At 68.7% G+C, this 110,745-nt stretch carries 112 protein-coding genes and 1 tRNA gene (2 of these 113 running past the window's edge); 44 read left to right on the plus strand and 69 right to left on the minus strand.

Features of this window, described 5'->3' with window-relative positions; genetic code table 11:
- The 9 genes from atpA to FHT36_RS14795 all read right to left on the minus strand — a co-directional run.
- A protein-coding gene (atpA, locus tag FHT36_RS14755) for a F0F1 ATP synthase subunit alpha (protein ID WP_169123266.1) crosses the window boundary here: on the minus strand, positions 1–680 show its 5' portion. Its footprint begins 853 nt before the window's first position; 680 of the gene's 1,533 nt are visible here — the first part of the coding sequence; the start codon lies at positions 678–680; the stop codon falls past the left edge of the window.
- Positions 680–1,234, minus strand: coding sequence for a F0F1 ATP synthase subunit delta (locus FHT36_RS14760; RefSeq protein WP_169123267.1), 555 nt, complete (start codon positions 1,232–1,234; stop codon positions 680–682). Before FHT36_RS14760 ends, atpA begins: the two co-directional genes overlap by 1 nt.
- 238 nt (positions 1,235–1,472) lie before the next feature.
- Entirely contained in the window at positions 1,473–2,198 is a 726-nt protein-coding gene (locus FHT36_RS14765; protein WP_024276750.1) for an amino acid ABC transporter ATP-binding protein, read from the minus strand.
- Entirely contained in the window at positions 2,176–2,835 is a 660-nt protein-coding gene (locus tag FHT36_RS14770) for an amino acid ABC transporter permease (RefSeq protein WP_169123268.1), read from the minus strand. The genes FHT36_RS14765 and FHT36_RS14770 overlap by 23 nt, the downstream gene beginning before the upstream one ends.
- Complete coding sequence (locus FHT36_RS14775; protein ID WP_169123269.1) at positions 2,832–3,506, minus strand: amino acid ABC transporter permease; 675 nt, start codon at positions 3,504–3,506, stop codon at positions 2,832–2,834. The genes FHT36_RS14770 and FHT36_RS14775 overlap by 4 nt, the downstream gene beginning before the upstream one ends.
- Before the next feature lie 74 nt (positions 3,507–3,580).
- Positions 3,581–4,390 (minus strand): transporter substrate-binding domain-containing protein, encoded by an 810-nt coding sequence (locus FHT36_RS14780; protein WP_169123270.1) that lies wholly within the window; start codon positions 4,388–4,390, stop codon positions 3,581–3,583.
- A 239-nt stretch (positions 4,391–4,629) separates the two neighbouring features.
- Positions 4,630–5,979, minus strand: a complete 1,350-nt coding sequence (locus FHT36_RS14785) for a S41 family peptidase (RefSeq protein ID WP_169123534.1) — start codon at positions 5,977–5,979, stop codon at positions 4,630–4,632.
- The gene (locus FHT36_RS14790; RefSeq protein ID WP_169123271.1) at positions 5,976–7,364 is read right to left on the minus strand and encodes a murein hydrolase activator EnvC; all 1,389 of its coding nucleotides are present in this window, start codon (positions 7,362–7,364) and stop codon (positions 5,976–5,978) included. The genes FHT36_RS14785 and FHT36_RS14790 overlap by 4 nt, the downstream gene beginning before the upstream one ends.
- Before the next feature lie 93 nt (positions 7,365–7,457).
- Positions 7,458–9,362 carry a M3 family oligoendopeptidase gene (locus tag FHT36_RS14795; protein ID WP_407077078.1) on the minus strand — a complete coding sequence of 635 codons (1,905 nt, stop codon included), beginning with the start codon at positions 9,360–9,362 and terminating at the stop codon, positions 7,458–7,460.
- A 217-nt stretch (positions 9,363–9,579) separates the two neighbouring features.
- Between FHT36_RS14795 and FHT36_RS14800 the strand changes: the two genes are divergently transcribed.
- The 3 genes from FHT36_RS14800 (at position 9,580) to FHT36_RS14810 (ending at position 14,266) form a co-directional block, all read left to right on the plus strand.
- Positions 9,580–10,305 (plus strand): response regulator, encoded by a 726-nt coding sequence (locus FHT36_RS14800; protein WP_169123272.1) that lies wholly within the window; start codon positions 9,580–9,582, stop codon positions 10,303–10,305.
- A gap of 96 nt (positions 10,306–10,401) precedes the next feature.
- On the plus strand, positions 10,402–12,375 hold the full coding sequence (locus FHT36_RS14805) for a murein L,D-transpeptidase (protein WP_169123273.1): 1,974 nt from the start codon (positions 10,402–10,404) through the stop codon (positions 12,373–12,375).
- 454 nt (positions 12,376–12,829) lie between these two features.
- Positions 12,830–14,266 (plus strand): DUF882 domain-containing protein, encoded by a 1,437-nt coding sequence (locus FHT36_RS14810; protein ID WP_169123274.1) that lies wholly within the window; start codon positions 12,830–12,832, stop codon positions 14,264–14,266.
- A 33-nt stretch (positions 14,267–14,299) separates the two neighbouring features.
- On the opposite strand, the gene FHT36_RS14815 is transcribed toward FHT36_RS14810, so the two are convergent.
- Positions 14,300–14,563 (minus strand): DUF2312 domain-containing protein, encoded by a 264-nt coding sequence (locus FHT36_RS14815; protein ID WP_029876550.1) that lies wholly within the window; start codon positions 14,561–14,563, stop codon positions 14,300–14,302.
- Between the two features lie 201 nt (positions 14,564–14,764).
- On the opposite strand from FHT36_RS14815, the gene FHT36_RS14820 reads away from it, so the two are divergent.
- Together FHT36_RS14820 and FHT36_RS14825 are read left to right on the plus strand one after the other, a co-directional pair.
- Complete coding sequence (locus tag FHT36_RS14820) at positions 14,765–15,697, plus strand: DMT family transporter (RefSeq protein WP_348644470.1); 933 nt, start codon at positions 14,765–14,767, stop codon at positions 15,695–15,697.
- A gap of 71 nt (positions 15,698–15,768) precedes the next feature.
- Positions 15,769–16,308 carry a DUF1036 domain-containing protein gene (locus FHT36_RS14825; protein ID WP_169123537.1) on the plus strand — a complete coding sequence of 180 codons (540 nt, stop codon included), beginning with the start codon at positions 15,769–15,771 and terminating at the stop codon, positions 16,306–16,308.
- 6 nt (positions 16,309–16,314) lie between these two features.
- Here FHT36_RS14825 and FHT36_RS14830 read toward each other — a convergent pair whose 3' ends face one another.
- The 9 genes from FHT36_RS14830 to obgE all read right to left on the minus strand — a co-directional run bounded on the left by FHT36_RS14830 (position 16,315) and on the right by obgE (position 23,986).
- A complete protein-coding gene (locus FHT36_RS14830) occupies positions 16,315–17,004 on the minus strand; it encodes a tetratricopeptide repeat protein (protein ID WP_169123275.1) in 690 nt (229 codons plus the stop codon).
- 138 nt (positions 17,005–17,142) lie between these two features.
- Positions 17,143–17,268, minus strand: a complete 126-nt coding sequence (ykgO, locus tag FHT36_RS14835) for a type B 50S ribosomal protein L36 (protein WP_024276737.1) — start codon at positions 17,266–17,268, stop codon at positions 17,143–17,145.
- A gap of 146 nt (positions 17,269–17,414) precedes the next feature.
- A complete protein-coding gene (gene rlmH, locus FHT36_RS14840; RefSeq protein ID WP_169123276.1) occupies positions 17,415–17,897 on the minus strand; it encodes a 23S rRNA (pseudouridine(1915)-N(3))-methyltransferase RlmH in 483 nt (160 codons plus the stop codon).
- A 34-nt stretch (positions 17,898–17,931) separates the two neighbouring features.
- Complete coding sequence (rsfS, locus tag FHT36_RS14845; protein ID WP_309298257.1) at positions 17,932–18,297, minus strand: ribosome silencing factor; 366 nt, start codon at positions 18,295–18,297, stop codon at positions 17,932–17,934.
- A 109-nt stretch (positions 18,298–18,406) separates the two neighbouring features.
- Positions 18,407–19,084 carry a nicotinate-nucleotide adenylyltransferase gene (locus FHT36_RS14850; protein ID WP_169123538.1) on the minus strand — a complete coding sequence of 226 codons (678 nt, stop codon included), beginning with the start codon at positions 19,082–19,084 and terminating at the stop codon, positions 18,407–18,409.
- Entirely contained in the window at positions 19,084–20,325 is a 1,242-nt protein-coding gene (locus FHT36_RS14855) for a glutamate-5-semialdehyde dehydrogenase (RefSeq protein WP_246702266.1), read from the minus strand. The genes FHT36_RS14850 and FHT36_RS14855 overlap by 1 nt, the downstream gene beginning before the upstream one ends.
- A gap of 181 nt (positions 20,326–20,506) precedes the next feature.
- Positions 20,507–21,454 carry a hypothetical protein gene (locus FHT36_RS14860; protein WP_169123279.1) on the minus strand — a complete coding sequence of 316 codons (948 nt, stop codon included), beginning with the start codon at positions 21,452–21,454 and terminating at the stop codon, positions 20,507–20,509.
- Between the two features lie 143 nt (positions 21,455–21,597).
- On the minus strand, positions 21,598–22,770 hold the full coding sequence (gene proB, locus FHT36_RS14865; RefSeq protein ID WP_169123280.1) for a glutamate 5-kinase: 1,173 nt from the start codon (positions 22,768–22,770) through the stop codon (positions 21,598–21,600).
- Between the two features lie 178 nt (positions 22,771–22,948).
- Positions 22,949–23,986: a GTPase ObgE gene (gene obgE, locus FHT36_RS14870; RefSeq protein WP_169123281.1), complete on the minus strand. Its 1,038-nt coding sequence runs from the start codon at positions 23,984–23,986 to the stop codon at positions 22,949–22,951.
- An 85-nt stretch (positions 23,987–24,071) separates the two neighbouring features.
- On the opposite strand from obgE, the gene FHT36_RS14875 reads away from it, so the two are divergent.
- The 3 genes from FHT36_RS14875 (at position 24,072) to pdeM (ending at position 27,485) form a co-directional block, all read left to right on the plus strand.
- Positions 24,072–26,252 (plus strand): primosomal protein N', encoded by a 2,181-nt coding sequence (locus FHT36_RS14875; protein ID WP_169123282.1) that lies wholly within the window; start codon positions 24,072–24,074, stop codon positions 26,250–26,252.
- On the plus strand, positions 26,249–26,716 hold the full coding sequence (locus tag FHT36_RS14880; RefSeq protein WP_348644472.1) for an NUDIX domain-containing protein: 468 nt from the start codon (positions 26,249–26,251) through the stop codon (positions 26,714–26,716). Before FHT36_RS14875 ends, FHT36_RS14880 begins: the two co-directional genes overlap by 4 nt.
- Before the next feature lie 67 nt (positions 26,717–26,783).
- Positions 26,784–27,485 carry a ligase-associated DNA damage response endonuclease PdeM gene (gene pdeM / locus FHT36_RS14885; protein WP_169123284.1) on the plus strand — a complete coding sequence of 234 codons (702 nt, stop codon included), beginning with the start codon at positions 26,784–26,786 and terminating at the stop codon, positions 27,483–27,485.
- Between the two features lie 11 nt (positions 27,486–27,496).
- Here the strand turns inward: pdeM and FHT36_RS14890 are convergent, their stop codons facing one another.
- From FHT36_RS14890 to FHT36_RS14900, 3 genes are read right to left on the minus strand one after another with little or no spacing between them, the layout of a single operon-like run.
- A complete protein-coding gene (locus tag FHT36_RS14890; protein WP_169123285.1) occupies positions 27,497–28,093 on the minus strand; it encodes a Smr/MutS family protein in 597 nt (198 codons plus the stop codon).
- A complete protein-coding gene (locus tag FHT36_RS14895) occupies positions 28,090–29,382 on the minus strand; it encodes a murein transglycosylase A (RefSeq protein ID WP_246702250.1) in 1,293 nt (430 codons plus the stop codon). The genes FHT36_RS14890 and FHT36_RS14895 overlap by 4 nt, the downstream gene beginning before the upstream one ends.
- 3 nt (positions 29,383–29,385) lie before the next feature.
- Complete coding sequence (locus FHT36_RS14900; protein ID WP_407077079.1) at positions 29,386–30,102, minus strand: Tim44/TimA family putative adaptor protein; 717 nt, start codon at positions 30,100–30,102, stop codon at positions 29,386–29,388.
- 312 nt (positions 30,103–30,414) lie between these two features.
- Here FHT36_RS14900 and FHT36_RS14905 point away from each other — a divergent pair, with 312 nt between their 5' ends.
- The 4 genes from FHT36_RS14905 to FHT36_RS14920 all read left to right on the plus strand — a co-directional run bounded on the left by FHT36_RS14905 (position 30,415) and on the right by FHT36_RS14920 (position 34,470).
- Positions 30,415–31,389, plus strand: a complete 975-nt coding sequence (locus FHT36_RS14905; protein ID WP_169123286.1) for a tripartite tricarboxylate transporter substrate binding protein — start codon at positions 30,415–30,417, stop codon at positions 31,387–31,389.
- 63 nt (positions 31,390–31,452) lie between these two features.
- On the plus strand, positions 31,453–31,920 hold the full coding sequence (locus FHT36_RS14910; protein ID WP_169123287.1) for a tripartite tricarboxylate transporter TctB family protein: 468 nt from the start codon (positions 31,453–31,455) through the stop codon (positions 31,918–31,920).
- Positions 31,917–33,407: a tripartite tricarboxylate transporter permease gene (locus tag FHT36_RS14915; RefSeq protein WP_169123288.1), complete on the plus strand. Its 1,491-nt coding sequence runs from the start codon at positions 31,917–31,919 to the stop codon at positions 33,405–33,407. The genes FHT36_RS14910 and FHT36_RS14915 overlap by 4 nt, the downstream gene beginning before the upstream one ends.
- A 121-nt stretch (positions 33,408–33,528) precedes the next feature.
- Entirely contained in the window at positions 33,529–34,470 is a 942-nt protein-coding gene (locus FHT36_RS14920) for an ROK family protein (protein WP_169123289.1), read from the plus strand.
- Between the two features lie 10 nt (positions 34,471–34,480).
- Here the strand turns inward: FHT36_RS14920 and FHT36_RS14925 are convergent, their stop codons facing one another.
- Positions 34,481–35,338 (minus strand): LysR family transcriptional regulator, encoded by an 858-nt coding sequence (locus FHT36_RS14925; RefSeq protein ID WP_169123290.1) that lies wholly within the window; start codon positions 35,336–35,338, stop codon positions 34,481–34,483.
- A 96-nt stretch (positions 35,339–35,434) separates the two neighbouring features.
- Here FHT36_RS14925 and FHT36_RS14930 point away from each other — a divergent pair, with 96 nt between their 5' ends.
- Positions 35,435–36,361 (plus strand): DMT family transporter, encoded by a 927-nt coding sequence (locus tag FHT36_RS14930; RefSeq protein ID WP_169123291.1) that lies wholly within the window; start codon positions 35,435–35,437, stop codon positions 36,359–36,361.
- Here the strand turns inward: FHT36_RS14930 and FHT36_RS14935 are convergent.
- A complete protein-coding gene (locus tag FHT36_RS14935; RefSeq protein WP_169123292.1) occupies positions 36,349–37,137 on the minus strand; it encodes a hypothetical protein in 789 nt (262 codons plus the stop codon). The two genes, FHT36_RS14930 and FHT36_RS14935, sit on opposite strands and share 13 nt — an antisense overlap.
- 318 nt (positions 37,138–37,455) lie before the next feature.
- Between FHT36_RS14935 and FHT36_RS14940 the strand changes: the two genes are divergently transcribed.
- Positions 37,456–38,244: a Bax inhibitor-1/YccA family protein gene (locus FHT36_RS14940; protein ID WP_169123293.1), complete on the plus strand. Its 789-nt coding sequence runs from the start codon at positions 37,456–37,458 to the stop codon at positions 38,242–38,244.
- An 84-nt stretch (positions 38,245–38,328) separates the two neighbouring features.
- Here the strand turns inward: FHT36_RS14940 and FHT36_RS14945 are convergent, their stop codons facing one another.
- Both FHT36_RS14945 and ribA read right to left on the minus strand, forming a co-directional pair.
- On the minus strand, positions 38,329–39,084 hold the full coding sequence (locus FHT36_RS14945) for an SDR family oxidoreductase (protein WP_169123294.1): 756 nt from the start codon (positions 39,082–39,084) through the stop codon (positions 38,329–38,331).
- A gap of 86 nt (positions 39,085–39,170) precedes the next feature.
- On the minus strand, positions 39,171–40,283 hold the full coding sequence (gene ribA / locus FHT36_RS14950; protein ID WP_169123295.1) for a GTP cyclohydrolase II RibA: 1,113 nt from the start codon (positions 40,281–40,283) through the stop codon (positions 39,171–39,173).
- A 129-nt stretch (positions 40,284–40,412) separates the two neighbouring features.
- On the opposite strand from ribA, the gene FHT36_RS14955 reads away from it, so the two are divergent.
- The 4 genes from FHT36_RS14955 to ptsN all read left to right on the plus strand — a co-directional run bounded on the left by FHT36_RS14955 (position 40,413) and on the right by ptsN (position 43,357).
- A complete protein-coding gene (locus tag FHT36_RS14955) occupies positions 40,413–41,228 on the plus strand; it encodes a RibD family protein (RefSeq protein WP_169123296.1) in 816 nt (271 codons plus the stop codon).
- A 16-nt stretch (positions 41,229–41,244) separates the two neighbouring features.
- Positions 41,245–41,736: a cytochrome b gene (locus FHT36_RS14960; protein ID WP_246702251.1), complete on the plus strand. Its 492-nt coding sequence runs from the start codon at positions 41,245–41,247 to the stop codon at positions 41,734–41,736.
- Positions 41,737–41,913: 177 nt separating this feature from the next.
- The gene (gene hpf / locus FHT36_RS14965; RefSeq protein ID WP_169123298.1) at positions 41,914–42,498 is read left to right on the plus strand and encodes a ribosome hibernation-promoting factor, HPF/YfiA family; all 585 of its coding nucleotides are present in this window, start codon (positions 41,914–41,916) and stop codon (positions 42,496–42,498) included.
- A gap of 394 nt (positions 42,499–42,892) precedes the next feature.
- Positions 42,893–43,357 (plus strand): PTS IIA-like nitrogen regulatory protein PtsN, encoded by a 465-nt coding sequence (gene ptsN, locus FHT36_RS14970; RefSeq protein WP_169123299.1) that lies wholly within the window; start codon positions 42,893–42,895, stop codon positions 43,355–43,357.
- A gap of 87 nt (positions 43,358–43,444) precedes the next feature.
- Here ptsN and FHT36_RS14975 read toward each other — a convergent pair whose 3' ends face one another.
- From FHT36_RS14975 to ahcY, 9 genes are all read right to left on the minus strand, one after another.
- On the minus strand, positions 43,445–43,711 hold the full coding sequence (locus FHT36_RS14975; protein WP_169123300.1) for a DUF1150 domain-containing protein: 267 nt from the start codon (positions 43,709–43,711) through the stop codon (positions 43,445–43,447).
- Between the two features lie 43 nt (positions 43,712–43,754).
- Positions 43,755–44,180, minus strand: a complete 426-nt coding sequence (locus FHT36_RS14980; RefSeq protein ID WP_029556173.1) for an Hsp20 family protein — start codon at positions 44,178–44,180, stop codon at positions 43,755–43,757.
- A 141-nt stretch (positions 44,181–44,321) separates the two neighbouring features.
- Positions 44,322–45,962 (minus strand): FMN-binding glutamate synthase family protein, encoded by a 1,641-nt coding sequence (locus tag FHT36_RS14985; RefSeq protein ID WP_169123541.1) that lies wholly within the window; start codon positions 45,960–45,962, stop codon positions 44,322–44,324.
- 209 nt (positions 45,963–46,171) lie between these two features.
- Positions 46,172–47,095: a sugar phosphate isomerase/epimerase gene (locus FHT36_RS14990; protein WP_169123301.1), complete on the minus strand. Its 924-nt coding sequence runs from the start codon at positions 47,093–47,095 to the stop codon at positions 46,172–46,174.
- A gap of 165 nt (positions 47,096–47,260) precedes the next feature.
- Complete coding sequence (locus FHT36_RS14995) at positions 47,261–48,013, minus strand: glutamine amidotransferase (protein WP_169123302.1); 753 nt, start codon at positions 48,011–48,013, stop codon at positions 47,261–47,263.
- A 12-nt stretch (positions 48,014–48,025) separates the two neighbouring features.
- Positions 48,026–48,502, minus strand: a complete 477-nt coding sequence (locus FHT36_RS15000; protein ID WP_169123303.1) for a TerB family tellurite resistance protein — start codon at positions 48,500–48,502, stop codon at positions 48,026–48,028.
- 295 nt (positions 48,503–48,797) lie between these two features.
- Positions 48,798–49,841, minus strand: a complete 1,044-nt coding sequence (locus FHT36_RS15005; RefSeq protein WP_169123304.1) for a lysylphosphatidylglycerol synthase domain-containing protein — start codon at positions 49,839–49,841, stop codon at positions 48,798–48,800.
- A gap of 184 nt (positions 49,842–50,025) precedes the next feature.
- Positions 50,026–51,912: a potassium transporter Kup gene (locus FHT36_RS15010; protein ID WP_210257786.1), complete on the minus strand. Its 1,887-nt coding sequence runs from the start codon at positions 51,910–51,912 to the stop codon at positions 50,026–50,028.
- 469 nt (positions 51,913–52,381) lie between these two features.
- Positions 52,382–53,779 (minus strand): adenosylhomocysteinase, encoded by a 1,398-nt coding sequence (gene ahcY, locus FHT36_RS15015; protein WP_169123305.1) that lies wholly within the window; start codon positions 53,777–53,779, stop codon positions 52,382–52,384.
- 564 nt (positions 53,780–54,343) lie between these two features.
- Here ahcY and FHT36_RS15020 point away from each other — a divergent pair.
- A complete protein-coding gene (locus FHT36_RS15020) occupies positions 54,344–54,931 on the plus strand; it encodes a CarD family transcriptional regulator (protein WP_169123306.1) in 588 nt (195 codons plus the stop codon).
- 565 nt (positions 54,932–55,496) lie between these two features.
- Here the strand turns inward: FHT36_RS15020 and FHT36_RS15025 are convergent.
- Both FHT36_RS15025 and FHT36_RS15030 read right to left on the minus strand, forming a co-directional pair.
- A complete protein-coding gene (locus FHT36_RS15025) occupies positions 55,497–56,333 on the minus strand; it encodes a glutaminyl-peptide cyclotransferase (protein WP_169123307.1) in 837 nt (278 codons plus the stop codon).
- Positions 56,334–56,456: 123 nt separating this feature from the next.
- A complete protein-coding gene (locus FHT36_RS15030; protein WP_169123308.1) occupies positions 56,457–58,064 on the minus strand; it encodes a gamma-glutamyltransferase family protein in 1,608 nt (535 codons plus the stop codon).
- A gap of 171 nt (positions 58,065–58,235) precedes the next feature.
- Between FHT36_RS15030 and FHT36_RS15035 the strand changes: the two genes are divergently transcribed.
- A complete protein-coding gene (locus FHT36_RS15035; protein ID WP_169123309.1) occupies positions 58,236–58,478 on the plus strand; it encodes a hypothetical protein in 243 nt (80 codons plus the stop codon).
- Positions 58,479–58,485: 7 nt separating this feature from the next.
- Here FHT36_RS15035 and FHT36_RS15040 read toward each other — a convergent pair whose 3' ends face one another.
- Positions 58,486–59,163, minus strand: coding sequence for a nitroreductase (locus FHT36_RS15040; RefSeq protein WP_169123310.1), 678 nt, complete (start codon positions 59,161–59,163; stop codon positions 58,486–58,488).
- Between the two features lie 455 nt (positions 59,164–59,618).
- Between FHT36_RS15040 and FHT36_RS24735 the strand changes: the two genes are divergently transcribed.
- The 3 genes from FHT36_RS24735 (at position 59,619) to FHT36_RS15055 (ending at position 62,427) form a co-directional block, all read left to right on the plus strand.
- Positions 59,619–60,311: a cold-shock protein gene (locus FHT36_RS24735; protein ID WP_169123311.1), complete on the plus strand. Its 693-nt coding sequence runs from the start codon at positions 59,619–59,621 to the stop codon at positions 60,309–60,311.
- Between the two features lie 53 nt (positions 60,312–60,364).
- The gene (locus tag FHT36_RS15050; protein ID WP_246702252.1) at positions 60,365–60,658 is read left to right on the plus strand and encodes a hypothetical protein; all 294 of its coding nucleotides are present in this window, start codon (positions 60,365–60,367) and stop codon (positions 60,656–60,658) included.
- 140 nt (positions 60,659–60,798) lie between these two features.
- Positions 60,799–62,427, plus strand: a complete 1,629-nt coding sequence (locus tag FHT36_RS15055; protein WP_169123312.1) for an AMP-binding protein — start codon at positions 60,799–60,801, stop codon at positions 62,425–62,427.
- 3 nt (positions 62,428–62,430) lie between these two features.
- Here FHT36_RS15055 and FHT36_RS15060 read toward each other — a convergent pair whose 3' ends face one another.
- Together FHT36_RS15060 and FHT36_RS15065 are read right to left on the minus strand one after the other, a co-directional pair.
- Positions 62,431–63,198: an aldolase/citrate lyase family protein gene (locus FHT36_RS15060; protein ID WP_169123313.1), complete on the minus strand. Its 768-nt coding sequence runs from the start codon at positions 63,196–63,198 to the stop codon at positions 62,431–62,433.
- Positions 63,199–63,281: 83 nt separating this feature from the next.
- Positions 63,282–64,409, minus strand: coding sequence for an FAD-binding oxidoreductase (locus FHT36_RS15065; RefSeq protein ID WP_169123314.1), 1,128 nt, complete (start codon positions 64,407–64,409; stop codon positions 63,282–63,284).
- Between the two features lie 233 nt (positions 64,410–64,642).
- Here FHT36_RS15065 and FHT36_RS15070 point away from each other — a divergent pair, with 233 nt between their 5' ends.
- From FHT36_RS15070 to FHT36_RS15090, 5 genes are all read left to right on the plus strand, one after another.
- The gene (locus FHT36_RS15070) at positions 64,643–65,830 is read left to right on the plus strand and encodes a pyridoxal phosphate-dependent aminotransferase (RefSeq protein WP_169123315.1); all 1,188 of its coding nucleotides are present in this window, start codon (positions 64,643–64,645) and stop codon (positions 65,828–65,830) included.
- 3 nt (positions 65,831–65,833) lie between these two features.
- Complete coding sequence (locus tag FHT36_RS15075) at positions 65,834–66,541, plus strand: lysozyme inhibitor LprI family protein (RefSeq protein WP_169123316.1); 708 nt, start codon at positions 65,834–65,836, stop codon at positions 66,539–66,541.
- Between the two features lie 139 nt (positions 66,542–66,680).
- A complete protein-coding gene (locus tag FHT36_RS15080) occupies positions 66,681–67,625 on the plus strand; it encodes a sugar kinase (RefSeq protein WP_169123317.1) in 945 nt (314 codons plus the stop codon).
- A 58-nt stretch (positions 67,626–67,683) separates the two neighbouring features.
- On the plus strand, positions 67,684–67,980 hold the full coding sequence (locus tag FHT36_RS15085; RefSeq protein ID WP_169123318.1) for a type II toxin-antitoxin system RelE/ParE family toxin: 297 nt from the start codon (positions 67,684–67,686) through the stop codon (positions 67,978–67,980).
- Positions 67,981–67,988: 8 nt separating this feature from the next.
- Entirely contained in the window at positions 67,989–68,297 is a 309-nt protein-coding gene (locus tag FHT36_RS15090) for a HigA family addiction module antitoxin (RefSeq protein ID WP_169123319.1), read from the plus strand.
- 36 nt (positions 68,298–68,333) lie between these two features.
- On the opposite strand, the gene FHT36_RS15095 is transcribed toward FHT36_RS15090, so the two are convergent.
- The 6 genes from FHT36_RS15095 to FHT36_RS15120 form a co-directional block, all read right to left on the minus strand.
- Positions 68,334–69,833 (minus strand): phosphomannomutase/phosphoglucomutase, encoded by a 1,500-nt coding sequence (locus FHT36_RS15095; protein ID WP_169123320.1) that lies wholly within the window; start codon positions 69,831–69,833, stop codon positions 68,334–68,336.
- Between the two features lie 129 nt (positions 69,834–69,962).
- Positions 69,963–71,489 (minus strand): acetyl-CoA hydrolase/transferase family protein, encoded by a 1,527-nt coding sequence (locus FHT36_RS15100; protein ID WP_169123321.1) that lies wholly within the window; start codon positions 71,487–71,489, stop codon positions 69,963–69,965.
- Positions 71,490–71,573: 84 nt separating this feature from the next.
- Positions 71,574–72,326 carry a DUF429 domain-containing protein gene (locus FHT36_RS15105; protein ID WP_169123322.1) on the minus strand — a complete coding sequence of 251 codons (753 nt, stop codon included), beginning with the start codon at positions 72,324–72,326 and terminating at the stop codon, positions 71,574–71,576.
- A 4-nt stretch (positions 72,327–72,330) separates the two neighbouring features.
- The gene (locus FHT36_RS15110; protein ID WP_169123323.1) at positions 72,331–73,572 is read right to left on the minus strand and encodes an extensin family protein; all 1,242 of its coding nucleotides are present in this window, start codon (positions 73,570–73,572) and stop codon (positions 72,331–72,333) included.
- A gap of 233 nt (positions 73,573–73,805) precedes the next feature.
- Positions 73,806–74,030: a hypothetical protein gene (locus FHT36_RS15115; RefSeq protein ID WP_169123324.1), complete on the minus strand. Its 225-nt coding sequence runs from the start codon at positions 74,028–74,030 to the stop codon at positions 73,806–73,808.
- 154 nt (positions 74,031–74,184) lie between these two features.
- Positions 74,185–74,538: a hypothetical protein gene (locus FHT36_RS15120; protein ID WP_169123325.1), complete on the minus strand. Its 354-nt coding sequence runs from the start codon at positions 74,536–74,538 to the stop codon at positions 74,185–74,187.
- A 246-nt stretch (positions 74,539–74,784) separates the two neighbouring features.
- Between FHT36_RS15120 and FHT36_RS15125 the strand changes: the two genes are divergently transcribed.
- Positions 74,785–74,961: a DUF1328 domain-containing protein gene (locus FHT36_RS15125; RefSeq protein ID WP_169123326.1), complete on the plus strand. Its 177-nt coding sequence runs from the start codon at positions 74,785–74,787 to the stop codon at positions 74,959–74,961.
- Positions 74,962–75,160: 199 nt separating this feature from the next.
- On the opposite strand, the gene FHT36_RS15130 is transcribed toward FHT36_RS15125, so the two are convergent.
- Together FHT36_RS15130 and FHT36_RS15135 are read right to left on the minus strand one after the other, a co-directional pair.
- Positions 75,161–75,430, minus strand: a complete 270-nt coding sequence (locus FHT36_RS15130; protein WP_024276680.1) for a YMGG-like glycine zipper-containing protein — start codon at positions 75,428–75,430, stop codon at positions 75,161–75,163.
- Positions 75,431–75,547: 117 nt separating this feature from the next.
- Entirely contained in the window at positions 75,548–75,943 is a 396-nt protein-coding gene (locus FHT36_RS15135; RefSeq protein WP_169123327.1) for a hypothetical protein, read from the minus strand.
- Positions 75,944–76,174: 231 nt separating this feature from the next.
- Here FHT36_RS15135 and otsB point away from each other — a divergent pair, with 231 nt between their 5' ends.
- The 3 genes from otsB (at position 76,175) to FHT36_RS15150 (ending at position 78,552) form a co-directional block, all read left to right on the plus strand.
- Positions 76,175–76,906 (plus strand): trehalose-phosphatase, encoded by a 732-nt coding sequence (gene otsB, locus FHT36_RS15140; protein WP_169123328.1) that lies wholly within the window; start codon positions 76,175–76,177, stop codon positions 76,904–76,906.
- 5 nt (positions 76,907–76,911) lie between these two features.
- The gene (gene otsA / locus FHT36_RS15145; protein ID WP_169123329.1) at positions 76,912–78,387 is read left to right on the plus strand and encodes an alpha,alpha-trehalose-phosphate synthase (UDP-forming); all 1,476 of its coding nucleotides are present in this window, start codon (positions 76,912–76,914) and stop codon (positions 78,385–78,387) included.
- A 78-nt stretch (positions 78,388–78,465) separates the two neighbouring features.
- Positions 78,466–78,552, plus strand: a tRNA-Leu gene (locus FHT36_RS15150).
- Here the strand turns inward: FHT36_RS15150 and FHT36_RS15155 are convergent.
- Both FHT36_RS15155 and FHT36_RS15160 read right to left on the minus strand, forming a co-directional pair.
- Complete coding sequence (locus FHT36_RS15155; protein WP_169123330.1) at positions 78,515–78,706, minus strand: hypothetical protein; 192 nt, start codon at positions 78,704–78,706, stop codon at positions 78,515–78,517. The genes FHT36_RS15150 and FHT36_RS15155 overlap by 38 nt on opposite strands.
- 13 nt (positions 78,707–78,719) lie before the next feature.
- Complete coding sequence (locus tag FHT36_RS15160) at positions 78,720–79,244, minus strand: heme-binding protein (protein ID WP_348644474.1); 525 nt, start codon at positions 79,242–79,244, stop codon at positions 78,720–78,722.
- Between the two features lie 221 nt (positions 79,245–79,465).
- On the opposite strand from FHT36_RS15160, the gene FHT36_RS15165 reads away from it, so the two are divergent.
- Positions 79,466–79,900: a pyridoxamine 5'-phosphate oxidase family protein gene (locus tag FHT36_RS15165; RefSeq protein ID WP_169123331.1), complete on the plus strand. Its 435-nt coding sequence runs from the start codon at positions 79,466–79,468 to the stop codon at positions 79,898–79,900.
- A 63-nt stretch (positions 79,901–79,963) separates the two neighbouring features.
- On the plus strand, positions 79,964–81,799 hold the full coding sequence (gene edd / locus FHT36_RS15170; protein ID WP_169123332.1) for a phosphogluconate dehydratase: 1,836 nt from the start codon (positions 79,964–79,966) through the stop codon (positions 81,797–81,799).
- A 15-nt stretch (positions 81,800–81,814) separates the two neighbouring features.
- On the opposite strand, the gene FHT36_RS15175 is transcribed toward edd, so the two are convergent.
- From FHT36_RS15175 to FHT36_RS15205, 7 genes are all read right to left on the minus strand, one after another.
- The gene (locus tag FHT36_RS15175; RefSeq protein WP_169123333.1) at positions 81,815–83,140 is read right to left on the minus strand and encodes a folylpolyglutamate synthase/dihydrofolate synthase family protein; all 1,326 of its coding nucleotides are present in this window, start codon (positions 83,138–83,140) and stop codon (positions 81,815–81,817) included.
- 50 nt (positions 83,141–83,190) lie between these two features.
- On the minus strand, positions 83,191–84,084 hold the full coding sequence (gene accD, locus FHT36_RS15180) for an acetyl-CoA carboxylase, carboxyltransferase subunit beta (RefSeq protein ID WP_169123334.1): 894 nt from the start codon (positions 84,082–84,084) through the stop codon (positions 83,191–83,193).
- A 153-nt stretch (positions 84,085–84,237) separates the two neighbouring features.
- On the minus strand, positions 84,238–85,065 hold the full coding sequence (trpA, locus tag FHT36_RS15185; protein ID WP_169123335.1) for a tryptophan synthase subunit alpha: 828 nt from the start codon (positions 85,063–85,065) through the stop codon (positions 84,238–84,240).
- Between the two features lie 29 nt (positions 85,066–85,094).
- The gene (locus FHT36_RS15190) at positions 85,095–85,436 is read right to left on the minus strand and encodes a hypothetical protein (protein ID WP_169123336.1); all 342 of its coding nucleotides are present in this window, start codon (positions 85,434–85,436) and stop codon (positions 85,095–85,097) included.
- 2 nt (positions 85,437–85,438) lie between these two features.
- A complete protein-coding gene (gene trpB / locus FHT36_RS15195; RefSeq protein WP_169123337.1) occupies positions 85,439–86,656 on the minus strand; it encodes a tryptophan synthase subunit beta in 1,218 nt (405 codons plus the stop codon).
- A complete protein-coding gene (locus FHT36_RS15200; protein ID WP_169123338.1) occupies positions 86,653–87,405 on the minus strand; it encodes a phosphoribosylanthranilate isomerase in 753 nt (250 codons plus the stop codon). The genes trpB and FHT36_RS15200 overlap by 4 nt, the downstream gene beginning before the upstream one ends.
- Positions 87,406–87,510: 105 nt before the next feature.
- A complete protein-coding gene (locus tag FHT36_RS15205; protein ID WP_169123339.1) occupies positions 87,511–88,497 on the minus strand; it encodes a complex I NDUFA9 subunit family protein in 987 nt (328 codons plus the stop codon).
- Between the two features lie 302 nt (positions 88,498–88,799).
- Here FHT36_RS15205 and rpsT point away from each other — a divergent pair, with 302 nt between their 5' ends.
- The 5 genes from rpsT to FHT36_RS15230 all read left to right on the plus strand — a co-directional run bounded on the left by rpsT (position 88,800) and on the right by FHT36_RS15230 (position 94,947).
- A complete protein-coding gene (gene rpsT / locus FHT36_RS15210) occupies positions 88,800–89,066 on the plus strand; it encodes a 30S ribosomal protein S20 (RefSeq protein ID WP_024276666.1) in 267 nt (88 codons plus the stop codon).
- Between the two features lie 1,109 nt (positions 89,067–90,175).
- Complete coding sequence (dnaA, locus tag FHT36_RS15215) at positions 90,176–91,636, plus strand: chromosomal replication initiator protein DnaA (protein ID WP_169123340.1); 1,461 nt, start codon at positions 90,176–90,178, stop codon at positions 91,634–91,636.
- 378 nt (positions 91,637–92,014) lie between these two features.
- A complete protein-coding gene (gene dnaN / locus FHT36_RS15220; RefSeq protein ID WP_169123341.1) occupies positions 92,015–93,133 on the plus strand; it encodes a DNA polymerase III subunit beta in 1,119 nt (372 codons plus the stop codon).
- A 77-nt stretch (positions 93,134–93,210) separates the two neighbouring features.
- Entirely contained in the window at positions 93,211–94,359 is a 1,149-nt protein-coding gene (gene recF / locus FHT36_RS15225; protein ID WP_169123342.1) for a DNA replication/repair protein RecF, read from the plus strand.
- A gap of 48 nt (positions 94,360–94,407) precedes the next feature.
- Positions 94,408–94,947, plus strand: coding sequence for a GNAT family N-acetyltransferase (locus tag FHT36_RS15230; protein ID WP_169123343.1), 540 nt, complete (start codon positions 94,408–94,410; stop codon positions 94,945–94,947).
- Positions 94,948–94,949: 2 nt separating this feature from the next.
- Here the strand turns inward: FHT36_RS15230 and argB are convergent, their stop codons facing one another.
- The gene (argB, locus tag FHT36_RS15235; protein ID WP_169123344.1) at positions 94,950–95,855 is read right to left on the minus strand and encodes an acetylglutamate kinase; all 906 of its coding nucleotides are present in this window, start codon (positions 95,853–95,855) and stop codon (positions 94,950–94,952) included.
- Positions 95,856–96,133: 278 nt separating this feature from the next.
- Here argB and FHT36_RS15240 point away from each other — a divergent pair, with 278 nt between their 5' ends.
- A complete protein-coding gene (locus FHT36_RS15240; RefSeq protein WP_169123345.1) occupies positions 96,134–97,753 on the plus strand; it encodes a hypothetical protein in 1,620 nt (539 codons plus the stop codon).
- 121 nt (positions 97,754–97,874) lie between these two features.
- The gene (locus tag FHT36_RS15245) at positions 97,875–99,008 is read left to right on the plus strand and encodes an alpha-D-ribose 1-methylphosphonate 5-triphosphate diphosphatase (RefSeq protein ID WP_169123346.1); all 1,134 of its coding nucleotides are present in this window, start codon (positions 97,875–97,877) and stop codon (positions 99,006–99,008) included.
- Positions 99,009–99,020: 12 nt separating this feature from the next.
- On the opposite strand, the gene FHT36_RS15250 is transcribed toward FHT36_RS15245, so the two are convergent.
- Complete coding sequence (locus tag FHT36_RS15250; RefSeq protein ID WP_169123347.1) at positions 99,021–100,115, minus strand: DUF2125 domain-containing protein; 1,095 nt, start codon at positions 100,113–100,115, stop codon at positions 99,021–99,023.
- A gap of 108 nt (positions 100,116–100,223) precedes the next feature.
- Here FHT36_RS15250 and FHT36_RS15255 point away from each other — a divergent pair, with 108 nt between their 5' ends.
- Complete coding sequence (locus FHT36_RS15255) at positions 100,224–100,892, plus strand: gamma-glutamylcyclotransferase (RefSeq protein WP_169123348.1); 669 nt, start codon at positions 100,224–100,226, stop codon at positions 100,890–100,892.
- Between the two features lie 11 nt (positions 100,893–100,903).
- On the opposite strand, the gene FHT36_RS15260 is transcribed toward FHT36_RS15255, so the two are convergent.
- From FHT36_RS15260 to ftsE, 5 genes are all read right to left on the minus strand, one after another.
- Positions 100,904–101,320, minus strand: coding sequence for a hypothetical protein (locus FHT36_RS15260; protein ID WP_169123349.1), 417 nt, complete (start codon positions 101,318–101,320; stop codon positions 100,904–100,906).
- 33 nt (positions 101,321–101,353) lie between these two features.
- A complete protein-coding gene (locus FHT36_RS15265; protein ID WP_169123350.1) occupies positions 101,354–102,160 on the minus strand; it encodes a 1-acyl-sn-glycerol-3-phosphate acyltransferase in 807 nt (268 codons plus the stop codon).
- A gap of 43 nt (positions 102,161–102,203) precedes the next feature.
- Positions 102,204–102,947, minus strand: a complete 744-nt coding sequence (locus FHT36_RS15270) for a YdcF family protein (RefSeq protein ID WP_169123351.1) — start codon at positions 102,945–102,947, stop codon at positions 102,204–102,206.
- Between the two features lie 109 nt (positions 102,948–103,056).
- Positions 103,057–104,019: an ABC transporter permease gene (locus FHT36_RS15275; RefSeq protein WP_169123352.1), complete on the minus strand. Its 963-nt coding sequence runs from the start codon at positions 104,017–104,019 to the stop codon at positions 103,057–103,059.
- A complete protein-coding gene (gene ftsE / locus FHT36_RS15280; RefSeq protein ID WP_024276652.1) occupies positions 104,006–104,665 on the minus strand; it encodes a cell division ATP-binding protein FtsE in 660 nt (219 codons plus the stop codon). The genes FHT36_RS15275 and ftsE overlap by 14 nt, the downstream gene beginning before the upstream one ends.
- Positions 104,666–104,878: 213 nt before the next feature.
- On the opposite strand from ftsE, the gene hpt reads away from it, so the two are divergent.
- A complete protein-coding gene (hpt, locus tag FHT36_RS15285) occupies positions 104,879–105,415 on the plus strand; it encodes a hypoxanthine phosphoribosyltransferase (protein ID WP_169123353.1) in 537 nt (178 codons plus the stop codon).
- A 39-nt stretch (positions 105,416–105,454) separates the two neighbouring features.
- On the opposite strand, the gene FHT36_RS15290 is transcribed toward hpt, so the two are convergent.
- The 5 genes from FHT36_RS15290 to FHT36_RS15310 form a co-directional block, all read right to left on the minus strand.
- Positions 105,455–106,090 carry a hypothetical protein gene (locus FHT36_RS15290; protein ID WP_169123354.1) on the minus strand — a complete coding sequence of 212 codons (636 nt, stop codon included), beginning with the start codon at positions 106,088–106,090 and terminating at the stop codon, positions 105,455–105,457.
- Positions 106,087–106,953 (minus strand): ABC transporter permease, encoded by an 867-nt coding sequence (locus tag FHT36_RS15295; protein WP_169123355.1) that lies wholly within the window; start codon positions 106,951–106,953, stop codon positions 106,087–106,089. The genes FHT36_RS15290 and FHT36_RS15295 overlap by 4 nt, the downstream gene beginning before the upstream one ends.
- Entirely contained in the window at positions 106,950–107,753 is an 804-nt protein-coding gene (locus FHT36_RS15300) for an ABC transporter ATP-binding protein (protein WP_169123356.1), read from the minus strand. Before FHT36_RS15300 ends, FHT36_RS15295 begins: the two co-directional genes overlap by 4 nt.
- Complete coding sequence (locus tag FHT36_RS15305) at positions 107,750–108,736, minus strand: YVTN family beta-propeller repeat protein (protein WP_169123357.1); 987 nt, start codon at positions 108,734–108,736, stop codon at positions 107,750–107,752. The genes FHT36_RS15300 and FHT36_RS15305 overlap by 4 nt, the downstream gene beginning before the upstream one ends.
- 64 nt (positions 108,737–108,800) lie before the next feature.
- On the minus strand, positions 108,801–110,078 hold the full coding sequence (locus tag FHT36_RS15310; RefSeq protein WP_169123358.1) for an ABC transporter substrate-binding protein: 1,278 nt from the start codon (positions 110,076–110,078) through the stop codon (positions 108,801–108,803).
- 220 nt (positions 110,079–110,298) lie between these two features.
- Here FHT36_RS15310 and FHT36_RS15315 point away from each other — a divergent pair, with 220 nt between their 5' ends.
- A protein-coding gene (locus FHT36_RS15315; protein ID WP_169123359.1) for a DUF3280 domain-containing protein crosses the window boundary here: on the plus strand, positions 110,299–110,745 show its 5' portion. 45 nt of this gene lie beyond the right edge of the window; only the first 447 of its 492 coding nucleotides appear in the window; it begins with the start codon at positions 110,299–110,301; its stop codon lies beyond the right edge, outside the window.

Consider the following 110,745-nt stretch of genomic DNA (forward strand, 5'->3'; position numbering starts at 1 on the left):
AGCGCGCCCTGCTCCTCGAGCACCTTCACGAACTGCGCGACGGTGGAGCGCTTCTGGCCCACCGCGACGTAGACGCAGTAGAGCTTCTGGCTCTCGGGGGCGTCGCCGGCGTTCAGAGGCTTCTGGTTCAGGATGGCGTCGAGCGCCACGGCGGTCTTGCCGGTCTGGCGGTCGCCGATGATCAGCTCGCGCTGGCCGCGGCCGATCGGGATCAGCGCGTCGATGGCCTTGAGGCCGGTCTGCATGGGCTCATGCACCGACTTGCGCGGGATGATGCCCGGGGCCTTCACGTCGACGCGGCGACGCTCGGTGTAAACGATGGGGCCCTTGCCGTCGATCGGGTTGCCCAGGGCGTCGACGACGCGGCCGAGGAGGCCCTTGCCGACGGGGGCGTCCACGATGGCGCCGGTGCGCTTGACGGTCTGGCCTTCCTTGATCTCGCGGTCGGAGCCGAAGATCACGATACCGACGTTGTCGATTTCGAGGTTCAGCGCCATGCCGCGCGTGCCGTTCTCGAACTCGACCATCTCGCCGGCCTGGACGTTGTCGAGGCCATAGACGCGGGCGATGCCGTCACCGACGGAGAGAACCTGACCGACCTCGGAGACCTCGGCCTCCTGGCCGAAACCCTGGATCTGCTCTTTCAGGATGGCGGAGATTTCAGCGGCTCGAATGTCCATCAGCGGACCTCTTTCATCGCATGCCGGATAGAATTGAGTTTGGTCTTGAGCGAAGCGTCGACCATGCGGGAGCCGAGCTTCACGATGAGACCACCGAGGATGGACGGATCGACGGTGACGTCGAGGTTCACGTCCTTGCCGGTCTGCTGCGCCAGCGCGTCCTTGAGCGCGGCGAAGTGGGTGTCGCTCAGGGGAGCGGCCACCGTCACCTGCGCCGTCGTCTCGCCGCGCTGGGCGGCCACGAGGGCGGCATAATCTGAAATCATCTTGGGCAGAGCGAAGAGGCGGCGGTTCTGCGCCACCAGCTTCACGAAGTTTCCGGCAAGACCGGAAATGCCCGCCTGACCAAGAACCGCGGCGATGGCCTTCAGCTGCGCCTCGGCCGAAAAGACCGGGCTCTTCACCAGCCGCGCCAGATCCGCGCTTTCAGCAATCATAGCCGACAGGCGATCGAGATCCGCCTTAACGGAATCGATGGCGCCGGCCTCGCTCGCCAGTTCGAACAGCGCGGTCGCATAGCGCCCCGCCATGCCTGACACGATCGTATCCGCCACCCCGCACCTCTCTCGGACTTCCAGGGCGCCGGCCGCGCACCTTGCGTGACCTCTCCCCAAGCCCTTGATCTGTTGGGAATAAAATTGTGCGATCCCGCGAGGGGGCTTAACCCGTCCCTCGAAATCCCGGAGTGCCTAACACAGGCAGATCAAGGCGGCAACATGACGGGAGGATGGCGCATAGGCCGCATTGCCGCACCGCGAGAGGCTTGACCCTAACGCAAGGCCCACGGCGGCCTCAGCTTTGGCCGAGAAACTGCCTGAGCTCCGCCGTCTGAGGATTCGCAAATACTTCTTCCGGCGGCCCGATCTCGTGCACCCGCCCCTGGTGCATGAACACCACCCGGTCGCAGACCTCCCGCGCGAACCGCATCTCGTGCGTGACCATGAGCAGGGTCATGCCCTCCTCGGCCAGCTTCTTCACCACGGCCAGCACCTCGTTGACGAGCTCGGGATCGAGGGCCGAGGTGATCTCGTCGCACAGCAGCGCCAGCGGCTTCATGGCCAGCGCGCGGGCGATGGCGACGCGCTGCTGCTGGCCGCCGGACAGTTCGTCCGGATAGGCGTCGAACTTGTGGGCGAGGCCCACCTGCTCCAGGCGCACCCGCGCCTCGGCCTCGGCCTCCTTCTGCGACACCTTCTTCACCACCATGGGCGAGAGCATCACGTTGCGCCCGGCGGTGAGGTGCGGAAACAGGTTGAAGCCCTGGAAGATCATCCCGACCTTCAGCCGCAGCGCGCGCAGATGCACCTCGTCCGGCGCCAGCTGGGCGCCGGCGACGGTGATGGAGCCGTCATTGATGGTCTCCAGCCCGTTGATGCAGCGCAGAAGGGTCGACTTGCCAGAGCCCGACTTGCCGATGATGGCGATGACCTCACCGGCCGCTACGTCGAGGTTGATGCCCTTGAGCACCTCGTTCTGGCCGAAGCTCTTGCGGACCTCAGTGATGGTGATGAGCGACATTCAGCTTCCTTTCGAGAAGCTGGCTGCTCTTCGACAGAGGCCAGCACAGCACGAAATAGATGAGGGCGGCGAAGCCGTAGACGGTGAACGGCTCGAACGTGGCGTTGGTGATGATGGTCGAGGCCTTGGAGAGCTCGACGAAGCCGATGATGGAGGTCAGCGCCGTGCCCTTCACCACCTGCACGGAGAAACCCACCGTGGGCGGCACGGCGATGCGCAGGGCCTGGGGCAGCACCACGTAGCGCAGCTGCTCGAAGAAGCTCATGGCCAGCGACGAGGAGGCCTCCCACTGCCCCTTCGGGATCGACTCCACGCAGCCGCGCCAGATCTCTGCGAGGAAGGCGGAGGTCCACAGCGTCAGCGACACGAAGGCCGCCGCCCAGGGAGAGACGTCGAGGCCCATGAGCGGCAGGCCGAAGAAGATGAGGAAGAGCTGCATGAGCAGCGGGGTGCCCTGGAACAGCTCGATGTAGAGATTGGCGGCGCGCTGCAGCCACACCTTGCGGGCGATGCGGCAGTAGAGCACCACGAGCCCCACCACGCCGCCGCCGATGAAGGCGAGGATGGAGAGCAGCACGGTCCAGCGTGCCGCCAGCAGCAGGTTGGAGACGATGTCCCAGGTGGTGAATTGGGTCATGTCGTCTTCCTCCGGCGCGGAAAGAGAAACAGCCCGAGCCCCCGCATGACCTGGCGCAGAAGCACCGCCAGCAGGAGGTAGAGGACGGTGGCGACGATGTAGGATTCGAAGGCGCGGAAGGTCCGCGACTGGATGAAGTTGGCGGCGAAGGTCAGTTCCTCAACCGAGATCTGCGAGCACACCGCCGAGCCGAACATGACGATGACGATCTGCGAGGTCAGCGCCGGCCAGATCTTCTGCAGCGCCGGCACCAGCACCACGTGGCGGAAGGTCTGGATGGGGCTCATGGCGAGGCTCGCCCCCGCCTCGAACTGGCCGCGCGGCGTCGCCTCGATGCCGGCGCGGATGATCTCGCAGGCATAGGCGCCGAGATTGATCACCATGGCGAGGATGGCCGCCTGCATCTCGGTAAGCCCGACGCCGATCGCCGGCAGGCCGAAGAAGATGAAGAACAGCTGGATCAGGAACGGCGTGTTGCGGATCAGCTCCACATAGGCGGAGACGATGGGCCGGAGCCAGCGCGGCCCGAGCGCCTTCGCCCAGGCGCAGGCGATGCCGAGCCCGACGCCGAGGGCGCCGCCGACCACGATCAGCTCCACGGTGATGGCGACACCCTTCGCCAGCACCGGCCCGTAATCGGCCAGGGATGAGAAATCGAAACTGTAGGCCATGTCCGGCTGGTCCCCCGATGGCGCAGTGCCCGTGGATCGCTCCCTGCCCCGTCACCGGACAGGGAGCTGCGTCCTCAGAGGTCCTTCGGCAGCGGGGCGCCGAGCCACTTCTCGGAGATCTTTTCCAGCGCGCCATCGGCCTTGGCCGCGGTGAGGATGGCGTTGACCTTCTCGAGCAGCTTCGGCTCGTCCTTGTTCAGGCCGACAAAGCAGGGCGAGTTCTTGATCAGCACCTTCACAGTAGGCTTCTTCGGCGGATTGCGGGCGAGGATGGCGGCGGCCACCACATTGCCGGTCGCCACCACCTTCACCTGGCCGGAGAGGAAGGCCGATATGGTGGAGTTGTTGTCCTCGTAGCGCTTGATGTCGGCGGTGGGCGGGGCGACCTTGGTCAGCTCCAGATCCTCCACCGAGCCGCGGGTGACGCCGACCGTCATGCCGGCAATGTCCTCCACCTTCTCGACCTTCACGTCGGCGGGGCCGAAGATGCCGTTGAAGAAGGGCGCATAGGCCACGGAGAAATCGATCACCTTCTCGCGGTCCGGGTTCTTGCCCAGGCTGGAGATGACGAGGTCGACCTTCTTGGTCTGCAGGTAGGGGATGCGGTTGGCGCTCGACACCGGCACCAGCTCGGCCTTCACGCCGAGGCCCTTGGCGATGAGGTTGGCGACGTCGATGTCGTAGCCCACGGGCTTGAGGTCGGTGCCCACCGAGCCGAACGGCGGGAAGTCCTGCGGCACGGCGATCTTGATGACACCGGCCTTGAGGATGTCGTCGAGGGCTTCCGCGGCGGCGGGGGCGGCCGTGAGGCCGATGGCCAGCGCACCGCCGACAACGGCGCCGGCCAGGGTCCGGGAGAGGAAAGATCTGCGGGTTGCCTGCATGGCGGGACCGAAACTCCGTGGGCGGCGCGCATCGCGCCATCGACCCCCAAGGAGCAAGCGGTATGCCAGCGTGCATGCAATACCACCGCGAGGCGGCCGGACCGGACCAACCCTTGATGGCAGGGGCTGCCCGGCGCAGTCCCAGAACGCAAAATGCCCCGTCCGAGCATTCGGACGGGGCATTTGCCTAATGTCTAAGCAGATGCCGAACGGCGCGCCGCTCGGCTTCCGTCAGGTCATCAATTGGCCTGCGAGGACTTGTTCGGCGTCGCCGGGAAGGCGGCGTTCTTCACGGTGCCCTTCATCAGCTCCACGGCGAGCTTCAGCTGGGTGTCGTCCTTCGGATCCGGCGGCACGTAGGAGGGCGAGCCGGTCTGCTCGTCGTCGCCATTCTTGAGGTGGCCCTTCAGCGAGGCTTCGCCACGGGTCGAGTCCGTGGAAACGCCGAGCTTCTGCTTCATCTCGTCCGGCAGGTCCTGCACCAGGACGATGTCGGGCTCGATGCCCTTGGCCTGGATGGAGCGGCCCGACGGCGTGTAGTAGCGCGCCGTGGTGAGCCGCAGCGCGCCCTGCTGGCCGAGCGGGATGATGGTCTGCACCGAGGCCTTGCCGAAGGTGCGCGAGCCGAGGATCGTCGCCCGCTTGTGATCCTGAAGCGCGCCGGCGACGATCTCGGAAGCCGAGGCCGAGCCGCCGTTCACCATCACGATCACCGGCTTGCCCTTGGTGAGGTCGCCGCCGCGGGCGTTGAAGCGCTGCGTCTCTTCCGGGTTGCGGCCGCGGGTGGAGACGATCTCGCCACGCTCGAGGAACGCGTCGGACACCGCCACCGCCTGGTCGAGCAGGCCGCCGGGGTTGTTGCGCAGGTCGATGATGTAGCCCTTGATCTTGTCCGGGCCGATCTTCGCGGTCAGATCGTCGATGGCCTTCTTCAGGGTCTCGAAAGTCTGCTCGTTGGTGAAGGAGTTGATGCGGATATAGGCGATGTCGTCCGCCTCGATGCGCGAACGCACCGTCTGCAGCTTGATGGTGTCACGCACCAGCTTCACTTCGATGGGCTTCTCGACACCCTTGCGCAGGATGGTGAGCGTGATGGGCGTGTTGACCGCCCCGCGCATCTTGTCCACCGCCTCGTTCAGGGTCATGCCCTGCACCTGATCGCCGTCGAGCTTGGCGATGAGGTCGCCGGAGAGCACGCCGGCCTTGGCCGCGGGGGTGTCTTCCATGGGGGTGACGACCTTCACCAGGCCGTCTTCCATGATCACCTCGATGCCGAGGCCGCCGAATTCGCCGCGGGTCTGCACCTGCATGTCGCGGTGATTCTTCGCGTCCATGTAGGAAGAGTGCGGATCGAGCGACTGGAGCATGCCGTTGATGGCCGCCTCGATCAGCTTGGCGTCATCGGGCTTCTCGACATAGTCGGAGCGCACGCGCTCGAACACGTCGCCGAAGAGATTGAGCTGCTTGTAGGTATCGGACGACGCGGCCTCGGCCGCGGTCCCGAGGATCAGCCGTGGCTGGACCGCTGCAACCGCCACGAGGGCGCCAGCCGCCACGCCAAAAAGAAAGAGAGACGTCCGACGCATTATCCACGTACCTTCTGACTGTCCGTTGCCGCCCACCATGGCGTGGGGTCGATCGAGAGCCCGTCTTTTCGGAACTCGACATACAATTGGGGCTGTCCCGTGGCCGTCACCGGCGACGTTGAGCCGTTTTGGGCGGATGCGCCGCTGCCCCCCGGACCGCGCTGCACCGTATTGGCCACGGTGCGGGACAGGCCCCCCATGACCCCTACCGGCTCGCCCGCGAGGACGAACTGGCCAAGCTCCACGGTGATCCGTTCCATGCCTGCCACAAGAATATGGTAGCCACCGCCCGCGTTGATAATCAAGAGTTGGCCATAGCTGCGGAAGGGGCCGGCATAGACCACCCAGCCATCGGCCGGCGCGCTCACCGGTGCGCCCGCGCGGGTGGCGATGGTGATGCCCTTCTCGGTACCTCCCACCCCATCGGCGGCACCGAAATTCCGCAGCGTCACGCCGGCCACCGGAAGCGGCAGCAAGCCTTTGGCCTGCGGGAAAGCGATGGCCGGCGTCAGGCGAGCCGGGTCCTTCAGGGCCGTCAGGTTGGGCCGGCCGGGTTCCTGCGGGCGCGTGACCGCCTGCGCGGCATCTGCTGCCCTTGCGGAAGGCCCCACCTCGCTCTCCAGCCTCGTCACGAGATCGTGCACATCGCCGGTGGCCTTGGCGACGCTTTCCGCCTGCGCCTTGTCGGCGGAAGCCAGCGGATGCTCTTCCGCCTGCCGCTTCTGGCGCTCGCCCACCAGCACCGCGAGGCGACGGCTGTCCTCGTCGAGGGCGGTGCGCAGGCTGGTGAGGCTGTCGCGGGCGGACGCGAGTTCCGTGCGCACCCGCGAAAGCTCGGACAGGTCGGAGGCCAATGTCTCCGCCTCCACCCGCAGTTCCGGCAGGAGGGCGCCGAGCAGGATGGCCGAGCGCACCGCGTCCAACGCATCGTCCGGGCGCATGAGGATGGCGGGCGGCGGCTCGCGCCCCATGCGCATCAGGGCGGCCAGCACCTGGGCGAGCACGCCGCGGCGCTTGCCGAGCGAGGTGCCGAGGTCCGCGGCGGAGCGATCCAGCTGAGCGATGCGGCCTTCCACATCGATGAGCTGCTGCTCCACCGCACGGGTGCGGGCGGCCGTGTCGAGCAGCATCTGGTTGAGACGGCCGCGATCGCCCTTGGCGGCTTCGAGATCCGCGCGGAGCTGGCGCTGCGCCTCCTCTGAGCCCTTCACGTCGGCCTTCAGCGCATCGGTGTCGATGCCGGAGCGGTTGGGGACGGGCGGCGGGAGGGGCACAGACGGCGGCGGCGCGCCCGGCTGGGCGAGGGCCAGGGGAACACGAAGCCACGGCGCCGCGGCCAGGAGGGTCGCGGCCAGCGTCAGGAGGATCAGGACCGACCGCGGCTTCATGAACCGATCCTCAACGAACAGGGTTGAGGATCGGTAAAGCCCAAGGCATCCGCAAGCCGCTTTCTCGGCCTGCGCGCAGGGTCCCGCCCCCGCTCAGCCCTCCATGCTCTCCAGTTCGGAGATCATGCGGTCGATGAGGTTGAGGCCGGTCTGCCAGAAGGCCGGATCGCGGGCATCCAGACCAAACGGGGCCAGCAGCTCCGCATGGTGCTTGGTGCCGCCCGCGGCGAGCATTTCCAGATACCGCTCCGCGAAACCGTCGGACGCCTTCTCGTAGACCGCATAGAGCGAGTTCACGAGGCAGTCGCCGAAGGCATAGGCGTAGACGTAGAACGGCGAGTGGATGAAGTGCGGGATGTAGGTCCAGAAGGTCTCGTAACCCGCACCGAGGTGGATGGCCGGGCCGAGGCTCTCGCTCTGCACCTGCATCCAGATCTCGCCGATCTTCTCGGAGGTCAGCTCGCCCTGCCGGCGCTCGGAATGGACGTGGCGCTCGAAGGTGTAGAAGGCGGTCTGGCGGACCACCGTGTTGATCATGTCCTCCACCTTCTGGGCGAGCATGATCTTGCGGGCCCGCGGATTTTCCGCCGAATCCAGCAGCTTGCGGAACGTCAGCATCTCGCCGAACACGGAAGCGGTCTCCGCCAGCGTGAGCGGGGTCGGCGCCATCAGCGCGCCCTGGCGGGCAGCCAGCACCTGATGGACGCCATGGCCCAGCTCATGGGCCAGCGTCATCACGTCCCGCGGCTTGCCCTGGTAGTTGAGCAGCACATAGGGGTGCGCCGACGGCACCGTGGGATGGGCGAAGGCGCCGGGAGACTTGCCGGGGCGGACCGGCGCATCGATCCAGGACTTGTCGAAGAAGGTGCGGGCGATGTCCGCCATCTTCGGCGAGAAGGCACCGTAGGCGGTCAGAACCGTGTCCTTGGCCTCGCCCCAGCCTATGTCGCGGCTTTCCACCTTGGGCAAGGGCGCATTGCGGTCCCAGAACTCCAGCCGCTCCTTGCCGAACCAGCGGGCCTTGAGCGCGTAATAGCGGTGCGACAGGCGCGGATAGGCCTCGCGGATGGACGAGACCATGGCGTCCACGACCTCCTTCTCCACCCGGTTGGCGAGGTGGCGGGAGGAGGCGACATCGGGGAAGCCGCGCCAGCGGTCGGAAATCTCCTTGTCCTTCGCCAGCGTGTTGGTGACGAGGGTGAACAGGCGCAGATTCTTCGAAAAGGTATCGGCCAAGGCGAGGCCGGCGGTGCGGCGCACCTCCTCCTTCGTGTCCTGCATCAGGTTCAGCGTGGGCTCGATGGCGAGCTCCTGCCCGTCCACGTTGAACCGCAGCGAGGAGATCGTCTCGTCGAACAGCCGGCTCCAGGCGCTGCGCGACGGGCTCGACTTCTCGTGGAACAGCTGCTCGATCTTGTCGTCGAGCTGATAGGGCTTGTCCTTCCTGAGGTCCTCGATCCACGGCCGGTAGTGACCGAGCGCCGGGTCGGCCATGGCGGCTTCCAGCGCCGCGTCGTCGAGGCGGTTCAGCTCCAGCGTGAAGAACAGGAGATGCGTGGACGAATCGGTCAGCTTCTCCTGGATGTCGCCATAGAACTTGGCGCGGGCCGGGTCCGAGGTGTCGCCGGCATAGACGAGGCTGCCATAGGAGGCGATACGGCCGAGGAGGTCGTCCACCGCCTCATAGCGCTTCACCGCCTCGGCCAGCGCCGCGCCGGCATTGGGGGCGGCGAGGAGGTCGGCGAGCTTGCCCTTGTAGGCGTCCTCGAACGCCTTGCACTCCTCATCGGCCTTCGCGATGTCCGCCGCCAGCTCCGGCGCGTCCATGGCGGCATAGAGGTCGGTGAGGTTCCACTCGGGCAGCGTCTCGATGGCTACCGAGGAAGCGACGGCGGTCTGGGCGGCGTGGCGGGCGGCGGCAAAGGCGCTTTCAAAATCGTGCGAACGAACGGGCATCGCCGAAACGCGGGCAATGACGTGCGGAAGAGTGTGCGGCATGGAACCTCCGGAAACGGGCGGCGCGGTCCGGTTCGGCCGCACCCGCTCTTTTCGATCGTGGCGGACAAAATCGCCGCAATGGCCCTGCGCCGCAAGCCGGGTCGGCAGAGGCGCGGTGGGAGATGTGGCGACCTTGCGGCATCAGGGTGAGGGGTTCTTAACCATCGCCGCCCAATGTCGGGGACGAATCTCCCCGTACCGAGTCGCCCGCCCCTCCATGTCTTCTTCCCTTCTCATCGTCGAAGACGATTCCGACGAGGCGCGCCGCCTCGACCAGGCGCTCACCCGAATGGGTTACCGCTGCACCATCGCCCATGACGGCGACGCGGCTCTCGCCCTTCTCAGGGCGGAGCGATTCGATGCGGTGCTGCTCGATCTCGTGCTGCCCGGTCTCGACGGCATGGGCGTTCTCGCGGCCCTTGCGGCGGCGGGGGACGAGACCCCTGTCGTGGTTCAGGTGACCCCGGCCGGCCTCGACGCCGCCGGCGGCGCGATCCGTGCCGGCGCGCGCGATTTCGTGGTGAAGCCGGCCGGCGCGCTCCGCCTGGAGGTAGCGCTCGGCAATGCGGTGGCGCTCGCGCAGGCCGCAGCGGCCAGCCGCCCGGCCCCGCAGCGGGCTCCGTCGCCCGTCGCTCAGGACAATGTGATCGCCTTCCCCTCGGCAGCGGTGCAGACGCGCCAGGAGCGCGACGAGGAGGAGATGATCGGCTCCGCGTTCGCCCGTCTGGACGCCTCCGGCCACGCCCGCAGGCTCGACCAGATCGAGGCCGAAGCCATTCGTTTCGCTTGCCACCTCTATGGTGGGCGGATGGCCGAGGTGGCCCGCCGACTCGGCATCGGCCGCTCGACGCTCTACCGCAAGCTCGCCGAGCTGGGCGAGACAGAGGTAGAGACCAACCATCAGATGGAACCGTCAGCGGCACAATTTGTTGCTGCCGAGTGACAAGACACCACAAACCCGGCATTCGCCCAAGCTTGTGAGTTGATCGAAGCCTCCCGGCACGGCACCAACACAGCGGGTGGAGGCGAGGAGAGCACAATGGGTATCGCTCAGCGTGAGGTTAGCGTCGCGGGCACGTTGTGCCGGCTGATGAGCGCTGGCCTGGTCGGCCTCTCCCTCGGCGTCGCCCCGGCCGCCGCAGCACCGGGCGACATTCCCGTCACCGCCAATGCCGGCATGGGCACAGGTGATATCGGCACGAGCGATGCCGCGCCCTCCGGCGGCATCGACGGCGCCGGCAATGCCGCCGTCCCCCTCACCACGCCCCTGCCCCCGGCCGCCGCGGCGCCCGCGGCCCCGGCCTATGCGCCCCGTGCCGCCGCTCCCGCCTCGGTTGCGAGCCCGGTTCGCGGCGGCGTCGATTCGGCTGGCGACAGCCCGGCACCCGCCCCGGTTCAAGCTCCTGCAGCAGCCCAGGCCAACCCGGCAGCGCCCGCCCAGCCGGCTCCCGCCCAGGCCGCGACACCCGCGCCGGCGCCTGCGGTCGCCGCCAACCCGCTCGCGCCGGTGAGCGAGGCCATCGCCGCGCTCCTCGCCACGCCCGAGGCCATCACCACCTCCAAGAAGGAGCAGGAGGCGCTCGCGACCTTCTATGGCGCGCGCCAGACCATGCCGGTCTTCGTGACCGACACCGGGCTCGATGCGCGCGGAAAGGCCGTAATTGCGCGCCTGGATGCGGCCGGCGAAGACGGTCTCGATCCCGCCGACTATCAGGTGCCCGTGCCGAAGAAGGGCGCCACCGCGGCCGATCTCGCCCGCACCGAGCTGAAGATCGCCGTCGCCGCCATGACCTATGCGCGCCATGCGCAGTCCGGCCGCTTCGATCCCGGCCGCATCTCCTCGCTGGTGACCCCGGTGCGCGATATCCCGGACCCGACCGCGACCCTCACCAAGATCGCCTACGCGCCCGACGCCAACGCCGCGCTCGCCGCCTTCAACCCGCCCCATCCCGGCTACAAGGCGCTGAAGGCGCAGCTTGCCAGGGCGAACGGCAGCGCGCCCACCGTCCCCGCGATCCCGCCCGGACCGCAGGTGAAGCCCGGCGCCAGCGACCCGCGCATGCCCACTTTGCGCGCCCGCCTCGGCCTCGTCGGCAGGCCCGGGGATGATCTGGTCTACGACCCGGCGCTGGTCGAGGCGGTCAAGGCCTTCCAGGAGGCCTCCAAGATCAAGCCCACCGGCATCATCGGCCCGGCCACGCTCGCCGCGCTCAATGTGGGGGCGACCAGCGGCGGCGGCAGCCTGCGCAACGATGTCATCGCCAACATGGAGCGCTGGCGCTGGCTGCCGCGCGACCTCGGCGAAAAGTACGTGATGGTCAACATCCCCGAGTTCATGGTGCGCATCAATCAGGACGGTCGGGTGATCCACGAGACCCGTGTCGTGGTGGGCAAGCCGGAGACGCCGACGCCGCTGCTCACGCGGGACATGCAGTACATCGTGGTGAATCCGGCCTGGAACATCCCGCCGAGCATCGCCCGCAACGAGATGATGCCGCTGCTGCGCAGCGATCCCAGCGCCCTCGCCCGTCGCGGCATCCAGGTGGTGCGCAACGGCTCGGGCGGCTACTCGTTCCGACAGGATCCGGGTGAGCGCAACGCCCTGGGGCGCATCAAGTTCATGTTCCCCAACGACCATTCGGTCTATCTGCACGACACGCCGTCCAAGGCGCTGTTCCAGAACGACCGCCGCGCCTACAGCCACGGCTGCGTGCGCGTGTACGAGCCGCTGAAGTTCGGCGAGGTCATCTTCAACATGGGCCTGCCGGGCGACACCTGGAGCGAGCAGCGCATCTCCAAGATGTTCGGCGGCTCCGAGCGCTACATCAACCTGAAGCAGCGCTTCCCGGTCCACATCGTCTATTTCACCGCCTTCGTGGATGGCGCCGGCCGGCTGGTGATGCGCGAGGATCTGTACGGCATCAACGCGGCCACGAAGACCTATCTCGGCCTCGACGGAAAGCAGCGAATCGCCGACGGCGCGCCGCCCAAGACCACGCCCCGCGCCCGCTGATCGGCACAGCATAGAGAAGGCCCGCTCCGGCGGGCCTTCTTTTTTATCAGCGGCTTAGCTTGTGCCCGCCCGAACGACCGCGACAACCCGCCGCGATTTTCGCCGGAATGTCAGCACTGCTGCCCCTTGCCTGATGCTTTGAGGCCACAGCTTCACGCAACGTCTGGCACGTTTTCGCCATACTCCGCCGCTACTCACGGGACCGTGACCCGGGGCAAGGCAATCTGCCAGCTTCGGTGAGCTGGGGGAGCCGGGTGTCAACGCACCCTTAACCGAACCCGACAAGACTCCGTCTCCATCGCTTCGCGGCAACACATCGCGAAGTCCTTGAAATCTGAGCCTCGGGTTCGAGACATTGGCCATCCCCACCACGCCTGAAACCGTCCGACTTACGCGCCGCCCCCGCGGCCCTCGCGGTCGGTCCGCCTTTCAGGCGATCCTGCCGTCCCTGGCCATGGCGGGAAGTCTCATCCTTGCCGGCACCACCTCGCTGCAGAATGCGGTCGCCAACGGCGACACCCGCACCATCACCCTGCACCACACCCATTCCGGCGAGAGCGGCAGCTTCACCTTCAAGAAGGACGGGCGCTACGACCAGGCGGTGCTGGCCCAGCTGAACCACTTCCTGCGCGACTGGCGCAACCAGAAGTCGACCCAGATGGATCCCCAGCTGTTCGACATCGTCTGGGAAGTCTACCGGGAGGTGGATGCCAGCGCGCCGATCCAGATCGTCTCGTCCTACCGCTCGCCGGAAACCAACTCCATGCTGCGCGCCCGCTCCAGCGGCGTGGCCAAATTCTCCCAGCACATGCTGGGCAAGGCGATGGACTTTTACATTCCAGGCGTGAACCTCACCGACCTGCGCGTCGCCGGCCTGCGGCTCCAGCGCGGCGGCGTGGGCTTCTATCCCACCTCCGGCTCGCCCTTCGTCCACATGGACACCGGCAGTGTGCGCCACTGGCCGCGCATGACCCACGACCAGCTCGCCCGCGTCTTCCCGGACGGCAAGACCGTGCATGTGCCGACCGACGGACGGCCGCTGGCGAAATACGACGTAGCGCTGGCCGAGCTTCAGGCGCGCGGCTCAAAGCCCGGCGTCGGCGTCGCAAGCGCCGGCAAGGGCAAGAACTTCTTCGCCAGCCTGTTCGGCAAGAAGGATGCGGATGACGACGAGGGCAGCGAAGCCCCGACCGCCGCCTCCTCCACGGTGGCGTCGGCCGAGGACACCGCCAGCCGCGAGACGCCGGCCTCTGCCCCGGCCCGCGCGGTGCGGACCGCGTCCGCCACCATGCCCATTCCGCCGACCCGGCCGGCCGAAATCGTCGCCGGCGCCATGGTCAGTGCGCAGGCGACGCGCAACGGCTTCCTCGCGCCGCTGCCCCTGCCCCGCCCGGCGGAGGCCAACCGCGACACCCGCACCGCCAGCCTTACTTCGGCGCCCGTACCGCTGCCCTCGGTCATCACCCGCGGCACGGACGGGGAGACCGGACCGGTTCTTGGCTATGCCTCGGCAGGCTCAATGATGGATCAGCGCATGCCGCTGACGGGCGGCTTCATGGCCGGCGCGCACGGACATCCGGCTACCGTTGCAACGGCACCAGTGACCGCGACAAGCGCTCCGGCGAGCACGCGTCAGCGCACCAAGCTGTCCGAGATCGCCTTCGGGCGGCTGTTCCTGTCGCCGAGCCTCTCCAACGAGCTTTATCTGCGCGTGCCGGAGATGCGGCAGCTGGCGACCTTCATGGCGCCGCCGCGTGAAGTGGTGGCGACGGCCTTCTCGCGGGACGGCTCATTCGGCCTCAAGGCCCGCTTCGCCGGCACCGCCGTGGCGGACCTGCCGACTTACGTGTTCCGTGCGCCCCAGGTGGCCTACAACAGCCAGCGCATGTGATCCGCGCGGGCGGACCCTCCGCCCGCTGCCGTCTCAGACGAAGATGCCCAGCGCCTGCATATAGAGATCGACGATGGCCTCGTGCTCCTTGCGCTCGTCGACGTCTTCCTTGCGGATTTTCAGGATGGTGCGCAGCGCCTTCACGTCGAAGCCGTTGGCCTTGGCTTCGGCGAACACGTCCTTGATGTCGTCGGCAATGGCCTTCTTCTCCTCCTCGAGGCGCTCGATGCGCTCGATGAAGGACTTGAGCTGTTCCTTGGCAAAGCCCGCGGGGGAATCTGAAACGTCTTCCGCCACCTGGACGGTCTCCTTGGGTTCCGCCGCGCGTCCGTCGCGGCCATGCCGGGCCGGCGCGCGGGTCAAAGGGTGGAGCCGCGATGGCTCCGGAGGGAAAGCTGATAGAGGCGGGCAGAAAGCCGCGCGTCAAGGATGCGTCCCCGCTTTCCACCCTGCCGGTGATCCACAACCGGCCCGAGACCCGCGGCGGGACAGGTTTTCGTGACCAAAACCCCCTCTCTCACCCTGGCGTTCGGTACCTTGATGCTGACGCTCGGGGCGCTGGCCATGGGCGCCTCCGTGCTCTTCGTCCGCCTTGCGGATGTGGGGCCGTTCGCCAGTGCCTTCTGGCGGGTGGCGCTCGCCCTGCCGCCGCTGGCTTTGTGGGCCGCTCTCGCCGAGGGCACGCGCGCCTTCCGGCCCGACCGGCTGTCGCTGCTGGCCGGCGCCTTCTTCGCCGGGGACCTATTCTTCTGGCATCTCGCCATCCTCGGCACGACCGTCGCCAACGCGACCGTGCTTGCCACCACGTCGCCTTTGTGGATCACGGCCTTCGCGGTGCTGGTGCTGCGCCAGAAGGTGTCCCGTGACGGGCTGATCGGCCTCGCGCTGTGTATTGCGGGGGCTCTGGCGCTGGTGGGGCGCTCGTGGCAGTTCGATCCGCAGCATCTGCCGGGGGATGCCGCAGGGCTCGCGACCGCGGTGTTCTTCGCGGGCTATTTCCTCGCCGTCAGCCGGGCCCGTGCCTCGCGCGGGGCGGCGGCGATCACCCTCGTCTCCACCGCCACGACGGCGCTGATCCTTTTGGCGGTGGCCCTCATGGCGGAGCCGACCCTGTGGCCCGCCAGCGCCGGCGGCCTTGCGGCGCTGGTGGCGCTGGCCCTCGTCTCGCAGGTGGGCGGACAGGGGCTGATGGCGGTGGGCCTTGCCTCCGTGCCGCCGGCGTTCGGCGCGCTGGTCTTCTTTCTCGAGGTGGCCTCCGCCGCAGCGCTGGGCGCCCTGCTTCTGGATGAGCCAATTACCGCGCTTCAGGCGGTGGGTGGCGCGCTGATCCTTGCCGGCATCGTGGTGGCCCGTCCGCGCGCGCGTCCGGCCCGCGCGGGAGAGGTCGGGATGGAGGCGTCCGGCACCAGCTACCGGGAGGGCAGGCATTGACGCCCCGGCGCCCACGGGGCACACAACGTCCCATCATGCCCTTCGCCGCAACGCCCCTCCGCTTCGACGGCATGCCCGAACCCTGCGCGGCAGGCCTCACCGCGCCGGACCGGGGGGAGCGCCGTTCGCCACGGAGCCTCGCGCTCCTGCTCGGCGCCACCCTCGCGCTCGGCATCGGCGCCACCCTCATTCCCACGCCCGCTGCCGCCGAGTTCCGGCTGTGCAACCGCACCCAGAGCCGGGTGGGCATCGCCCTCGGTTACAAGGATGGCGACGCCTGGGCCACCGAAGGCTGGTGGAATGTCGCGGCCAACAGCTGCGAGACGCTGCTGCGCGGCGACCTCTCGGCGCGCTTCTACTACCTCTATGCCGTGGATTACGACCAGGGCGGCGAGTGGGCCGGCAAGGCCTATATGTGCACCCGGGAAAAGGAATTCACCATCAAGGGCGCCGAGGACTGCCTTGCCCGCGGCTTCGACCGCACCGGCTTCTTCGAGGTGGACACGCAGGAGCAGAAGTCCTGGACGGTTCAGCTCACGGAATCGAGCCAGACCAAGCAGGGCCAGGCCCCCGCCCCCCTGCCGCCGCCGGCCCCGCGCGCGAAGCCCTGAGGCGGATCAGATCGGCCGGCCTTCGACCTTGATGGTGAGCTGACTCTCCAGCTCGCCCGCCCCATCGAGGTGCGGATTGACGGCGAGCGCCTGACGCACCGCCTGCAGCGCGCGCTTGTCATCGCCGAGGTCACGCATGATGAGGGCGAGGCCGTAGAGCATGGCGAAATGGCGCGGCTCGCGCGCCAGCACTTCCCGGATATCCGCCAAGGCGGCCCCGTAGTCGTCGCGCATGTAGAGGATCGTCGCCCGTCGGCTGAGCGCGCCGATATAATCGGGCTCGATCTCGATCACCTCGTCCAGCAGCTGCAGGGAGAGGTCCGTCTCCTTCGCCTCTGCGGCGGCCGCCGCCCGGGCCATGAGGAGGTCAGCGCTGGGACTGCCGGAATCGCCGAAAATCTGGTCGAGCCGGTCGGCGATCATCTTGGCGCTGCGATCGTCGGGAGCGACCTTCAGGGCGGCGAACAGGCCTTCCACCTGGGTGCGCTTGTCCTTCGGCAGGCGCGGACGCGCCGGGGCGGAATCAGACGGGCTGGCGGACGGAGGGCCGGGCTGCGGCATGGCCTTGTCGCCGCGCAATTGCTGCGCCTGTGCGAGGCCGCCGAAGATCGCGATGGAGAGCGCGGCGGCGAAGCCGATACGGGCGGCACGGAGCGTGCGGCTGGCGGGGGCGGGAGGCATCGCGCGGAAGATCATCGGCGAAGTGTCCGCCGCGTTGCACGCGCCGTCAACAGTTGCGCCGGCCGCGAGGAGGCCCCGGGCCGGCGCAAGAGATCACATCTGCTCAAGACCGCCGCCCTGACCGATCGGGTCCGGCGGCGCTCGGGCCGGGCTTCAGCCCTGGCGCGCCTTGTAGCGCTTCTGGGTCTTGTTGATGATGTAGACGCGGCCCTTGCGGCGCACGAGACGGTTCTCGCGGTGACGGCCGAGCAGCGACTTGAGGGAATTGCGGATCTTCATGACAAACTCGCTCGTGTCGAATTTCGGAGCCGACCGCGGCGCGCTTGCCGCGCGGCCTATCGACACCGGGAATTGGATCGGAGCCGGCGTGATAAGGGGCCGGGACCCGGATGTCAATGCGAGCAGCCGATTCCCACGCCGCGCCCTCACGCGCGATGATAGGGATGCCCGGCGAGGATGGTGACGGCCCGGTAGATCTGCTCCGCCAGCATGACGCGCACCAGCTGGTGCGGAAACGTGGCCGTGCCGTAGGCGATCAGCAGGGACGCCCGCGCCCGCACCTCTTCCCCGAGGCCGTCCGCGCCGCCGATGACGAAGGCAAGGGCGGAGAGCCCGCCATCCCGATCGGAAGCGATGCGGCGGGCGAAGTCCTCGCTGGAGAGGTTGCGCCCGCGCGGATCGAGCACCACCAACCCCGCCCCCGCCGGAAGCACCGACAGGAGCGCCGCCGCTTCCTCGGCCATGCGGTCCTCGGCGCGGCGGGCGGCGGATTCGGCGATCTCGATCATGTCGCACGGGCCGAGGCCCAAGGGCCGGCCGGCGGGACGGATGCGGTCGACATAGCGGGTCACGAGCTCACGCTCGGCGCCGGCTTTCAGCCGGCCGACACAGGCGAGGACGAGGCGCACGTCGTCTAAAGGCCCGCCAGAACCGGAAACGCCATCAGGAACGGGGCGTCCCGGCCCACATCTTCTCGATATTGTAGAAGTTGCGGACCTCGGGCTGGAAGACGTGCACGATCACGTCGTTCGCGTCGATGAGCACCCAGTCACAGGCCGGCTGGCCTTCCACGCGCACGTGCTTGATCCCCGCCGCCTTGAGCGCCTCGATGAGGTGCTCGGCGATGGCGCCCACATGCCGCTGCGAACGGCCGGAGGCGATCACCATGTAGTCGGCGATGGAGGTCTTGCCGCGCAGGTCGATGGAGACGATGTCCTCAGACTTGTCGTCTTCCAACCGGGCTTGGACGAGGGCGAGAATTTCCGCAGCGTCTGGAAGCGCCTCGGAAACCGTGGCGGGCGGTGTCATCTCAGCGGCCGCCATAAGTGCCGTCGTGGACAGGGGTCCAAATCCTCTCGCTCAAGGCGACGGTCCAAACCGTCGCACCCCGTCAGAATGCCTGCAAATCAATGAATTTTCAAGACGTGTGGCAGGCAACCTCGATCCGGTGCCCTCCCGGCAGTGCACGAGCCGCCCGGATTCCCGTTGAAGACAGGGGCGATTTCAGCCCGTGGAGGAACACCCAGGCGGGCGGCGCGCAGTCCGCCAGGAGCCGCGCCTCATGCTCGCCCAGACGATATCGCGCCAGCGCCTGCGCGGCCGGAGAGGCGGTCGCGGCCAGACTCTGGCCCATGCGATCCACCACCGCGATGGGCACGAGGTCGGCGATGCCACGCCAGTGCTGCCAGCGGTCGAAATGGGCGAGATTGTCCGCCCCCATGATCCAGACGAAGCGCACGCCCGGCAGCCGTCGCACGAGATAGGCCAGCGTCTCGTAGGTGTAGCGGGTGCCGATGCCGGCCTCGAAACCGGTGACATCGATGCGCGGATGGCGCGCCACCGCGCGTGCGATGGCGATGCGCTCCTCCAGCGGCGGCAAGGCGCGATTGTCCTTCAGGGGGTTGCCCGGCGTCACCAGCCACCACACCCGATCGAGGCCGAGCCGCCGCAGGGCGAGGAGGCTCGCCGCGCGATGGGCTGCATGGGCGGGGTTGAAGCTGCCCCCGAACAGCCCGACGCGCAGCCCCTCCGTGACGAAGGGCAGGCGCCGCGCGGCACGCGGCGTCACGGGCTCCACAAGGGGGCCGGACGACATCACGGACGGGTCTGTCCCGACCCGTGGATGCGGTACTTGAAGGAGGTGAGCTGCTCGGCACCCACCGGACCGCGCGCATGCATCCGCCCGGTGGCAATGCCGATCTCCGCGCCGAAACCGAACTCGCCGCCATCGGCGAACTGGGTGGAGGCGTTGTGGAGCACGATGGCGCTGTCCACCTCGGCGAGGAAGCGGTCGGCCGCCGCCGCATCCTCGGTGACGATGGAATCGGTGTGGTGGGAACCGTGCGCCTCGATATGGGCGATGGCATCGCCCACCCCGTCCACCACCTTCGCGGCGATGATGGCGTCGAGATATTCGGTGTCCCAATCCCCGGGAAGGGCCGGCTTCACGCGCGCATCGACCGCTTGCACCTCGGCATCGCCGCGGATCTCGCAGCCGGCGTCGATCAGCATCTCCACCAGCGGCTTGAGGTGGGTTCCGGCCACCGCCCGGTCGATCAGCACCGTCTCGGCGGCGCCGCAGACGCCGGTGCGGCGCATCTTGGCGTTCAGCACCACGGTCTTGGCCATGTCGAGATCGGCGGCCTTGTCTACATAGACATGGTTGATGCCATCGAGATGGGCGAACACCGGCACCCGCGCGTCGCTCTGCACCCGCGCGACGAGGCTCTTGCCACCGCGGGGCACGATCACGTCCACGGTGTTGCCGAGGCCCGCCAGCATGTGGCCCACCGCCGCGCGGTCGGGCACGTTGACGAACTGGACCGCATCCTCGGGCAGGCCGGCGGTGGCAAGCCCGGCGACGAAGGCGCGATGGATGGCGCCGGAGGAATTCAGGCTGTCCGAACCGCCGCGCAGGATCACGGCATTTCCGGCGCGCAGGCACAAGGCGGCGGCATCGGCCGTCACGTTCGGCCGGCTCTCGTAGATGACGCCGATCACGCCGAGCGGCGTGCGCACGCGCTCGATGATGAGGCCGTTCGGGCGGGTCCAGCGCTCGGTGACGAGGCCGATGGGATCGGCCAGCTCCGCCACCTGCTCCACGCCCTCGGCCATGGCCTCCACCCGCGCGGGGGTGAGGGTCAGCCGGTCGAGGAAGGAGCCGGTCATGCCCTCCGCCTTGGCCTTGGCGACGTCGATGGCATTGGCCGCGAGGATTTCACCGGATGCCGCGCGGATCGCCGCGGCTGCGGCGTTGAGCGCCTGCGTCTTCGCCTCGGGCGCGGCGAGGGAGAGGCTGCGGGCGGCGGCGCGGGCGCGCTTGCCCATGGCCAGCATCACCGCCTCCAGCTCCGCCGGCGGCACAGGCCGGCCCGCAGTGGCGGCGGCATCGGTGCGAAGGGCGGAGGCGGTGGACATGGGATGACTCTCGAAAGCAGGACAGGACGTTGGCCCTCATATGGGGGCGCATTTCCTCCCTAGCACATTGCCCGCCGGGTGCGACAGGTGGGCGCGGGGATCAGAAGTCCTCGGGCGGCTCGTTGGGGTCCCGATCAAGGAGCGGAGCTGACGGCGCGTCCTCGGAGACCTGGCGGAGATACGCGAAGGCGAGCGAAACGTAGGCGGCGAGAGCGATCGCGCCAATGACAGACATGATGCCGGAGAGGAGGCCGTTGATGAGGGCCGGGATGAACGGCATGCCGGGCGTCTCGAACGACCGCATTTCCAGGTGAAGCGGCCCAAGGGGCGTGGATTTCGTCTGCGATACGACGTGCATGTCCGTCGCCGAGAACGAGCCGAAGAGCAACTGCACGGGGAGCACCACGACAATGACGGCCGCCAGCATGGCGAGCGAGAGGAGCAATGTGCCGCCGACGAGCCGCAGGGTATTTCCGCGCCCCAGACGCCAGACGTCGCTCCATGGCATCGGCTGGCCGATCGACCGGGACGGCAGCCTGAGGCTCAGCCGGGTGACGACACCGATCCCGACGAGCCAGATGGCAACCACGCCAACGACACCAACCAATGTCGACGCGCTGCCATTTCGCAACAGGGCGACGATGGAAGCGATGACGGCGCCGGATAGCACCACCAGAATGACAGCTGCCAGAAACAGGATAAGGGAATCGAACAGGTAGGTGAGGCCGCGAATGCCGAGCGGGCCCATGGTCGCGGCATTGAAGCCGCCTGATCCCCGCAGCACTTCGTTATGGGTCAGCAACGCCAGATAAATGAAGGCGAAGCCCTCTATTGCGTTCAGCCCGTAGATCTTCACGAACGCCATCGCAGTGGGCGGTTGTCCGGACTCGACAACATCCCCCAGCATGATGACGCCGACGTAATTCCAGGCCAGCGTTCCAACCGCATAGATCAGCGCCACGATCCAGTGCTTGCGCAGAACCGTCAGCGTCCACCGATAGGTGAATTTGAGCGCCTCGAAGACGGGAAACTTCACGCGCTGGGCCATCACGAGGCGCCTATGGGAGGCGACGCGGACGACGGGCGACGGCGCGCCCCTCGCCCCCGCGATCACAACCGCTATCCCGCCGCACACAACCTGTCGAGCGGTTTCAGCGCCTTACCTTGCGGTATTGCGCTGAGGTTGAAGGCTCACTCCACTCCGAGCGCAAGATCGTCCCGGTGCACCATCTCGGACCGGCCCTTCACCCCCAGCAGCGCCTCGATCTCCGAGGTGGAGTGGCCCATGATCCGGGCGGCGTGGTTGGAATCATATGCGACGAGGCCGCGCCCCACTTCGGCGCCGTCGGGACCGCGCAGCACCACGGCGTCGCCGCGGTCGAACTGGCCGTCGATGCGCTTCACACCGGCCGGCAGCAGGCTCGCCCCACGCCGAAGCGCCGCCACCGCACCGTCATCGAGATGCAGCGTGCCACGCGGCTCCAGCGCCCCGGCGATCCAGCTCTTGCGGGCGCGCACGGGATTGGCGGAAGTGAGGAACCACGTGCAGCGGCCGCCCTCCATGATGCGCTTCAGCGGATTCTTCACATGGCCGGAGGCGATCACCATGTGGGTGCCGGCGGAGGTGGCGATCTTGCCGGCCTCGATCTTGGTCCGCATGCCGCCGCGCGACAGCTCGGAGCCGGCGTCGCCCGCGATGGCCTCGATCTCGGCGCCGATGCGCGGCACCACCGGGATCAGCGTTGCGTTGGGATCCTGCGCGGGTGGGGCGGTGTAGAGGCCGTCAATGTCGGAGAGCAGCACCAGCAGGTCGGCGCTCGCCATGGTGGCGACGCGGGCGGCGAGGCGGTCGTTGTCGCCGTAGCGGATCTCGGTGGTGGCGACGGTGTCGTTCTCGTTGATGATCGGCACGGAGCGCAGCTCCATCAGCCGGCCGAGGGTGGAGCGCGCGTTGAGATAGCGGCGCCGCTCCTCGGTGTCCCCCAGCGTCAGCAGCACCTGCCCGGCGGTGATGTTGTAATGGCCAAGGATGTCCGCCCAGGTCTTGGAGAGCGCGATCTGCCCCACGGCGGCGGCGGCCTGGCTGTCCTCCAGCTTCAGCGGCCCGGCCGGCAGGCCGAGCACGGTGCGCCCCAGCGCGATGGCGCCGGAGGAAACCACCATCACCTCGCAGCCCTTGGCGTGCAGGGCCGCGATGTCCTCCACCAGCGAAGTCAGCCAGGCGAGGCGCACCCGGCCCTGCGCCCGATCCACCAGAAGGGCCGAGCCCACCTTGATGACGATGCGGCGGAAATCGGCGAATGCGGGCGTCTTGGCCTGCGCATCGGAGGGCGACTCGAAGGAAGCAGTCTCGGGGGAGGCCATGGACTTGTGAACCGGCAGGGCACTTCAGGCGTGCGGGCGGCGCACGTCGGTGCGGGAGTCATCCCCCTTGAAGAGGAGCGGCACGTCATGCGCCTTGGCCACGGCATAGGCCATAGGCCGCCCGAAGTTCAAGCCCGGCGGCCTGCGGACAACCTGACTGGCGAACCCGCGCAGCACCCTACGGCCGCCACCCGTCGCGCGGCGCGGCCTCTTCCTTCTCAACGCCGCGGGCCTCCTCCACGACAGAGAGAAGCGCCCTCAGCGCCTCCTGCACGCCTTGCCCTGAGGAGGCGGAGAGGAGCAGCGGCTTCTTCTTGGCCGCGCGCTGCAGACGCTCCTTCTGCTGCTTGAGCAGTTCGGGCGAGAGGGCATCCACCTTGGAGAGGGCCACGATCTCGGGCTTCTCGTCGAGCCCGTTGCCATAGGCGGCAAGCTCGGCGCGCACGGTCTTGTAGGCCTTGCCGGCATGCTCGGAGGTGCCGTCCACCAGATGCAGCAGCGCGCGGCAGCGCTCCACATGGCCGAGGAAGCGGTCGCCGATGCCGACACCCTCATGGGCGCCCTCGATCAGGCCGGGAATGTCGGCGAGGACGAACTCGCGCCCGTCCACCCGCACGACACCGAGGCCCGGGTGCAGCGTGGTAAAGGGATAATCGGCGATCTTGGGCTTCGCCGCCGTGGTCGCCGCAAGGAAGGTGGACTTGCCGGCATTGGGCAGGCCGACGAGGCCGGCGTCGGCGATCAGCTTCAGGCGCAGCCAAATCCACCGCTCCTGACCTTCGAGGCCGGGATTGGCGCGGCGGGGCGCCTGGTTGGTGGAGGTCTTGAACTGGGCATTGCCGAAGCCGCCATTGCCGCCTTCCAGCAGCCGGATGCGCTGGCCCACCTCGGTGAGGTCGGCGAGGATGGTCTCCTCGTCCTCGTCGAGGATCTGGGTGCCCGCCGGCACCTTCAGCACAGCGTCCGCGCCCTTGGCGCCGGTGCGGTTGGCGCCCCGGCCGTGGTCGCCCTTCTTGGCCTTGAAATGCTGCTGGTAGCGATAGTCGATCAGCGTGTTGAGGCCGTCGACGCACTCGATCCAAACGTCACCGCCGCGCCCGCCGTCGCCGCCGTCGGGACCGCCGAACTCGATGAACTTCTCGCGCCGGAACGAGACGCACCCTGCCCCGCCGTCTCCGGAGCGCACATAGACCTTGGCCTGATCGAGGAATTTCATGGGTTCGAGGTAGACGCGCGCAACATGGAACGCAAGGGGAGAAACCCCCTTTGACCTTTCTCGCGCGCCGGACCAAAAGACGAACATGAGCCCGCGCACCGTCGACGTCCTGCTCCCCCTCGGCCTCGACGCCGCCTATTCCTACCTCCTGCCCGAGGGGATGGAGGTGTCGCCCGGCGACCTCGTGCATGTGCCGCTCGGCACCAAGAGCGTCATCGGCGCTGTCTGGCCGCGCACGCAGGCGGCCGGCGGCAAGGCGGTGGAGGCCGGCAAGCTCAAGGCGGTGAAAGCCAAGCTGGACTATGTTCCGCTGCCGCCCGACCTCATCAGGCTCATCGACTGGATGGCCGACTACACGCTGGCGCCGCGCGGCATGGTGCTGCGCATGGCCTTGCGGCATGGCGAGAGCCCGGGCGCGGCGCGCGAGCGGGTGGGCGTGCGGCTCACCGGCACGGCACCGGCGCGCATGACCGCCGCCCGCGCGCGGCTTCTGGACACGCTCGCCGACGGCTTCGTGCGCGGCAAGACCGAGGCGGCGCGGGAGGCCGGCGTCTCGCCCTCCGTGGTGGACGGGCTGGTGGATGACGGCACGCTGGAAGCTGTCGTTCTGCCGCCCGAGCCCGCCGCCTATCCGCCCGATCCCGACCATGCGGTGCCCGAGCTCTCGCAGCCGCAGTCGGAGGCGGCGGCGGCCATGGTCGCGGCGGTGAAGGCGAAGGCGTTCGCAGTCCACCTGCTCGATGGCGTCACCGGCTCCGGCAAGACGGAAACCTATTTCGAGGCGGTGGCGGAGGCGATCCGCGCCGGCAAGCAGGCGCTGATCCTGCTGCCGGAAATCGCCCTCACCCAGGCCTTCCTCGACCGCTTCACCGAGCGCTTCGGCGTGAAGCCGGCAGAATGGCACTCCGGCGTCTCCACGCGGCGCCGCGCGAAGGTGCTGAACGAGGTGGCGTCCGGCGCGGTGAAGGTGGTGGCGGGGGCCCGCTCCGCCCTGTTCCTGCCGTTCCGCGACCTCGGCCTCATCATCGTCGATGAAGAGCACGACCCCGCCTACAAGCAGGAGGACGGCGTCTGCTACCACGCACGGGACATGGCGGTGGTGCGGGCGCGCCTCGCCTCCGCGCCCATCGTGCTGGCCTCGGCGACGCCCTCCATCGAGACCGAGGTGAATGCACGGCGCGGGCGCTATCGGCGGCTCGCCCTCCCCGTGCGCTTCGGCGGCGCCAAGGTGCCCGGCCTCTCCCCCATCGATCTGCGCAAGGAAGGTCCGCCACGCGGCCGCTGGATCGCGCCGCGGCTGGAAGCGGAGATCAACACCACGCTGGAGGCGGGCGAGCAGGCGCTGCTCTTCCTTAACCGGCGGGGCTACGCGCCGCTCACCCTGTGCCGCTCCTGTGGCCATCGCATGCGCTGCCCCTCCTGCACGGCCTGGCTGGTGGAGCACCGCTTCCGCCGCCGTCTCACCTGCCACCATTGCGGCTATCAGGCGCCGGTGCCGGAGAAATGCCCCGCCTGCGACGCGCCGGACAGCCTCGTTCCGGTCGGGCCGGGCGTGGAGCGGCTTCAGGAAGAGGTGCAGACCCTCTTTCCCAATGCCCGCGCCCTCGTCCTCTCCTCGGACCTGCTCGGCGGGGTGGAGCGGATGCGCGCCGAGCTCGATGCGGTGGCGAAGGGCGACGTGGATGTGGTGGTGGGCACCCAGCTCGTCGCCAAGGGCCACAATTTCCCCGGCCTCGCGTTGGTGGGCGTGGTGGATGCGGACGTGGGTCTCGGCCATGGCGACCCGCGCGCCGCCGAGCGAACCTTCCAACTGGTGCATCAGGTGGCCGGGCGCGCCGGGCGCGGCAAGGCGGAGGGGCGCGGCTTCATCCAGACCCACATGCCCGAGCATCCGGTGATGCGCGCGCTGGTGACGGGGGATCGTGACGCCTTCTACGATGTGGAGATCGCCTCCCGCGAGGAAGCGCACCTGCCCCCCTTCGGCCGCATGGCGGCGCTCATCGTGTCTGCCAGCGAGGCTCACGTGGCAGAAGGCCATGCCCGGCGCCTCGCCACCTCCGCGCCAATCGTGCCGGACGTGCGCATCCTCGGCCCGGCGGAAGCCCCGCTCGCCATCCTGCGCGGGCGGCACCGCTGGCGGCTGCTTGTGCGCTCGCCGCGCAACTTCGACCTACCCGCCTATCTCAGGGAATGGCGGGCCGTCGCACCGAAGGTGACGGGCAACATCAAGGTGGCCATCGACGTGGACCCGCAGAGCTTCCTGTGACGACAGGCGATGCCATCGACCGCCCCGCCGCCCGGCTCCTCGTGCTCGACGCGCAGGACCGGCTGCTGCTGTTCCGCTTCGCCTATGCCGAAGGCGCGCTTGCCGGAAACGTCTTCTGGGCGCCGCCCGGCGGCGGGCTGGAGCCGGGCGAGACCTATGAGGCGGCCGCCTGCCGCGAGCTGCTGGAGGAAACCGGCCTTCGGATTGCCCATCCCGGCCCCGCCGTCGCCCGCCGCGAGGTCTCGTTCATGATGCCGGACGGGCAGAGGGTCCGCTCGCGGGAGGTCTATTTCCTCGTGCGTGCGCCAGGCCTCGTCGTCTCGTCCACTGGCTGGTCGGAGGATGAGCGCAAGGCGCTGGTGCACCACGCCTGGTGGAAAAGAGACGCGCTGGCCTCCCTCGCCGAGCAGGTCTGGCCGGAGGATGTCGCGGCCATGCTGGCTGAGGCGGGCATCTGGCGTTGATGGTGCCTCAATGCCGGCGCGAACGTCGCGCTTGCTCGCGTCACGCCATTGGGCAAAATCCGCCGCCATGCTCGCCCTCGCCGAATCAGCGGACCTCTCCCTCGCGCGGATCAATCTCCGCGGCGCAGAACTGGAGCTTGACCCGTCCGGCGCCCTGCTCTGGCCGGACGAGCAGCTGATGGTGGTCGCGGACCTCCACCTCGAAAAAGGCTCCGCCTTTGCCCGCCGCGGCCAGATGCTGCCGCCTTACGACACGCTCGATACGCTAAAGCGCCTCTCCGCCGTCGTCGCCCTGCACCAGCCGCGCATGGTGATCGCGCTTGGCGACAGCCTGCACGACCGCTGGGCCGGCGAGCGCATGGCCGATCCGCTCCGCGACGAGATCCGCCGCATCCAGTCGGGGCGCACCTTCATCTGGATCGCCGGCAACCACGACCCCCTGCCCCACGACCTCGGCGGCGAGGGTACCGCCATGCTCGCCCTCGGCCCGCTGCTCTTTCGCCACGAGCCAGAAGAGGGGCCGGCGCCGGGCGAGGTGTGCGGGCATCTCCACCCCGCTGCGCGGGTGGTGATGCGTGGGCGTGGCGTGCGGCGGCGGTGTTTCGTCACCGATGGCAGCCGCATGATCCTTCCGGCCTTCGGTGCCTATGCCGGCGGACTGAGCGTCGCCGATCCCGCCATCGCGCGCCTGTTCCCGGCGCGACGCTTCACCGCCCACCTGCTCGGCGCAGGACGTACCTACGGAATGCCCGCGTCCGCCTGTCTCTGAATTAAGGACGCTCAGCGCCGGCGGCGGATGCGGACATAGAGCGCACCCTCCCCGCCATGGCGGCGCCCGGCGGATTCGAATCCCACAACCACCGCCCGCAGATCGGGCTCGGCGAGCCACAGCGGCACGGCGCGCTTGAGCACGCCCCGGCCCTCGCCGAAGGCCGGCCCGGAACTCATCAAGCGTTCGGGATCGCCCTTGCCGGTGATGACCAGCACCAGCGCGTGCCCGCTCGCCTGCGCCTCCATCAGGAACAGGCGCAGCCGGCGATGGGCGGCCGCCTGGGTGAGGCCGTGCAGGTCCAGGCGGGCATCCACCTCGGCCCCGCGGGTGAGGCGGCGGCGGGTCTTGGGCTCCAGCGCGGCAAGGGGCGGGGGCGGCGGGGAAGCGGGGGCGACGGCCGCCTTGGGCGGGGTGCCGGCCTTGGCTTTCGTTTTCGCCTTCGGCTCGGGCGGCGGCTCGACGACGGGGGGCGGCTCGGGGGCGGCCACAATGGCCGGTGCGCCAAGGGGCTTTTCAGGCCGCAGTCGCTTCACCGAGCGCACCACATGGTCCCACAGCGCGCGCTCCTCCGCATCGAGGATCCGGCGGCGGCCTCGGCGACTCATGGTGCGCCTCCGGAGCCCGCCCTGGCGAAGCGCGGCACCAGCATGGTGAACGTGCCGGGATGCCGGATGCGGCCGGCCACGGCGCCCGCCGCATCGCCGGCACCGAAGAACAGGTCCGCCCGCGCCGGCCCGACGATGGCCGAGCCGGTGTCCTGCGCGATCATCAGCCGGCGGAAAGACTCGGCAGTGCCGGGGGCGGAGAGCGGCAGGTCCGCCTCCACGAAGATGGGCGTGCCGTAGGTGTGGAGCTTGCGGTCGACCGCGAGCGAGCGCCCCGCCGTGAGCGGTACGCCCTGCGCGCCCATGGCCCCGGCGTCGACACCCAGCGGCAGGGCCTTGAAGAAGACGAAGGAAGGGTTCTCCCGGCGCAATGCGCGGCCCGCCGCAGGATCCGCCTCCATGAAGGCGCGGATGCGCGCCATGGACATCTCTTCCCTAGGCACCAGCCCACGCTGGATCAGGAGCCGCCCCACCGGCAGATAAGACTGGCCGTTGAAACCGTCATAGCCGAGCCGAAGAATGCGCCCGTCCGGGAGACGCACGCGTGCGGAGCCCTGGATCTGCATGAAGAACAGATCGACAGGGTCTCTGAGCCAGACGATCTCCAGCCCGCGCCCCGCCAAGGCGCCATCCTCGATGGCGGCGCGATCGTGATACGGCACAAGGGCGCCGCCCTCCCGCCGGAAGGCGGAGCCGGAATTGGGCGTGGCACCGGGGCCGGTCATGACGAGATCGTCGGGCCGCCCATAGACGGGAACGTCGAAGCCGTTGCCGGGCTGGGGCGCGCCTTCCACCTCCGGCTCGTAATAGCCGGTGTAGTAGCCGCCCGCGCTGCCCTCCGGAATCACCCGCCACGCGCGGAAATTCGCCTCGAAGAACAGCCGGGCGAGACGGGGAGAGGGTGCGTCCGGACCGAGCCGCGCGGCGGCGGAGCAGGCGTGACGCAGGCCCTGCCGGAGCGTTGGCGCGGAGGCCGGCCCGACCTCCGCCGGCGGCGTCTTCAAAGCCGCACAGCTGGCTCGGAACGTCGCGAAGGCAGCGGCAAGGTCGTCAGAGGTCCAGCCGTCCAGATCGGTGAAGGCGACGGGCTCAAGCCGGGCGCCCGGCACAGAGGGAACGATGGGCTGGAGCGGCATGGCCGATGAAGATAGGGGCGGAACGCGGTCAGCAGCGTCGGCGGACGTCGCCGCCAGCAGCGCCACCACAGCCCCCGCGAGGATCGCGCCTCGTACGGCAGCGCCGGGAACGACGCGCCGCACGCCGGCTGTGACGGCGCGCGCCTGTGCCATGGGCTACTGGGCGGCTTCCGTCGCCACCAGCTTCCAGTTGGGGTCGCGCGTGCCGAGATCGCGGGCGAAGGTCCACACGTCGGTCACGTCGGCCACCGTGTCGGGGCTGCCATCCACCACCACGCCGTCCGGGCCGCGGGTGACGGAAATGAGCTTCGACACGAAACGGACGGTCAGCTGCGCGTTAGCCCCGCGCACGGTGACGTCCTGCAGGTCCGCCGATTCGATGGAGACGAAGCGCGATTCCATCGTCTCCTTGCGGCTCTCGCGGTCGGCGATGGCGGAGACGAAGCCGTCAAAGACGTCCTTGGCGAGGAGGTCCTTGAGCTGGCGGCGGTCGCCGGCCGCGAAGGCGGTGACGATCATCTCATAGGCCGCGCGGGCGCCGGTCAGGAAGTGCTTGGCGTCGAAGTCCGGCTCGATGCGGGCGATCTCGTCGAGCGCGGCGGCGGTCGCGGACCCTTCGGCCGCAACGCCCTCCCAGCGGAAGGCGGGCGCTTCGACCTCGACGGGGCCTGCGGCCACGGGCGGCGGGCCGTTGCGCTCCGGCAGAGGCACCACCTTGCCCTCGGGGGCCGGCTGCGGCGGGCGGGCGGTATCGCGGGAATAGGGGTCATAAGGCGGCCGCTCGCGCCCCGTCCTCTGCCCCAGCACGCTGCGCAGCCGCACGAAGATGAAGACCGCAAGGGCCAGGAAGATGATCGTGTAGATGTCCAGCACTGCGCTTCGCCATGCCTCTCGGGCGCGCCGATCTTCGGCCCGCCGGGTTGCCTCGACCGGTTGCGCGCACCCCGCTGCGCGCGCTTCCTGCCCATCAGCTTATGTACGTCGAAGCTGCCGTATCGCCAGCCCCTGCGCCTCAGAAGCTCACATTTTCCAAGGAAGCTTAAGCCACTGGGGGCGCCGGCGCCACCTCCCGCCGGAAGATCGCGGCGGCCGTCATCGCCTTGACCTAGGGGAGGCACTGACCTACGGTCATTCAAAACGATTAGATTTCGGCCAAAGAAGCCGAATGTCAGGGAGAGAGACACCATGCGCCGGTTTCTGATGGCGGGGCTCGCCCTCGCCGTATCGTCTTTTGCCGCCCTTGCACCGAACGCTGCGACGGCGGCCTATCCCGACCGCCCCATCACGCTCATCGTGCCATGGAACGCTGGCGGCGGAACCGATGCGGTCGCGCGCATCGTCGCCTCGCTTCTCGAGAAGGATCTCGGCCAGCCCATCGCTGTGGTGAACCGCACCGGCGGGCAGGGCGTGGTGGGCCATCAGGCCATCGCCGACGCGACGCCGGACGGCTACACCATCGGCATCATCACCGTGGAGATCGGGATGATGCACTGGCAGGGCCTGACCCAGCTCACCGGCGCCTCCTACACCCCCCTCGCCTTGATGAACGAGGATCCTGCCGGCGTGCAGGTCCGCGCCGACGCCGCCTACAAGACGCTCGACGACCTCATCGCCGACATCAAAGCCAACCCCGGTAAGTTCAAGGCTTCCGGAACCGGCCAGGGCGGCATCTGGCACCTTGCCCTCGCCGGCATGCTGTCCTCGCTCAAGCTCGATCCGAAGAGCGTGCCGTGGGTGCCGTCCAACGGCGCGGCGCCCGGCCTGCAAGACCTCGTGGCGGGCGGCGTGCAGGTCGTCACCTGCTCCATCCCCGAGGCGCGCTCGCTCATCGACGCCAAGCGCGTGAAGAGCCTCGCCATCATGGCGAGCGAGCGCTCCAAGCTGATGCCCGACATTCCCACCCTGAAGGAAGCCACCGGCAGCAGCTGGACCATCGGCGCATGGCGCGGCTTCGCCGCCCCCAAGGGCCTCGACAAGGCGGCCTCGGACAAGCTGCAGGCGGCCCTCAAGAAGGTCTACGACAGCAAGGAATATCAGGACTTCCTCACCAACCGCGGGTTCGGCGGGCGCTATGCGGACGGCCCCGGCTTCGCCGAGTTCATGGCCAAGGCGGATGCCTCGCTCGGCGCCGTCATGAAGGAAGTCGGCCTCGCCAAATAGCGACGGCGCCTGAACGCGGCGGCCCTCGCCGCCGCTTCCACCCCGCGACGCCGGAGCCGCATCATGCGCTTCAGTGACCTGATCCTCGGCCTGCTGCTACTCGCGGGGGCTGCCGCCTTGTTCTCGGCCGCATCCGGCCTGCCACCCATTCCGGGGCAGGCCTATGGCGCGGATGTCTTCCCCGTTCTGACGGCCGCAGGCCTGGCCGCCTGCGGCTTCATCCTGGCGGTGGGGTCGGTGCGCACGGGGCCCTTTCCGCTCGCCCAGGCGACATGGGTGCGCACGCCCGGCGCGGGCTTCCGGGCGGCGGCCACCATTGCTCTCGTCCTCGCCTATATCGCGCTGACCCCGCTCATCGGCTTCGTTGCCACGGCGACGGTGGTCCTGACCGGTCTTTTCCTGCTCGTGCGTGTGCCCCTGGTACAGGCGATCGGGATCGCGCTGGCGACCGCGCTCTTCACCTATCTCTCGTTCAACATGCTCCTGCGCGTACCGCTGCCGCGCGGCCTCGTGGAAAGCTTCCTGCCATGAACGCCGTGCTCGCCGGCCTCGACCTTGTCCTGCGCTGGGACGTGATCCTCACCATCCTCGTCGCGTCGGCCTTCGGCCTCGTGGTCGGCGCCATACCGGGCCTGACGGCGACGATGGCCATCGCCCTCCTGGTCCCGATCACCTTCTTCATGGACCCTATCCCCGCCGTGGGCGCCATGATCTCGTGCTCGGCCATGGCGATCTTCGCCGGCGACATTCCGGCAACGCTGATGCGCATGCCCGGCACACCGGCCTCGGCCGCCTATTCGGACGAGTGCTACGCCATGACCCGCAAGGGCGAGGCGGAGGTGGCGCTCGGGGCCAACGTGCTGTTCTCGGCGCTGGGCGGGCTGTTTGGAACAGCCGTCCTCATCGTCTCGGCGCCCCTGCTCGCGGAGATCGCGCTCGGCTTTTCCTCGTTCGAATATTTCTGGCTGGCGCTGATGGGGCTCGCCTGCGCCATCTTCATCGGCTCGGGCTCGCCGGTGAAGGGGCTGGTGTCGCTGTTCCTCGGGCTGTTCGTGGCGCAAATCGGCATCGACAACCCGGCCGGCGTGCCGCGCTTCACCTTCGGCAACTCCAACCTGCTCGGAGGGGTGGATTTCATCCCCGCCATGATCGGCCTGTTCGCCATGTCGGAGGTCATCCGCACCATCGCCGCCGGTGCGCCCGACTGGTCCGTGCGCCAGACCTCGCTCGGCAATCCGCTGAAAGGCTGGGGCCGGCTGATCGTGAAATACTGGCCGCAGCAGATCCGCGGCAACATCACCGGCACCGCCATCGGCATCCTGCCCGGCGCCGGCGCGGACATCGCCGCCTGGGTGTCCTACGCCATGAGCCGGAAGTTCTCGAAGACGCCGGAGAAGTTCGGCACCGGCCATGTGGAAGGCATCATCGAGAGCACCTCCGCCAACAACGCGGCCCTCGCCGGCGCCTGGGTGCCGGCACTGGTGTTCGGCATTCCGGGAGACAGCATCACCGCCATCGTCATCGGGGTTCTCTATCTCAAGGGCCTCAATCCCGGACCGACCCTCTTCCTGAACAATCCCGAATCCATCTACGCGGTCTTCATCATCTTCATCATCGCCAACCTCGCGATGATCCCGCTCGGCCTCGCCGCGCTGAAGGCGGGCACCGCCCTACTGCGCTTCCCGCGGCGCATTCTCATCCCGCTCATCCTGCTGTTCTGCATCGTCGGCGCCTATGCGGTGAACAACTCGGCCTATGGCGTGGTGCTGATGCTGGTGTTCGGCATCCTCGGCTTCCTCATGGAAGAGCACGACATCCCCATCGCCCCCTGCGTGCTGGGCATCGTACTCGGCAAAATGCTGGAGGAGAGCTTCGTCACGTCCATGATCAAGGCGGATGGCAACCTCCTCGCCTTCTTCGAGCGGCCCATCGCGGGCGGGCTTGGCGTGATGACCCTGCTGGTCTTCTGCCTGCCCCTCTGGGGCGCGCTGAAGCGGCGGCGCGCGGCCGCGACCTGAAGCATCGGGGAACCGCATCGGCTCCGCCGCGCTTGAGGTCCTGCCGGCAAAGGCGAAGCCGGCGCGCTTGCGTCGCGGCCACGCTTGGCGCAGTAGATGCTCTCCATCATCGGACTCTCCAATGGCTCCCACAGTCCTGCTTGCGGATATCGGCGGCACAACCACCCGGGTCGCCCGGGCCGGCGCCGACGGCATCCCGTTCGATGTCCGGCTCGAAGCCAACGATTCCTATGCCTCGCTTGAGGATCTGCTGGGCACCTACCTCGCGTCCGTCAGCGGGGCGGCCCCGAGCTGCGGGGCGCTGGCCGTCGCCGGCCCCATCGACGGCGACGACGTGCGGCTGACCAACCGCAACTGGCGCTTCTCGACGCAGAAGCTCGCCGCCGACCTGTCCTTCCATCGGCTCGCGGTTCTCAACGATTTCGAGGCGTTCGCCCACGGGCTGCCGCTGCTTACCCGCGACGACCTCCTTGAGGTGGGCACCGGCCGGGCCGTCGCCGGCGCGCCCATGCTGCTGTCCGGCCCGGGGACCGGGCTCGGCACCGCCCTCATCCTGCCGCGCGAGGCCGGCTACGAGGTGCTGGCCAGCGAGGCCGGGCACATGCGCCTCGGCGCCGTGACAACCGACGAGGCCCGCATCGTCGCCCATCTCGTGCGCGACCTCGGCCCGGTGTCGGTGGAGCATGTGCTCTCCGGTCCCGGGCTGGTGCGCCTGCACCGCATCCTCTCCGGCGAGAGCCTGTCCTCCCACGCCATCATCAAGGCGGCGCTGGACGGTCAGCGGCAGGAGAAGGAAAGCTGTCACATCTTCCTGCGCCTGCTGGGACGGGTGCTGGGCGACCTCGCGCTCGCCGTGGATGCCAAGGGCGGCGTGTATGTGGGCGGCGGCGTCGGCCGGGCCATGGCGCATCTTTTCGCCGAGAGCCCGTTCCGCACCGCGTTCGAGGAGCACCCGCCCTATCACGACCGGCTCGCGCAGATCCCCATCCATGTGGTGATGCACGCGACACCCGGCCTCGTGGGCATCGGCGAGATCGGCCGCCGCCTACTGGTGGAGTGCTGACGCCGACCCGTTAGGCTGCGGCGCGGGCCTCCCGGCCGCAGAAGGCGGCGATCAGGCCGGCCAGCTCCCGTGAGGCGGAACACGCATTGCCGGCGGCGCGCAGGGCCAGTTCCGTGGGCGGGATGGCCGGCCACAGGTCGGATGTGCGCAATTCCCTGAGCTTCGGGTTGAGCGCAAGATCGCTCAGCACCGTCACCCCCAGCCCCCCCGCAAGCGCCGCCTCGATGCCGATCAGGCTCGGGCATTCATAGGCGACGCGCCAGGAGCGGCCGGCCTTCTCCAAGGCATGGACGGCACGGTTGCGGTAAAGACAGCCCTGCCGGAAAGCGGCGAGGCTCACCACCTCCTCGTCCGGCTCGAAGCCTGCTCCGCAGACCCACACCAGCCGCTCCGGCCAGGCCTCCACTGCGGGGCCGGAGCCCGGCTCGCGCTTGAGCAGCACCACGTCCAGCTCGCCCCGGGCGAAGCCGGCATCGAGATCGCAGCTCAGCCCGCACTCCACGGCGAGGCGCACAGCGGGGCGGCTCCGCGCGAACTCGGCCACCACCGAGGTCAGGGCCGCCAAGGCGAAATCATCGGGGATGCCGAGCCGCACCACCCGGGCGGGGGCAACACCCGAGAGGGCCGCGCGCGCCTCCGCGCCAAGCGCGAGGATGCGCCGGGCATAGCCGAGCAGACGCTCGCCTTCGGCGGTGAGGCTCACGCCGCGCGCGTCGCGGTTGAGAAGCTGGTGGCCGAGCTGATCCTCCAGCCGCCGCACCTGCTGGCTCACGGTGGATTGGGTGCGATGGACGCGCTCCCCCGCCCGGGTGAAGCCGCCGGCATCCACCACGCTGACGAACGCCTTCAGAAGATCCATGTCCAACATGGCGGCACCCAATATTCGAATTTCCACTAGCGAACATCAAATCATTCAATTTTTCAATGCCACCTCGGCGTGCTTTTCTGCGGCGCAGGAGATGTCATGACCGCCACGCCCCTTCCCCTCGCCGCCTCGCGCCGGACAGACGCGCTGCTGCCCGTCTTCATCGCAGCGTTCTGCATCATCTGGAGCTCGGCCTTCGCGGTCGCCAAGGTGGCGCTGGCGGATTGCCCGCCTTTGCTGCTCCTCTCCGGACGCTTCCTCGTGGCCGGCCTGCTCGTGCTGGGCGGCTGCGTGCTGTTCCTGCCCGCCTCCCACTTCCGCCGCCTCAACCTGCGCGATATCGCGGCGCTGGCCGCGATGGGCATCCTCAACAACGCGGTCTATCTCGGCCTCAGCTATGTGGGCATGACCCATGTGTCGTCGGGCTTCACGGCCGTCCTCGTCTCCGCCAACCCGCTGTTGACGGCGCTCGGCGCTGCGGTGCTGCTGGGCGAGCGGCTGACGAGGCGCAAGCTGCTCGGGCTGGTCCTCGGCATGATCGGCGTGGCGATCGTGGTGCGCTCACGCATCGTGTCCGGCCACGAAGACCCGCTGGGCACCGCCTATGTGGTCGGCGCGCTTCTGGCGCTCACGGCGGCGACGCTGATGTTCAAGAAGGTGCTCACCTCGGCGTCCCTGTTCGTCGGCAGCGGCATCCAGTCTTTGGCCGGCGGGATTGCGCTGCTGCCGGTGGCGCTGTGGCGGGAGGACGTGGCGTCCATCCATCCGACTCTCACGCTCGGCCTCTCCTTCGCCTGGCTGACGCTGGCGGGCTCGGTCGGAGCCTTCAGCCTGTGGTTCTTCATCCTCGGCCGCACCAGTGCCACCCGCGCAAGCGCCCTGCACTTCCTGATGCCGCCCCTCGGGCTGATGTTCGGATGGCTGCTGCTGGGCGAGCCGGTGCCGCCGCTCGATCTCGTCGGCATCGTGCCGATCGCCCTCGGCATCCGCCTCGTCACCACGGCGCCGGCGGTTCAGAAGCGGTAATAGGCGGCAAGCACCACGCCGTTCTCCTGCGGCGCGTTGCGGGCGAACACGGTGCCGACCACGGACAGCTGCAGCGTCACGGCCGCCGAGAGATCGTAGGCCGCCCCCATCTGCAGCTTGTAATACTCGTAGGAGTCGCCGAAGTACGGCCCCGTCCCCGCGCCCTCCGAGATCACGGAGAACGACTGGGCAAGCAGCTGCCAGCGCTCCACGACGCGCCAGCCCAGCGTGACGTCGAGATGCAGTTCGTCCGGCGGCGGGCCGAAGCGCATCCGCTGGGCCAGCTGGACATCCAGGAAGGCGGCCTTTCCGAACATGGTGAAGGACAGGCCGTAGAGCAGACGGAGGTCGAGCTCGGGGTCCTCGTAGCCCACCGCTGCGGCGCTCTGGGAATTGCCCGTCCCAGGGAAGCGGCCGACAACCTGCGCCGAGATGACGCTCGACTCGTCCCGCCAAAGCCGCATGCGCGCGCCCACATCCTGATAGCCCGGCCCTGTGTAGGACGACGGGGACGGATCGCCGAACGAGACATAGAGGAATTGCGGGGCCGCGATCAGCGTCAGCCAATCGGTCGCGCCATATTCGAAGACGAGGGTGACCTCCACCTTGTCATAGGGCCGGCTGGCATAGAGATCATAGGACGGACCGAACTCGGTCGCGGAATAGGCGGCCGAGCTTTGCAGGATCACCTGCCCGTGCCCCTCCTCCTGCGTCCAGGCGCCGCCGAGGGCCGGCGCGGGAAGGGCGAGCAGCATCAAAGCGAGAAGCGCGCGCACAGGGCCGAACCCGGACCAATCGCAGGCGACTTTGCCGAGGCGGACTTTTGGGCGCGCGAACCCGCGGGCGGCAAGACATGCCCGCCCGGCCTCGATCCGGCGCTTGAGATAATCCCCCGTCCGCATGCCAGCCCCCATGCGGGTTGCAACTATACCTTAACGCAGCCCCGAGGGTATGCCTGACGTAAAGTGACCTTGCGTAAATTTCATCCAACCTTGTCTTGCCGCCCCATCGCGAACCCACCATATTGACGGCGAACGCACGGGCCCGGCCTCGGCCGGTCTTGGGCGTTTGAGATTTCTTCAAGGGGAACGACGATGTCCGATTATGATCGCAACGTCGCCGGGCGTTTCAACCCGTCGGTGGCACGCTCGCAGGCCGCGATCGACCAAGGGCTGCGGACGTACATGCTCAGCGTGTACAATTACATGGCGCTGGGCCTCGCCATCACGGGCGCGGCCGCGCTCGGCATTTACATGCTGTCCGTGACCACCGACCCGGCGTCGGCCGCCGGCCGCATTGCCGGCGGCATCATGCTGACGCAGTTCGGCTACGCGCTGTTCGTGAGCCCGCTGAAGTGGGTGGTGATGCTCGCGCCTCTGGCGGCGGTGTTCTTCCTGAGCTTCCGTATCGAGCGCATGAGCGTATCGGCCGCCCAGCTGACCTTCTGGGTCTATGCAGCGCTGGTGGGCGTCTCGCTGTCCACGATCTTCCTCGTGTACACCCACGAGAGCATCGTGCGGGTGTTCTTCATCACCGCCGCCTCGTTCGGCGCGCTGAGCCTCTATGGCTACACCACGCAGCGTGACCTCTCCGGCATGGGCTCCTTCCTGATGATGGGCCTGTTCGGCATCATCATCGCCTCGGTGGTGAACATCTTCCTCGGCTCCTCGATGCTTCAGTTCATCGTGTCGGTCGTGGGCGTGCTGGTGTTCGCGGGCCTCACCGCCTACGACACCCAGCGCATCAAGGAGATGTACTTCGCCGGCGACGACGTGGCCGTGGCGGGCAAGAAGGCCATCATGGGCGCGCTCGCGCTCTACCTGGACTTCATCAACCTGTTCATGATGCTGCTCCAGCTTTTCGGCGGCCGTAACAACGAGTGACGTCCCGCTGACGGAACGCACCGGAAACAAGAAGGCCCCGGCATTGCCGGGGCCTTTTTCGTTTCCGTCGGTGCTGAAGGAGGATCAGCCGCGGCCGATGAAGGGCATCTTGGTGGCCATCACCGTCATGAACTGCACGTTGGCGTCCAGCGGCAAGCTGGCCATATAGACCACGGCGCTCGCCACATGGGCGACGTCCATCACCGGCTCCACCTTGATAGAGAGGTCCGCCTGCGGCACGCCCGCCTTCATCTTCTGCGCCATGGGCGTATCCGCATTGCCGATGTCGATCTGCCCGCAGGCGATGTCATAGGCCCGCCCATCCAGCGACGTGGACTTGGTGAGCCCGGTGATGGCGTGCTTGGTGGAGGTGTAGGGCGCCGAGAACGGCCGGGGCGCCGTTGCCGAAATGGACCCGTTATTGATGATCCGCCCGCCGCGCGGCTCCTGCGCCTTCATCACGCGGAATGCCTCCTGGGTGCACAGGAAGGGGCCGGTGAGGTTGGTGGAGACCACCTGCTGCCACTGGGCGAAGGTGAGATCCTCCAGCGGGATCGCGGGGGCGCCGGTGCCGGCATTGTTGAACAGGAGGTCGAGGCGGCCGAACTTCTCCACGGTCGCGGCGAAGAGGGCGCGCACAGACTCGGGATCTGTCACATCGGTCGGAACGGCAAGGCTCGGCGCATCGCCCATGGCTGCCACGGTCTCTTCCAGAGCCTCCAGCCGGCGGCCTGCGAGGGCCACCGCATAGCCCGCCTCGGCCAGCGCCACCGCGACGGACCGCCCGACGCCCGAGCCGGCTCCGGTAACGATCGCGACCTTCCGTCCTGCCTTGCTCATGTGCTTCCTCCCGGTTCTTGGCCGGGCGGTTTTAAATCGTTTTGAAGCTGGACTACAAGGAGGATCAGATGGAGCGCGCGCCGGTCTCAGTCCGGCGCGCGGGCGGCGAGAGCGTCGAAATCGATGTAGTGGCCCGCGCGGTCGCGCTTGGAGGCGAGATAGCGGACATTTTCCGCGGTCGGACGGCCCAGCACGCGCTGGTCGGCGACCACCTCCAGCCCGGCCGCCTTCAGCGCCTCGATCTTCTGCGGGTTGTTGGTGAACACCCGCACGGCCGAAACGCCCAGCTGGCGGAGCATGGCGGCGGCGAAATCGAACCGGCGCTGGTCGAGATCGAAGCCGAGCGCGGCATCCGCGTCGTAAGTGTCATAGCCCTGCGCCTGCAGGGCATAGGCGCGCATCTTGTTGGAGATGCCGTTGCCGCGGCCTTCCTGATCCAGATAGAGCAGGATGCCGCCATCGCCCTGCGCCATGCGGCGGACGGTGTCGCGCAACTGGTCTCCGCAATCGCACTTCAGCGAACCGAACAGATCGCCGGTGAGGCACGCGGAATGCAGCCGCACCGCCACCGGCCGCGACAGGTCCGGACGCCCGACGATGATCGCCACCTGGTCGCGCAGGCCCTCGCCGCCGCGAAAGACGACGAACTCGGTTTCCGGCGCGCCTTCGAGCGGCACCGGCGCGCGGCCGACGATGGCGAGCCGGGCCACCTCTGCCGCCCGGAAGGCCATGATGTCGGCCGCATCCACGCGCGCGAGACCCGCAGCCATCTCCGCCGGGACGGAGCAGACGACAGCCGCGGGCAGCACCAGAGCCAATGAAAGCAGCTCAACCGCCGCGACATGGGCCAGGAGCGCGGGAGCGACCGGCGCATCGAGCCGGGCGTCGGGCTTGAGTGCGAGCTGCGCGACGCGTTCGGGGTCCAGGTGCGGCAAGGCGACGATGCCCGCCTGGGTCCGCGGGGATCCCATCCGGTTCAGCCGGGGCGCGGCCAGCACGAGGCAGGCATCGGCAGCACCGGCACCCTTGAGCACTCCGGCCATCTCCGCATCGAACGCCTCTGCCGCCACCATCACCACCGGGGCATCTCCGGCCGCGATCACAACGGCGCGAGCGGACCGCACCTCGGCAATGGCGCGCTCCACGGAAAGCCGCCCCGCGTCTGGCGCAAACCCAAGACCTTCAACGATGGACGCCATCTTGACCTCTCACAGCGGGAAACGCGGCCGGCCGGCGGCGCGAACGATCTGTCGTATCGGCAGGAGCGTAACAAACGGCATGATGACGCGTTCCTGATCGAACAGTCTGCTTACGCCGGGCGAGGACCGATGGATGACACGACCCTGCGGCTCCGGTCGCACAAGCGAGTGAGTGGATCACCGGTGCAGGAGAAGGAAGAGGCGGCCAATCTCCGCCCGCATGTCATCGCCCAGCTCGGACAGTCGCTGGACGGGCGCATCGCCACGACCTCGGGCGATTCGAAATATATCAACGGCCCCCACGCCCTCGATCACCTGCACGCCTTGCGGGCGTCGGTGGATGCGGTCGTGGTGGGGGTGGGAACGGTCTGCGCGGACGATCCGCTGCTGACGGTGCGCCGCATCGCCGGCGTCAGTCCGGCGCGGGTGGTGATCGATCCATCTGGCCGCGTCGCCCCCTCTGCGCGCTGCTTTGCCGAAGATGGCGCGCGCCGTCTTGTCTTGCGGAGGCGGACCGTCGTTGCCCCGGCGCTGCCGGACGGCGTCGAGGTGGTGCCGATGGACGACGCTCCCGCCTTCGATCCGTCTTCGGTCCTTCAGTCCCTCGTGCAGCGCGGGTTCAGGCGCATCCTCGTGGAAGGGGGCCCGACGACGCTCTCGGCATTCCTCGAAGCCGATCTCGTGGACCAGCTTCACGTTTTCGTGTCCCCGGTCATCCTTGGAGCCGGCCGCATCGGCTTGTCCCGAAAGGCATGCGACACTCTGGCTCAAGCGCTGCGCCCGAAGGCGCAGGTGCACGTGTTCGCAGACGGCGACGTCCTGTTCCGGTGCGACCTGCGGGAAAGTGCCCGTCGTGCCGGAACCACGGATTCGACGTCGCATCTGGAGGCTAGCCCGACCGATGACCAACCCGTCGCATCTCGAGCCCTACGCGCCGCCGGCTAGGCGGATCCACTGGATCATGGCGATCCTCGTGATCCTGGTGATCCCGCTGGGATTCGCCATGATGAACATGGATTCCGGCCCTACTCAGGACCGCCTGTTCGATCTCCACCGCTCCATCGGCTTCACCATCCTCTGCCTCGCGGTGATCCGCGTTCTGGTGCGCATCCTCAATCCGCCGCCCGCGCCGCCGGAAAGCATGCCGAAGGCGCTCTGGATTGTCGCCAATACGGTGCACTACGCGCTCTATGTGCTGATCTTCGTGATGCCCGTGCTGGGGTGGTTGGCCTCCAACGCCTTCGGCAGCGCGGTGAGCATCTTCGGTCTGTTCACGCTGCCCAACATCGTCGCCAAGAACGACGCCCTCGCCGATCTCTTCGGCAACTGGCATGCGCGCCTCGGCTTCGTCATGACCGCGCTCGTGATCATGCACGCGGGGGCGGGCCTTTGGCATGGCGTCATCCGCCGCGACGGGGTGCTCTCGCGCATGTGGCCGGGCCTGTCGCGCTGATCGAGAAGCCGAGGCGGCGGCTTTCGTTAACGATCGGCCATCCCAAAAAACCGTTCGGTTTCCGGCCGCTGTTTCCGTTGACATGCCGGCGAAGCACTCCTACCTCTTTAGGTAGCCGGCCGGTTTGCAATGCATGAGACGGTCCCTCGCGGGACCGTTCATAGGGGATCAAATCGCATGGCCCTACGCGTGTCCGGAAAGAATCTCGACGTCGGCGAAGCTCTTCGCCAGCGTTTGACCGAGCGGGTCTCGGAAGTCCTCGGCAAATACTTCGACGGTGGATGGTCAGGGCACGTCACCGTCACCAGGGACGGCTCCGGCTACCGCTCCGAATGCATGCTTCATCTTGATTCGGGCGTGAACCTCCAGGCGCACGGCAATGCGCAGGATCCCAATGCCTGCGCCGACGTGGCGGTCGAGAAGATCGAGAAGCGCCTCCGCCGCTACAAGCAGCGCCTCAAGGATCGTCACGGGCATGGCAACGGCAACGGAGCCGAGCATGCCGCCCAGAGCTACATTCTCAGCGCCGCGCCCGAGACCGAGACCGAAGAGGAATTGGTTGGCTGGAGCCCGACCGTGGTGGCGGAACAGGTGACGCGCCTGCGCACCCTCTCGGTGGCGGACGCCGTCGTGGAGCTCGACATCACCGGCGCTCCCGTTGTCGTCTTCCGCCACGCGGGCCATGGACGGGTCAGCGTCGTCTACCGCCGGCCCGACGGCCATGTGGGGTGGATCGACCCAGGCTCCGAGGAACTGCACTAGATCACGCGCGGGGGGCCTGCTCGCAGGCTCCCCGATGCGTGTCGAGGATCATGGAAGTCGAGCCCGGGCGGGAACGGTGCCCTCACGGGTCATGGCAATGCCGGGGGGCAGATGCTGAAAGCCGTACCGGAGCCCTGCGAAGCGGGCGGCCGGGACGCTTCGGAACAGCGCCGACCCGCCCAACGAATCTCTGCGCCTACCGCCCCGGCTTGAGCCGGAGCCTGGTTAACGCTAGATGGAGGCCGCATGAAGACCTCCGGGAGGGGCAACCCTCCCGCGTTTTGAATGGGGACGGAGCAATGCATCGGCGCTTTGGGGGCGCCGCCGCCTTTGACCCGTTCCTTGCGTCCGCCGCTTTACCGAGCCTCGGCCGCTCGCCCCAGGGACCTGATCGATGCCGCTCGCCGACCTCCTTGCCCCGGACGCAGTGTTTCCGATGCTGCGGGCGAGCAGCAAGAAACAGGCCCTGCAGGAACTCTCCCACCATGCGGCCCTCCTGATGGGCCGCGACCAGCGGGACATCTTCGACACCCTCCTGCAGCGCGAGCGCCTCGGATCGACAGGCGTCGGCAACGGCATCGCCATCCCGCACGGCAAGCTGCCCGGCCTCACCAAGCTTTTCGGCCTGTTCGCGCGGCTGGAGAAGCCCATCGATTTCGAATCGCTGGACGGTGCGCCGGTAGACCTCGTGTTCCTGCTTCTGGCCCCGGAAGCAGCCGGCGCGGATCACCTGAAGGCGCTGGCGCGGGTGGCGCGCATGCTGCGGGATCCGGATGTTGTGGAAAAGCTCCGCGCCACACGCGATGCCACCGCGATGCACACGCTGCTGACCGCCGCCTCGGCGTCCAACGCCGCCTGAGCCAGGACGGCAAACAAAAACCGGGCCGTCGCCGGCCCGGCTGAAAAATACTGAACTCTTAGGCTGCTGCTACCCGGCGCCACGCCGTCAGTGGACGCTGACGGTCACCAGTTCGTGCTGCATGGCATTGGCCAGCGCGGCCTCGCGGCTGTCGGTCAGCATGATCGGCGTGCCATCAGCGGCGTGCAGCGTGAACAGCGTCATGCCGGGCGCGATCTCGGGCGCCTGCGGAAACAAGGACGGCACGTCCTCGGACTTGATGCTGCGCACATAGGCGATCTCGCCGCCGCCCAGGACAGCCAGAGCCTCCGGGGTGATATCCGCCAGGGCTTCGTGTTCGGTATCGTGGGTCATCAATCTACTCCTCTACTCCTGGCAAATCCGGCATCCCTCCCCTTCAGGAGCGGGAGACGATGTCGATTCGCTTGGCGTGGCGGGCCGGCTCGGGGCGAACCAGATCCACGGACAGGAGGCCGTGCTTCAATTCGGCACCCAGCACATTCATGCCTTCTGCAAGCACGAAGGTGCGCTGGAACTGCCGGGCGGCGATCCCCCGGTGCAGGAAAATCCGGCCCTGTCCATCCTCGACCTGACGGCCCCGAATGGTCAGTTCCTTCTCCTCCAGCACGACCTCGAGCTGCTCCGCCGTGAAGCCCGCCACCGCCAGGGTGATCCTGAGGCGCAGCGGCTCACCGGCGGCTTCGATCCTCTCCACATTGTAGGGAGGATACCCGTCCGCGCTCTTGGCCACCCGGTCGAGCGCCCGCTCGACCTCGTCGAACCCCAGGAGAAAGGGGGACGACAGGGAAGACATCCGCGACATCGGCCAAAGCCCTCGTCAAGCGACTTTGCATTGCCGGGCATGCACCTATCCGGCCATGCCCGCCGGGACCCTTGCGGCATCCCGACGAGTTGCATATGGGGGCCACCCCCTCCCCCCGCAAGGCTCGATGCCGAGGCGAACTCAGGCGGCGCGGCGCGGGCCCACGGCCTGGCGTGGCGCGAAGCTGTCGGCGTCGGCGGCGCGCCACTCGGCGGCATAGGGCGTCTCGTCCGGCGCATCCAGAAGGGCACCGGCGGGCAGGAAGGTATAGATGCGGTCGAGCGCCTTCACCTCGATGGGGCTCACCCGGTGCCAGACGTGGTGGGGCAACAAGTCGCCGGGATGCTCCAGCCCCGCCGCGGCCACCAGTTCCGCGAGCGCATGAACGCTGTGGCGATGGAAATTCGCCACCCGCTCGGCCTTCTCGTCCACCACGAGACCGCGCTGCAGGTGGGGATCGTTGGTGGTCACGCCCGTCGGGCAGGTGCCGGTGTGGCAGCGCATGGACATGACGCAGCCGAGCGAGAACATGAAGGCGCGGGCCGCATTGCACCAGTCGGCGCCGATGGCCATGTTCGCCGCCATGGAGAAGCCGGACGTGACCTTGCCCGAGGCGGCGAGGCGCACTTCATGCCGGAGCCCGGTGCCCACCAGCGCGTTCCGCATCAGGATCAGGCCCTCGCGGAGCGGCATTCCGAGATGGTCGGCGAGCTCGTGGGGCGCTGCGCCGGTGCCGCCCTCCGCCCCGTCCACCACGACGAAATCGGGCTGGATGCCGGTCTTCACCATGGCCTTGGCGAGAGCGAACACCTCGCTCGGATGGCCGACGCACAGCTTGATGCCCACCGGCTTGCCGCCAGACAGCTCCCGCAGCTGCGCGACGAATTCCATCATCTGCGCCGGCGTCGAAAAGGCGGAGTGACGCGACGGCGAGATGCAGTCTTCGCCGAGGGGAATCCCGCGGATTTCGGCGATCTCCGGCGTCACCTTGGCGGCCGGCAGCACGCCGCCATGGCCGGGCTTGGCACCCTGGGAGAGCTTGATCTCCACCATCTTCACCTGGGGGTCGGTCGCGCGTTCGGCAAAGCGCTCGGGCGAGAAGGTGCCGTCGCGGTTGCGGGCGCCGAAATAGCCGGAGCCCAGCTCCCACACGATGTCGCCGCCATGCATGCGGTGATAGGGCGAGAGGCCGCCCTCGCCGGTATCGTGATAGCAGCCGGCGGTCTTCGCCCCGAGGTTCAGCGCCTCGATGGCGTTTCGTCCCAGCGAGCCGAAGCTCATGGCGGAGACGTTAAGAACCGAGGCGGAGTAAGGCTTTGCGCAGGCGCTGCCGCCCACCGTCACCCGGAATGGCTCGTGCGCCACAGGCGCCGGGGCGAGGGAATGGGTCATCCACTCATATTCCGCCGCATAGGTGTCGAGCTGGGTGCCGAAGGGCTGGCGGTCCTCTTCATTCTTCGCGCGGGCGTAGACGATGGAGCGGTCTTCGCGGTTGTAGGGCCGCTCGGACTGGTCGTCCTCCATCAGATATTGCCGCAGATAGGGGCGCATCGCCTCGAAGATCCAGCGCACCGAGCCGATCACCGGATAGTTGCGCAGGAGCGAGTGCTCGGACTGGGTGACGTCGAAAATCCCAACCAGAACAAGGGGAAAGAGCACGCAGAAGACGATGAGCCAGGCCTGGTGGGAGGCGAAGGAGAGCAGAAGGCTGACGAGCGCGATCACCGTCACGACGATGAACACGCTCCACCGCCGCAGCAACCCGCGGGTGCTGGAGGACATGAACAGGCCATCCGCACCGCCTTCGGGCTGGGGAGCGGACTTGTATTCGGGCTTGGTGGCGACGGGCATGGGGCGGTCTCCTTCGCCGCCAAGCTAGTCGATTTGGCGCCGGAGGGGAGCACCGGCGCAATAAAAAAGGCGCGTCAAATCAAGGGCATGAATGTGCGCTGCGGCATGAGCGATCCGCCCTCTGCCGCACTGCACGCGTCTCAGGCCGGGGCGTCGGCGTGGCTGGCGAAAACGTCTGCGAGGGCGCGCAGGCGCACGATCTGGTCGGGCAGTTCGCGCCAGTAGCGGCGGTTCAGCTCCAGGTTCACGATCGTTCCGGTGGGGAAGGCGCAGCGGCGGGCGACGAGGGCCCAGTCGATGCCGCCCCATCCGAGGGGGAGGTGCAGGTCGCCCTCGCCGAGGCCGGCCCGCTCCGCATCGTCGATGGCCCAGCTTTCCTGAGGCCTGCCAAAGCTTTCGTGGACATGGACATGGCGCGCGAAGGGGGCGAGGGCGGCGATCTCGGCGGCGAAATCCACCCGCGCGTCGGTGGCGCGCAGCAGGGCGTGGCTGACGTCCAGCGTGGCGCGGACGTGGGGGTGATCGATGGCGTCCAGCTCGCCGGCGAGGCGCGAGGGCAGCGCCGTCTCGCGCATGGTCTCGTAGCGGAAGATGTTTTCAACGCAAAGGGTTACGCCTGCCGCGCCGGCCTTGTCGCCAGCCCGCAGCAGGGCATGGCGCTGCCGCTCATAGGCCATGGCCACATCGTCGTCGCCCCGGACGCAGCCGGAGTGGAGGACGAGGTGGGGGGCGGCAAGGCTGCCGGCTATGTGGATCATGGCGTCCAGCAGCGCCTCGTGACGGGGCAGGCGCTCCTTGGGGCCCATGAGATTGATGGCCAGCGGCCCGTGCACGGTATAGCCGAAGGGGCGGTCGCGGGTGGCGGCGACCAGCCGGTCGAGGCGATCCTGCAGCACCCGGCCGTCCACCACCAGCGTCCAGCTGAAGGCGGGAAGCTCAACGAAATCAACGCCCAGGCGCTCGGCCTCATCGAGGGCGGCGGGCAGATCGTCGAATTCCGGCGACGTGGTGCGCACGGAATATCCGATACCCCGGATGGCGGGAAAAGGCGTGCGGGCGTCCATGGGCGATGCTCCCTCGGGGATTTTTCGCCTCAGGCTAGCGAAGAGAGGTGAGATGCCTGTGACAGCCGGCCGGCTCGGCCCACACTACAGGAGAATCGCCAAGGTTCAGCATCGATTCAGTGGGGGTATCGGTGCCATCAGGCACTGTCAGCTGCTGACACTCCCTCAGATACCACTTTCATCGTCGAGCGCGGTCGCGATCCCGGCATCTTCCCCCGTGGCGAAGATGGTGGCGAGGAATGCGTCGAGCCAGGTCACAACCGCGCCGTCATGAAGCGCCCATCCGGCGAGGTGTGCGTCCCCCGGCTGGGCGCCCTTCCGGCTGAAGCGGTGGGCGCCGCGCTCGATCCAGGTCACCATCATCTCCCGGGTCACCTCGGGATGGAACTGGACGCCCCAGGCGGCCCCCGCCCGGAAGGCCTGATTGGGGAAGACGGTGCCGGTGGCGAGCAGGTCGGCGCCGGGGGGCACGTCGAAGCCCTCGGTGTGCCAGTGATAGACATGGCTGGGCCACGGCATCAGCGCGGCGCCGGCCTCGGTGGCGCGGAGCGGGTAATAGCCCATCTCGCAGATGCCCTCGGCGTGGGGCGCCACCTGCCCGCCCAGCGCCCGGGCCATGATCTGGGCGCCGAGGCAGATGCCGAGGGTGGGCAGCTCCGCCGCCAGCGCCCGCTCCATCAGACGGGTTTCGGCGCGGATGAAGTCGCTCTCGTCATTGGCGCTCATGGGGCCGCCGAAGACGAGGAGGCCGGCATGGCCCGCGAAGGTGTCCGGCAGCGGATCGCCCAGCGCCGGACGGCGGACGTCGAGCTGGAAGCCGCGCGCCTTCAGGCGCTCGCCCACGCGGCCGGGGGTGGAGCGCTCCTGATGGAGCACGACCAGCAGCGTGCCCGGGCCCTGTTCCGGAGGTTGGTCCACGGCGGGCGCGCCTCAGACCGGCGTGTCGCCGCCTTCGGTCTCCTCGCGCACCTCGCGACGGATGCGGATGCGGTCGCGGGAGCCGACATTCAGAAGCTCGGCGGCGCGCCAGACGAGATTGTCCTCGAACTCGGAGAGGCCGCCGTCCGCATAGGCCACCTCGAACATCATCTCGACGATGCGCAGGCGCCCTTCCTCATCCAGCGCCCGGTTAAGCACGCTGGTGAAGGCGTAGAGGTCCACCGCCTCGGCGTCCTTGGCGATGGCCAGCTCCACCAGTTGCTCGGTCTCGGCCTCGTCGAGGGCGAAGCGGCCGGCGAGGATGGTCTTGAGCACGTCCCGCTCTTCCGGCGTCACCGCCCCGTCGATGGACATGACGTGAACCAGCAGCGCCGCGGCGGCGAGGCGATAGTCGCTCTCGTCAAAGGCGGCGGCCTCGCGATGGCCCCCGGTGATGTCGGAGATGAAGTCGGAGAGGGTGCGGAACATGCCTCTGTTTCCTGGCTCGGGGCTCCTTTCGCCTGTGCCATGCCGACCGTCATGGTGCAAGGGAGGAGAATGGCCCGATGCGGCGGAAGGCCCTCACGAACCCGGAAACAGCTCCAGGTGTGTCTCCGCGGTTCAGCCGAAACAGAGGGCGCGACAGATGTAACCCGGCACCTGCTGCTGCGCCGCGCGGATCGCGGCCGTGAGGCGGACGGTGTCTAAGGCGGGCGCGATGGACGTCGCGACACGGTGGGCGGACGGCTCCGCCGCAACGGCGCCGGAGCCGGTTCTGCGGGTGCTATTCCGCAGGCGTCTTGGACACCGCCGCGCGGGCCTTGGCCTCGGCCTTCTCGGCGGCGGCCCGCTCCTTGCCGGCGATGCGCAGGCCCAGTTCGCGGGCGCCGAGCAGGGTCAAGGCGAAGGCGAAGGGCACGATGTAGTAGAACAGCCGGAACACCAGCAGCGCGCCCAGAAGCTCGGCCTTGTCGAACTGCGGCAGCGCCACGAGCAGCGCCGCATCGAACACGCCGAGCCCGCCCGGCGCGTGGCTGGCGAAGCCGAGCAGGGTGGCGGTGACGAAGATGACCGCGAGGCTGATGGGGTCGATATAGGGCGAGGCCGGCATCAGCATGTACATGGCGGCGGCGCACAGGCTGAGGTCGAGGATGCCGATGCCCACCTGCAGCAGCGTGGTGGGGCCGCGCGGCAGCGTGACGAACCAGCTCGAGCGGCCGATGGTGCGCGGGGCCAGCGACACCCAGGTGATGTAGGCCACCAGCGCGCACAAGGCGCCGACGCCGATCAGCCGGTTCACGAAGGGCGGCAGCTGGTCCACGGCGGTCGCCGCCTCGGGATGCAGCGTGATGCCGAGGCCGAGCACGGCGATGTTGCCGAGCCAGAACGTGAGGCCCGCCACGAAGCAGATCTTCGCCACGTCGATGGCGCCGAGACCCCAGGCCGAATAGATGCGGTAGCGCACCGAGCCGCCGGTGAAGACGGTGAAGCCCACATTGTGCCCCACCGAATAGGAGCAGAAGCCGGCCAGCGCCGCCGTGCGGTAGGGCACGTGGCCCTTGCCAATGGTGCGCAGGGCGAACCAGTCATAGAAGGTGAGCGTCAGATAGGCGCCGGCCACCAGGAAGAAGGCGATGGCCACGTCGCGCGGGTTCTTCTCGCGCAGGGCATCCAGCACATCCGACCATTTGAGGTTGTGCAACATCCGGTAGAGCACGACGGCCGCGAAGCCGATCACGATCAGGCTCAGGATGAAGCCAAGGCCGTGCAGGCCCACCCGCTCCTTGAAGAACGTCGATACTCTCACCGCGAAAGTGCGCGTACCCATATCGTCACCGTTCCCCCCGCCCGCGACGACCTCGGACGCCCCTGTTGTAGTTTGCTCCCCTGCCCTATGGGGAGCGTTTTTTTGCGGAGCGTCGTTCGAAGCCAGGCCGTCTTGGGGTTCGTGATACACTGTAAGCCCTGCCTAAGGCTGGGATCGGACTGGCCGCCGGTGCCGGAGCGGATGCTCAGAGCTTCACCGGATAGCCGATCTCCACCGTCCGGGCGCGCGGTAGGCCGAACCGGTCGACCGAACGCTCGGCATTGCGCGCGAGGAACGCGAAGACGTGGGCGACCACGTCCCTCAGCTTGATGACCTCGTCGGGCGGGATGATCCGCTCGTGGCCGATCACGTAGATCGCCGCATCCGGATCGATGCCCCGCGCGCTCAGCGCCGGACCCAGCACAGACGGCACGTCGATCTGCTGCATGTAGCCGAAGCGCAGATCGACCCGCACGAACCCCTCGTTGAGGGTGGTCACCTTGACCCGGTCCTCCACCGACACCCTGGGGCGGGCGGCGATCCAGACCGAGACGATCACGGCCTTCTCGAACCGGACCTTCAGCAGGTCTGCCATTCGGGAAAGGGCCACAGGCGTCATCGCACCTGCACGAGACAGAAAGATGGCAGTGCGCGGCGCCTCGACATCGTTCACCCGGTCCTTGCGGGCGACGAAATTGTCCAGAGGCTCGGTAAAGCGCACCTGCTGGGCCACCACCGCCTCGAGGCCGCGGCGCCAGCTGACCATCACGAAGATGATGACGGCGGCAATCGAGAGCGGCAGCCAGCCGCCGTCATGGATCTTGGTCATGTTGGCGGAGGCGAAGGCGAAATCCACCGTCAGCAGGCCGGCGGCCATGGCCCACACCGCGAAGGAGGGCCAGCCCCACGCCCGCTTCACCTGGGCGATGAACAGGATGGAGGTGGTCACCATGGCGAACGCCACCGCGATGCCGTAGGCCGAGGCAAGTTTCTCGGACGCCTCGAAGCCCAGCACCACGGCGATGCAGGCGATCATCAGCAGCCAGTTCAGCCGGCCCACATAGATGTGCTGCTCATTGTGCTCGGAGGTGTAGCGGATGCGCATGGGCGGCAGGTAGCCCAGCTCGATGGCCTGCTTCGCCAGCGAGAACACGCCGGTGATGATGGATTGCGAGGCAATCACCGTGGCCGCCGTGGCGAGGAACAGCAGCGGCACGTCGAACATGTCGGGGCAGAGGTCGTAGAAGGGATTGCGGACCGCGCTCGGGTCCACCAGCAGGATCGCGCCCTGGCCGAAATAGTTGAGCAGCAGCGCCGGCATGGCCACGAACAGCCAGGCCCGCGCGATCACCGGCCGGCCGAAATGGCCGAGGTCCGCATAGAGCGCCTCGCCGCCCGTCACCGCCAGGAAGCAGGCGCCGAGGATGACGCCGGCGAGCCCGGGATGCTGGACCATCAGCATGATGCCGTGGCGCGGATCGAGGCCCGCAATCACCTGCGGCGCCTGCAGGATGCCGTAGACGCCGAGCGCGGCCAGCGAGCCGAACCACAGCAGCATCACCGGGCCGAAGAAGGAGGCGATGCGCTCGGTGCCGAGGCGCTGGGAGAAGAAGATGGCGAGCAGCACCAGGCAGGTGAGCGCCACCACCCAGTGCTCCAGTTCCGGCGAGATGACCTGGAGACCCTCGATGGCGGAGAGCACGGAGATGGCCGGGGTGAGCACGCCGTCGCCGATGAGCATGGCCGCGCCGAGAAGGCCGGCCGCAAGCAGATACCATCTCAGCCCGATGGCGCTGCGATGGAGATCGAGCAGCGTCACGAGGGCAAGGATGCCGCCTTCGCCGTCATTGTCCGCCCGCAGCACCAGCATCACGTATTTCACCGTGACGGAAAGGATGATGCTCCAGGTGATGAGGGATAGCAGGCCGAGCACGTCGGCGCCGATGAAATTGGTGCCGCCCACCGCCAGCACGCCCTGCTTGAGGGCGTAGAGGGGGCTGGTGCCGATGTCGCCGAAGACGACGCCGAGGGCGCCGATCTCCGCAGCGAACGGCAGGGTGCGCGAACGGTCGCGGGAAAAGCTCGTGGACATGAAGGGCGGCTGCCTCTCAGCCGGGCGCGAACGTCAGGGGTGAGCGTGACGAACCGCGACCGGCGCTCCGGCCGGCGGGAGAATGGGCATCGCAGTCGGATGCATCGCGCAGGAAGGCGCCTCGCGAGCGTCGCACGTAACCGTCCAAGGCCAAGCCCCCGCAACCAGCCCCCGCACATGCCCCGCTGCAGGTCTCCGCCCCGATCGTCCCGAGGCCCGAACCCGCCCCCGCTCGGCGCCGGAAGCCTTCGCCCCGGAGCGCGGTATGCCCCGGATCGATCCGTTCCGACACCCCGCCGCATGGCGATCACGGAACCGGCTTCCCCGCGCGTTGCGGGTCCCCAACACCTATCCCCGTTCGCAGGTGAACACAATGCGGTGCCACACGGACCCTGTGCGAGGCCCGAAAACGCAGAACGCCGGCCACTCGGGCCGGCGTTCACGGGACTGGGACGGCGGCGCGCCGCGATCAGTAGCGGTAGTGCTCGGGCTTGAACGGGCCCTGCTGCGCCACGCCGATATAGGCGGACTGCTGATCGGTGAGGCGGGTGAGCTTCACGCCGATCTTGTCGAGGTGGAGCGCCGCCACCTTCTCGTCCAGCGCCTTCGGCAGGGTGTAGACCTTCTTGTCGTAGTGACCGGGCTTGGTGAACAGCTCGATCTGCGCCAGCGTCTGGTTGGTGAAGGACGCCGACATCACGAAGCTCGGATGGCCGGTGGCGTTGCCGAGGTTCACGAGGCGCCCCTCGGACAGGAGGATGATGCGCTTGCCGTCGGCGAACTCGACCTCGTCCACCTGCGGCTTCACATTGTGCCACTTGAAGTTCTTCAGCGCGGCGACCTGGATCTCGCTGTCGAAGTGGCCGATGTTGCACACGATGGCGCGATCCTTCATGGCGCGCATGTGCTCCACGGTGATGACGTCCACGTTGCCGGTGGCGGTCACGAAGATGTCGGCGCGGGGCGCCGCCTCTTCCATGGTGACGACCTCATAGCCTTCCATCGCCGCCTGCAGGGCGCAGATGGGATCGACCTCGGACACCATCACGCGGCAGCCGGCATTGCGCAGCGAGGCGGCCGAACCCTTGCCCACGTCGCCGAAGCCCGCGACCATGGCCACCTTGCCGGCCATCATCACGTCGGTGCCGCGGCGGATGCCGTCCACCAGCGATTCACGGCAGCCGTACAGGTTGTCGAACTTCGACTTGGTGACGCTGTCGTTCACGTTGATGGCGGGCCACAGCAGCGTGCCCTTCTTCTGCATCTCGTAGAGGCGATGCACGCCCGTGGTGGTCTCCTCGGTCACGCCCTGGATGTTCTTGGCGAGCTGCGAGTACCAGCCGGGCTTGTGCTTGAGGCGGCGCTTGATGGCGGCGAAGAGGACTTCCTCCTCCTCGTTGGTGGCGCCGTCGAGGAAGGCAGTGTCGCCCTCTTCCGCACGCTTGCCGAGGTGGACGAGCAGCGTCGCGTCGCCGCCGTCGTCGAGGATCATGTTCGGGGTGCCGCCGTCGGCCCACTCGAAGATGCGGTGGGTGTACTCCCAGTATTCCTCCAGCGTCTCGCCCTTGATGGCGAAGACCGGGGTGCCAGCGGCCGCGATGGCGGCGGCGGCGTGATCCTGGGTGGAGTAGATGTTGCACGAGGCCCAGCGCACGTCGGCGCCCAGCGCCTTCAGCGTCTCGATGAGCACGCCGGTCTGGATGGTCATGTGCAGGGAGCCGGCGATGCGGGCGCCCTTGAGCGGCTGCGAGGGACCGTATTCCGCGCGGGTGGCCATCAGGCCGGGCATCTCGATCTCGGCGATGTCCAGTTCCTTGCGGCCCCAGTCCGCGAGGTTGATGTCCTTCACCACGTAATCGTTGCTCATGGATCGCTCCGCTTGAGATCGGCTCAGGGCGGCACACTACGGGCCGCCAATCGTGGCCCGCCCAATAGCATGGCGGGCCGGAGCGGGCAATAAGGATATAAAGAAATGCTTATATGACCCATGTGCGACGCTGCGCAAAGCGGCGCCGTACAACGGCCCGCAAGTCGGCGTGCGGTGGAGGCATAGTCGTCGCGCAAGTCGCGGCCCCGTACCGCCGAAGGTAAGGTTGGCGACACGCGCGCTTTGATTCCGACAAAAAATGTGATATACGTGACTTTACAGTCGATTGCTTCCACCACCAGCCACATCGCGCCCGCAATGTGTTCGCGCATATCCTGGGCGCATTCTCGGGAACAAAGGGGCGAGAATATTGTGCCGGCCGACTTCCTGCGGCGCGGCGACTGGCTGTCTGTGCATCGTCTGGCAGAGCGGGGTGGCGGGCGTTCCGGCCGCGACCCATATCCGCAGCTGAAGGTGTGCGCCGTACCGGGACCGGACCGGCCGGCTTGCGCATCAACAGGTTCGGCCCCGGTTTTCCAGGGCCGGATCAGGAGTGTCAAGAGCATGTCGGCAAAGAAGAACGCGCAGGCCCGTCTCGGCTTCAAGACGGGCGAGCACATTGTTTACCCGTCCCATGGTGTTGGCCGTATCATGGCCATCGAGGAACAGGAAGTCGCCGGTTTCAAGCTCGAACTCTTCGTGATCTCGTTTGAAAAAGACAAGATGACGCTGCGGGTGCCCCTCGCCAAGATCGCCAGCGTCGGCATGCGCAAGCTCTCCGAGACCAACATCGTCGAGAAGTCGCTCGAGACCCTGCAGGGTCGCGCCCGCGTCAAGCGCACCATGTGGAGCCGCCGCGCGCAGGAATACGAAGCCAAGATCAATTCCGGCGACCTCGTCGCCATTTCCGAGGTGGTGCGCGACCTCTACCGCTCCGAGGCCCAGCCCGAGCAGTCCTATTCCGAGCGCCAGCTCTACGAAGCCGCCCTCGACCGCATGGCCCGCGAGCTGTCGGCGGTGCAGAACATCACCGAGACCGAGGCCGTGAAGCTCATCGAGCAGAACCTGCTCAAGGGCCCGCGCCGCGGCGCCGCCAAGGTGGCGGACGAAGCCGATCTCGACCAGGACATGGAAGCCGACGAGGCTGCCTGAGCCTCCAGACCTCAAAGTTTTACACGGCGAGCGACAGGAACCCGGCTTCGGCCGGGTTCTTTTTTTTAAAGATGACGCACCCGGCTTCGGCCGGGTTTTGTGCGCACGACTGCCCTTGGGGACGTCCGCGCCCTGCACCTGCCCGGATCAAGTTTTCGCGCAGGCAGCCCGGTGGGGTGTACGCGGCCTGCCGGCACGCTATGATGGCAGTGCTGAGCAGGCGGGGGCGCCGGCATGGAGAGGTCTCATGCTCCCCCAAAGTCCGCTCCCCAAAGCCCGCGATCGGCAACATCCCAAGCAAGATCAAGAAGCCCCGCCGGGGTCCGGCGCGCCAGCACCTGCGGGCGCGAAGGCCGGGCTGCGAGCGCGGCACCGAGCAAGGAGGTCAAGTTGACGTCAAGACCCAGCAGCGGCGCGATCTGCGTCGGGCTGTGACCCGTGCGGCGCCGCGGGCCCTGCCCGCCGGCGCAGCCGAAGCTCCCCGGCTGTCGTCTTCCCCGGACGGCAGCCGGATTCATGTCAGGACCAGGCCAACAACCTTGCCCCGGCCCAAGGGCTTCCGGCCTCAGCGCAATTCCAGCGCGATCTCCCACACATGCGGCCAGCACTTGCCGGTGACCAGCAGATGGCCGGTGGCCTTGTCGAAGGCGATGCCGTTCAGCACGTAGGGATAGACGAGCTTCGCCGGATCCGGATTGAGGCCGGACAGGTCGATCCAGCCGAGCATCCGGCCGTCCACGGGATCGATGATGGCGATGAAATGGCTCTGCCAGACATTGGCGTAGAGCTTGCCGTCCGCATATTCCAGCTCGTTGAGGAAGCCCAGCGGCGCCACCGCGTCAGAGACGAAGATGGTGCGCACCTGCTCGAACGTGGCCGGATCTCGGAAGACGATGGAGGACGAGCCGTTGCTGGTGATGAGGTGGGTGCCGTTATGGGTCATCCCCCACCCCTGCTCGGTATAGCGGAAGGCACCGATCTGCTCGAACGTCCTGCGGTCGTAGACGTAGGCGTGATTGTCCAGATAAGTGAGCTGGTAGATGCGCTCGCCCATCACCGTCACGCCTTCGCCGAAGACGTTGGGGTCCAGCGCCCGCTCGCGCAGCACCCGGCCGCTCGCCAGATCCCACTCGATCAGGCGGGAGCGGCCGTAGAGGCCGGTGCCCTCATAGATGCTGCCGCCCTCCAGCACGAAGCCTTCCGTATAGGACGAGGTATCGTGCGGATGCACCTTGACCACGCGGTAGCGGTAGACCGGGATGGCACTCTGCCCCAGCACGCGCTCTGAGGTGAGCTGGACCGGGCCGTGGGTGGGGGGCTCGCCGGTGTGGGACTGCTCCCCCGCTGCACGGGCGCGGCCGGCGGCCAGAGCCGTCAGGCCGAGCCCGGCGAGGCCCTTCATGAGCGAACGCCGCCCGATCGCCCCGCGCCCGACCATCCCCCGCCCGATCATCGGCGCCGCTCCCCATTGCTGGTATCGGCGGCATGGTCGTCGCGCGCCGCGCCGGGCGTCAAGCTCAAGCTGTCAGGCGCCCGCCGCCCCGCCGTCCGCGCGCGGATCGTGGGCGCCTTCGAGCTGCCCGCTGGTGTGGATCACCACGCCGCCAGCATGGCCCATGGTGTCGGAATAGGCTTCCGGCAGCACCACCAGTTCGTGACCCACCGACAGCAGGCGGTCGACGATATTGCCGTCGAAGCGCGATTCCAGCTTCAGATTGGTCTCCTGGTCGCCCCAGGTGCGGCCCAAGAGCCAGCGCGGCCGGGCGATGGCCTCGCCCAGCGGCACGCCGAACATGGCGTGGCGGGTGAACACCGCAGCCTGCGTCTGCGGCTGGCCCTCTCCGCCCATGGTGCCATAAGCGAGGATGCGCCCGTCGGCGAGTTCCGCGAGGGCGGGGTTGAGGGTGTGGAACGGCCGCCGGCCGGGCATCAGCGGGTTCAGCGACTTGCGGTCGAGGGCGAAGCTGACGCCGCGGTTCTGCATCAGCACGCCGGTAGACGGCAGCACGCAGCCCGAGCCGAACTCGAAATAGATGGACTGGATGTAGGAGACCGCCAGTCCAGAGGCGTCGGCGGCGCCCATCCAGATGGTATCGCCGGGCTTCGCCTCGTGCGGCCAGGCCAGCGCCCGCCCCATGTCGATCTTCGCCGCCCGCTGCGCCACCGCCTTGGGTTCGAGGAAGGAGGCGGGGTCGTAGGGCAGGTGCTCGGGATCGCACACCACCTGCTGGCGCACCAGGAAGGCGCGCTTGGTGGCCTCCACCAAGCCATGGATGTGCTCGAACGTCTCCGCCCGCGCCACCTTGAGCTGGTCGAACAGGCCGAGGATGAGGAGGGAGGCGAGGCCCTGCGTCGGCGGCGGGGCGTTGAACAGGCGGGCGCCGCCGATCTTCATCTCCAGCGGCGGGCGCTCGCGGGCGGTATAGCGCTCGAGATCGGCGCGGGTGACCGGGCTGCCGATGCGTTCGAGGTCCGATGCCATCTCGCGGCCCACGTCGCCCCGGTAGAAATCGGCGAGGCCGGCGGCGGCGAGGTGGTCCAGCGTATCGGCAAGGCGTGGCTGGCGCTGCAGCGTGCCCTCTTCCGGCACGGCGCCGCCCGGCAGGAACACCTCGGCGAAGCCGGGGACGGTCTCCAGATCCGCCTTCTTCTCCTGGGTGAGCCGCGTCTGGGAGCGGGTCACTGGCACACCCTCGCGGGCGTAGCGGATGGCCGGCTCCAGCAGCCGGCGCAGGGTCATCCGCCCGCCATGGCCGCGCGCCGCGTCGAGCGCCATTCCCCAGCCGCCCACCGCGCCGGGCACGGTGACGGCGGCGTTCGGGCCACGGATGGGAATCGTCTCGAAGCCGAGGTCGTGGTAGCGGGCGATGGTGGCGAGGCTGCCGGCGAAGCCGCACGCCTCGATGTAGCGCACCCGCCCGGACGGCTCGCGGATGAGCCAGAAGCCGTCGCCGCCCACATGGTTCATGTGCGGATAGACCACGGCGATGGCCGCCGCCGCCGCGATCATCGCCTCGATGGCGTTGCCGCCTTCCGCCAGCACCTCCTGCCCGGCCGTGGCGGCGAGGTGATGCGGCGCGGCGACGATGCCACGGGCGGCGTGGGTGCTTTCATACTCTTCGGCGGCCAGCATGAGGGTCCTCGGGGCAAAGCAGGAGAGGGACCGGGGCGGCCGGACTTGACCCGGCGACGCGCCCAGCGCAGTTTCCGCCCCATATAGAGCAGCGGCCGGCGAAAGACTCCAGCGTCCGACGCCCGCCGCGCGGTTTGGCGGGATCGCGCCGAACGGTATCGGGAGACTGGAATGGCGGGTTCGGGTGTGGGCAAGACGGGGGGCGGCAGCCTGTTCACCGTGGTGAGCGCCACCACGCTGGTCGCCACCGAGGCTTTCGCCACCGCCATTGCCGCCGGCTGGGCGCTGGCCGGCCTGATGCACCTCGGCGACATCGGCGAGTACGCCCTGATGGGGCTGTTCAGCCTCGCCGCCCTCTACATCACCGTGAAATATTTCCGCCGCGCCTATCAGGTGGAAATGTCGCTCGACTGAGCCGCCCTCACGGCTGCCAGCGCGTCACCACATCGGCGAGCGCCGGCCGCGGCCGGTCGTCCGGACGCGTCGCCGGCCGGCCGATATGGATGAAGCCGGCCACCTTCTCCCCCGCCCCGACGCCGAGCAGGGCCGCCGCCGCAGGGTCGCGCCCCGGCCATTTCAGCAGCCACAGCGCCGAGAAGCCCAGCGCCGTCGCCGCCACCACCAGGTTCATCGCGGCCGCCCCGGCGGAGAGAATCTGGTTCAGCTCCGGGATCTTGGCGGCCGGGTCCGCCCGGCTGACCACCACCACGGTCACCGGCGCCCGCATCAGATAGTCCCGCCACATGCGCGCCTTGTCCGGCACGAGACCCGGATTCTGCGCGGCATAAAGCGCATCGAGCCGCGCCCCGGCCGCCTCCCGCGCCTCCCCCTCGATAACGATGAATCGCCACGGCACCAGCCGGCCATGGTCCGGCACCCGCGCGGCGATGGCCAGCATGCGGTCCAGCTCCTGCGGCGTTGGGCCGGGTTCGAGCAGCGCGCGCAGCGGCAAAGAGCGGCGCGTCTCCAGCAGGTCCAGCGTCGCGGGGGAGACCGGCACGTCCGCCAGCGGCGTCTCGTAGGCGACGGCCGCGCCGTGGCCGTGCGGACGGGGCGCGGTTTGCGGATCGGCGGATGACGATGCGGCGGCCTCGGCCATGGCGGCCTCCTTCGGCACAGGCGGCAGGGCGTTCATGAATAGATGCACTGCCGCAAAATAGAACGAGGTACAATCGAACTAGAAGTCTTCGCGTCGCCGCGGCGGGCGGCCGTCACCTGCGGAACGGACGGGTCCGGCGGGCCGAGGAACCCCCACGAAATGCTGCGCAACAATCAAGCGGCGCCGTCGCCCAACATTCATGTACCAAAGCGGCTGAGATGTGTTAGTCTGCATGTTGGTCGGGGCCGTGCGCCCGAGTGTGTGGGTACGTTTTCCGACCTGTCATATAGGCTGCGAGGCGAGACGCGGGTGGCTGGAACAGGCGTTGTGCGAAGGCGGAATTTAATACGCCCGAAGCGTGCAAGTTAAAGTGTGGCACGAAGAAACGCATCATTGTCCGGCAGTGGTGGATGGCCCTAAGCCAAAATTGGCGACTGACCTCAACGGAAATACACATGAGCCGTAACCGAGACTTCCGAGAGCCGCGCCGCCGTGGCTTTGACGACGATTTTGCGCCGCCGCGTGACCGCGGCTTCGGAGGGGACCGCCCCTTTTCCTCGCCCAGCAGCAGCTTCAGCGCCCCCGCCCCGTCTGGCCCGCCCATCGACGCCACCGTGAAGTGGTTCAACCCTGAGAAGGGGTTCGGCTTCGTCGAGCTGTCCGACGGTTCGGGTGACGTGTTCCTGCACGCCCGTGCCCTCGAGGCCGCCGGCCAGGAAAGCGTGCCCCCCGGCTCCAAGCTGTCGGTGCGCGTTGGCCAGGGCCAGAAGGGCCGTCAGGTCACTGAAGTGCTCGAAGTCGACACCTCGACTGCGGAAGCCGCTCCGGCCCGCCGCAGCTTCGGCGATCGTCCCGGCGGCTTCGGCGGCGGTGGTGGCGGCGGCTTCGGCGGCGCTCCCCGTTCGGGTGGCGGCCCCCGTGCCGCGACCGGCCCCACCGAAGAGCGCGTGGGCACCGTGAAGTGGTACAACCCCGAGAAGGGCTTCGGCTTCATCGCGGTGGAAGGCGGCGGCAAGGACGTGTTCGTGCACGTCACCGTCATCTCCCGTTCCGGCCTCAGCGACCTCGCCGAGGGCCAGCGCGTGATGGTGCAGGTGGGTCAGGGCCCCAAGGGTCCGGAAGCCCGCGGCATCGAGCTCGCCGACTGATCTCGCAGATCCCTTCGCCGCCGGCCGGTCCTTCCGGGCGGCGGTGAAGAGCAATGCAACCAGCGGTGCCGGGCGCAAGCGCGGCGCCGTTTCCGTTTTTGCAGTTTCCGTTCCGCAGGTTCGACCTGGGAGCGATGCCGGAGTTGAACACGACCATGGCGCAACAGGCCGAGGCTGACCTCGCAAGCCTTCTCGATCGCCTCAAGGCGGCCCAGCGCGAGCTGGTCCTCACCGCAGCCAAGGGCTCTACCCTCCCCTCCGACGGCATGCTGCGCAAGATTTCCGAGCTGGAAGGCGCCATCGCCGCCACCGAGGCCCTGATGCAGGAAGAAGGCGTCCGGCGCTGAGCCCCCGGCCGCGCCGGCCTTCCTCCTCCCGTCCCGAATCCTGATGGAGGTACCCCGGCTAACGGCTGGGTGGACCTTCTGCGTCCGAGCCTGTAGCGTGCGCCGCAACAAAAGGGCGGGGCGGAAAGGCACGGGTCGGGATGCTTGCGCACAGCACGGGCGCATCGGGATCAGGCGCACAATCCAGCGAATATGAGCGCCGACGCCGCGCCTTCCTCTGGATGGTGCCGGAGCGCTACAACATGGCGGTCCACGCCTGCGACGCCATCGCGGCGCAGCATCCGGACCGTCCCGCGCTCTTCCTGCCCGCCGGCAACGGCTTCTCCCCGGTCTCCTACGGCGCGCTGGCGCGGCTCTCCAACCGGCTGGCCCATGCGCTCGTCGCGCAGGGCATCGGGCCCGGCGACCGGGTGGCCATTCTCTTCCCCCAGTCGCTGGAAGTGCTCGTCACCCATCTCGCCGTCTACAAGATGGGCGCCATCGCGGTGCCGCTGGCCGGCGCGTTCGGCGTGGATGCCATCGCCTATCGCCTGCTGGATTCCGGCGCCCGCGCCCTCGTCACCGACGATGCCGGCCTCGCCAAGCTCATCGCGCGGCCCGAAGCACTGGACCTCGTGGTCAATGTGGATGGCGCGCGCGATGGCGCGGTCAGCTTCTCCGCTCTGGTGGAGGCGGCCTCTGACCGCCCGCTTCCCATCGCTTCCGGCCCGGACGATCCGGCGCTGATGATCTACACCTCCGGCACCACCGGCCAGCCCAAGGGCGCGCTGCACGGCCACCGGGTGCTGTTCGCCCATGTCAGCGGCGTCACCTTCACCCATGACGGCATCGGGCAGGTGGGCGACCGCATGTGGACGCCCTCGGACTGGGCCTGGGCCGGCGGGCTCCTGAACACCGTGCTGCCGGCGCTGGCGCTGGGCGTACCGGTGGTGGCGCAGCCGCGCGGCAAATTCGATCCCGAAGCCGCCTTCGCCTTGATGAAGCGCGCCGAGGTGCGCAACGTCTTCATCCCGCCCACGGCGCTGCGCATGATGCGGCAGGTGCAGGCCCCCCGCGAGAAGTTCGGCTTCGACCTGCGCACGGTGGGCTCGGCCGGCGAGGCGCTGGGCGCGGAGACGTTCGAATGGGGCCGCGAGGCCCTCGGCGTGCCGGTGAACGAGTTCTACGGCCAGACCGAATGCAACTACGTCATCGGCTCCTCGGCCGCGCTGGGCGTCGCCAAGGCCGGCGCCACCGGCAAGGCGGTGCCCGGCCACGATGTGGCGGTGCTGGGCGAGGACGGGCGCATCCTGCCGCCCGGCCAGATGGGCCAGATCGCCGTGCACACGCCCGACCCGGTGATGTTCCTGCGCTATTGGAACCGCCTCGAGGCGACCGCCGACAAGGTGAAGAACGGCTGGCTCCTCACCGGCGATCTCGCGGCGCGGGACGAGGAGGGCTATTTCCACTTCCTCGGCCGCGACGACGACGTCATCACCTCGGCCGGCTACCGCATCGGGCCGGCGGAGATTGAGGACGTGCTCTTGAAGCACCCCGCCGTCGCCATGGCCGCCGCCGTGGGCAAGAAGGACCCGCTGCGCACGGAGATCGTCAAGGCGGTCATCGTGCCCATGCCCGGCGTGGAGCCCACGCCGGAGCTGGAGGCGGAGATCCGCGATTTCGTGCGCACGCGCCTCGCGGCCTACGAATATCCCCGCGAGATCCAGTTCGTGGACGAGTTGCCGCTGACCACCACCGGCAAGGTCATCCGCCGGATGCTCCGGGACTAAAGCTCAGCCCTTGTATTGCTTCGCCAGCGCCTCGGAGCTGCGGGCGAACAAGGCGGCGTCCACCCCCACGGCGGTGAACACCGAGCCGGCCGCCATGTAGCGGCGGGCCAGCGCCTCGTCGCCCACCACCAGCACGCCGCCGCGATTGCCGGCGGCGGTGATGCGCCTCAGCCCGTCCTCGATGGCCTCCACCACCCGGGGATGGGTGGGCTGGTGCAGAAGGCCCATGGAGGCGGAGAGGTCGCCGGGGCCGATGAAGATGCCGTCCACGCCCGGCACAGCGGCGATCTCCTCCACCTTCTCCAGCGCTTCCATGGTCTCCACCTGCACCAGCACGCACATCTCGTCGGCATAGCGGGTGAAGTAATCACTGATGCGGCCGAAGCGGGTGGCACGGGAGGCCACCGCATAGCCGCGGATGCCGTCCGGCGGATAGCGCGTCGCCGCCACTGCCGCGCGCGCCTCCTCGGCATCCTGCACCATGGGGATGAGGAAGCTCTGGGTACCGATGTCGAGGAAGCGCTTCAGCGTCACCGCATCGTTCCACGGCACCCGCACCACCGGCTGGGTGCCGTAGCCCACCATGGACTGGAGCTGGTTGAAGACATTGGGCAGCTCGTTGGGCGCGTGCTCGGTGTCCAGCACCAGCCAGTCGAAGCCCGCGCCGGCGAGGATCTCCGACACATAGTTTGAGGGCACGGCGCACCACAGGCCGATCTGCTGGGTACCGGCATGGATCGCGCGCTTGAACGGGTTCTCGGGCAGTTGCATGGGGCTTCCTCGGGGGGCGTTTTCTTGGAATTTTACGCGCCGCCTGGCGCGGCTTTGTCGATGGCGGTCGGCGGGGGCGCAGCCTACTCCGGACGGAGCATAGCCGGCACCTCCTCGCCCAGCACCATGCCGGCGAGCATTTCCCCCAGCGCCGGGGCAAACTTGAAGAGGTGGCCGCCGGCGAAGAAGTCCACCGCGCCGCGCCTGACCACCTCGAGGCGCTCGGATTCCCACGGCGCGCCGTCGTCGGGATGCTCCAGCGAGGTGGAGACGCAGCTTTCGATGGTGAAGCGCGAGGTGTCGAGGCCGGGCAGCGTCTCGGCGGCCAGCGCCAGCGTGTGCTCGATCACCTGGTCGGGATGGCCACCGCCGCTGCGGTCGGTGTCGCTGGGCTCCAGCCCCACGGCGAACAGGCCGTCATGCAGGGCCGGCAGGCCGTAGGTGTAGAGCACGCCGTGGCGGTGGTCGCTCTTGTCGCGGAAGGAGACCATGGGCCGCGCGGCGAGATCGCTGGTCATGGGGAAGAGCAGGCGCTGGTGGACGCTGTAGACCTGCGGCACCTTCACGCCCATGGCGCCGGAGAGCATGGGCGTCTGCATCCCCGCCGCCACCAGCACGCGTCGCGCCCGGTAGATGGCGCTGCGGGTGGAGACCAGCACATGCCCGGCCCGCTGGGTGAGGCCCAGCACCGGCGTGTGCTCGTGCAGCGCATCGCCCAGCGTCGCGGCAAGCCATTCGATGCTGTCGCGGGCGCGGATGGTGCCAGCCTCCTCCTCCAGGATCACCGGCCGGGACCACGGGCGGTGCACCGGCAGCAGTTCCTCCTGCTCGGCGGGAGAGACGAAGCGGACCTTCAGATCGAGCCCGGCGAGGCGCTTCAGCTCCGCCTCGGCCTCGGAGACGATGAGGAAGGAGCCGGTGCGCTCGATGAGGGGGCGGCCGGCCTCCTCCTCCCACCGCGCCCAGCCGGTGCTGGCCTTGCGGGCGAGCCAGAGCATGCGCGGATCGTTGTAGGCCGCGCGCATGATGCGCGAGCCGCCGGCCGACTGGGCGCCCCCCGCCGCGCCGGCATCGAAGCAGCGCACGGAGATGCCGAGGCGCGTCAGCACATGGGCGACCGACAGGCCGACAATGCCGGCGCCGACGATGGCGATCTCGGTTTCCTCGAATGGCAGGGGGGCGGTCGAGGGGGAGGCGGTCGATTGGGACATGGGCACGTTTCCCGATTCGGCTCTTGGCTTTCTCGTAACATGCTGCCCATGGCCACGCTTTGCGCGTCGCAGCAGGTTTTCCCCCACTCCCCACCCGTGGCCTTCGGTGCTATCCAAGGCGTCCTCTTTCCCTAAGTTCAGAGGGCGATTCACCGAGCAAATTGGGTCAATTTGCTTGGATCGCGCTCTGGAAGCGGCGCACAAGACGCCGCGCGCCCAAGGAGCTGCCGGCGATGCTCACCACCAATCCCGCCTTCGACCGCATCGGCGAGGAGAACGCCTTCGCCGTCCTCGCCCGCGCCACGGCGCTTCAGGCGGAGGGGCGCTCCATCCTCAATCTCGGCATCGGCCAGCCCGACTTCCAGACGCCCGCCCACATCGTCGAGGCGGCGGTGAAGGCGCTGCGCGACGGCCAGCACGGCTATACCCCCTCGGTCGGCATCCTGCCGCTGCGCGAGGCGGTGGCCGGCGATCTGAACCGCCGCTACGGCGTCGAGGTGGACCCGAACCTCGTGATGATCGTGCCCGGCGGCAAGGTCACCATGTATGCCGCCATCCGCCTGTTCGGCGAGCCCGGTGCGGAAATCCTCTATCCCGACCCCGGCTTTCCCATCTATCGCTCCATGATCGAGCACACCGGCGCGACGCCCATCCCGGTGCCGATCCGCGAGGAGAACGGCTTCGCCTTCTCAGCCGAGGAGACGCTCGCCCTCATCACGCCGAAGACGCGGCTCATCATCATCAATTCGCCCGCCAACCCCACGGGCGGCGTCACCCCCGCCGCCGAGATCGACAAGCTGGTGAAGGGCCTCGCCGCCCATCCCCACGTCGCGCTCATGTCGGACGAGATCTACGACCGCTTCCTGTTCGACGGGGAGGAGCACCGCACCCTCCTCGCCTATCCCGAGATCCGCGACCGGCTGATCCTGCTCAACGGCTGGTCGAAGACCTATGCCATGACCGGCTGGCGCCTCGGCTATTCCATCTGGCCGAAGAGCCTCTACGACCAGGTGCGCAAGCTCGCGGTGAACTGCTGGTCCTGCGTCAACGCCGCGACACAGTATGCCGGCATCGCCGCGCTCGAAGGTCCTCAGGATGCGGTGTTCGCCATGACCGCCGAGTTCGACGCCCGCCGCCGCATGGTGGTGGAAGGGCTGAACGCGCTGCCCGGCGTCACCTGCGCGACGCCCAAGGGCGCCTTCTACGCCTTCCCCAACATCACCGGCACCGGCTGGACCTCGGCCAAGAAGCTCGCCTCGGCCCTGCTGGAGGAAGCGGGCGTGGCGGTGATCGGCGGGCCGGATTTCGGCGTCCATGGCGAGGGCTACCTGCGCCTCTCCTACGCCACCTCGCGGGAGAACATCACCGCAGCGCTCGGCCGCATGGGCGATTTCCTCGCCGCCAACCGCAAGGTGGCCTGAGGCGTGGGGGCGGCGCGGCGGCGACCGGGGCGGCGGGCGCTTCTCGCCCTCGCCCTCGTGCTGCTGGCCTTCTCGCCCGTGCTGCTGGTGCTGACGCGCCCGCCGCCGGACGGTCCCGCCCCCATGGTCGCTCCCGCTCTGCCGGAGCCCGCGCCGGAACCGCCCGTTCCGGCCGATGCGGACCTGCCGCCGGGCCCATCCCCGGCGCGCACCCAGCCGCTCCGCGCGTCCGGCAGCGACGCGGCGACGCCGGAGCGCTGGAAGGTGGTCGTCGCCTGCCCGCGCGAGAAGGTGTCGGGCGGGCAGTACAATCGCTGCCTCTATGACGTGACCCGCACGTCCGAGCAGGCGCTGGAGGCGGAGCTGGCCAACGCCTTCACCGTCATCGAAGCGCGCACCGACCTGCAGGGCACCCAGCGCGCCCGCTGGAAGACCCAGCTCGACGAGGCGCAGTCGCGCTTCCTCCTGTTCCGCAATCTCGACTGCCAGGGCGTCGCGCCGTTCGAGGGGCCGCGCGGCATCGGCAATTTCGAGCAGCGCTCGCTCTGCCTCATCGCCGCCAATCGCGGCCGCGCCGCCGATCTCAGGGCGCGCTACGGCACGCCGCGGCCGGAGGGCGACGCCGCCAAGGACGGCGCAAAGCCCGGCCCCACCGGCCCCGAGCCGCGCGACGGCACCTGGACCCACCCGGTGCCCCCGACGGTGGAATGAGCCATTCCGGCTCAGGAGCGGTGAATCGGCCTCTCTTTGCGCAAGAGAACGCGTTATCCGGTGAGCTTGCGTTGCAAGCCGGCTAGCGCGTGCTCTAGGGTCCGGCGCCCGGCGCAGGGCACCAGGAACGGAGGCAGCCGTGGCGAAAGTGGTCTGTGTGGGCGAGGTGATGGTGGAACTCGCCCGCGGTTCCGACGGGCGCTTCGGCCTCGCCTTCGGCGGCGACACCTTCAACACCGCCGTCTATCTCGCCCGGGCCGGCGTGGACGTGGCCTATGCCACGGCGCTCGGCGACGACGCCTTCTCCGGCGACATCCTCGCCCTCGGCGCAGCGGAAGGCGTGGACATGAGCCTGATCCCGCGCGTCAGCGGCAAGGTGCCCGGCCTCTATCTGATCACCACGGATGATGCCGGCGAGCGCAGCTTCCATTACTGGCGTGACACCTCCCCCGCCCGCGCCCTGTTCGAGGCGGACGGCTGGCAGGAGGTGGCGGCGGCGCTGGTGGGGGCGGGCGCGGTCTATTATTCCGGCATCACCCTGTCGCTTTATTCCAACCAGGGGCTCGGCCGCTTCCTCGCCGCGCTGGAAATGGCGGGCGGGGCCGGCGACAGCCGCAGCGGACCGCCGGCCTGGCGCATCTTCGACGGCAATTTCCGCCCGCGCGGCTGGGGCGGCGATCTCTCCCGCGCCCGCACCGTGTTCGCCGAGGCGCTGAAGCGCTCCAGCATGGCGCTGCCCACCTTCGAGGACGAGGCGGCCCTGTGGGGCGATGCCTCCCCCGCCGCCACCATTGAGCGCATCACCACCTACGGGGTGAGCGAAGTGGTGGTGAAGAACGGGGCCGGCGGCGCGCTGGTTTATGCCGAGGGCCGCACCGTGGAGGTGCCGGTGGAGCGCACCGTCTCCCCCCTCGATACCACGGGGGCCGGCGACAGCTTCAATGCCGGCTATCTCGCCGCCCGCATCGCCGGCGCGACGCCCGAAGCCGCCGCCCAGGCCGGCCACCGCCTCGCCGCCGAAGTCATCATGCACCGCGGCGCCATCATCCCCCGCGCCGCCCAGGAGGGCGCGACGGCGCATTGAGGGAAAAGTTGCCCAATGTACCATTGAGTGGTACATTGGGTCTAAATCGGGGGGCAAAATGATCGTCAGCTTCCGCGATGCGTGGCTGGAAGCGTTCTTTGTCGATGACACGCGCTCCCGCCACATCCCGGTGGATATCGAGGATCGGCTGTTCCGAAAGCTTCAGATGATCGACGACGCGACCACCGATCAGGATCTGCGCGTGCCGCCGAGCAATCATTTCGAGAAGCTGCGCGGCACGCTCGATGGCCTGCACTCGATCCGGGTCAACCTCCGGTGGAGGCTCATTTTCCGGTGGGATGGGGAGAGCGGCGAAGCCTTCGATCTTTACCTCGATGACCACAGCTATCGGTGAGGCCACTCATGCGGATGACCAAGCGCAAGCCGGCAGGGGTCGGCGAAATCCTCACCGAGGAATTCATGGAGCCGCTCGGCCTCACCCAGGCGGCGCTGGCCGAGGCGATGGGCGTTCCGAGGAAGCACGTCAACGAACTGTGCAACGAGCGCCGCTCGGTCACGGCCGCGACGGCGCTCATTCTGGCGCGGGTGTTCGGCAACAGCGCCGATTTCTGGCTGAACGTCCAGCGCCGCACAGATCTCTGGCAGACGCTGAACTCGCCGGAGGAACGGGCGCGGATCGAGCGGGCGAAGCCGTTGGCTCCGGCCGCCTGATCCCTGGCCGCCCAATGTCCGAGGCGGCGCGCCGCCTCAGATCGTCTGGTTGTATTCGCCGATGCCGGGGTGCTGGCGCAGCACGCCGTCGATCTCCTTGAACATCTCGCGCATGCGGGCTTCGGAGACCGGGCTTTCCACCACCACCACAAGCTCGGGCTTGTTGGAGGAGGCGCGCAAGAGGCCCCAGGAGCCGTCCTCGCAGGTGACGCGCACGCCGTTCACCGTCACGAGGTCGCGAATCTTCTGGCCGGTGACGGTAGCGCCTTCAGCAGCCAGCTTCTCGTAATGCTCCACCACCTTGGCGACGACGCCATACTTGGCTTCGTCCACGCAGTGGGGGGACATGGTGGGCGAGGACCAGGTCTTGGGCAGCGCCTCGCGCAGCTCGCTGAGCTTCTTGCCGGGGTTGCGGTCCAGCATGTCGAGCACGGCGATGGCGGAGACGAGGCCGTCGTCATAGCCGCGGCCCACGGGCTTGTTGAAGAAGTAGTGGCCGGACTTCTCGAAGCCCACCAGCGCGCCGGTCTCGTTCACCCGGCGCTTCATGTAGGAATGGCCGGTCTTCCAGTAGTCCGCCTTCACGCCGAGCTTGATGAGCTCGGGGTCGGTGGCGAACAGGCCGGTGGACTTCACATCCACCACGAAGGTGGAGTTAGGGTAGATCTTGGCGAGGTCGCGGGCGAGCAGCACGCCCACCTTGTCGGCGAAGATCTCCTCGCCGGTATTGTCCACCACGCCGCAGCGGTCGCCGTCGCCGTCGAAGCCGAGCGCCACGTCCGCCTTGTGCTCCAGCACCGCGTCCCGCATGGCATGGAGCATCTCCATGTCCTCGGGGTTCGGATTGTACTTGGGGAAGGTGTGGTCCAGCTCGGTGTCGAGCGGCACCACCTCGACGCCCAGCGCCTCGAGGATCTTCGGGGCGAAGGCACCGGCCGTGCCGTTGCCGCAGGCCACCACCGCCTTGATGGGGTGCTTCAGCTTCGGCCGGTTGGTGAGATCCTTGATGTAGACCTCGGGGAAATTCTCGACGAACACATAGGCGCCGCCGCCCTTGAGGTCGAACTTCGCGCCGAGCACGATTTCCTTCAGGCGGGTCATCTCGTCCGGGCCGAAGGTGAGCGGGCGGTTCACGCCCATCTTCACGCCGGTCCAGCCATTGTCGTTGTGCGAGGCGGTGACCATGGCCACCGCCGGCACGTCGAGGGCGAACTGGGCGAAATAGGCCATGGGCGACATGGCGAGGCCGATGTCGTGCACCTTGATGCCCGCCGCCATGAGGCCGGAGACCAGCGCCAGCTTGATGGAGGAGGAATAGGAGCGGAAGTCGTGGCCGGTGACGATCTCCGGCTTCACGCCCATCTCGTGCATCAGCGTGCCCAGGCCCATGCCCAGGGCCTGCACGCCCATCAGGTTGATTTCCTTCTGGAACAACCAGCGGGCGTCATACTCCCGGAAGCCGGTCGGCTTCACCATGGGCTCGGACTCGTAGGCGTAGGTATTGGGCGTCAGGACCGGCTTCGGCGTCGGGAACATGGGGACCATTCCTCCGCAGGCACGCAAAATTTCGCGGTCGCGAGATAGCACGGATTCGTGACCGTACGAACGGCTGCGCTTCGGATTAGTTCCCCTCGCGGCGGCGGCACGGTGACGCCGCCGTGGGGCTCACGCGATCTTCCGTGTCTTTTCCGGGAGCATGGTGCCCTCTTCCCGCGCCCGCACGTGCCAGGCGAGCGCCTCCTCGATGATGTGCGGCGTGTGCCCGCCGCGCGCAGTCGCCCGCTCGAAATAGTCGGACAGCGCATCGCGGTAGAGCGGATGCACGCAATTGGCGATGATGACCCGCGCCCGCTCCCGCGGCGCCAGTTCGCGCAGGTCCGCAAGGCCCACTTCGGTGACGAGGATGTCCACGTCGTGCTCGGTGTGGTCCACATGGCTCACCATGGGCACCACGGAGGAGAGCGCCCCCCCCTTGGCGATGGACTTGGTGACGAACACCGAAAGATACGCATTGCGGGCGAAATCGCCGGAGCCGCCGATGCCGTTCATCATGTGGGTGCCGCCCACATGGGTGGAATTCACGTTGCCATAGAGGTCGAATTCCAGCGCCGTGTTGATGCCGATGAGGCCGAGCCGGCGGATGATCTCGGGATGGTTGGAAATCTCCTGCGGCCGCAGGATAAGGCGCGACTTGTAGTCGGTGATGCGCGGCATCACCTGGTCGTACTTCGCCTTGGACAGGGTGATGGACGAGCCCGACGCGAAATTGAGCTTGCCGGCGTCGAACAGGTCGAAGGTCGAATCCTGCAGCACCTCGGAATACATGGTGAGGTCGCCGAACGGGCTCTCGATGAAGCCGTGCATCACCGCGTTAGCGATGGTGCCGATGCCGGCCTGCAGCGGCTGGAGCCGGTTGGTCAGGCGGCCGATCTTCACCTCATGCTTCAGGAACTCCATGAGATGGCCGGCGATGGCGGCGGTCTCGGCGTCCGGCGGCAGCACGTTGGAGGCGGAATCGAGCTTCCGCGTCACCACGATGGCGGCGATCTTCTCCGGGTCGATGGGGATGAAGGGCAGGCCCACCCGGCTTTCCGGCGTCACCACCGGGATCGGCTCGCGGAACGGGCGGCGGGTGGGGATGTAGATGTCGTGCAGCCCCTCCAGCTCCTCCGGCTGGGTGAGGTTGATCTCGACGATGACCTTCTTCGCCAGGATGGCGAAGGTGGCCGAATTGCCCACCGAGGTGGTGGGAATGATGCCGCCGGACGCGGTGATGCCCACCGCCTCGATCACCGCCACGTCGATGGGGCCGAGCTGGTTGGTGCGCAGGTGCTCCACCGTCTCGGAGAGATGCTGGTCCACGAACATCACCTCGCCGGCGTTGATCGCCTTGCGCAGGGCCGGGTCGGACTGGAACGGGATGCGGCGGGAGAGCAGGTGGGCCTCCGCCATCTGCTTGTCGAGGTCGTTGCCCAGCGAGGCGCCGGTGATGAGGGTGATGCGCAGCGGCTCGCCGCGCGCATGGGCCGCATTGGCGCGGGCGGCCAGCGCCATCGGCACCGCCTTCGCCTCGCCGGCGCGGGTGAAGCCGCTCATGCCCACGATCATGCCGTCGCCGATGAGCGCCGAGGCCTCCTCGGCCGGGACGATCCTGTCACGCAAGGACGAGAGGCGGATGCGGTTTTCGGGCATGTCGGCAATTCCGTCGTGGAGACAATCTCTTGCGCATAGCGAGGCGCGCAGGGCGATCGGAATTCGACTTAGATCGAAGGCGGCTCAGGCGGTGATGGCCACCGGCAGCCCGAAGGCATCGCGCTCCGGCGGGTCGGGGAAGCGCAAGGCCTTGCCCTCGAACACTCTTTTCGCGGTGACGGCGCAGGCGCAGGCATCCACGAGGTCGTCGAGCCCTGCGCCGAGCGCAGCCGCGGTCCTCGCCTGGAGCAGATCGACCGGCAGGCCGGCCCGGGCGAGGAGGCCGATGCGCAGGTCGAGCCCCGGCCCATGCGGCCGGCTTTTCACCTTCTTCGCCAGCTCAAGCGGCGCGCCGTTCATGATGCGGAACGACACCTCCGGGTGACACTCGATGAGGCGGTCCCGCAGTTCCGCCCGGCGCAGCAGCAGTTCGTCCAGCTCGGCGATCTTGGGGAAGAGGTTGAAGCACTGGATGGAGACCTTGCGCGGCGGGCTCGAATGCGCGAGCGCCGCGGCGCAGGCGGCGGAAAAGCGCTCCCGCTCATCCCCCGGCCCCATGCCGGCCATCACCGCCGCCCGTGCCGGCACGGCGAACACCGAGGATTGCCGCGCACCGAGCAGCGGCCGTACCGCCCGCTCCGCGCTGCGCCCTCCGATCTCGCTGGTCTCCGGCAGGCCGATGGGCATGTCCACACAGGCGATGGCAGGAGCATCCGGCGCGTCGAACAGCGCCTCCACCCGCGCCACCCGGATCAGATCGAGCCGGCTGCCGCCGTCCCATCGGGCGACCACCCAGCCGCCGCGGCAGCCGTCGATGCCGGCGAGGGGCAGGCTCATGACCTCAATCCTCGCCGGCCTTGGCCTTGGGCAGGGGGATGGTGGAGGGCTGCGGGATCGGCGCCGCGTAATATTTGCGCTTGATGGAGCCGGTCTCGGGATTGCTGGACGCGGCGGAGGACACGGGGATGCCCTGCGGCCCCACCTGCCAGCCGGGCGGCAGGCCGCCCTTCTGCTGCGTCGACGCAGGCGCGGGCGCGCGCGCGGCGGCAGGCGCCGGGGCACCGCTCACGGCGCCGGGGGGATAGTTGGAGGGCGGATAATTGGAGGGCGGATAGCTCGACGGGGAATATCCGGCGGGTGGGGGCGGCGCCGGCGAGGCGATGATCTGCGGCTGCGGCGCCCGCGTGGCCTCGACCGGCGGCAGAGGCGGCGGCGGCTCGGCGGCGACCGGCGCCGGCTGGGGCTGCGGCGCGGCCCGCGCGCCGCCGAACAGGGTGGAGAAGAAGGAGGGCTGCTCCGCCGGGGCCGAGACCTGCTGCGGCGCCGGGGCATAGACCGGGGCCGCTGCCACCGGCGCGCTCGGCTCGGCCGAGGCCATCGGCGGCGCCTTGGTTGGCATGGGCGGGGCCGGCATCGGGCGCGGCGCCGGCTTGCAGATGGTCCGCCCCTTGGCGTGGCGCATCAGGTCCACATGGATGTGGTCGTAGTGGAAGATGTTGGAGCCGGGCGCCAGCACGGTGGTGAAGCGCTCGCACGCCCCCGCCTGCACCTGCAGCAGAAAGCCGCGCTCCTCCGGCGTACCCTTCCATCCATTCTTCACGGTGATCCAGCGGCCGTCCGCGATGCGGAAGCCGCCGATGTCGAGCGCGTTGCCGAACGCATGCTCGGAAATCTTGGCGTTGGGGTCGCCGTTCATGCCGCGGCAGGAATAGGCGGACATCTGACTGATGGCGACGACCGGCTGGCCGAACCACGCCAGCGCCGCCGGCTGCACCACGTCCTGCACCCACATGTCCACCTGGTAGATCACCGGGCAGGCGAGCTTGCCGGCCGGCTCCAGCACCACATTCCCTTGCGCCAGAGCGCTCACGCGGAAGGGGTGGTCCATGCCGCAGGCGCCGGGGCCCTGGGTGGCGGGAAGCGGCTCCATGAAGACGGACGGAACCACCGCCTTGGCTGCAAGGCACTGCTCCTCCGCCTCGGAGCGCCACGAATCGCGCTCCTCCAGGCCGAAGCGACAGCCCGAGAGGGCGCCGGCCAGAAGGAGGAGGGCGAGGAAGATGCGGGGCGTGTCGCGCGACATGGCCCCACCTTGCGGAGCCCGCCTTGCAAAGGCGTTAAAGCGCGCCGCCAAATACCGCAAAAGGAGCCGCAGCCCCTTGAAAAGACAGAACCCCACGCCCTGACGCTACGCGATATCGCGGCGGAGGGATGGGGTTCGCGAAGGGGGCGGAAATGCAAGCAGACCGGCCGAGCGGCCGGTCGGGGACCCTTGAGCCCAAAAACGGCCTGAAGGAGGGAAACCTCCCCCCGACCTCAGTCCTTCTTGGGCTCGGCCTTGGCCTCGGCGTCCGGCGGGGCGGCGCCATCTGCGGCGTCGGATTCCGGATCGCGACCCTCGAAGGCCGCCTGAAGACGCTGCGCAAGGCTCTGCAGCTCGTCCGGCATGTCTTCCTGGGTGTAGTCGTCGAACAGTTGGCGCAGCTCGCGGCCCAGCAGATCCTGACGGGCGGAGATGTCGCGGCGGTGAGGCGTTCGCATGCCGCCTGCCTCTTTCTGATGCTGCGTCGTCATGGGGGTGTCGAGGGGACCTTGAAAGCGTGCCGATCGCATGGCTGGGGTCTTCTGACAGACGCGGGCGGCCTCAGGATGGGACACGTCCACGTACGTTGCAATATGGTTCTGGGCGCGGGCCTCAGTCACGATAGAGTCGCGACAGGTGCCCGCCGTCCGGGTCGGTCTCCGGGCCTGCCGCGTCCACGTCGGGTCCGTCGTCCACATCGTGCCGCTTCTCGGTGCCGTCGAAGGCCGCCTGGATTTCCTTGAGCAGGCGTCGCTCCTCGTCAACCACCCGCTCGCGGCGCGGGGGAAAATCACGCCGGCTCTCGCCGGGGCCGAATTCCACAGGATCATAACCGTGCGGCGCGGCCTCCAGGCCGGCGGGCAAGACCTCGCCGTCCGGCGCATGGCCTTCCGGTGCGTTAGCTTGCGCGCCCGTATTCCGCATGGCGGAGCCGCCCGGCAGGGGTTCGTTTCGCAATCCGCTCATCCGCGCCTCCTCCTGCGTCTCCAGATCGCCGAGAAAACGCGGGGGATGGGGATTTGTTCCACGTCTGTGACTCGAAACGTGGCGTGACGCAACGTCCGCGGGAATCGGCGCTCACCGGGAACAAGCGGTGCAATTGGGAAGTTGACGATCCGCGTAACACTTCAACGCCAAAAGCTGAGCGATATCAAAAGCGTCTTCAGCCGGCGGCGCACGTCACTCGATAATTAAAGGCAAGGAGATACGGCCATGCTGAGCTGGGCAGTTACCTTTCTCATCGTCGCGCTGATCGCCGCGGTGCTGGGCTTCGGCGGCATCGCGGGTACGGCCATCGAAATCGCGAAGATCATCTTCTTCGTCGCGATCATCCTGTTCCTCATCTCCGCGGTCATGGGTCTGATGCGCAGGGGTCGAGGCCCGGTCTGATCCATCGATCGAGGGCTTAAAAAACAGGGCGGTCCGGTGGGGTCCGGGCCGCCCTGAAGTCACTTGGAGATGGGTCTGGTGATAGTTTGCTAAGGTAAAGGCGCCGCTAACGGCCCCTGCCACAGGCACAAAAAAGGCGCCCCGGAGGGCGCCTTTTGTCGTCCTGTGCCGCCGTCGCCGAGCGTGGCGGCTCAGCACATCACGGGCACTGCACGCGATAGCGGTTGCCGTAGGCGTCGCGCGCCCAGCAGGCACGGGGGGTCGTCTCGGCGCCGATGATGGCACCCGTGCCCGCGCCGATGAGGCCGCCGACGAGGGCGCCCGTGCCGGTGCCCGTGGCGGCGGCACCGATCAGCGCACCGGTACCGGCGCCGATCGCAGCACCACCCACCGCGCGATCCTGCCGCGAATATTCGCTGCAACCGCCGAGGGCGAGTGCCATCACGCCAATCATGAGAGCCGCTTTCATCTCGTTCTCCCTTGCCCTGCCGGCTCGATGCCGGACATCCATCCTGCCCCCTGCCCCGTCTGGGAACACGGGGGCGAAACAGCGCGCCTGACCGCCAGAGGCGTCAGGCCCGCCACACTATTCGACCACGGGCGCAGCAGCCTTGTGCTCGCCGTCGCGGGCCTTGCCGCGGGCGGACCGTCGTCCGCACGACGTTACGGCATATAGCATGCACCCCACCCCGACGCCCACAGCCACCGCCGCGACGATGACCGGCACCGCCGACGTTTCCGAGCGGAAGGGGCGATGCGGCATCGCGGGCAGGTGTCGGCGAATATTGTCCAGGGACAGGCTGGGCAAGGCTTCCGCCCGCTCCGCCACCCAGTCATGCGCATCGGACGCGACATCGGAGGCCATGCGGCCCCACTCGCGCTCCCGCTTGTGGAACGACGACTGGAGATGGTCGAGCTCATCCCTCAACGCCGCAACGCGCCGGGAAAACCCGTCGGTCGAAGTCCTGTGCATGCCGAACATATGCTGTCTCCCGTGACGCCGAGACGAACGCTGCCGAACCGCTCCGGTTCCGTCGAACGAAGCCGAAGCCAAGCTGTTTGCGCGCCCCTGTGGCGGTATTGAGTCGAAGCTGAGGGGGAACCGTGGCGGCGTGGCGGCGTTATGCTACCGAGATTTGCAAAGGCCCCGCCCGTGTTTGGCATGCTTCAAGGATCGTTCCCCGCGGTGGATTCAGACATTCCGGGGGCCTTCATGGCCCTCGACCCGGGGACTCATGCCTTCTTCCTCGACGTGGACGGGACGCTGATCGACATCGCCGAGCGGCCCGAGGCCGTGGTGGTTCCCCCCGGCCTTTCCGATACCCTGATGGCGCTCGCGGAGCGGGCCGATGGCGCGCTCGCGCTCGTGAGCGGACGCTCGCTCGCCTCGCTCGACGCTTTGTTCGGCGCGGACAGGTTCGCCGCCGCGGGCGTGCATGGCGCCGACATCCGCCTCGCCGCCGGTGGCCCCTCCCATCCCGCGCCCGCCCTCGACGAGGACCTGCGGGACGCCTTGCGCGCGGCGGCGGCCAGGTTCGCGGGCGTGTTTGCCGAGGACAAGATCCACGCGGTCGCGATCCATTACCGGGCCAGCCCGGAGGCCGCGCCCGCGCTCAGCCGCGCCCTCACCGAGGTGGTCGGCCAGCGGCGCGGCATCGAGATCATGCCCGGCCATTGCGTGTTCGAGGTGCGCCAAGCGGGCATCGACAAGGGCGCGGCGGTGGACCGCTTCATGGCCTCCCCGCCCTTCGCCGGCCGTCGCCCCGTCTTCATCGGCGACGATGTCACCGACGAGGCCGGCTTCCGGGCGGTGAACCAGGCCGGCGGCATTGCGGTCGCGGTCGGCGCGCCGCGTGACGGCGCCCACACAATCCTGCCGGACCCGCGCGCGGTCCGTGCCCTCATCACCCATCTCGCGGCCGAGCCGCGACAACGAAGGAGGTGACCTCAGTGTCCCGCATCGTGGTCGTATCGAACCGAGTGGCTCTCCCCCAGAAGTCCGGTGCGCCGGCAGGGGGCCTCGCCGTCGCCGTCAACGCCGCGCTCAAGGATCGCGGCGGCATCTGGTTCGGCTGGAGCGGGCGCATCGCGCCGGACCCCTCCGATACGCCGCAGGAGACCAAGCACGCCGGCGTCACCTATGCCGTGGTGGACCTCACCAACGAGGACTATCAGGAATATTACAACGGCTTCGCCAACCGGGTGCTGTGGCCGGTGCTGCACTACCGGGTGGACCTGTCGGAATTCTACCGCTCGGACCTCTCCGGCTACATCCGCGTCAACCGGATGTTCGCGGACCATCTGGAGAAGATCATCCGCCCGGACGACATCCTGTGGATCCACGACTACCACATGATGCCGCTGGCCAAATATCTGCGGGAGCGCGGCCACAACAACCGCATCGGCTTCTTCCTGCACATTCCCATGCCGCCGGCGGACATCATCCAGGCCCTGCCACAGCATCCCGACACGGTGGGCGCGCTGGCCTATTACGACCTCGTGGGCTTCCAGACCGAGGGCGACCGGGAGAATTTCGCCCGCTATCTGGAGACCCGCGGCGGCCAGTCCACCCCCGACGGCACCGGCTGCGACATCGGCGGCCGGCGGGTGCGCCTCGGCACCTTCCCTGTTGGCATCGAGACCGGCGCCTTTGCGCGGCGGGCGCGGCACGCGAGCCGCACCCGCTTCGTGAAGGCGTTCGACGAAAGCCTCTCGGGCCGCAAGCTCATCATCGGCGTGGACCGGCTGGATTATTCCAAGGGCATCCCCAACCGGCTGGACGCCTACGACCAGTTCCTGCGCAAGGAGCCGGACTGGCACGACCGCGTGACCTTCGTGCAGATCACGCCCAAGAGCCGCACCGACGTGCCCGAATATCAGGACATGGATCGCAGCGTGTCGCACCGGGCGGGGCAGATCAACGGCGCCTATAGCGACGTGTCCTGGACGCCGCTGCGCTATGTGAACCGCACCTATTCGCGCTCCGCTCTCGCGGGCTTCTACCGCCGCGCCGACGTGGCTTTGGTGACGCCGCTGCGCGACGGGATGAACCTCGTCGCCAAGGAATTCGTCGCCGCGCAGGACCCGGAAGATCCCGGTGTGCTGCTCCTCTCGCAGTTCGCGGGAGCAGCCAGCGAGCTGGGGACCGGTGCGCTCATCGTCAATCCGCATGACACCGAGAGCGTCGCCGCCGCCTTGCGCCGGGCGCTGGAGATGCCGCTGGTGGAGCGGCGCGATCGCCACCGCCGGATGATGCGGGTGCTCGAGGAGCACGACATCAACCGCTGGGCCGAGGACTTCCTCGCGGCGCTGGAGCCGGACCTGCAGCCGGAGCGGCGCGACATCGCTTTGCCCCGCGCGGCGATGCGCAGCGTGGTGCGCCTGCCGGTGGGTTGGGGATCGAGCGCGCTGCCGCGCGGTGCATGAGGTGAAGCGAACGGCGGGGATATCTCCGCCGCTTTCCTGTTGGCGCCCGGCCGCCAAGCCTATAAAGAGGCTTCGGCTGCGGGCGTGGCGGAACTGGTAGACGCAGCGGACTCAAAATCCGCCGTCCTCACGGATATGTCGGTTCGAGTCCGACCGCCCGCACCATTTTTCCCTGCGCGATGCCGCCCGCCAACCCATCGCGCGGATGCTTTCCCTGCGCGATGCCGCCCGCCAACCCATCGCACGGGTGTTTTGCTTGCGCGATGCCGCCCACCAACCGATTGCGCGGGTGCGCCTCCACTTCGCTTTGGCGCACCAATCCCGTCCTTCCATCACTGCGCTTTGGCACGATCCGCGATGGCCGCAAGGCCGGCGCTGGCGCAGGCCTCATCCTTGTCGCCCCCGGGCGCGCCCCCGACGCCGATGGCGGCGACGATCTCGGAGCCGTGCATCACGCCCACGCCACCCGCCAGCGCGATCACGTTGGGAATGGTGGTGAGAGAGGTGCCCGCGCCGCCGGGATATTTGGCGACGATCTCCGCGAACGCGCTCGACCGTTCGAACTTGAAGATCGGGCCGAGGGTGGCCACCGTGTAGGCCTTGCGGAAGGCGGTGTCCGGCGTGTGGACTGTGGCGTGGTCCGCCTTCAGCGTGGCCTTCACCAGGCCCGACGCATCGACCACCGTCGCCGTGACCGGCCAGCCTTTGGCCTCGCACGCCTTCACCGCCGCCGTTGCCGCTTCCACCGCGAGCGCGAGCGGCAGCGCATAGCCGCTATAACCCACCTGCGCCGTGGCGGGGACGGCCCAGCCGGTGGCCCCGAGCAGGAGGGCGGCGGCGATCGTCCTTGCTTTCACGATGTGTCCTTTCCTGGCGCAGCGTCGCCGGCTCGCCTGCGGGTGGCGAGGACGGGCATGCGCCTGCGATTAGTAACCATTTACATTATTTTTTAAGGTTACATGGCGTTCGTAACTTGTCAACGCCGCCGAATGCGGTTTCAGCCGCCCGGCACACGCGCGCCTGAACCAAACCGCCCCGCCGGCATTGACTGCAGGACACGAACAGGAGCGACGACGCCATGGCCGAGATGACGCTGGACGAAGTGGTGGAGAAGATGCGCGACATCGATTTCACCACCCTCTTCACCAAGAGCGAGGACGGTGCGCTGGCCGGGCGGCCCATGAGCAACAATGGCGACGTGGACTATGACGGCAGCAGCTTCTTCTTCGCGAAGGAAGATGCCCGCGCGGTAAGCGAGATCTCCCGCGATCCCAATGTCGGCCTCTCCCTGCAGGGCACAAGCGGACTTCTCGGCCAGCGGCCCTTCTTCGCCACCGTGGAAGGCAAGGCGCAGATCATCCGCGACAAGACCGCCTTCGAGGCGCGCTGGACCGCCGATCTCGACGCCTGGTTCCCGGCCGGCATCGACACGCCCGGCCTCGTGCTCATCAAGGTCGAGGCCAAGCGCCTCCATTGGTGGAACGGCGAGGACGAGGGCGAAGTCGTCCTTTAGAACAGGCCCAACCCTTGCGCTGGGCGTCGCTCAGGGTGGAGGATCGCCGCAAGGAGGAGCCCCATGGCCGCACAGCACACGCTCGACGCCCGCGTCGGCGAGATCACCGAGCGTATCGCCCAACGCAGCCACGACGGGCGGCGCCGCTATCTCGACCGCATCGAGGCGGCAGCCCAGCGCCGGCCCCAGCGCCAGGCGCTGGGCTGCGCCAACCAGGCGCACGGCTTCGCCGCCTGCGGCCCCTCGGACAAGGCCATGCTGCGGGCGGGGGAAGGCCCCTCCCTCGGCATCGTCACCGCCTATAACGACATGCTCTCGGCCCACCGGCCCTATGAGCGCTATCCCGAGCTGCTGCGCGAGGCGGCCCGCGAGGCCGGCGGCGCGGCGCTGGTGGCGGGCGGGGTGCCGGCCATGTGCGACGGCATCACCCAGGGCGAGGCCGGGATGGAGCTTTCGCTCTTCTCCCGCGACGTGATCGCCCTTTCCACCGCCGTCGCCCTGTCCCACCAGACGTTCGATGCCGCGGTCTTCCTCGGCATCTGCGACAAGATCGTGCCCGGCCTCGTCATCGGCGCGCTCTCGTTCGGCCATCTGCCGGCGGTGTTCATTCCCTCCGGCCCCATGACCAGCGGGCTGCCCAACAACGAGAAGTCCCGCATCCGCCAGCTCTATGCCGAGGGCAAGGTGGGGCGCGATGCTCTGCTGGAGGCGGAGAGCCAGTCCTACCACGGCCCCGGCACCTGCACCTTCTACGGCACCGCCAACACCAACCAGATGCTCATGGAGATCATGGGCTTGCATCTGCCCGGCGCCTCCTTCGTGACGCCGGACACGCCGCTGCGCGATGCCCTCACCAAGGCCGCCGCCCAGCGGGCGCTGGCCATCACCGCCCTCGGCAACGAGCACATCCCCGCCGGACGGATGCTGGACGAGAAGGCGTTCGTGAACGGCATCGTCGGCCTCCACGCCACCGGCGGCTCTACCAACCACACGCTGCACCTCGTCGCTATGGCGGCGGCGGCGGGCATCGCCTTGAGCTGGGACGACTTCTCCGCGCTCGCCGAGGTGACGCCGCTGCTCGCCCGCGTCTATCCCAACGGCTCGGCGGACGTGAACCACTTCCATGCGGCGGGCGGCGTGCCCTTCGTGGTGCGCGAGCTGCTCTCCGCCGGCCTGCTGCATGCGGATGCCGAGACCATCCTCGGCCGGGGCCTCGAGGCCTATACCCGCGAGCCGGTGCTGGCGGACGACGGCGCCCTCGACTGGCGGGACGGCGCGGCTTCGAGCGGCGACGACAAGGTGCTGCGCGGCGTTGCGGCGCCGTTCCAGAGCACGGGCGGCCTCAGGGTGCTGGACGGCAGCCTCGGCCGGGCGGTCATCAAGACATCGGCTGTGGCGCCCGAGCGGCATGTGATCGAGGCGCCGGCGAAGGTCTTCCACTCGCAGGAGGAGCTTCAGGCCGCCTTCAAGGCCGGCACGCTCACCGGCGATCTCGTGGCAGTGGTGCGCTTTCAGGGGCCGAAGGCCAACGGCATGCCCGAGCTGCACAAGCTCATGCCGCCTCTGGGCGTGCTGCAGGATCGTGGGCAGAGGGTGGCCCTCGTCACCGATGGCCGCCTCTCCGGGGCGTCCGGCAAGGTGCCCGCGGCCATCCACGTCACGCCGGAAGCGCTGGACGGCGGTGCCATCGCCCGCATCCGCGACGGCGACATGATCCGTGTCGATGCAGTGGCGGGCCGGCTGGAAGTTCTGGTCCCGCCTGGGGAATGGGCGGCGCGGCCGAGCGCGAGCGCCGATCTTTCCGCCAACCATACGGGCGTCGGGCGCGAGCTGTTCGCCCCCTTCCGCGCCGCCGTGGGCGAGGCGGAGAACGGGGCGTCGATCTTCGCGGGGGCGTGACCGGCGCGCGGGGCCTCAGCCCAGCGCCGTCCCGTTGGCGGCGAGCACGGCGCCGGCCAGATAGAGCGAACCGGCAATCAGCACCCGCGGCGGCGGCACCACCGCCTCGCGGGCGATGCCGTCCAGCGCGCTGCCCACGTCCCGCGCCACGCTCGCCTTCATGCCGAGACCGACGGCGGCGGCCGCCACGTCCTCCGGCTTCAGACCCGCATGTTCGCCGGGCACCGGCACCGCGATGGCCTCGCGCACGAGGCCGGCAAAGGGCTGGAGAAAGCCGGTGACATCCTTGGTGCCGAGCATGCCGAGGATGAGCACGAGCGGCCGCGAATAGCGCTCTTCCAGTTCGCACAAGGCATGGGCGAGGGCGGCGCCACCGGCGGCGTTGTGCCCGCCGTCGAGCCACAATTCCACGCCGGCCGGCGCACGGGCGGAAAGCGGGCCGGGGGCGAGCCGCTGGAGGCGCGCCGGCCAGTCGGCGCGCAGGATGCCCGCATCATGGGCGGCGGGCAGGCGCACGGCGCGGAGCGCCGCGACAGCAAGGCCGGCATTGTCGATCTGGTGCGGCCCGACGAGGCGCGGACGCGGCAGGTCGAGCAGGCCGTCCTCGTCCGCATAGACGAGCCGGCCGCTTTCCTCCTGCACGTTCCACTGCTGGCCGCGCACGAACAGGGGCGCGAGCTTCTTCGCCGCCGCCCGCTCGATCACGGCGAGTGCATCGGGCGACTGGGCGCCGACGACCACCGGCACGCGCGGCTTGATGATGCCGGCCTTCTCCCCCGCAATGGCCTCAACGGAGGTGCCGAGGAAGTCCACATGGTCGATGGAAACGGGCGTGATGACGCTGGCCAGCGGCTTGTCCACCACGTTGGTGGCGTCGAGCCGGCCGCCGAGGCCCACCTCCAGCAGCAGCACGTCCGCCGGATGCTCGGCGAACAGCAGGAAGCCGGCCGCCGTGGTGATCTCGAACAGGGTGATGGGGGCGCCGGCATTGGCCGCCTCGGCCCGGTCGAGGGCATCGGCCAGCGCCGCGTCGGAAACGAGCCGCCCGCCGCCCGGCGCGCCCAGGCGGATGCGCTCGTTGAAGCGCACCAGATGCGGCGAGGTGTAGACGTGCACGCACTGCCCGGCCGCCTCCAGCATCCCCCGCATGAAGGCGATGGTGGAGCCCTTGCCGTTGGTGCCGGCGACGTGGATCACCTTCGGCAGGCGTCGCTCGGGATGGCCGAGCGCCTCCAGCAGACGCTCCATCCGGGCGAGGGACAGGTCGATCTTCTTCGGGTGAAGCGCGGCGAGGCGGGAGAGAATCTCGTCCGTGGCGCGGGCGGGCAGGGGCAGTGCCATGGTGCGTCGAGCCGGGGCCCCCACGGGAGGGGCCCGCGATCAGGCCTCCCTCACGCTGCCTGCGGGCGCGGCAGCCGGCCCTTGGGCGGCAGCGCCGGCGCCTTGGTCAGCATCCGGCACAGGCGGCCCAGCGTGTCACGCAGCTCGTGGCGGTGCACCACCATGTCGATCATGCCGTGCTCGCGCAGATATTCGGCGCGCTGGAAGCCGTCGGGCAGCTTTTCGCGGATGGTCTGCTCGATCACGCGCGGGCCGGCAAAGCCGATCAGGGCGCCGGGCTCGGCGATCTGGATGTCGCCCAGCATGGCGTAGGAGGCGGTGACGCCGCCCGTCGTCGGGTTCGTGAGCACGACGATGTAAGGCTTCTTCGCCTCGCGCAGCTCCTGGATGGCCGCAGTGGTGCGCGGCATCTGCATGAGGGAGAGGATCCCCTCCTGCATACGCGCGCCGCCGGAGGCCGCGAACATGATGAAGGGCGTGCCGCGCTCGGCGGCCGTCTCCAGCCCCTTCACGACCGCCTCGCCAGCGGCCATGCCGAGCGAGCCGCCCATGAAGCCGAAATCCTGCACGGCGATGGTGACGGGCAGTTCGGTGAGCAGGCCGGTCGCCACCTTCACCGCGTCCTGATAGCCGGTCTTGGTGCGGGCGTCCTTCAGGCGGTCCACGTAGCGGCGCTCGTCGCGGAACTTGAGCGGGTCGGTCGCCACCTCGGGAAGGGTGACCTCCTCATAGGCGCCGTCGTCGAAGGTGTTCTTCAGCCGCGTCACCGCGTCCATGCGCATGTGGTAGCCGGACGCCGGGATGACGTAGAGGTTCGCCTCCAGATCCTTGTGAAACACCATCTGCCCGGTCTCCGGGCACTTCACCCAGAGGTTTTCGGGCACCTCGCGCCGCGCCAGGAAGTCGCGGATCTTCGGGCGGACGACGTTGGAAATCCAGTTCACGGGATCATCTCCGGTACGGAGGGGCGCGGCGCCGCGCTGCGGCGCACATAGTCCCCCCTCCGCCCTAATGGCAAGTCTGACACGGCGAAAGTACGGCGAGCGCCGCTGTTGCCGTCGAGCATACCACCTTGCTGCCGTTACGGCGAAGCCGGCTCAGCGCCGCACGCCGCGCACCGCCTCGGCGAGCTCGCTGACGAGGGCTTCCACGCCGATCACGGTGTTGGAGGTGGCCTTGCCCTCCTCGTCGAGAGTGCGGCGCACCACTTCCACGAGGGCCGAGCCGACGACCACCGCATCGGCACCCTGCGCGATGGCGGCCGCCTGCTCCGGGGTCTTCACGCCGAAGCCGACCGCCACGGGCAGCGCCGTGTGCGACTTGATGCGCGCAACGGCAGTGGCCACGGCGTTCGCATCCGGCGTCGCCGCGCCGGTGATGCCGGTGATGGAGACGTAGTAGACGAAGCCCGCGGTGTTCGCGAGCACGGTGGGCAGGCGCTTGTCGTCGGTGGTCGGAGTGGCGAGGCGGATGAAGTCCAGCCCGGCATTGAGCGCCGGGATGCAGAGCTCGTCGTCCTCCTCCGGCGGCAGGTCGACCACGATCAGGCCGTCCACCCCGGCGACCTTGGCGTCGACGAGGAAGCGCTCCACGCCATAGACGTAGATGGGGTTGAAGTAGCCCATGAGCACGACCGGCGTGGTCTGGTCCTCACCCCGGAAGACGCGGACCATCTCCAGCGTCTTGGCCAGCGTCTGCCCGCCCTTGAGCGCGCGCAGCCCCGCCGCCTGGATGGCCGGGCCGTCGGCCATGGGATCGGTGAAGGGCACGCCCAGCTCGATCACGTCGGCCCCCGCGCCCGGCAGCGCCTTGAGGATGGCGAGCGAGGTCTCGCCGTCCGGGTCGCCGGCGGTGACGAAGGTGACGAGGCCCGGCCGCCCCTCTTCCTTGAGGGCGGCGAAGCGGTCGGAGATGCGGGTGGTCATGGGCTTGCCTGGATGAGAGGAGACGCGGACTATTTCTGTCCGGCCAGCGTGCAGGTGGCGCTGGTGGCGCTGGTGCCGCCGAGGAAGCGCACCTGGTCGGTGCCGGTGACGCCGCCGACGATGGAAAACAACGTGGTGGAGGCCTTGCCGAGGGCGCGCTTGCCGGCGAAGAACTCGCAGGTGACCTTCACCTCGGCCGCCGTGGCGGTGCCCGAATTCTTCACCGCCACCGAGACATAGGCCCCGGCGGCATCGGTGTAGATCTTGCCCGGCGTCAGTTCGAGGTCGGCCGCCTGCGCGGCACCGAGGCTCAGCCCGATCGCCGCCGCGGCGATCGAGGACGACACGACTTTCCCGCAGATGCTCTTCATGGTCACGCCCCCAGACGAGTCCCGAGTATCTCCGCCACCTGGGGGACGTCCTTGTCCCCGCGGCCGGAAAGGTTGACGACCATCAGGTGGTCCGCCGGCAGCTTGGGCGCCAGCTCGATCACCTTGGCGATGGCATGGGCCGATTCCAGCGCCGGAATGATGCCCTCGAGCCGCGTCAGCAGCTGGAAGGCGTCCAGCGCCTCCTGGTCGGTGCAGTTGAGATAGGTGACGCGGCCCACGTCGTTCAGCCAGGAATGCTCCGGCCCGATGCCGGGATAGTCGAGGCCGGCCGAGATGGAATGGGCCTCGGTGATCTGGCCGTCGCCGTCCATGAGCAGATAGGTGCGGTTGCCGTGCAGCACGCCCGGGCGGCCGCCGGCGATGGACGCCGCATGCTCGTGGGTGTCGATGCCGCGGCCCGCCGCCTCCACGCCGTAGATCTTCACCTCGGGATCGTCGAGGAAGGGGTGGAACAGGCCCATGGCATTGGAGCCGCCGCCGACGCAGGCGATGAGGCTGTCCGGCAGGCGGCCTTCCATCTCCTGCATCTGCTCGCGGGTCTCGCGGCCGATGATGGACTGGAAATCGCGCACCATGGCCGGATAGGGGTGCGGGCCGGCCACCGTGCCGATGCAGTAGAACGTGTCGTGGACGTTGGTCACCCAGTCACGGAGCGCCTCGTTCATGGCGTCCTTGAGGGTGCGCGAGCCGGACTGCACGGGCACCACCTCGGCGCCCAGCATCTTCATGCGGAACACGTTGGGGGCCTGACGCTCCACGTCCACCGCGCCCATATAGACCACGCACTTCAGGCCGAAGCGGGCGCACATGGTGGCGGTGGCGACGCCGTGCTGGCCGGCGCCGGTCTCGGCGATGATCCGCTCCTTGCCCATACGGCGGGCGAGCATGATCTGGCCGAGCACATTGTTCACCTTGTGGGAGCCGGTGTGGTTCAGCTCCTCGCGCTTCAGATAGATCTTGGCGCCGCCGAGATGGTTGGTGAGGCGATCGGCGAAATAGAGCGGCGAGGGGCGTCCCACATAATGGGTGAGGTAGCCGGCCATCTCCGCGTGGTAGGCGGGATCGACCTTGGCCGCCTCATAGGCCTTTTCCAGCTCCAGGATGAGCGGCATCAGCGTCTCGGCGACGAAGCGGCCGCCATGGATGCCGAAATGGCCGCGGTGATCGGGGCCGGTGCGATAGGAATTGAGAACGGTCACGACGCGCGGGCCTTCGATGTGAGATCTTGCGACAACGGGTCTTGCGACAACGAGTCTTGCGATGGTGTGGAGGCTTGCGGCAGCCGGTCCGGCGAGGCGCTCCTCGCCGCAGCGACGAAGGCACGGATCTTGTCGGGACTTTTCACGCCGGGCGCGTCCTCCACGCCAGACGATACGTCCACGCCGTCCATCCGGACCAATCCGAGGGCCTGCGGCACGTTGTCGGCGGTAAGGCCTCCGGAAAGCATGAGAGGCCGGTTGACGTCAAGGCCGGCGACCAGCGCCCAGTCGAACGGCCGGCCGTTGCCGCCGGGCAGAAGCGCCCCCGGATCGGGCTTGGCGTCGAACAGGATGCGGTCGGCCACCGCCGCATAGGCCGGCAGGACGGCGAGGTCCTCCCGGCGGGCGACCGGCAGCGCCTTCATCACCGGCAGGCCGAAGCGCGCCCGGATGTCGGCGACGCGCTCGGGCGTCTCGTGGCCGTGCAGCTGGAGAATGTCGGGCGAGACGGCGGCGATCACGTCCTGAAGGAGCGCGTCGTCCGGGTCCACCAGCAGGGCCACCTTGCCCGCGCGGCCAGCGACGCGGGCGACGAGGGCCGGCGCATCGGCGAGCGCAAGGTGGCGCGGGCTCTTGGGGAAATGGACGAAGCCGACGAGATCGGCGCCCGCATCGAGGGCGGCGTCGAGGGCCTCCGCCGTGCGGATGCCGCAGATCTTGATCTCGAAGCGCCTGTCGTCGCGAGCCATGGGGTGAACCTGGGGAGGTGCCGGTCGTGAACCTTCACACCGTAGAGGTGAGGGCCGCCAATTCAACGGCCCTGCGCGATGCGTCGGGAGAGACCGGCGTGCCGGTCAGGTCTCGACGCGGGTGAACTGCCCCGCCTTGCGGAACCGCCAGAGATAGGTCGGCAGCACCACCGCGAGGGAGGTGGGGGTGAGATCGAGGCCGGCCAGCGTCCGGCCCTCGGCGACCGCAGCCTCGGACACCACATTGTCCGAGCGCAGCATGTCCACCTGATCGACGGTGAGCGGCGCGCCGGGGGCCCACTGGGTGAGCTTGGCCATGAAGGTGGCGAGCCCGAACGGCAGGTCGACCAGAAGCCGCTTGGCGCCGATCTCGGAGAGCATCAGCTCCATCAGCTCGCGGAAGGTGCGCACCTCGGGTCCGCCCAGCTCATAGGTGGTGCCGGCCTTGGCCTTGCCGTCCACCGCGGCGAGCACGGCGGCGGCCACGTCGCCGGCGAACACCGGCTGGAACTTGGTGACCCCGCCGCCGATCAGCGGCAGCGCCGGGGAGAGGCGGGCCATGGCGGCGAAGCGGTTGAAGAACTCATCTTCCTGCCCGAACACCACGGAGGGGCGGAAGATCACCGCGTCCGGCACCGTGGCGCGCACGACGGCCTCGCCGGCCGCCTTGCTGCGGCCGTAGCCGGAGGGGGAATTGGCGTCGGCACCGATGGCCGAGAGATGCACCAGCGGCACGCCCCGGGCAGCGGTCGCGGCGGCAACCGCGCGGGCGCCGAAAGCGTGCACGGCGTCGAAGGACTGCCGGCCGCCCTCGGCCAGCACGCCCACGAGGTTCACCACCGCCTCGGCGCCGTCCACGGCGCGGGCGACGCTCTCGGGATAGCGCACATTGGCCTGGGAAATCTGGATCTGGCCGACGAAGCCCAGCGGCTGGAGGAAGCCGGCCAGTTCCGGCCGGCGCACCGCGACGCGCACGCGATAGCCGCGCATGGCCAGCGCCCGCACCATATGCCGGCCGAGAAAGCCGGAGCCGCCGAAGACCGTCACCAGGCTGTCGTTCACCGGACGATCGGTCACCGTCACATCGCTCATGCCGAACCCCCGCCTTGATGCGCCGCGCCGGCTTCAGCCTCGCGCCGCCGGCATGCCTTCGTGCCGGCATGCCATATATAGAGTGCGCGCAGCACATACGCGATGCCGGCGGGTTCCGTAAAGCCGCCAAGGTGCCACGCGTGGACGACTTTTCCGTACAACGTGTTGACGCGGGAGCCGCGCGACCGTATAAGCCCGCCACCTAGCTGGCGGCATGGGCTGCCGGCTTGTTCACTCATTCATGCGCGACGCGAAGTGGCCAGATGGCCGTGCCGCCGGGCGCGAACCAGCAAGGACGGCCGATGGCCAATACGCCTTCCGCCAAAAAGGCGGTCCGCAAGATCGAGCGTCGCACCGAGGTCAACCGGTCTCGCCGGTCTCGCGTGCGCACCTATCTGCGCAAGCTCGAAGACGCGCTCGCCACCGGCGACGCCACGGCCGCTTCCGCCGCCTTCAAGGCTGCCGAGCCGGAAATCATGCGCGCCGTCACCAAGGGCGTCATTCACAAGAACACCGCGTCCCGCAAGGTGTCCCGCCTTGCCGCCCGCGTGAAGAAGCTCAGCGCTTGATTTAGATCAATCAAGCAGACTGACTTATCTTGAAGGCCCGGCTCTGCCGGGCCTTTTTGCTTTGGCGTGGCCTTAGACATCTTCAGCCAGACTGCTGCGCGCGGACCCCGATTCTCCCGCCCCGTCAAGGGCGCGAGGGCCGGAAACGCGACGGGGACGCGGGTTTTTCCAGCCGCGGCGCGGCTCCGCCGACCGTTGCCGACCGATCAGAAAAACCCGATCCGCGAGAAAGGCTTAGAGGCCAAAGGGTGGAACACGCCAAAGCGGCCCCTTTGGAGGAGTATTGGGTAACCGTGTTTCCCTACGAGGCGGGGCGCCGCACTTCCTGCGCCGACTTCGCGAATCTCATTGTCGCGACAGAGGTTTGCCGGCTGAACGCAAAGTCGGGGGTGTGGCGCGGGCGCACCGGCTTTTGCCCGCTATCCCCCCTCCGGGGTCAAAGGCGTTGCACCCCCCAAACCGGCTGTGTATGTTCAACCTCACTCCGGGAGCGACACCGGGGTTCACCGATAGAATGAAGTTTTCACGGCTCTTCGTGGATGAGGAGGGGATGTATCGTGTCTGAATTCGTTCACGTACCCCTCGTCTTCGGCCGTATCCGTAATCTGCGTTACCTTCATTCGTTGGAGCTATGCTAAGGGCGGACATCTGCTCCGCCTTAGGGCATCTACGAGACCAAACAAAAAACTGGTTCATTCCAACACCCGTCGATGGTTGGCATCGTCGGAGATGGGGCGGCTATGACTTCGGGCACATGCGCGGCAGCGGACACAGAAACAGGTCCCTCGGTCTTTTCGGCTACGCGTTGCGTTCGAGCCTTTCGGAGCTCTGCGCTCCATTCCAGTTGCGCCCCGCCGCCCTGTTACGGCAAGGACCGCGCATGACGGTGTGTTGACCCCGTTGCGCTGATGCCGTGGGTGCCTTAGCACCCGTTTCCGAAACTCCCCACGAGACCGAGGCCGCGCAGCCCGCCCCAGGGCGCGGACGGCTTTTGCGTCTCCAACCAGGGAACCGCCTTTCGCGCGGTCGCGATCCTTATGCTCAAGCCTCATGCGCCGGTTGCCGCGCGCACCGTTCCTTTTCAGTCAGCCCTTGCGGAGGCCGCCGAGATGGATTGCGCGTCGAACCCCAGCGCGTCCGCGGGCCCGTGGGATCGGGTGCTGCAGCGTCTGCGCGAGGAGATCGGCGAGGAGAAGTTCACCAGCTGGTTCGCGCGCATGGACCTCGACGCGCTGACCGCGGACGTGGTGCGCCTGTCGGTGCCCACGCGATTTCTGAAGTCGTGGATTCAGGAGAATTATCTGCCGCGCATCACCGACATCTGGGCGGAAGAGACCGGCGCCCGCCGTCGCGTGGATCTCGCCGTGCGCAACGCCTTCGCGCGCCCCGTGGCGCTGAAGGCCTCCGCCCCGCGCGAGGTGGTGAGCGAGCGCACCGAGCGTCCCGTCGAGTCGAAGCCCGCCCCCCGCGCCAGCGAGGCCCGCGGCGAAGTGCGCGAAATGGTCCCCACCGGTGGGGACGTCGCTTCCGGCTCGCCGCTCGACCCGCGCCTGACCTTTGAATCCTTCGTGGTCGGCAAGTCCAACTCGCTGGCCTTCGCCGCCGCGCGCAAGGTCGCGGAAACCCCCGCCGGCGCCGCGCCGGTCTACAATCCGCTCTATCTCCATGCGGCCGTCGGCCTCGGCAAGACCCACCTGTTGCAGGCCGTGGCCCGCGCGGGTGCCGCCCATGGCCGTCGCACCACGTACCTGACCGCCGAGCGCTTCATGTACGGCTTCGTGTCGGCGCTGAAGTCCCATTCGGCCATCGCCTTCAAGGACACGCTGCGCACCATCGACACGCTGGTGATCGACGACCTGCAATTCCTCAAGGGCAACAATCTCCAGCAGGAATTCTGCCATACCCTCAATGCCCTGCTGGATGGCGGGCGGCAGGTGGTGCTGGCGGCCGATTGCTTGCCCGGCGAGCTCGAGCACCTCGACGAGCGCGTGCGCTCGCGCCTTGCCGGCGGCCTCGTGGTGGAGCTGGCTCCGCTGGAGGAAGACCTGCGCCTCGAAATCCTGAAGGCGCGCTACCAGACCCTCGCCGAGCAGCACCAGGGGTTCGCTGTGCCGGCGCCGGTGCTGGAATTCCTCGCCCGCAGCGTCGGCCAGTCCGGCCGAGACCTCGACGGCGCGCTCAACAAGCTGCTGGCCTTCAACCAGCTCACCGGCGAGCCGGTGACCCTCGACATGGCGGAAAACGCGGTCAAGGACCTCATCCGCCCGACCGACCCCAAGCGCGTCCGCGTGGACGACATCCTGCGGGTGGTCGCCAAGCACTACAACGTGTCGCGCGCCGATCTGCTCTCCCAGCGCCGCACCGCGACGGTGGTGAAGCCGCGGCAGATCGCCATGTATCTCGCCAAGACGCTCACCCTGCGCTCTTTGCCGGAAATCGGCCGCCGCTTCGGCGGGCGCGACCACACCACCGTGCTCCACGCGGTGCGCAAGATCGACGGCCTCGTCGCCACCGACCGCGCGCTCGCCGACGAGATCGAGGTGCTGAAGCGGCTCGCGCTCGAAAGCTGAGTTCGGCGAGCCAAGCGCGGCAATCTGAGTCTGCCACAGGGGCAGGATAAGGGCCGGCGCCGCGCCGGTGCCGCCGGAGCGGATCTTCCGAAAATCCGCCCTTCAGAAAATCTCCCCGCGAACCGAAATCTCCTCGTGAACTCTTGCCTTGCGCCCCCCGGGACGGCAATGTCGGCGGCCCGGCGCCCGTTCCCTCGGGTGCCAGACGGCGGCTTGCGCCGTCGCGCCACGCCACACCGGCGCACGCGCCCCTCGCCCGCACCGGCGGATGGGGGGATCTGCGGGCGTCATCCTTAGAATGTCGAGGCGGACCCACCGGCGGGACATGCGATCCCGCGGCGGGCCGGCTCGGAAGCGAAGAGTGAACGGGCCAGGACGATGAAGGTCACCGTCGAGCGCGCCGAGCTTCTGAAATCGCTCAGCCACGTGCACCGTGTCGTCGAGCGGCGCAACACCATCCCGATCCTCGCCAACGTGCTCATCAAGGCGGCCAAGGGCACGCTGGAGCTGAAGGCCACCGACCTCGACCTGGAAGTGGTCGAGAGCGTGCCGGCCGAGACCGGGCAGGCGGGCGCCACCACCGTGCCGGCCCACGTGCTCTACGACATCGTGCGCAAGCTGCCCGATGGCGCGCAGGTGCAGCTGGAAGCCGGCGGCGAACGCGGCACCCTCACGGTGCGCGCCTCCCGCGCCCGATTCTCCCTGCAGACCCTGCCGGAAGCCGATTTCCCGGACCTCGCTGCGGGCGAGTTCTCCCACACCTTCAAGGTCAAGGGCGCGGAGTTCCGCCGCCTCGTCGACAAGACCCAGTTCGCCATCTCCACCGAGGAGACGCGCTATTATCTCAACGGCATCTACCTGCATGTGACCGAGGCGGGCGGCAAGGCGATGCTGCGCGCCGTCGCCACCGACGGCCACCGCCTCGCCCAGGCGGAGCTGGAAGCCCCCGCCGGCTCGCAGGGCCTGCCGGGCGTGATCGTGCCGCGCAAGACCGTCGCCGAAATCCAGAAGCTGCTGGAGGACAAGGAGGCGGAAGTCACCATCTCCCTGTCCGCCACCAAGATCCGCGTGCAGGTGGGCGCCATCGTGCTCACCTCCAAGCTGATCGACGGCACCTTCCCGGACTATGGCCGGGTGATTCCCCAGGGCAACGACAAGACCCTCATCGTCGACAAGGACGAGTTCGCCGCTGCCGTGGACCGCGTGTCCACGGTGTCGAGCGAGCGCGGCCGCGCGGTGAAGCTGTCGCTGGGCGACGGCAAGATGGTGCTGTCCGTCACCAACCCCGATTCGGGCAGCGCCACCGAGGAGCTGGAGGTGGACTACACCGCCGAGCCCCTCGATATCGGCTTCAACTCCCGCTATTTGCTGGACATCACCTCCCAGCTCGAAGGCGACACGGCGGAACTGAAGCTCGCCGATCCCGGCTCGCCCACGCTGGTGCGCGATTCCACCAAGACGGATGCGCTCTACGTCCTCATGCCCATGCGCGTTTGAGACGGCGGGTGTGAGGCGCACAAGGGCCTGTCCGGCAGCCGGCCCGGCGTGCCTGACGCCGGGGCGATCGTGACACCATGCTCCACGCCGCCATCCTGAAGCTGTCGCTCACCGGTTTCCGCTCCTATCCGGCGGCGCAGGTGGCGGTGGAGGCGCGCGCCATCGTGCTCACCGGGCCGAACGGCGCCGGCAAGACCAACATCCTCGAAGCCCTGTCCTTCCTCTCCCCCGGCCGCGGCCTGCGCCGGGCGCAGCTCGCCGACGTGGGTCACCGCCCGCCCGGCGCCCACGCGCCGGATGCGGACGGTGCGCCCTGGGCGGTCTCCGCCTTCATCGAAGGTGCGCTGGGCGAGGTGCGCCTCGGCACCGGCTACGATCCGGCGCAGGAAGGCGGGCAGCGGCGCTGCCGCATCGACGGCGAGGCCGTGCCCTCCGCCAACGCCTTCCTGGATCATCTTAAGGTGCTCTGGCTGACGCCGGAGATGGACGGCCTGTTCCTCGGCCCGCCCGGCGACCGCCGTCGCTATCTTGACCGGCTGGTGCTGGCGGTGGACGCCTCCCACGGCACACGGGTCAACGGCCTCGAACGCGCCCTGCGCTCGCGCAACCGGCTTCTGGAAGAGAACGGCACCGCCCGCTTCCTCGATGCAATGGAGCACGAGGTGGCCGAGCTGGCGGTGGCGGTGGCCGCCGCGCGGCTGGAGACGGTGGCGCGCCTCTCCGCCGAGATCGCCGCCCATCGCGACGAGGCCTCGCCCTTCCCCTTTGCCGAACTCGCCCTCGACGGCGCGGTGGAGCGCCTCATCGCGCAGCATCCGGCGCTGGAGGTGGAGGACCGCTATCGCGCGCTGCTGCGCGACAATCGCCCGCGGGATCGCGCGGCCGGGCGCACGCTGGAAGGCCCCCACCTCACCGACCTGTCGGTGAGCCACGGCGAGAAGCGCCTGCCCGCCGCGCGCTGCTCCACCGGCGAGCAGAAATCCCTGCTGATCGGCCTCACTTTGTCCCACGCCCGGCTGGTGGGGAGCATGCAGGGCCTGTCGCCCCTGCTGCTGCTGGACGACGTGGTGGCCTATCTCGATGCCGAGCGCCGCGCCGGCCTGTTCGAGGCGCTGGCCCGCCTCGGGGCGCAGGTCTGGATGACCGGGGCCGATCCTTCCGCCTTCGCGGCGCTGGAGACGGCGGCGCGCTTCACCGTCGCACCGGGCACGATCACGCGGGCCTGAAGAGACGGCAAGCTTGGCGGACGGGCGGCGGCGCTTTAAAAGAAGGGTATGCCGATCCGTCCCGCCACCCCTTCCGATATTCCCGCCATCACCGCCATCTATGACGAGGCGGTCCGCAATGGCACCGCCTCCTTCGAGCTGGAACCGCCGGGTCCCGAAGAGATGGCGCGCCGGCAGGCCGCCCTCATGGAAGGCGGCTATCCCTATCTCGTGCTGGAAGAGGACGGCAAAGTGCTTGGCTATGCCTATGCCAGCGCCTTCCGTCCGCGCGTCGCCTATCGCTACACGGTGGAGAATTCCATCTATGTGGACGAGGCGGCCCGGGGCCGCAGGGTCGGCCGCCGGCTGCTGGAAGCGCTCATCACCGAGTGCGAGGCGCTGGGCTTCCGCCAGATGGTGGCGGTGATCGGCGACAGCGGCAATGCCGGCTCCATCGCCCTGCACCGCGCCTGCGGCTTCGGCTCCATCGGCACCCTGCCGGCCACCGGCCTCAAGTTCGGCCGGTGGATCGATACGGTCCTGATGCAGCGCGCCCTCGGCGAGGGCGCGAGCACCATTCCCGCGGACGCTGACCTCCTCAAGGGCTGAGGTCAGCGGGTGATGAGCGTGCCGGCGCCGTGGTCGGTCAGCAGCTCCAGCAGCACGGCGTGGGGCACCTTGCCGTCGAGGATCACGACGCCCTCCACGCCCTTCTCCAGCGCGTAGATGCAGGTCTCCACCTTGGGGATCATGCCCCCCGAGATGGTGCCGTCGGCGATCAGCGCATGGGCCTCGGCAATGGTGAGCCGCGGGATCAGCTGCTTGTTCTTGTCGAGCACGCCCGGCACGTCAGTGAGCAGCAGGAAGCGCTTGGCCCCGAGCGCACCGGCGATGGCGCCGGCGAAGGTGTCGGCATTGACGTTGTAGGTACCACCGTCCACCGCCGCCGCCACCGGGGCCAGCACGGGAATCAGCTCGCGGCCGAGGATCTGGTCGAGCACGGTGGTGTCCACGGTGTCGGGCTCGCCGACGAAGCCGAGGTCCACCTCCTGCGCGTCATCGCCGCCGGCGGAGACCATCACACGGTTCGCCTTGCGGGCGCGCACCATGTTGCCGTCCTTGCCGCACAGGCCGATGGCCTTGCCGCCCGCCTCGTTGATGAAGCCGACGATCTGCTTGTTGATGGAGCCGGCCAGCACCATCTCGACGATCTCGACCGTGGCCTTGTCGGTGATGCGCAGGCCCGCCGCGAACTCGGACTTGATGCCGAGCTTGCTGAGCATGGCGCCGATCTGCGGCCCGCCGCCGTGCACCACCACGGGATTGATGCCCGACTGCTCCATGAGCACGATGTCGGAGGCGAAGGTGCGCGCCACGTCCTCGCTGCCCATGGCGTGACCGCCGTATTTCACCACGACGATCGCATCGTCATAGCGCTGCATGTGCGGCAGCGCCCGCGCCAGCACTTCGGCCTCGTGCTGGGCTTCCGACACGGACTGGGAATGGGGCTCGGTCATGAGGGGCTCGCAGATGGGTGCTCGCGGGGGCGCCGGCGGTGCGGCCGCCGGGCGGCGCCCTTCTAGCGGTTTCCCTTGAGCGGTGAAAGGCCCGGTGGCGGGGCGGCCGCGACAGGCCAGCGCGGAAATCTTGTCCGCCGGGCTTCCTTCCCTCGCGAAAAGGTGATGAGAAGCAGCCCCGGCCGACACAATGGCGGCGTCAACTGCCGTCACCCGTTCGCCCGCAACAGCCCTCGCCTCGCCGTAGCTCCAGCCGCCGCCAGAGAGACCCGGCCTTCATGACGCCTCCGATTCTGCCTGCCACGCATTCCACGAGCGCCGCCGCGCACGCCCATCATGGCCATCCGCCCGAGCGCCGGCCGCACGATCTTCGCCCCTGGCAGATCCTGCTGCTGTTCGCGGCATGCCTCGGCCTCGTGTCGATCCCGATCCTCACCCATCCGATCCCGCCGCTGTCGGACTACGTGAATCATCTCGCGCGCATGCACGTGATCGCCTCGATCCCTGGGGATCAGGACCTCGCGCGCTTCTACACGCTGAAATGGTCGATCCTGCCGAACCTGATGATGGACCTCATCGTCCCGGTCATCGACAAGGTGGTGGGCATCTACACTGCCGGCGAGATCTACACCCTGATGTGCTTCGCGCTGATCGCGGGAGGCACCATGACGCTCAACCGCACGCTGTTCGGCGTGTGGTCGGCGCTGCCGCTGCTGGCGTTCCCGCTGCTCTACAGCGGCGTCTTCCTCATCGGCGTGATGAATTATTATTTCGGCATCGGGCTCGCGCTGTTCGCGCTCAGCGCGTGGGTCGCGCTGCGCGACAAATGGTGGCCGTGGCGCTATCTGGTGTCGGCGGCGTTCGTGGTGGCGCTGTTCTTCTGCCACCTGTTCACCGCCGGCATCTACGGCATCGGCATCCTCGCCTACGAGCTGGACCGCCTGCGCCTCGGCCGCGGGCCGATCTGGCCGCGCATCGGCGTGTTCGTCAGCGGCGGCCTGCCCTTCCTGCCCATCGTTCCGCTGCTGCTGGCAAGCCCCACCTGGGGCCTCAGCGGGCAGAACTACTGGGAGCCGCAGGGCAAGATCACCGGCATCGAACTGATCTTCAACGTCTATATCGACCATGTGGCGGTCGCCGTGGCGGCGATCTTCATCGTGGCGGGCGTCTGGGCGGCACGGCACCGGCTGCTCTACGTCCACACCTTCATGCTGCCTCTGCTGCTGGTGGCGGGGCTCGTCTATCTCGCCATGCCGCGGGTGGTGTTCGCCACCTACATGGCGGACCAGCGCCTGCCGGCGGCCATCGTCTTCATGGTGCTCGCCGCCATGCGCGTGGACCTGCGCCACCGCCTCGCCCGGCGCGGATTCGCGGTGGTGCTGATCCTGATGCTGGCGGTCCGGGTCGGCGAGGTGCAGGTGGTGTGGGACCGGCTGTCGCAATGGACGGTGGCGTTCCGCGAATCGGTCACCCACATCCGCCCCGGCTCGCGTGTACTCGTCGCCTATGCCGACATCCAGGGCGGCAACGATCCGACCGACCTCGGCCTGATGCACGCCGCCTGCCTCGCCATGATCGAGAAGTCCTCCCTCGTCACCACCGCCTTCACGGTGGAGGGCAAGCAGATCCTGCGCGCCCGCAAGCCCTTCAACGAGCAGGTCGACACCGAGGACGGCACCCCGCCCCAGACCGAGCAGCTGCTCATTACCGAGGAAGACCCGACCCCCGACGGCCCGCGCTACTGGGACCTGTGGCCGTCGAAGTTCGATTACGTCTACCTCTTGTTCACCGAGCGCGGGGCGCCCAACCCGGACAGCGACCACCTCAAGTTGGTCTCCGAGGGCGAGCGCTTCCAGCTCTACGAGGTGGTGCCGCGCCCGCCTGCGCCACCCTCCTGAGCCGGCACGGCGGGGGCGACGTCACCGCGGTGTCACGATAGGGTGCAAGGCAGAACATCCCGCGGGTCCGGCCGGAAGGCCGGCCCGCGCATTCATTTCGACTGCCAGTTCTGGAGCCCCGATGGACACCGTTCTCACCAACGCCCGCCTCGTCCTCGACGATGCCGTCGTCACGGGGACCATCACGCTGCGCGACGGGCGCATCCTCGCCATCGACGAGGGCCGCGCCACCACACCGGCCGCCATCGATTGCGACGGCGACTTCATCGCCCCCGGCCTCATCGACCTCCACACCGACGCGCTGGAGGGGCATTTCGTCCCCCGGCCCAAGGTCTTCTGGCCGGATGCCCGGGCCGCCGCCCTCGCCCATGACGGGCAGACGGTGGCGAGCGGCATCACCACGGTGTTCGATGCCATCTGCGCCGGCGGCTTCGACCAGGCGAAGGCGGAGCGGCGCGACCTGTTCGGCACCATGCTGGATGCGGTGGAGCTGGGCGCGCCCCTGTTCCGGGCCGACCACAAGGTTCACCTGCGCTGCGAGATGACCGACCCGGACCTGCTCGATCTTGTGGAGCCCACGCTCGCCCGGCCGGGTCTCGCCTTCGCCTCGCTGATGGACCACACGCCCGGTGCCCGCCAGTGGCGCAACGTGGACGTGCTGCGCAATTTCCTGCTCGGCATCGGCAAGGATGCCGCCGAGGCCGAGCGCGAGATCGGCGAGCGCACCGCGCGCGGCCGCGCCAACGTGGCCCGCAACATGCCGCCGCTGGTGGAGATGCTGGCCTCCACCGGCCTTGTGCGGGCGAGCCACGACGACACCACCGAGGCGCACGTGGCCGAGGCGCGGGCCGCCGGCTGCACGATCAGCGAGTTCCCCACCACCCGCGAGGCGGCGCTGGCGGCGCGCGCTGCCGATCTCGCCACCATCGGCGGGGCACCCAACGTGGTGCGGGGCGGCTCCCATTCCGGCGGCGTCGCCATGGGTGCGCTGGCGCAGGAGGGCCTCGTGGACGCCCTCGCCTCCGATTACGTGCCTGCGAGCCTGCTTCAAGCGGCGACACGCCTCCACACCGTGGACGGCATGGCGCTGCCGCAGGCCATCGCCCTCGTCACCCGCAACCCGGCGCAGATGGCGGGCCTCGCCGATCGCGGCCGGCTCGCGGCCAGGCTCCGGGCCGACCTGGTGCGCTTCCGCATCGTGGAAGGCACGCCGGTGGTGCGGCAGGTGCTGGTGGAAGCCGAGCGCGTCTTCTGACGCGCTGTGGCGTCAGAACAGCGGCGGCACGATGCCCACCGGGAAGCCGGCGAGCTTGAGCGTTCCGTTGTCGAAGGACAGTGCGAAGATCGCGCCCTTGCGGCCCTCCACCTGGCCCGGCTTGCCGACCATGGCGAGCGCGCTGACGATAGGCGCGATCTCCCGCGGGATGGCGCCGGCCTTGTCGAGCCCCTGCACCAGATCGTTGATCCCGGCGAAGCCGAGATCGAGCTTGCCGTTGATCCGGCCCTGCGGATCGAGCGCGACCGCGCCGCTCGCCGTCACGGCGATCTTCGGCGAGGTGATGTGGAAACGGTCGAGCTTGGCGACGCCGCCCGCATCCGCCCAGGCGCGCAGACGCTGCGCCACCGACATGGGCCGCAGGTCCGCCGAAGCCGTCACCGTGCCCTGAAGTGCCATCTCCACCGGTCCCTGCGCGCCGAGCGCATTGAGCAGCGCGCTTTCCCCGCCGCTGAAGCCGGACGCATAGTCCACGCCGTCGGGCTTGCCGTCCTGCCCCGGAGAGCGGCGGGCGTGAAACTCGAACAAATGGGCGGAGAGGATCGACACCGGCTGCGCGCCGGCGGCGCCCGGCTGCTCCAGCTTCAGGTCATGCGCCTGCAACGAGAAGCGCTCTGGTCGGCCGGAGAGATCGCCGACGCCGCTCATCTGCAGCAGCGACCACACGGCCACATAGGACTGCCCGGTGTTGAGGTCCTCGACCCGCGCCGGCCCGATGAAGTCGGCGACGATGTGGTTGGGGGCCCACACCTGCGCCACCGCCTCCACCGAGGCTGCGGTGAAGCGCATGGCGTCGCCGCCGACGGTCTCCAGCTTCGGCATCAGGCAGCGCAGCTCGAAGCGGAAGGGGAAGCCGGCCAGATGGCGGTCGGTGCAGGTCCAGATGCGGCCGAGCTTCGCCTCGCGGCCGATCCAGGCGTCGATCTCGCGCTCGGCGCGCCCGGCGGCATAGAACCACAGGCCGCTCCAGGCGATGGCAGCGATCACCACCAGGGCCACGGGAACGATGACGAGCCACGGCTTGGGGCGGCGCCCCGGGGCTGTGGGCGCGGGCGGGACAGGGGCGGACGAGACAGGAGCAGACATGGACATCCTTGCGGCTGGCCACGGTCGCCCGTGGCTTGCGATGGTCCTTGCCGGCTGTTAGGCGACGGTCCGGCGTTTCTGTCAACGCCGGGAAGGTATGTCGGGGCCATGGCGGACGAGCGGTCGGCGAGCGGAGGCGGCAACGCGCCGGAGGCGGCGGGGCAATCGGTCACGCCTTCCACAGCGGCAGCGGGTCAGCACGGCGATGTCTGGGTGTTCGCCTACGGCTCGCTCATGTGGAATCCAGGCTTCGCCTTCGTCGAGCGCTGCGAGGCGCGTCTCGTGGGCGCCCACCGCACCCTGTGCGTCTATTCCTTCCACCATCGCGGCACGCCGGAGAAGCCGGGGCTGGTGCTCGGCCTCGATCTCGGCGGCTCCTGCCGGGGCATCGCCTACCGGGTGGCGGCGGCGGAATGGCCGCAGACCCATGCCTATCTCACCGAGCGCGAGCAGATTTCCGGTGTCTATCGCGAGGCCATCCGGCGCGTGCGCCTGCTGGACGGATCGGGGCGCGATGCGCCGGCGGTGGCCTATCTGGTCAACCGCGCCCATCCCCAATATGCGCGGGGCCTGACCCTCGACGACCAGCTGGCGCTGGTGCGCCGCTCCCACGGCAAGTCGGGGCCGAACACGGATTATGTGGTAGCGACGGTGAAGGCGCTGGAGAGCCTCGGCATCCGCGACCCGGGCCTCGCCTATCTCACCCAACACCTGACGGCGAGCCACGCTCTGCCCCCCGTTCTGCCGGATGATGCGGAGGGCGACGGGTCTCCCTGAGACCGCGCTCCTTACGCCGCGTGGCGGCGGGCGGGCAGGCAGAGCGCCTGCATGGCCGGGCGGGGGAGCTGCGAAGCCTCGCCGCGATCCATTGCATTGCGGTCCATCAGGCGACGCAGAGCGGGCGCATTCTCCTCGCCGAACACATGGATGTGGATTTCGTCGCCACGCATCCTGAGCGCGGCCGTGCGGGCATTGCTCGCCGGCCCGGCCCACATGGCGATGGAGCCCGCGGGCGTGCGCCGCGAAACCACCGCGAGGGCGTCCGGATAGTCCGGAGCAGCGTCGGGCCGATAGACCGAAAACACATGGCGGACGCCATCTTCGTCGCGCCAGAAACGGTAGCGCGCACCGAGGGCGGCGTGCTTGAGGCCGTTCAGGCCACCGGCGTCCACAAGGGGGACAAGGAGCGAATCAGTTGCGTTCATGAGAACGAAACTAGAACGATCCCCCGCGATCGATCAAGAGTTTTCCACAGGGGTGGACAACGGGGACGACTCAGCCTCCGCGCGCGCCCTCAGATTAGCCGGCGCGCGCGGCCCGAGTTCCGCCAGTCCCTCGGCGAGAAGGCGGTCGCTGGCGGCCTCGATGTCGGCCTCCAGCCGGGCCATGATCTTCTGCCGCGGCAGCCCCGGCGGGATAGGCGGGAGGATCTCGACCAGGATGGTTCCGCGTCGCTTCAGGATGCTCCGGCGCGGCCAGTAGAGGCCGGAATTGAGCGCAATGGGCAGGCAGGGCACGCCGAGGCTGGAATAGAGGTGCGCCACGCCGAACTTGTAATCCGGCGGCGCGCCGGCCGGGCGGCGCGTGCCTTCCGGGAAGATCAGGATCTGCCGGCCCTCGGCCATGTCGGCCTGCGCCCGCCGCGTCATGGCCTTGAGCGCCGCCGAGCCGCCCTTGCGGTCCACCGGGATCATCCGCGCCCGCGCCGCGAACCAGCCGAACACCGGAATGGACATGAGTTCGCGCTTCAGGATGAAGGCGGGGTCCGAGAACAGCGGCAGCAGCGCCAGCGTCTCCCAGGCCGACTGATGCTTGGAGGCGATCAGGAGGGGGCCCTCCGGGATGTTCTCGATGCCGCGAAACTCCGCGCGCGTCCCGACGATCACCCTCAGCAGGAACATGGTGGTGGCCACCCACCACAGGACGCCGGTGCGCCACAGCCCCTGGCGCGACAGGAACGGCAGCAGAGGCAGGAAGGCCAGCAGATAGAGGGTCGTCACCAGATAGAAGGCGATCTGGAAGACGAGCGAACGCAGGAAGGTCAAGGCGGTCTCCCTGCCCCGCGGCCGGGCGGCCGGGAGCGCGTGTTCAGTGCGACGCGGCGGCCGCCCCGGCCGGCGGCGCGGTACCGGCCCCGGGGCCCGCCACCGCCTGGGCGGGACGGATCTTCACCGTGGCCATGATGTACTTCAGATATTCCTTCACCAGCAGCTTCAGCGTCCCGGTATCGGTCCACCAGTTTTCCGGCTCGGTGCGGCTGGTGACGACGGGATAGGCCACCAGCTCCACATCGGGAAGGGCACGCGACAATTCCATCATGGCGCGCGGCATGTGCCAGGAGGATGTCACCACCACCAGCGAGCGGAACCGCCACTCGCGCGTCCATTCGGCGGCCTCGAGCGCATTGCCGCGCGTATTCAGGGCCTTGTGGCCGAGATCGATGCAGCAGTCCATCAGTCGCTCGCCGTCCGGCAAGGCGCGGCGCATCTCGTCGGACGAGGTGGTGGGATTGACGCCGGTGATGAGCAGGCGCTGGCCGAGCCCTTCGTTCAGCAGGGACACGGCATCGACGATACGCGACGGCCCGCCGGTGAGCACGACGATGGCATCGGCCGGCTTCACGCCGGCGGGCTCGCGCCCGGCGATCTGGGTGGTGAAGGCGACGAAACCGGCGCCGGCGACGATGGCCCCCAGCCCGCCGAGCGCCACAGAGGCGACGGCGAGGCGGCGCAGCAGGCTGCGGCGCGGTGCCGGAGATGGCCGCGTGTTCGTGGTCGCCCCGCTTCTGGCCGTGCCGGTATCGGACTGCCCGGGACCGATTTGCGCCCTCATCCTGCGCTCGGTGCTCGACATGGTCATGGGACCGACGATGGCGCCGGAATGCGGCAGGGGCGAGGTGACGCACCCCCGGCCACGGCCACCCCCACCGCCGGGACGGGAATCATGTGATCGTCCTCAACGTGCGGTAAACGGTGACGCGGGAGGTGAGCGCCGTCGCCAGCGCCACGATCGCCACAGACACGGCGATGCCGAAGAACCCCAGATAGCCGGGATTGAGCCAGCCGAGCACGGTGGGCAGTTCCGGATCGCCGCCGAGGCCGAGGCGCGGGAGCGCGGCGAGCGCCCCGAACACGGCCGCCGCCGAGAGCCCGCCGATGAGGCCGCCCTCGGCGCCGATCTTGAGGAAATGGCGCTGGAACTGGGCGGCGATGAAGCCGTCGCGCGCACCGACGAAGTGCAGCACCTCCACCACCGAGCGGTTGGTCGCCACCGCCGCGCGGGTGGCGAACACCACCGAGAGCACGGTGGCGAGGCCGACCAGTACCAGCAGCACCACCGCCACCAGCATCACCCCGTCGGTCACCGCCACGAGGCGGCGCGACCAGCCGCGGTGATCGTCCAGCGTGGCGGTGGGGATACGGTCGGTCAGGGTCCGCTTCAGCCGGGCGAGATCAGCCGGGCCCGCGCCGTCGAGGCGCACCACGATCACCCGCGGCACCGGCAGGTCGCCGAGGTCGAGCCCCGAGCCGAGCCACGGCTCCAGCAGCCGGGAGGTCTCCTCGGGGGTGAGGATGTGCACGTCGGAAATGCCGGGCGTCTTGCGGGCGATGTCGGCGGCGGCCTGCACCTGGGCGTCGGTGGCCTGCTTCTCGCCGGCACGAATCTGGATGGTGACTTCCTGCGTCACGTCGGAGCGCCACTGGCTGGCGGTCGCCCGCACCGCCACCGCCGTGCCGATGGTGAGGCCGGCGAGGAAGGTCATGATGGCCACCACCGCCACCAGCGCGCGCCCGGCGATGGTGGAGGACGGCACGATGGAGGCCAGCGCCCGCGCCTTGGCGCGCGGCGCCTCGCCTGCGTCCGGCGGCTTCTTGGGCTGGCTGGTGGCGTCAGTCGTAGACATAGAGGCGACCGTCGGCGATCACGAGGCGGCGGGCGTCGTACTGGTCCATGAGCGCGATGTCATGGGTGGCCAGCAGCACCGACGTGCCGGACTTGTTGAGTTCGATGAACAGGCGGAGCAGGCGGCGGGCGAGTGTCGGGTCCACATTGCCGGTGGGCTCATCCGCCAGCAGGAATTCCGGCCGCCCGATGAGGGCGCGGGCGATGGCCGCGCGCTGCTTCTCGCCGCCCGAGAGCACCGGCGGCAGGACGTGCATGCGGTCGCCCAGGCCGACCCAGCTCAGAAGCTCCGTCACCTCGCCCCGATAGCTCGCCTCCTCCTTGCCGAGCACGCGCAGCGGCAAGGAGACGTTCTCGTAGGTGGTGAGGTGGTCCAGCAGGCGGAAATCCTGGAAAACGATGCCGATGCGCCGGCGCAGCACCGCCACCTCGTCGGGATCGAGGGAGGACACATCCCGCCCGAACAGGGTGATGAGCCCGCGCGTCGGCTTCAGCTGAAGGAAGAGGAGGCGCATGAGCGTCGTCTTGCCGGCCCCCGACGGGCCGGTCAGGAACTGGAACGAATTGGGCTCGATGCCGAAGGACACGTCCTTCAACACCTCCGGACCCATGCCGTACCTGAGGCCGACGTTCTCGAACCGGACCACGCCCCAACCCTTCGCTCGAATCGCGCCGCGGCGCCCCGCCACACCATAAACGAAGCGGAAGGCGTCGCCACAGGGGCGCGGAAAGCCCGCCTCGCGCGATTGCCGAAGGGTGGGGAAGGGCTGTCCCGCATTGCGCGCGCCGGGCCCGGCGGCTATTTCGGAAGGGCGCCCGCAGCCTCAAAGGCCACGCTCGCGCTCTGGCGAAGAGGGATCATGAACCTGCCGAACGTCAGCGTCCTCTATGACGAGAACCGCATCGCCGCGCGCAATCACGCCCTGGCGGTGGAGATCGCCGCGTTCGCGCCGGAACGGCTGCTCGCCGTGGCGGTGCTGAAGGGCTCCTTCATCTTCGCCGCCGATCTTCTGCGCGCCATGCACACGTCCGGCCTCGCGCCGGAGGTGGAATTCATGCACCTCTCCTCCTATCGCGAGGCGACCATCTCCTCCGGCCAGGTGAAGATCCTGAAGGACGTGGAGAGCGACGTGCGCGACCGCGACGTCCTGCTCATCGACGACATCCTGGAATCCGGCCGCACCCTCGCCTTCGCCAAGGACCTGCTGATGGCGCGCGGCGCGCGGCGGGTGCTGGTGTGCGTGCTGCTGGAGAAGCCGGGCAAGCGGGCGGTGCAGATCGAAGCCGATTTCGTCGGCTTCACCTGCCCGGACGTGTTCGTGGTCGGCTACGGCATGGATGTCGCCCACGCCTTCCGGCAACTGCCCTTCATCGGGCACGTGGAAGGGCTGGAATAGCCGACGGGGCTGCGCCCTCCCCGCTTCAGCCGACTTATCTCAGCCGCCCTTGGCCTTCAGCCGGGCCTGGATCTGCTGGCCGATGTCGAAGGCCCGCTGCTCCAGCAGCACCGGCGTCTCGCAGACATAGATGAGGGACTTGGCGCGCTCGTCGAAGATGCGGGTGTCCCAGTTGAGCTGCTCGTCGAGCTTGCGGCTCTCCGCGGTCTCGGGCGCGGTGATGGAGGTCTGCGCCTTGCTCAGCGCGTCGCCCTCCTCACGGATGCGGTCGGCGAGGCGCTGCTGGCCGCGGGCATAGCGCTCGATGCCGTGGATGAGCCTACTGCGCTGATCGTTGATGATCTCGTAGACACCGGCCATCACCCGGAGTAGCCCCTTGTCCGCCTCGGCGCCAGCCTCCTTCACGAAGCCGTCGAGCAGGGGACCGAACTCCTTCGCCGGCGTGCGGCGGGAGGCGAGCTTGACCGCGAGGCCGGCGGCATCCTGGTCGTCGGTCCATTTCCCGGCGGAGGCCGGGTCCGGGCCGCTCCACACCTGCGCAAGGTCGATCTCCGGCGTCTTGCGCTGCGGGCAGGGCCAGTCGGGATCGCTCTTCGGCTGGGCGGCCAGCGGCGACGCCATCAGGAGACCGGCTGCCGCGAGGGCGGCCGAGGTGGCGGCAAGCGAACGGATCACGCGGCTTCTCCTTTTGGCCCGCCCCGCCGCCCCATGATGCCGCGGCCCGGATCGTAGGCGACGACGGCGAGAGCGAAGAAGACGATGGTGGTGCCGAACACGACGGTGAAGGCCTGCGGCTCGAACGCGCCGTAGAGCGCGTTGCGCACCAGTTCCACGGCATGGGTGAAGGGGTTGAGAAGGCAGACGATGTAGAGCGTCTCGCTGGCATCGCGGATGCGCCACAGCGGGTAGAGCGCCGACGATGCGAAGAACATCGGGAAGATCACGAAGTTCATCACGCTCGCGAAATTCTCCAGCTGCCGGATCAGCGAGGAGATGACGAGCCCGATGGCCCCCAGCATCAGCCCGGTGAGGATGAAGGCGGGCAGCGCGGTGAGATAGCCCATGGGCGGGATGTCCACCTCCCACAGCCGGGCGATGGCGAGGAAGACATAGACCTGCGCCAGCGACACGCTGACCCCCGCCACCAGCTTGGACAACAGCAGATACCAGCGCGGGAAGGGGCTGGTCAGCAGCACCCGCATGGAGCCCACCTCCCGGTCGTAGACCATGGAAAGGGACGACTGCATGCCGTTGAACAGCTGGATCATCACCGCGAGGCCGGGCGTCACATAGACCTCGTAGAGCACATAGGTCTCGTAGGGCGGGATGATCGAGACGCCGAGGGTCGAGCGGAAGCCGGCGGCGAAGATGAAGAGCCACACCAGCGGCCGCACCAGCGCCGAAAGGAACCGCTCCTTCTGCTGCACGAAGCGCAGCAGCTCGCGGCCGACAATGCCGGACATGCACACCAGATAGCCGGCGGGGCCGAGGTGGCGCGCGGGCGCGGCGGGTCTCTTTCCGACGCTGGCCTCGCTCATGCCGCGTCCTCCGACCGCGCCGCCGTCATGGCCCGGAACGCGGCCTCCAAAGCCGCCGTGGGGCCATCCGGCGCGCGCTCTTCCGCCGGCCTCAGATGCGCGCCGGTCACCTCGCGGGCGGTGCCATGGGCGATGATGCGGCCCTTGTCGAGCACGTAGATGAGATCGTCGGCCCGCACCTCGTCGAAGATGTGGGTGGCCCACAGCACCGCGAGCCCTTCTTCCTCCACAAGCCGCCTGACGATCTCGACGATGGCGGAGCGGGAGGGCAGATCGAGCCCCACCGTCGCCTCGTCCAGCAGCAGCAGGCGGGGGCGGTGGATGAGCGCGCGGGCGATCTCCACCCGCCGCGACTGGCCGCCCGAGAGGGTGCGCACCTTGTCGTCGATGCGGTCGGCAAGCCCCACCAGCGCCAGCAACTCGCCGATGCGGGCCTTCACCTCCCGCCCCGCCATGCCGTGCAGCGCGCCGTGATAGGCAAGGTTCTGCCGGACCGACAGGTCGAGATCGAGCGTGCGGCTCTGGAACACCACGCCCAGCTCCGCCAAAGCGGCGGAAGGCGCGCGGGAGAGGTCGTGGCCGAAGATGCGCACCCGCCCCTCGCGCGTCGCATAAAGCCGCGTCGCCAGGGAGAACAGCGTGGTCTTGCCCGCCCCGTTCGGCCCCAGCAGCGCGACGAAGCGGCCGTCGGGCACGGTAAGCGAGACGCCATCCAGCGCGCGGCGCGCGCCGAAGGCGTGGCTCACCGCCTCGATCGCGAGCGCCGGACCTTGCGCCGGAACCTGCACGCCATCGCTCATTGCGGCGAGACCACCACGCCCCACGGCGCGCCGCCGACCTTGATGGACTTCACCACCTTGAGGTCCTGAACGTCGATCACCGAGACGTCGTTGGAATTGCCGTTGGTGGTGAAGAGCAGCTTCTCGTCCGGGGTGAAGGCGAGCTGCCACACGCGCTGACCGACGAGCAGATATTTCTGCACCTCGAAGGTCTCGGCATTCACCACCGCCACGCGGTTCGCCGGGCCCAGGGCGACGAAGGCGGTCTTGCCATCCTTGGTCAGGCGCACGCCCACGGGCTGGATCGCCTCCTTGGACACGCCGGGGATCTGGAACGTGACCTTGTGGATGATCTTGCGCGTCTCGGGATCGATCACGGACACCGTGCCGCCGACCTCGGCCGACACCCACAGACGCTTGCCGTCCTTGGAGAATTCGGCGAAGCGCGGGCGCGCGTCCACCAGCACGTTGGCGACGATCTTGTTGGTCTTGGTGTCGATGAAGTGGGCCATGCTGGTGGTTTCGGAGGTCGCCACCAGCGTCGTCCCGTCCGGGCTCACCGCCATGCCTTCCGGCTCGGTGCCCACCGGCACCTGCGCCACCACCTTGTTCTGCTCCACGTCGAGGACCGTGACCTGGTTGTCGTCCTCGTTGGCGATGTAGAGCGGATTGCCCGAGGGATGCAGCGCGAAGAGTTCCGGGTCCGGCCCGGACTTCAGCTTGCGCATCACCTTGAGCGTTGTGGGATCGATGGCCAGCACCGCATGGTCGTCGCTGGCGCACAGGAACAGCACCTTGCCGTCCGGGCTCATGGTGATGCCGCGCGGCCGGCGGCCGATCTTCACCGTCTGCTTGGCCTCCAGCGTGGTGGAATCGATGACGGTGATGGAATTGCCGCGCTCGTTGGAGACGTAGACCGTATAGGCCGAGGCCGCATCCGCCGCCGTCAGCGCAGCGGCTCCGGCGAGAAGGGCAACGAGCCGGCGCAGGGCGGTCGGGGTCATCGGGTTTCCTCCAGAATTCGGGCGTGTGTGGCGCGATTCCTGTCGCGCGCTTTGTCCCGGCATTTCAGTTCAGCCGGCATTTGGATTCGCGCTCGTCCACGCCAAGCGTGTCGAGCGGGGTCTTCTGGTGCAAAAAGCCCTCCTCCGGCGCCACCGAGACGATGCCGAGGGGCTGGGCGATGAGGAGGGGCTGGCGCACCTGCTGGTCCCAGGGCCGTACGCTCACCGGCACGCCCTTGAAGGCGGCGAGGCTGAAGTCCGGCGAGCGCATGAACTTCGCCAGCGCCACCGGGTCCGCCGTCTTGGCGCGGGTCGCGGCCTCGCCGACCATGCGCACGGCGAGCCACGCCTGGTAGTCGGTCGCGCGCATGGGGCGGCCCGTGGCGCGCAGGAAGCGGTTCTGCAATTGGGCCGAGCCCCACGCATCCTGTGCCGGATGCCACGTGCCCGCGGTCAGTCCCTGCGTGCCCACCACGAGGCGGGGCTCGAAGGTGCGGAAGGGGATGTAATTGCCGAAATCATTGACCTCGTCCGCCACCACCAGCACGTCCGCATCCACGCCCCGGCTGAAGACGAGGGCATCGGACCGGGTGATGCTGTCGGAGCGGTCGCGCCCCAGCGGGCCGAAGGTCCACGGCTTGTCGGCGACGATCTTGAGCCCGAACTTCTTCGCCGATTTGCGCAGCGCGTCGGCATAGAGCTGGTCGCCCGGGTTCGGCCCGACGATCAAGAACAGCTTGGTCCAGCGCTTCATGGCGAGGAACTGCATCAGCGCATCCGTCAGCATCGCCCGGCTGGGCGCGACGTGGAAGACGTCCGCCCGGCACTGCTCGGCGCGCAGCGCATCGTCGGTGGCGCCGATGTTGAACAGGGTGACGCCCTTGCCCTTCACCGCATCGTCCACCTTGAGAAGGTCCGCCGCCGGCAGGTTGACGACCAGAAGCTTGATGCCGCCATCCGCCAGCTTGCGCGCCGCCTCGCCCGCATCCTCGTCCTCGGCCAGGGTGACCGGCTCCAGCGCAAAGCTCTGGCCGGTGAACTGGCCGGTCGTGTTGTTGTCCTTGATGGCGAGTTCGGCACCGGCCACCGCATCGTCCGCCGGCACGGCGAGCAGATCATAGAGCGGCGGCGGGGGAACCTCGCGGGTGAGAAGGCCGAGCCGCAGCTCCACAGGCACGGTCGTTTGGGCGGCTTCGGCGGTCGGGGCGGCACCGCCTGCCGGCTGCTGCGCCCGCGACATCCCGACACCGCCCACGGCGCTCAGCAGCACGGCGCAAGCAGCGGTGAGAAGCAGGCGGGGCCGACGCAGCCGCGGCCATTCGAGACGCCAGGCAAGGCTCATGGGCAATCGGGGCTCAGTCGATCCGGGTCGTCGAGAGGGGAAGATGTAGCCATCATCAGCCAAAAACGGCAACCGAATAGACATAAGAAAACAATAAGATGATCTCTCCTTGCCAGCGGCTGGGCGGCTGTGACACGCTCCGGACTGCCAAAGGTTCCCGATGATGTCCGGCGCTCGTTTCGTCTTTGCCCTTCTTTTCGCAGGCGCAACATTTTTCGGCGTGACAGGCCGCAGCCTTGCCGCGCCCGTCCCTGTGGCCATCTTCGGCTTCGAGTTATTTGACGATACGGCAGACCAGAGCAAAAGCATCCAAGCGGAACAGGACGCACGGCTCAAGCTCATCAATGCGGAGCTGGTGCGCCTCCTCGTGGAGAGCGGGCAGCTGACGCCCGTCGATCTCAAGCCCTTCGCCGCACGCATCGACGAGGCCTCCCCCTTCTTCAAGTGCAATGTCTGCGAGAACGAGATCGCCGCCGACGCCGGGGCGCGGCTCGAGGCGGTGGGGGTCGTGCGCAAGGTGTCGAACCTCATCCTGTCCATCGAGCTGCAGGTGCGCGAAGTGGACCTCAAGGGCGTCGAGGGCAGCGCCAAGGTGGTGCGCGCCGGGCAGGTGGATATCCGCGGCAACACCGACGAATCCTGGATGCGCGGCGTGCGCTACCTGGTG

Origin of the sequence: Xanthobacter sp. SG618 (genome assembly GCF_012932745.1) — a bacterium.
In the GTDB taxonomy this organism is placed as follows: domain Bacteria; phylum Pseudomonadota; class Alphaproteobacteria; order Rhizobiales; family Xanthobacteraceae; genus Xanthobacter; species Xanthobacter flavus.

Coding starts and splice junctions, on each gene's coding strand:
- FHT36_RS14765 (WP_024276750.1), bottom strand. CDS start 2,198: ATGTCGCTCATCACCATCACTGAGGTCCGCAAGAGCTTCGGCCAGAAC.
- FHT36_RS14770 (WP_169123268.1), bottom strand. CDS start 2,835: ATGACCCAATTCACCACCTGGGACATCGTCTCCAACCTGCTGCTGGCG.
- FHT36_RS14775 (WP_169123269.1), bottom strand. CDS start 3,506: ATGGCCTACAGTTTCGATTTCTCATCCCTGGCCGATTACGGGCCGGTG.
- FHT36_RS14780 (WP_169123270.1), bottom strand. CDS start 4,390: ATGCAGGCAACCCGCAGATCTTTCCTCTCCCGGACCCTGGCCGGCGCC.
- FHT36_RS14790 (WP_169123271.1), bottom strand. CDS start 7,364: ATGAAGCCGCGGTCGGTCCTGATCCTCCTGACGCTGGCCGCGACCCTC.
- FHT36_RS14795 (WP_407077078.1), bottom strand. CDS start 9,362: ATGCCGCACACTCTTCCGCACGTCATTGCCCGCGTTTCGGCGATGCCC.
- FHT36_RS14800 (WP_169123272.1), top strand. CDS start 9,580: ATGTCTTCTTCCCTTCTCATCGTCGAAGACGATTCCGACGAGGCGCGC.
- FHT36_RS14805 (WP_169123273.1), top strand. CDS start 10,402: ATGGGTATCGCTCAGCGTGAGGTTAGCGTCGCGGGCACGTTGTGCCGG.
- FHT36_RS14810 (WP_169123274.1), top strand. CDS start 12,830: ATGGCGGGAAGTCTCATCCTTGCCGGCACCACCTCGCTGCAGAATGCG.
- FHT36_RS14825 (WP_169123537.1), top strand. CDS start 15,769: ATGCCCGAACCCTGCGCGGCAGGCCTCACCGCGCCGGACCGGGGGGAG.
- FHT36_RS14830 (WP_169123275.1), bottom strand. CDS start 17,004: ATGATCTTCCGCGCGATGCCTCCCGCCCCCGCCAGCCGCACGCTCCGT.
- ykgO (WP_024276737.1), bottom strand. CDS start 17,268: ATGAAGATCCGCAATTCCCTCAAGTCGCTGCTCGGCCGTCACCGCGAG.
- rsfS (WP_309298257.1), bottom strand. CDS start 18,297: ATGACACCGCCCGCCACGGTTTCCGAGGCGCTTCCAGACGCTGCGGAA.
- FHT36_RS14850 (WP_169123538.1), bottom strand. CDS start 19,084: ATGTCGTCCGGCCCCCTTGTGGAGCCCGTGACGCCGCGTGCCGCGCGG.
- FHT36_RS14855 (WP_246702266.1), bottom strand. CDS start 20,325: ATGCTGGCCATGGGCAAGCGCGCCCGCGCCGCCGCCCGCAGCCTCTCC.
- FHT36_RS14860 (WP_169123279.1), bottom strand. CDS start 21,454: ATGGCCCAGCGCGTGAAGTTTCCCGTCTTCGAGGCGCTCAAATTCACC.
- proB (WP_169123280.1), bottom strand. CDS start 22,770: ATGGCCTCCCCCGAGACTGCTTCCTTCGAGTCGCCCTCCGATGCGCAG.
- obgE (WP_169123281.1), bottom strand. CDS start 23,986: ATGAAATTCCTCGATCAGGCCAAGGTCTATGTGCGCTCCGGAGACGGC.
- FHT36_RS14875 (WP_169123282.1), top strand. CDS start 24,072: ATGAGCCCGCGCACCGTCGACGTCCTGCTCCCCCTCGGCCTCGACGCC.
- pdeM (WP_169123284.1), top strand. CDS start 26,784: ATGCTCGCCCTCGCCGAATCAGCGGACCTCTCCCTCGCGCGGATCAAT.
- FHT36_RS14890 (WP_169123285.1), bottom strand. CDS start 28,093: ATGAGTCGCCGAGGCCGCCGCCGGATCCTCGATGCGGAGGAGCGCGCG.
- FHT36_RS14895 (WP_246702250.1), bottom strand. CDS start 29,382: ATGGCACAGGCGCGCGCCGTCACAGCCGGCGTGCGGCGCGTCGTTCCC.
- FHT36_RS14905 (WP_169123286.1), top strand. CDS start 30,415: ATGCGCCGGTTTCTGATGGCGGGGCTCGCCCTCGCCGTATCGTCTTTT.
- FHT36_RS14910 (WP_169123287.1), top strand. CDS start 31,453: ATGCGCTTCAGTGACCTGATCCTCGGCCTGCTGCTACTCGCGGGGGCT.
- FHT36_RS14915 (WP_169123288.1), top strand. CDS start 31,917: ATGAACGCCGTGCTCGCCGGCCTCGACCTTGTCCTGCGCTGGGACGTG.
- FHT36_RS14920 (WP_169123289.1), top strand. CDS start 33,529: ATGGCTCCCACAGTCCTGCTTGCGGATATCGGCGGCACAACCACCCGG.
- FHT36_RS14925 (WP_169123290.1), bottom strand. CDS start 35,338: ATGTTGGACATGGATCTTCTGAAGGCGTTCGTCAGCGTGGTGGATGCC.
- FHT36_RS14930 (WP_169123291.1), top strand. CDS start 35,435: ATGACCGCCACGCCCCTTCCCCTCGCCGCCTCGCGCCGGACAGACGCG.
- FHT36_RS14940 (WP_169123293.1), top strand. CDS start 37,456: ATGTCCGATTATGATCGCAACGTCGCCGGGCGTTTCAACCCGTCGGTG.
- FHT36_RS14945 (WP_169123294.1), bottom strand. CDS start 39,084: ATGAGCAAGGCAGGACGGAAGGTCGCGATCGTTACCGGAGCCGGCTCG.
- ribA (WP_169123295.1), bottom strand. CDS start 40,283: ATGGCGTCCATCGTTGAAGGTCTTGGGTTTGCGCCAGACGCGGGGCGG.
- FHT36_RS14955 (WP_169123296.1), top strand. CDS start 40,413: ATGGATGACACGACCCTGCGGCTCCGGTCGCACAAGCGAGTGAGTGGA.
- FHT36_RS14960 (WP_246702251.1), top strand. CDS start 41,245: ATGGCGATCCTCGTGATCCTGGTGATCCCGCTGGGATTCGCCATGATG.
- hpf (WP_169123298.1), top strand. CDS start 41,914: ATGGCCCTACGCGTGTCCGGAAAGAATCTCGACGTCGGCGAAGCTCTT.
- ptsN (WP_169123299.1), top strand. CDS start 42,893: ATGCCGCTCGCCGACCTCCTTGCCCCGGACGCAGTGTTTCCGATGCTG.
- FHT36_RS14975 (WP_169123300.1), bottom strand. CDS start 43,711: ATGACCCACGATACCGAACACGAAGCCCTGGCGGATATCACCCCGGAG.
- FHT36_RS14980 (WP_029556173.1), bottom strand. CDS start 44,180: ATGTCGCGGATGTCTTCCCTGTCGTCCCCCTTTCTCCTGGGGTTCGAC.
- FHT36_RS14985 (WP_169123541.1), bottom strand. CDS start 45,962: ATGTCCTCCAGCACCCGCGGGTTGCTGCGGCGGTGGAGCGTGTTCATC.
- FHT36_RS14990 (WP_169123301.1), bottom strand. CDS start 47,095: ATGGACGCCCGCACGCCTTTTCCCGCCATCCGGGGTATCGGATATTCC.
- FHT36_RS15000 (WP_169123303.1), bottom strand. CDS start 48,502: ATGTTCCGCACCCTCTCCGACTTCATCTCCGACATCACCGGGGGCCAT.
- FHT36_RS15005 (WP_169123304.1), bottom strand. CDS start 49,841: ATGGGTACGCGCACTTTCGCGGTGAGAGTATCGACGTTCTTCAAGGAG.
- FHT36_RS15010 (WP_210257786.1), bottom strand. CDS start 51,912: ATGTCCACGAGCTTTTCCCGCGACCGTTCGCGCACCCTGCCGTTCGCT.
- ahcY (WP_169123305.1), bottom strand. CDS start 53,779: ATGAGCAACGATTACGTGGTGAAGGACATCAACCTCGCGGACTGGGGC.
- FHT36_RS15020 (WP_169123306.1), top strand. CDS start 54,344: ATGTCGGCAAAGAAGAACGCGCAGGCCCGTCTCGGCTTCAAGACGGGC.
- FHT36_RS15025 (WP_169123307.1), bottom strand. CDS start 56,333: ATGAAGGGCCTCGCCGGGCTCGGCCTGACGGCTCTGGCCGCCGGCCGC.
- FHT36_RS15030 (WP_169123308.1), bottom strand. CDS start 58,064: ATGCTGGCCGCCGAAGAGTATGAAAGCACCCACGCCGCCCGTGGCATC.
- FHT36_RS15035 (WP_169123309.1), top strand. CDS start 58,236: ATGGCGGGTTCGGGTGTGGGCAAGACGGGGGGCGGCAGCCTGTTCACC.
- FHT36_RS15040 (WP_169123310.1), bottom strand. CDS start 59,163: ATGGCCGAGGCCGCCGCATCGTCATCCGCCGATCCGCAAACCGCGCCC.
- FHT36_RS24735 (WP_169123311.1), top strand. CDS start 59,619: ATGAGCCGTAACCGAGACTTCCGAGAGCCGCGCCGCCGTGGCTTTGAC.
- FHT36_RS15050 (WP_246702252.1), top strand. CDS start 60,365: ATGCAACCAGCGGTGCCGGGCGCAAGCGCGGCGCCGTTTCCGTTTTTG.
- FHT36_RS15055 (WP_169123312.1), top strand. CDS start 60,799: ATGCTTGCGCACAGCACGGGCGCATCGGGATCAGGCGCACAATCCAGC.
- FHT36_RS15060 (WP_169123313.1), bottom strand. CDS start 63,198: ATGCAACTGCCCGAGAACCCGTTCAAGCGCGCGATCCATGCCGGTACC.
- FHT36_RS15065 (WP_169123314.1), bottom strand. CDS start 64,409: ATGTCCCAATCGACCGCCTCCCCCTCGACCGCCCCCCTGCCATTCGAG.
- FHT36_RS15070 (WP_169123315.1), top strand. CDS start 64,643: ATGCTCACCACCAATCCCGCCTTCGACCGCATCGGCGAGGAGAACGCC.
- FHT36_RS15085 (WP_169123318.1), top strand. CDS start 67,684: ATGATCGTCAGCTTCCGCGATGCGTGGCTGGAAGCGTTCTTTGTCGAT.
- FHT36_RS15090 (WP_169123319.1), top strand. CDS start 67,989: ATGCGGATGACCAAGCGCAAGCCGGCAGGGGTCGGCGAAATCCTCACC.
- FHT36_RS15095 (WP_169123320.1), bottom strand. CDS start 69,833: ATGTTCCCGACGCCGAAGCCGGTCCTGACGCCCAATACCTACGCCTAC.
- FHT36_RS15100 (WP_169123321.1), bottom strand. CDS start 71,489: ATGCCCGAAAACCGCATCCGCCTCTCGTCCTTGCGTGACAGGATCGTC.
- FHT36_RS15105 (WP_169123322.1), bottom strand. CDS start 72,326: ATGAGCCTGCCCCTCGCCGGCATCGACGGCTGCCGCGGCGGCTGGGTG.
- FHT36_RS15110 (WP_169123323.1), bottom strand. CDS start 73,572: ATGTCGCGCGACACGCCCCGCATCTTCCTCGCCCTCCTCCTTCTGGCC.
- FHT36_RS15115 (WP_169123324.1), bottom strand. CDS start 74,030: ATGCGAACGCCTCACCGCCGCGACATCTCCGCCCGTCAGGATCTGCTG.
- FHT36_RS15120 (WP_169123325.1), bottom strand. CDS start 74,538: ATGAGCGGATTGCGAAACGAACCCCTGCCGGGCGGCTCCGCCATGCGG.
- FHT36_RS15125 (WP_169123326.1), top strand. CDS start 74,785: ATGCTGAGCTGGGCAGTTACCTTTCTCATCGTCGCGCTGATCGCCGCG.
- FHT36_RS15130 (WP_024276680.1), bottom strand. CDS start 75,430: ATGAAAGCGGCTCTCATGATTGGCGTGATGGCACTCGCCCTCGGCGGT.
- FHT36_RS15135 (WP_169123327.1), bottom strand. CDS start 75,943: ATGTTCGGCATGCACAGGACTTCGACCGACGGGTTTTCCCGGCGCGTT.
- otsB (WP_169123328.1), top strand. CDS start 76,175: ATGGCCCTCGACCCGGGGACTCATGCCTTCTTCCTCGACGTGGACGGG.
- FHT36_RS15165 (WP_169123331.1), top strand. CDS start 79,466: ATGGCCGAGATGACGCTGGACGAAGTGGTGGAGAAGATGCGCGACATC.
- edd (WP_169123332.1), top strand. CDS start 79,964: ATGGCCGCACAGCACACGCTCGACGCCCGCGTCGGCGAGATCACCGAG.
- FHT36_RS15175 (WP_169123333.1), bottom strand. CDS start 83,140: ATGGCACTGCCCCTGCCCGCCCGCGCCACGGACGAGATTCTCTCCCGC.
- trpA (WP_169123335.1), bottom strand. CDS start 85,065: ATGACCACCCGCATCTCCGACCGCTTCGCCGCCCTCAAGGAAGAGGGG.
- FHT36_RS15190 (WP_169123336.1), bottom strand. CDS start 85,436: ATGAAGAGCATCTGCGGGAAAGTCGTGTCGTCCTCGATCGCCGCGGCG.
- FHT36_RS15200 (WP_169123338.1), bottom strand. CDS start 87,405: ATGGCTCGCGACGACAGGCGCTTCGAGATCAAGATCTGCGGCATCCGC.
- FHT36_RS15205 (WP_169123339.1), bottom strand. CDS start 88,497: ATGAGCGATGTGACGGTGACCGATCGTCCGGTGAACGACAGCCTGGTG.
- rpsT (WP_024276666.1), top strand. CDS start 88,800: ATGGCCAATACGCCTTCCGCCAAAAAGGCGGTCCGCAAGATCGAGCGT.
- dnaA (WP_169123340.1), top strand. CDS start 90,176: ATGGATTGCGCGTCGAACCCCAGCGCGTCCGCGGGCCCGTGGGATCGG.
- dnaN (WP_169123341.1), top strand. CDS start 92,015: ATGAAGGTCACCGTCGAGCGCGCCGAGCTTCTGAAATCGCTCAGCCAC.
- recF (WP_169123342.1), top strand. CDS start 93,211: ATGCTCCACGCCGCCATCCTGAAGCTGTCGCTCACCGGTTTCCGCTCC.
- FHT36_RS15230 (WP_169123343.1), top strand. CDS start 94,408: ATGCCGATCCGTCCCGCCACCCCTTCCGATATTCCCGCCATCACCGCC.
- argB (WP_169123344.1), bottom strand. CDS start 95,855: ATGACCGAGCCCCATTCCCAGTCCGTGTCGGAAGCCCAGCACGAGGCC.
- FHT36_RS15240 (WP_169123345.1), top strand. CDS start 96,134: ATGACGCCTCCGATTCTGCCTGCCACGCATTCCACGAGCGCCGCCGCG.
- FHT36_RS15245 (WP_169123346.1), top strand. CDS start 97,875: ATGGACACCGTTCTCACCAACGCCCGCCTCGTCCTCGACGATGCCGTC.
- FHT36_RS15250 (WP_169123347.1), bottom strand. CDS start 100,115: ATGTCTGCTCCTGTCTCGTCCGCCCCTGTCCCGCCCGCGCCCACAGCC.
- FHT36_RS15255 (WP_169123348.1), top strand. CDS start 100,224: ATGGCGGACGAGCGGTCGGCGAGCGGAGGCGGCAACGCGCCGGAGGCG.
- FHT36_RS15260 (WP_169123349.1), bottom strand. CDS start 101,320: ATGAACGCAACTGATTCGCTCCTTGTCCCCCTTGTGGACGCCGGTGGC.
- FHT36_RS15270 (WP_169123351.1), bottom strand. CDS start 102,947: ATGAGGGCGCAAATCGGTCCCGGGCAGTCCGATACCGGCACGGCCAGA.
- FHT36_RS15275 (WP_169123352.1), bottom strand. CDS start 104,019: ATGTCTACGACTGACGCCACCAGCCAGCCCAAGAAGCCGCCGGACGCA.
- hpt (WP_169123353.1), top strand. CDS start 104,879: ATGAACCTGCCGAACGTCAGCGTCCTCTATGACGAGAACCGCATCGCC.
- FHT36_RS15295 (WP_169123355.1), bottom strand. CDS start 106,953: ATGAGCGAGGCCAGCGTCGGAAAGAGACCCGCCGCGCCCGCGCGCCAC.
- FHT36_RS15300 (WP_169123356.1), bottom strand. CDS start 107,753: ATGAGCGATGGCGTGCAGGTTCCGGCGCAAGGTCCGGCGCTCGCGATC.
- FHT36_RS15305 (WP_169123357.1), bottom strand. CDS start 108,736: ATGACCCCGACCGCCCTGCGCCGGCTCGTTGCCCTTCTCGCCGGAGCC.
- FHT36_RS15310 (WP_169123358.1), bottom strand. CDS start 110,078: ATGAGCCTTGCCTGGCGTCTCGAATGGCCGCGGCTGCGTCGGCCCCGC.